This window comes from Rhizobium sp. WYJ-E13 (genome assembly GCF_018987265.1).
Lineage (GTDB): Bacteria > Pseudomonadota > Alphaproteobacteria > Rhizobiales > Rhizobiaceae > Rhizobium.
Genome location: NZ_CP076853.1, coordinates 3,184,869 through 3,297,707 on the forward strand (window position 1 = coordinate 3,184,869; position 112,839 = coordinate 3,297,707).

Sequence of the window (112,839 nt, forward strand, 5' to 3'; positions counted from 1 at the left end):
GACGGTTGGTCGCGGCGATCAGGATGATGCCTTCATTGGCCTCGAAGCCGTCCATCTCGACGAGCAACTGGTTCAGCGTCTGCTCACGTTCATCGTTACCGCCGCCGAGACCGGCGCCACGATGGCGACCGACGGCGTCGATTTCGTCGATGAAGATGATGCACGGTGCATTCTTCTTCGCCTGCTCGAACATGTCGCGGACGCGGCTTGCACCGACGCCGACGAACATTTCCACGAAATCCGAACCGGAAATGGTGAAGAACGGAACATTGGCTTCGCCGGCGACCGAGCGGGCGAGCAGCGTCTTACCGGTACCCGGAGGGCCGACGAGCAGCACGCCGCGCGGAATCTTACCGCCGAGACGCTGGAACTTCTGCGGGTCGCGCAGGAATTCGACGATCTCTTCCAGGTCCTGCTTGGCTTCATCCACACCGGCGACGTCGTCAAAGGTCACACGGCCATGCGCCTCGGTCAGAAGCTTGGCCTTGGATTTGCCGAAACCCATCGCGCCACGCGAACCACCCTGCATCTGGCGCATGAAGAACAGCCAGACACCGAGGATCAAGAGCATCGGCAGCAGCGTCCCGAGATAGCTCAGGAAGCCGGAAGAACCATCGGTTTCCGGGCGCGCAGTGACGGCGACATTCTTGCCCTGCAGGCGCTCGAGCAGATTGTCGTCAATGACGGGCGAATAGGTCTGGAAGGTATTGTTGTTTTCCAGATATGTCCCGGTCAGCCTGTTACCGGTGACCACGACATCCTTCACCCGGCCCGCATCAACCTCACGCAGGAACTGCGAATAAGGGATTTCGCGGGAACCCGTCTGCGCCGGAGCCGTCTGGAACATACTGAAGAGGGCAATCAGCAGCAACGCTATGATCGCCCACAATGCGAAATTACGTAAGTTAGGGTTCATCGAACTCCCCAGCACTGGACAGTCACCTCATGGCGGCCGTCATATTTGGTCTCTAACATAGGGTTGCGCCAAGCCATTGCCAAGGCGATCCACTCTGTCAGATCGTTTTTCCGTCAATACTTCTTAAAGGCGGCTCCGCATAGGGCACCCTTGAGAAAACTGCCGAAAGCCTGTCGGCAAAGGTGAAATCAAATCGTGTCAAAAACCGGTCGAAAGGGGCAAAATAGGGCGCCAAATCGACGGATCGGACGGATTCTGAAGCTAAATAAGCTCCTTCTGCGGACAAGGCGGGCGCCGAGGCGATTGCGCGCTTCCATGCTGCTTTGGGAAGGTGCCCAAAATGATGCTCCCTCATTCCTGTGCTTGTCACAGGAATCCAGCCACCGCGCGTCCGCGCGGTGAATGACTCCATATGCAGCGAAAGAGAGTCTTCCGTGCCCAAGGACTTGGACACGCTGGAATCCTGTGACAAGCGCAGGAATGAGGGGGAGTGTGTGGCCGCGGCTTCGATTGCGATCGAGGCCACCGACCCATTGCGTACCGCGAACCGTCCATCCCAAACCCCGGCCTCTCCCGGCCGAAGCACCAACGGCAATATTCCCCGGCTCTCCCGCGCCAGATATAGCCCATCACGCCGCAGATCGAATACCACCCTGCCGACAGTCATTCGCCCCGGCTTGCCACCAACAGCGAACGCAAGAAGCCACTCCATCTGCACCCTCCCCGGCACAAACGGCTGCCCGCCGAAAACGGCAGCCAGGCGGCCGAGCGCATAATCGAGGACGGCGCGATCCTGCTTCAGGCCGTCAGGCATCACTTGCCCGAGCAGGCCGCCATGAAGCCTGAGATATCGATCCAGCCATTCGGCTCCCTCGGACGCAAGAGCCAGCCGCTCCTGCCCGGCCTCGCGCATCTCTCTCTCTGCATCGGCTTCGGCCGATAGCTGCCTGCGCGTCCGCACGCGTTCATATTTCATATCCTCGTTGCTGGGATCGTCGATCCACGACACGCCTCGTGCGCTCAGGAAAGCGCGAATATCGGTACGGGTGGAGAAAAGCAGCGGCCGCAGGATCCAAAAGCGCCGGTCGAAGAGCACCGCATCGGCAATGCCCGTCGAAACCTGCTCCGTCCGCATCCCCCGCATCCGTAGCGTCTCGCGCTGATCGTCGGCCGTATGCCCGGTGACGATGAGGTTGGCTTCAAACGCTTCCGCCGCCTCGGCGAGAAGACCGTAACGCGCCTCACGCGCGGCGGCCATGATGCCGGTTTTCGGCTTCGCGTTCTGCCAGACCATCGTCCGGTGCGGAATGCCGAGCGATGCGCAGAGGGCTGCGACCTGACGCGCCTCGTCTGCGGATTCGGGGCGCAGCGCGTGGTCGATGGTCGCGGCGCAAAGAGAAATGGAAAGATTGGGAGCGGCCTTCAGCGCTTCAGAAAGCAGGAGAAGCAGGCCGGTGGAATCGCTTCCGCCTGAAATCGCGACCAGAATGCGCGCAGGCGTCTTCAGCGAGGTGAGGAAACGGTCGACTGCCGCCTCAGGGGAGATGGGCTCCTCCGGAAACAAACCGGAAGACCTCAGCAGGCGAGACGCTTCTGTTCGCTCGCAACCTTGTTTATGACGGCGCGGGAAGCCTTCGGATAGCGCTTGGAAACTTCGCGCAGCGTCGCACAGGCAGTCTCGGTATTGTCGAGCGCGGCAAGCGACATGCCCAGCTTCAGCAGCATCTCCGGCGCCTTTTCGGAGGTACCATATTTCTGATGAGCGTTCAGGAAGGTCTTCGCCGCCTCATTGAACTTGCCCTGGGAATAAAGTGCTTCACCCAACCAGAAATTCGCGTCCGGAGTCCGTGCGCTGTTCGGATAGCGGCCGATATACTGCGTGAATTCCTGTTCGGCAATGTTGTAATCGCCGGAAAGCACGTGACCATAGGCGGCCTTGTATTGATCGGATTCGCTGCCGAGCGAAGCTGTCTGCTGCGGTGCGGTTACGCCTGGAAGACTATTGCCCTTCGGCGCAGTATCCGGAAGCGGCGCGGAACCGACCGTTGCACCTTGATTCACCGAACCGCCGATCTGGTTGCCGTTCTGGTCGAAATCCATGGAGCCCAGCTCGCGCGGCGGCTGGCCGAGGCCCTCATTGACCGGCACATCGGTGGAGGGAGCCGTTTCGGCTCCCTGCGGGGCTTGGATGACCTTGGCGATATCGTCGCCACCGCCTGATGCCGGCGGAGCGACATCTGCCTCGCTCTTTTTCACCGGCGCCTTGGCACCGCCACCACCGCTTGCTCCGCCCGTCTTTTCGAGTTGCTGGAAGCGGAATTCGTTGTCTTCCTGCTGCTTGCGGATCGTCTCCTGCATCTGGAGGAGCTGATAGCTCATTTCCTCGATACGACCGTTCAACTGCCGCATCTGATCTTCCATCTGCTGGATACGGATTTCCGCGCCGCTGCTCTGCACCTCGACGACGGGCGCTGCCGGCTGGCTCTGTTGCGCGGATTGGCCGCCGATATGCAAGCCGAAGAACGAAGCGGAATACGCCGCTCGCTCGCTCCCGGTCACGGCCGCAAGGCACAGCATGCCTGCCACGACTAGTTTCTTCATTTGTATCGTCCTGTCCCAGTGATTCTTCGCGCCTCGATGGCACGAACAGGAGATTTTTCCAACTGCTTTCAAAAAGCAACGGAGTCTGGCCAAAGTGTGGTCAAAAAGAAAGGCGGCCCGCAAAGGACCGCCTTCTCAAATTCCGGGTTTTGCCGGAAATTACATGCCTGCGCCGCCGAGAACGGTGACTGCGCGGCGGTTCTGTGACCAGCAGGAAATATCGTCGCAGACGGCGACCGGACGTTCCTTGCCGTAGGAGATCGTCTTCATGCGCTGGGCCGGCACGCCGCGCGAAGCGAGATAATCCTTGGCCGCTGCCGCGCGGCGAGCGCCGAGAGCAAGGTTGTATTCGCGCGTGCCGCGCTCGTCGGCATGGCCTTCGACGGTGATTGCATAGTTCGGGTAGCGGGCGAGCCACTGTGCCTGACGGTCGAGCGTCTGGGCGGCATCGGCGCGGATCGACGTGGAGTCGGTGTCGAAGAAGATGCGGTCGCCGACATTGACCGTGAAGTCCTGGGCAGAGCCCGGCGTTGCCGCACCGGCACCGAGGCCGAGATCACCGGCGCTGTTCGGCACGTTCTTCTTGTTGGCGCAGCTCGCAAGAGCGAGACCGGCGACAAGCGCGATCATGACGGGGTTACGGGCGAAATTCTGCATGCGGCTCATTGCCGGGGTGTGAATTCGGCTCATGGCCGGGTCTCCTTGCGACTTCAATCAGGGTTTCCGGACAGTAACCGCACTCGGTTAACCGGCCATCAAAGTTTATGGTTAACAATTCGTTGATTTCACCCTGCATCGCCCATTTTCAGGACTTTGCGGCGACATGAAGGCGAATTTCGGCCTCTCCACTACTCCAGAAGCGGCGACCAGGCCGGGTCCGAACCATAGGCCGGCGTCTTGATGGCCTGTTCATTATAGCCCGTGAGATCGATCGAATAGAGCTGCGGACCACCCGCGCCTGCTGCCTGGCGGAAGAACATGATGACGCGGCCATTCGGCGCCCAGGTCGGGCCTTCATTATGGAAACCAGTGGTCAGAATACGCTCGCCCGAGCCATCCGGCTTCATGACGCCGATCGAGAACTTGCCGCCCGACTGCTTGGTGAAGGCGATCAGATCGCCGCGCGGCGACCAGACCGGCGTGGAGTATCGGCCATCACCGAAGGAAATGCGGGTCTGGCCCGAACCATCGGCATTCATGACATAGATCTGCGACTGTCCGCCGCGGTCACTTTCGAAGGCGATACGGTTGCCGTCAGGCGAATAGGAGGGCGACGTGTCGATGGCCGCCGTCGAGGTCAGACGGGTCGTCGTGCGCGAACGCAGGTCCATCGTATAGATGTTGGAATTGCCTTCCTGCTGCAGGCTCATGATGACCTTCTGGCCATCGGGAGAGAAGCGCGGCGAAAAGGTCATGCCCGGGAAGTTGCCGACCACTTCACGCTGTCCGGTTTCGAGCTGCAGCAGATAAACGCGCGGCTGCTGGTTGGCGAAGGACATGTAGGTCACTTCCTGCCGGTTCGGCGAGAAGCGCGGCGTCAGCACGAGGTCACTGCCATCCGTCAGCATGCGCACGTTGAAGCCATCCTGATCCATGATCGCCAGCTGGCGCTTGCGCTGCTGCTTGGTGCCGGATTCGGAAACGAAGACGACACGGGTATCGAAATAGCCCTCTTCGCCGGTGATCTGCTTATAGATCGCATCAGCGATAATATGGGCGACACGGCGCCAGTTCTCGGGCTGCGTGTAGAACTGCTGGCCGGTCATCTGCTGACCGGCGAACGGATCCCAGAGGCGGAATTCAGCACGAAGGCGGCCATCCGCTTCCTGCGTCACACGACCGGTCACGAGTGCCTGGGCATTGATGACCTTCCAATCCTCGAAGCGTGGCGAAGCATCGGGATTGGAGATCTTCTCAATAAAGGCCGTCTTGTTGATCGGCGCAAACAGGCCGGATCGCTGCAGGTCGGCTGCGATCACTTGTGAGACCTGCGCGCCCATATTGCCCTGCAGGAAGTCCGTCACCGCGATCGGCAACGGCTGGACATTACCTTTTCGGATGTCGATGGTCACCAGCGCATTCGCCGGCGTCGCGAAGACGGCCGCAGTCATCAGGCCAGCGGCGACCATGATGGCGCGGAAGAAGGAACACTTTGTCATACCAAACAGCCTTTCAGCATCTATGGAGTCGGATCGCTGGGTTCGAAGCGCAGGACGACTTCTTTCCAGGACTCGTATTTGTCTTTCGGAAGCATGATGAACGGCGATGCGCGTTGCACTGTACGGAGAGCCGCAGCCGACAAACTTTGTCGTGCGGCCTCATCGCCGCCTGAAGCCGTCACGAGGGGCGACTCTTTGATCGCGCCAGTCCTGCTAAGCTTCAGGTGAACGGTGATCAGAACCTGGTCATCGTCCAGCAAGCCCGCAGGGATATTGAAATACGTCGCTACCGCCTGCTGGATCGCCGCAGCCGACGCGTCGGCTGTTGCTGCCCCGGCTGACTGTGCCGGTGCCGCAGAGGCGCAGCCCAGAATCGTGCCAAGCACTAGGACGGCTGCAAGGGATTTGTTGCCATGGGACAGGTCCGTCAGCATCTAGATTCCCATGCTGCTCGGATCGAAGTTCAATTCGACCTCATTCCAAGCGTCATACTTGTCCTTCGGAAGCATCGAGAAGGGCGCGGATTTCATGACGGCTCTGTAGGCGCCGCTTTCCAGCGCACGTCGCGTGGAATCGCTGCTGCTACCACCTGAGGACTCAACTTCAGGCTGGCCGATAATGTTACCATCCTTATCGAGCTTCATATGTACCCTGATGACCATGCCGGAAAGCCCTTCCATTCCGGGGGTGATCAGCCAATTACCCTCGATCAAACCTTGCAGCGCATTCTCTTCGCTTTGGCTGAGTTTCGAGCCGCCCGTGCTCTTCTTCGCACCCAACGATGCCTCCTGAGTCGAGCGCTTCGCACCACCGGCAGACGGATCAGTCTTATTCAGCAGCGCAGAAATCTCATCGGCGTTGAAGTCGCTCTTCATCGACGAAGCGGATTTCGCCACTTCGCGCTTCTGATCATCCTTCTTCTTGTCAGTCGGCTTTTCAGCAGCCTTCGGCTGATCCGGGGTCTTCTCCGGCGGCTTCTCGGCGGGCTTCTGCTCTGGTGGTTTTACCTGGGGCTTGACCACCGGGGTCGGCACCTTGTCAGGCAATGCTTCCGCATCCGGCTTCGGCGGCTCCTCAGGCTTTGCCTGTTCTTCCGGTGGCTTTTCCTCAGGCTTCGGCGGCGGCGTTATCTCTGCCGGCTTGGTCTGGGGAATGGAAGCAACTTCCTTCGGCTGCTCGACTTCGGTCTCTTCCTTGTTGACTTCCTTGACGTCGTTCGGCTTGGGATCAACCTGCGGCAAGGGCTTTTCGCTGGAATTGGCGGCGGCCGCCTCGCTGTTGCTCGGCTTGGCGTTCGGAACCGGCGGCGTCTTCAGATCGGCATTGTTGTCACCGGCGTTTTCCGCCGGCTGCGGGATCGGCGGCCGGGTTGTCGGCACGGGTGCAGAGGTCTCCTTCTTCGGAGCCTTCTTGTCACCCTGCTGCAGCTGCGTGATGGACTCTACCGGCACGAGGTCGACCGGCATCGCCTCGAAATCCTCCACCTTGAAGGTCTCAGGAGCGCTCAGCGACACCAGCGCCCAGGTAAGCACCAGCCCGTGCAGAACCGCAGATGTGACGACGCTGGTCTTCATCTTGAGCGTTACTGGTCCTTCTTCTGCTGCGTCACGAGGCCGATATTCTTGAAGCCCGCGCCCTGGATACGGGCCATGACGTCAGCAATCACGCCGTAAGGCGCAGTCGCATCGCCGCGCACGAAGATGCGCTCGTTGTAACCGGTGGTGGCGATCGCCTCGAGCTTGGCAGCAATTTCTTCAGCCGGGATCGGCGTTTCCTGCAGATAGACTTCGCCGCTGTTCTTGACCGAAATCGTGATCGGCTGCGTCTCGGAATTCAGCGCCTTGGCCTGCGTTTCCGGCAGGTCGATCGGAACGCCGACGGTCATCATCGGGGCCGCCACCATGAAGATGATGAGCAGCACGAGCATGACGTCGACGAGCGGCGTCACGTTGATTTCGGAGATCACTCCCTTGTTGCGGCCACCGCGGCGGCGGCGTCCGCCGCCCCCTCCGCCATTGCCGCCTACAGCCATACCCATGGTCGTCTGCTCCGTTCCTGCGCCGCCTGGCGCGGCTGCAGCTTCTCATCGATCTGGCGCGAAAGGATCGCGGAGAATTCATCCGCGAAGCCTTCCATGCGACCCGAAAGCTTGCCGGCGTCGGCGGAGAACTTGTTGTAGGCGATAACCGCCGGAATAGCGGCGACCAGGCCGATGGCGGTTGCCAGAAGTGCTTCCGCGATACCGGGCGCCACGACTGCAAGGTTGGTCGACTTCGAACCGGCGATTGCCTGGAACGAGGTCATGATGCCGACGACCGTACCGAAAAGTCCGATGAACGGACCGGCCGAACCGATCGTCGCGAGCGAGCCGAGACGGGCCGAGAGATATTCGGATTCACGGGCAAGCGTCACATCCATGGCGCGATCGATACGCATCTGCAGGCCGATCGGCGAACGCGCACCGCGCTCGAAGGACTTCTTCCATTCGCGCATCGCCGCGACGAAGATCGCCGCAAGGCCGGTATTGTTGCGCTCGGAAAGCGTCCGATAAAGTTCTTCCAGCGACTGGCCCGACCAGAAGACCTGCTCGAACTTGTCGAACTGGCGACGGGCACGGCCATAAGCCAGGTATTTGTCGATGACGATAGCCCAGGTCCACACCGAAGCGGCGATAAGGCCGAGCATGACCAGCTTGACGACGATGCCGGCCTGCATGAAAAGCGACCAGAGGCTGACGTCGGTCGTGGCTGCTGCCAATCCTACTTGTTCCATAGATCCAAAATCCCCGAATCCAAACGCCCGGCGCTTGACCGGGCGGCACGAAGTGATCACGCAAGAATGTCTGGCGGCCGCCGCCCAAAGCCCTGGTCAAGCTTCCAAGCTCTTCTTTCGCCTTCCTTGCCGTCAAATTTGGTCAAAGGAAGGCGTGCGTCGCACAAACTCCGACTCCGCGAGTAAGACACCATTATGGTTAATAGATCGTTAGTGCCAGACTATGACAGCGGGAATGTCGCGGGAGATTTTGTTCCTGGATTAACTTGACCGGAGAATCGTCCGGTTGCTGAACACAGCGCTCATCTTGCAGCGCGGCAATTCCTTCACATAAAATTCAAGTTTTTACAAGCCCCGTATCGGGGCGCTCCGCACAGGGAAACGGCGGTATTGCCGGCCTCTTGCTCAGGTCTCAGGAATGAGCATTTGCCTCGCCAGCGCTTCCGGCAACCGGCGCGGTCTGCCCTTGGCGTTGATGACGGCAATGATCACCTTGGCGGCAATCAAGAGCGTATCATCACGGCGGATTTCCTGATTGAGGACCATCTTGGCACCCCCTGCCTTTTCCGTGTGGGTCAGCACGGTCAGGATATTGTCCATTCGGGCGGGGCTCTTGAAGTCAATCTCCATGCGATGGACAACGAAAACCAGCCCGTCCTCGTCGGCACTGACAAGTTCATGCTGCTCGACACCAAGGCAGCGCAGATAGTCCGTACGGCCACGTTCGAGGAAATGCAGATAACGTGCATGATAGACCAGACCGGAGAAATCCGTATCTTCATAATAGACTCGCTGCACGAGCCTGTGGCCCGCTTCGGTAAGTTCGCCGGAAATAGAAAAACTGTGTTCCGCCATAATTTTCTCCAAACTTTCCGGCCCTCTTTGACGCAACACGTCTCGACAGGCAAGCATTGAACAATTGTCATATTTCCTAACTATTCCCGTTAGGAAGCAACCGATGAGGAGCCAGTGGCATGAAGATTGCGGTGATGGGCGGAGACGGATTCATCGGTTGGCCAACCTCGCTACACCTCTCCGAGGCCGGGCATGACGTGCACATCCTCGACAATCTCTCCCGCCGCTGGATCGATACCGAACTGGGCGTCCAGTCGCTGACGCCAATGGACTCGATCCAAGAGCGCACCCGCATCTGGCATGCAGAAACCGGCCGCCGCATCCATTTCAACCTCATCGATCTCGCCCGCGACTACGAGCTCCTGAAGAAGTGGCTCGCTGAAAACCGGCCGGATGCGATCATCCATTTCGCCGAGCAGCGCGCCGCCCCCTACTCGATGAAGAGCGACCGCCACAAGAACTACACGGTCAACAACAATGTCAGCGCCACGCACAACCTGCTGAATGCGCTGGTCGAGCTGCAGCTCGATGCGCATCTGGTCCATTTGGGCACCATGGGCGTCTACGGCTATTCGACGGTTGGCGCTGCGATTCCTGAAGGTTATCTGCCTGTCGGCATCGAGACGATGGGCGGCGAGACCGTCTCCCAGGAAATCCTCTACCCGTCCAATCCCGGCTCGATCTATCACATGACCAAGTGCCTGGATCAGCTGCTTTTCCAATTCTATGCCAAGAACGACGGTCTCAGGATTACCGATCTGCATCAGGGCATCGTCTGGGGCACGCATACCGAACAGACGCGCCGCCATCCGCAGCTCATCAACCGCTTCGATTATGATGGCGACTACGGCACGGTGCTGAACCGTTTTCTCATTCAGGCCGCTATCGGCTATCCGCTGACGGTTCACGGCACCGGCGGCCAGACGCGCGCTTTCATCCATATCCAGGATTCGGTCCGGTGCATCGAGCTGGCACTGAAGAACCCGCCCGCCCGCGGCTCGCGAGTCGAAATCTTCAACCAGATGACGGAAACCCATCGGGTGCGCGATCTCGCCGAAATGATCGCCGAGATGAGCGGCTCCGAAATCGCCTGGCTGCCCAACCCACGTAAGGAAGCGGCCGAAAACGATCTGGTCGTCAAGAACGACAAGTTCCTCGGCCTCGGCCTCAATCCGATTACGCTCCAGTCCGGACTGCTCGACGAAATCGTCGAAGTCGCCAAGAAATTCGCCTACCGCGTCGATCGCTCCCGCGTTCCGGCCGTGTCAGCCTGGACGAAGGATATCGCGGCAACGATCAATCATGACCCGGAAGGCAAGCGACTGAAGTCGGTATCGTGATCGGCGCTCTGATGTCGAAACGCCGATCACGCGTGAATAAGGGCGCTTGTGGGAGCGCCCGCCACCCATGACCCTTGTGCCACACTTCGCCTATATCACCCTCGTCACCAACGCCGACTACGCCATGGGCGCCACCGCTCTGGCGAACTCCCTGCGCCGCACCGGCACCGAATCCGCCATCGTCGTGCTCCATACAGGCGGTGTCGACGCCGCCGCCCTCGCCCCGCTGAAGGCTCTAGGTTGTCGGCTGATCGAGGTCGAACATCTGCCGTTGTCGGATGCTTTCAACGAGCGCCATGCACGCGGCAATCTCCACGCCGCCGCCCCTTTCACCAAGGGCCGCAAGCCGGCTTTTCATTCGCCTCTCGATAATTTCTGCAAGCTCCGCCTCTGGCAACTCGTAGAATATGAGCGCTGCGTTTTCATCGATGCAGATGCAATCGTCCTGAAGAATATCGACAAGCTCTTCGCCTATCCGGAATTCTCCGCGGCGCCGAATGTCTATGAGAGCCTTGCTGATTTCCACCGCATGAATTCCGGCGTTTTCGTTGCTCGCCCTTCGGAGGAAACCTTCAGACGGATGCTGGAACTCCTGGACCAACCCGACATCTTCTGGCGGCGCACCGACCAAAGCTTCCTCCAAACGTTCTTCCCCGATTGGCACGGCCTGCCCGTATATTTCAACATGCTGCAATATGTCTGGTTCACAATGCCGGCGCTGTGGGATTGGAAGAGCATCTCGGTCCTGCACTATCAGTATGAAAAACCGTGGGAAAAGGATCATCCCAAGGCAGCAAGGCTACAACCCTTGATCGATTTGTGGCATGATTTTCATACTGGCAGTTATGTGCCGGAGATTGCATCTCTGGCCAACCCGGATGAGGTTGTATGAAAGTACTGGTATCAGGCGGAACGGGTCTTGTCGGACGTTATATCGTCGAAGAGCTGCTTTCAGCCGGATACCAGGTGATCGTCGGTGCGCGACATGCGCCTCTTCCCCGCTTCTTCTCCCGCCCCGTTGATTTCACCCCGCTTTCGCTCGACCCGGACGAAAACGATATCGGCGCCTTCGATGATGCCTATTTTTTCGTGCACGCAGCCTTCAGCCATGTCGCGGGAAAATATCGTGGCGGCGAAGGCGATGATCCCAAGGCATTTCGACGACTGAACCTCGATGGCACCGTCAAGCTTTTCGAGGAGGCAAAGCGCGCCGGCACCCGCCGTTGCATCTTCATCTCCAGCCGCGCCGCCTATGGCGAGCATGCGCCGGGCACCGAGCTTTTCGAAACCACGTCATCCATACCGGAAACACTCTACGGACAGGTCAAGCTCGATGCGGAGCGGGCTCTTGCCCATCTTTGCGGCCCCGGCTTTGCGGGAGCAAGCCTGCGGGCCACAGGCATTTATGGCGACCACGCGCCGAACAAATGGGATGGGCTGATTGACTTCTATCTTACCGGACAGCCTGTTTCCCCGCGCGCCGGTACCGAAGTGCATGGACGCGACCTCGGCCGCGCCGTGCGGCTGATGCTCGAAACAGAAAGCACCCGGATCTCCGGCGAGACCTTCAATGTTTCGGATATCGCCGTCGATACGAGAGATATTCTTTCCCCGATCCGGCAACACGTCGACTGTCCCTTCCCGCTGCCCGAGGCGGCGGACAAGACAGACCTTTGTGCCATGAATACGCGCAAGATTGTTGCGCTCGGCTGGAAGCCTGGTGGCATGCCCCTTTTCGCGCAGACGATGCGGCATTTGGCCGAGACAAAATCGACTCTGCGGCCAAGTTCCACGCAAGTCTGATCTGGCAGAGTACGCCCCAAATGTAACCGGGGAGTATCCTATGCAGCTCGCAACCGTTTCAGCGTCCTCCATTCTGCGCGGCAGAATGCCGGCACAACCCGGCGTTCCGTCTACCGGCGAAGAGCCCGATACCGGCGTATTGAAGATCCAGCGGCAATCGCTCGCGTTGGAGCAGGTACGCAACTCGCTCGCAAGCTCTGCTGACGATGCGAAGAGCCGCGCCCAGCGCAAGCTCGAAGAAGCCAAACAGGAACTACAGGCGCTGAAGACGGCAGGCTTCCCGCCGGAAGTGATCGCCCGCCTTGCCGCCGAACTTGCACGCAAGGTCGGCGCTGCGGCCTCCGAATTCGCCTCGGCCGTCGCGACCGGCGGCTCTTCCGGCGCAAGTGCCTCAACCGGTGTTGAGGCGACTGCTGCTGCCACCACTGCTTCTGCAACCGCCGATACTTCCGGTGCGGCAGCTGCCGACGTCGTCGCAAGCAATGCAACGGCCTCCCCCGAGGCAACGCAGAATACCGAGGCGACAACCGAAGAAACCGGCGACGGCACGGATACGGCTGAAACGGATGGCGCCGCTCACGCCCGCAAAGCGTATCAGGAGATTGTCGAAGACGGTCCGAAATCGTCGGCGATTTCGGCCGATGACCGCAAGACGATGGAAGAATTCAAATCTATCGTTCGCGAACTGAAGCAGATCCTTGAAAAAGCCATGCGCGACCTGCGTGAGAAAAACCGCGATGCCGCTGCCGAAGGTGCGATCGGAGCCACCCAATCGGCTGTGAATGACCTCTCGGCTGCAGCGCCGACGGCAACCATTCCTTCCAGCATCGTGGTCTAAAAACGCTCATTTTCACGCAATTCCCGACGCAATACCGCGGCACAGTTTGCCGAAATTGCTTTAGGCTTTCGAAGCTGCCGCCTGTGGCCGGAAATGGATGGTCGCCTGGTTGACGAGCAGCACGCATCTGCAGCCGCAATCGGTCACTCACATTATCGCCGCGCTGCCGCGTGACACGCTGATCGTCCGCACGCGTAGCGGGACCGATCACCGCCAGATCGAACTGTCGATCACCGCTCATGGCCGCAAAATGCTGCCGGAGGACATTCGCGCTCGCCGCGCCTGGCTGGAAAAAGTGATGGACGGCCATCTGACGCCGGAGGAACGCAAGACCTTGATGGACGCATCGGAAATCATGCTGAAGTTCGCCTACGCCCCATTTTCAGGACGAGACGCAAACAGGCGAAGAACAGGCCCTTTTTACCTGTTGCAATTACCGACGAGCGGCTATCTTCGCCGGATAGCCATACGGAATCAAAGATGACTCCAAAGGAATTGAAAGCCCAACTGCGCGCCGAGCGTCTGGCACTTCGGGACGCCATTCCGGCCGATCTGCGTACCGCCAAGAGCCTCGACATGGCCGCTCATGCCGGCGATGCGATTGCGTTCGAACCCGGCACCATCGTTTCCGGCTTCCTGCCGATCCGTTCGGAAGCTGACCTGCAGCCCCTGATGGCACGGTGGCGCGGACGCGGCGCCCGCCTCTGCGTGCCGGCCATCATCGACAAGCAGACCATCGTCTTTCGGGAACTCGCCCACGGCGCGGCGCTTATCAGCACGGGCTTCGGCACGGTCGGTCCAGGTGAGGATGCTGCTGTCCTCGACCCTGATATCATGCTTGTGCCGCTTTCAGCCTTCGATTCCCGCGGCCATCGAATCGGCTACGGCGCGGGCCATTACGACCGGGCAATCGACCGTCTCAGACAAAAAGGCCTGTCCCCGAAGCTGATCGGCATTGCATTCGACTGCCAGGAAGTGGCAGAGGTACCTGCTGAGCCGCATGACATAAGCCTGGATGCCATCCTGACGGAAAGCGGCCTGCGCCATTTTACCTCACGGATTGGATAGGGAATGCGACTGCTATTTCTGGGTGACATGGTCGGCAAGACGGGACGAACCGCGGTCTGGGACCGCCTCCCCGGCCTCGTTTCCGACCTGAAACTCGACTTCGTCATCGTCAACGGCGAGAATGCTGCCGGCGGCTTCGGCATCACGGAAGACATTTTTCTGGAAACGATCAATGCAGGCGCCGATGTAGTGACGACCGGCAACCACGTCTGGGACCAGAAGGACGCCGTCGCCTTCGCCGGCCGCCACGACCAGTTCCTGCGACCGGCAAATTATCCGCAGGGAACGCCTGGCCGCGGCTCCGGCCTCTTCTATGCGCGCAATGGCGCGCGCATTCTCGTCGCCAACATCATGGGCCGTGTCTTCATGCATCCCGAGCTCGACGACCCCTTCAAGGCCGCCGAGACGATCCTCGCCGCCTGCCCTCTGAAAGAACAGGCCGATGCGATCATCTTCGATTTCCACGCGGAAGCGACGAGCGAGAAGCAATGCTTCGGCCACTTCGTCGACGGGCGCGCCAGCTTCGTCGTCGGCACCCACACCCACGTGCCGACTGCCGATGCGCAGATCCTGAACGGCGGCACCGCCTATATGTCGGATGCCGGCATGTGCGGCGATTACGACTCCTCGCTCGGCATGGATAAGGAAGAACCACTGAACCGCTTCATCTCCAAGATGCCGAAAGGCCGCATGGAAGCCGCGACCGGCCCCGCCACCATCTGCGGCGTCGGTGTGGAGATTTCGGATGCGACGGGACTCGCCGAAAAGATCGCTCCGCTGCGCCTTGGCCCACGGCTTGCCGAAACGATCCCGGAGTTCTGGTGCTAGCACCTCGCAACACGCAATTGTGAGCATATCCGGTCTGGACCGCCGCGACAGCATGCCGCATCCTCTCGGCGTCGTGAAAGCGCCGGAGGGGTGGCATGAAGCCGCGTTGTCTTGTCCTCGCTATCGCATGTCTTGCAATTTTCAACGTGCCGAACCTTGCCGCAGCCCAGGAAGATCGAAGACCGGTCAGCCAGTGCCAGGCAATCGCTCAGAATATTCCCAAGGCCACCTTCGCGAGCTTCTCCGGTGTGGCGCCGGTAGTCCCTGCAGTTTCCGAGGGTGAAGATGTCAAGTTCACCTATCTCGGCCATTCAACCTTCGAAATCGAGACTCCTGGCGGCATCGTCATCGCCACGGATTATAATGGTTGGTATAGGCCGGCCGTCACGCCTGACGTCGTCACCATGAACAAGGCGCACTCGACGCATTATACCCTTACCCCGGATCCCGGCATCAAGCACGTACTGCACGGGTGGAGCGACATCCCCGTCGAAAAGGCCAGGATCAATCTTGTTGTCGGCGACGCCTATATCCGCAATGTGACGACGGATATCCGTTTCAGCTATGGGCTGGGTGGCTCGCAACTGGATGGCAATTCAATCTTCATCTTCGAGACCGCCGGCCTCTGCATCGGCCATCTCGGCCATCTGCATTACGAGTTGACCGATACCCATTATACGGAAATCGGCCGGCTCGACGTGGTCATGGTGCCGGTCGATGGCGGTCTGACCATGGGAGCCGACAGCATGAGCCGCGTCATCAAGCGGCTGCGCTCGTCGCTGATCCTGCCGATGCATCGCCGCGGGCCGCCGGTCAACGCCTTCATCTCGATGTTCAGCAATGGTTTCGACGTCAACTATGCACCCGACAACAGCATCACCGTTTCGCTGCGCACGCTGCCGAAAAAGCCGCTGATCTACGTAATGAAGGATGTGCAGTAAAAAGGCTGACTCGACCCCAAGCCTTTGTCTCACGCAAATTGCAAATGCCGCTTGATGCCGACATCGGGCATCTTCTCCTCGTCGAAATTGGCTTTCGCGATCTCCCAGCCGAATTTCAGCTTGCTGCCGGTCGACACCCAGATCTCGGCATCATCGACATGCATGGAAAGCATTGTCAGCTTCGGATCCTTCTTGCCACCTTCGTACCAGGCGGCAACGACGGAGTTCCAGAACTCCTCGATTTTCGCGGGATCGGGGCGCACCTCGATAACTCCGGAAAGGCAGGCATGATAATCGTGGTTCTTACCGATGACGCAGAAATGCGCACGGCTGCCGGGTTTGATCTTTTGTACGAGTTCGGCATCCGTCTTCGTATAAAACCAGATCGTATTGGTTGTCGCATCAACGTTGGGTGCCATCGGCTGCATGTGCATGTCGACAGCCGAAAGGCCGAGCATGCCGGCATGGATATCGTTGATCTGGTCCCAGAGCTGACGTGCCGGTTGTTCACGGGCTTCACTGAAGCTTGCCATAGCCGTTCCTTTCCTGCTGGCGTTGTCCGATTGAAAACGTCGCCTCTCAGGCTTTGTTCCGCCACCTATAAAGCCATGAAGGCAGGACCGAATGGCCGCTTTTTCCTTGAATATCGCCCTTTCCGATCTTATAAGGCGGCCCATTCCGAACAATGAGACGTGAACAGGGGTGCCATGGCTGGCCATTCACAGTTTAAAAACATCATGCACCGCAAGGGCCGTCAGGATTCCGTGCGGTCGAAAATGTTCTCCAAGCTCGCGCGCGAAATCACCGTTGCCGCCAAAGCTGGTCTGCCTGACCCGACAATGAACGCCCGACTGCGCCTGGCTATCCAGAACGCCAAGGCCCAGTCTATGCCAAAGGACAATATCGACCGCGCCATCAAGAAGGCTTCCGGCGCCGATACGGAAAACTATGACGAAGTCCGTTACGAAGGCTACGGCCCGGGCGGCACGGCGATCATCGTCGAGGCTCTGACCGACAACCGCAACCGCACCGCCTCCAACGTCCGCTCGATCTTCACCAAGGCCGGCGGCGCACTCGGCGAAACCGGGTCGGTGTCCTTCTCCTTCGATCATGTCGGCGAAATCACCTACAAGCTGTCTGCCGGCGATGCCGACAAGATCATGGAAGCCGCCATCGAAGCAGGCGCCGACGATGTCGAGACCGATGAAGAGGGTCACTACATCACGACCGCTTTTGAAGCTCTTGGCGACGTCGCCAAGGCTCTCGAATCGTCCCTCGGCGAAGCCGAAACCGTAAAAGCCGTCTGGCGCGCTCAGAACAACGTGCCGGTCGATGAGGAAAGAGCCCAGTCGCTTCTGAAGCTCATCGACTCGCTGGAAGACGATGATGACGTGCAGAACGTCTATTCGAACTTCGAAGTCTCGGAAGAGGTTATGGCCAAGCTCTCGGCTTAAAGCCATCCAAGATATTGAATCGAAAACCCGGCCATTCCGCCGGGTTTTTGTTTGCTGGGATACCCTGGCGGCTAGGCCGCAGCTCGCATGAAATTGCCGAGTCCGGCAAAGAGCTCCACCGATTTCAATCGTGCCTCGATATCATGGATCGGCATGGAGATAATGACCTCATCCGCCTGCGTCTCCTTGAGGAACTCATTGAGCTGGGCTTCTGCCGTGGCCGGCGAACCGACGACGGCGTAGCGCAGCGTGTGCTCCACATTCATCTTTTCCATCGGCGACCAAAAGGCATCCATATCCTTAACCGGCCGCGGGAATGGCCCGCGCACATTGCGCCTGAGGTTGACGAACTGCTGCTGGGCCGAGGTGAAGTGATACCGCGCCTCCTCATCCGTTTCAGAAACCGCACCCATGACGCCGACCATCACATAAGGCTTGTCGAGTTCCGCCGAGGGCTGAAAACGGTCGCGATAGATCGCGATCGCATCGAGCAGCATGTCTGGCGCAAAGTGCGAGGCAAAGGCGAAGGGGAGGCCGAGCATGGCCGCAAGCTGGGCGCTGTAGAGGCTGGAGCCGAGCAGCCAGATTGGGATGTGCGAGTTGTTGCCTGGTACGGCGAGGATTGCCTGGTTTTCGCTCGGTGCACCAAGAAGCTGCTGCAGTTCCACCACATCATTGGGGAAACTGTTGGCACCCGCGTCGAGGTTGCGCCGCAGTGCCTGCGCCGTGCGCATGTCCGTTCCCGGCGCGCGGCCGAGACCGAGATCGACGCGGCCAGGAAACAACGCTTCCAGCGTGCCGAACTGCTCGGCGATGACGAGCGGCGCGTGGTTCGGCAGCATCACGCCGCCCGAACCGATGCGGATGGTCTTCGTCATCGCCCCGATCTGCCCGAGGATGACAGATGTCGCCGCGCTCGCGACACCGGGCATGCCATGATGCTCCGCCATCCAGAAACGCGTATAGCCGAATTCCTCAGCCTTCTGCGCCATGCGCTTCGACGCCGCAAAGGATTGGCTGATGGTCGTGCCTTCAGCCACGGGAGAAAGATCGAGAATGGAAAAGGGAACCATGGAAACCTGCCGCGCAAGAATGGGAGTGCGGTCTATGTAGGTTCGCTATGGCGCTATTCCAAATCGCGGCGCAAACAAAAGCTGCCGCGGAAAATAACCGTCATTCGTCGAAAGCCGGGGAGAATTTCAACGCGCCTGATGGTGGCGATCCCTTGAAGACGATCCGCTGGACATATCTCGTATCGAGATCCCCATAGGTCAACTTTCCGTCACTCTCGAAGCCGACACCACGATATACTGCGGGATTGCCGATCAGGGCGCAGCCTGTCGCACCACGCTCTATCAGCAGATCGAGCCCTTTCAGGATCAACGCTCTGCCGATCCCCTGCCGCTGCCGCTCCGGCTTTACCGAAATCGGCCCGAGCCCATACCACCCATCCTTGATGTCACCGATTGTGATGGGCGAGAAGGCGACATGGCCGATGATCTGCCCGCCTTCTTCGGCGACGAGCGACAGTGTCAAATCACCCGACCCACGAAGATCCCTGACGATCCGCGCTTCGGTATTGTTGCTGTAAGGCATCGGCTCGAACGCCACCCAAGTCAGCTCGTGAATGGCATCCGCATCCTCAGGCCTTTCGAACCGGATCAGCATGATGCGATCAGGCCCGCCTGCGCAGCTGATGCACGTCGGCGCTGTGCTGCTGATATCCTTCGGCAAGGGTGAAATTGCCGAGCTGGCGGTCCATCTCCACAGCTTCCGTTGCCAGACGATGGATCGCGGCCGTCGTCTCCTCGACCATCGCCGCATTCTGCTGCGTCATGGAATCAAGCTCGGCGACCGCGCTGTTGATCTGCCGCAGCGTATCGGCCTCCTCGCGAGTCGATTCCATGATCTCATTGATCTGACCGTTGATAGCCTCGACATGGCCGCCAATGCCGGTCAGCGCCAGCCCTGCCCGTTCGACCAGCGCCACGCCGCTTTCGACCTCATGCGTGGATTTCTGCAGCAGGCTGGAGATTTCCTTGGCGGCGCTCGAAGACCGCTGCGCCAGTTCGCGCACTTCCATGGCGACGACCGCAAAGCCCTTGCCGCTTTCGCCGGCACGCGCTGCCTCGACGCCGGCATTCAGCGCCAGCAGATTGGTCTGGAAGGCGATATCGTCGATAACAGAGATAATGGTGTTGATCTGCCGCGACGACGCCTGGATCGCTTCCATGGCTGCAATCGTCTCCTGCATGATCTGGCTGGAGCCGACCGTCTCCTTCTTGGCGTCGCGGGCGATGCGCGCCGCCTGCTCGGCGCGCTCGATCTGCACGCGCACAGACTGTGTGATGGCGCTGATCGCGTTGGCCGTCTCGGTGATCGAGCTTGCCTGCCGCTCGGTGCGGCCGGCCAGTTCGTCCGCCCCAGTGCGCATCTCCTCGGAGCCTGCCCGGACGGCCATGGAGTTGCCGCCGATCGCCGTCATCGTTTCGTTGAGCGTCGCCAGCGCCTCGTTGAAGTTCACGCGCAGACTTTCAAGCTCGCTCGGGAAATGGGTTTCGATCTGGTAGGCCAGATCGCCGCTCGCCAGATGATGAAGCCCCTCGTCGAGCGCACTGACGACGTCCTGCAGGCTGCGGGCTTCCGCCTCGCGCTGTGCAAGGTTCTGCTGGCGCTCGCTTTCGGCATGTGCACGCGTCTGCTCGCTTGCTGCTTCAAGTTGACGGCCTTCGATCAGCGACTGCTTGAAACGAGCAAGCGCCTTCGCCATCGTGCCGATCTCGTCCTTGCGGTTCTGGCTGCCAATCTCGACTTCCAGATTGCCGTCAGCGACTTCGCGAGTCACGCCCGCAAGGCGGGCGAGCGGCGAGAACAGGAAGTTGGTAATGAGCCCTGTGGCAACAGCCATGATGACGAGAACGCCGATGCCGATCCAGGTCAGCAGCGTGGCGATCTCGATGGAGCCGGCATTCAATTCGCTGAGCAGCACGCTTTCGACGACGAGGAACCGGTCACCGCGATAGTCGATGCCGCGCACATAAGCGCGTGCTGCACCATCGGCGCGCTCGAAATCCGCAACCGTCATCGCCGAGCTCGCTAGCGCATCCTTCGCAAAGGTGAACGGCGCGGTATCGAGCGTCGCAAGCTGGCCGGATGCATTAAGACCGACGGCCGAGCCGTCGCTTGAAATGATCGCCGCCTGTGCCGTGCCGCCGGCCACGATACCCTTGGCTAGAATGCTGGTGACGACATCGTCGCGCACCTTGAACAGCATCAGACCCTTCGCTTGGCCGAGCTTGACGATCGGCACGGCATAGAAGATCGCCGACTTGCCGCTTTTGGCATCGACGCGCAGGCCGGAAAAGGCCGTCGGCGCGGAATCGTCAGTCGCGTTGGCGGTATTCTCGATCGCCTTGGCATAGGCGATACCCGCGCCGGTCGACTTCCAGGCATCCGACTTCAGGTTTTCGGCAAAATCGTCATTCTTCTTGTAGGAATAGAGCACGGTGCCGTCGAGATCGACGATCAGGAAGTCACCGAAGGCCGTGTCAGCGAGATCGCGGGCTACTTCGCTTTGCGTCTTCTCATGGTTCGAATAATAGAATCCGCTCGGCGCCTCCGGCTTGGCAAGCTTTTCGCGCTGGTCGGCCGGGTTCGGATTGTTGGTAACAAAGACCTTCTTCAGCTCTCCGCGGGCATCGCCCGAGCTTTTCTCGATTGTCTTCCAGCCGCTCTTCAGGCTGGTGATCGCCATCTGCAGCGCTTCGATACGCGTAATCGAGGTCGCCTGATTCTCAAGCTGTACAAGCTGATCCTGCAGCATGTCGCCGCGGAAGATCAGTACGCTCTCCTTGGCCTTCAGCGCCTGCTCGTCGGAAACGCGGCTGCTGGCAAAATAGGCGAGGATATTGATGACAGCGACCGAAAGCGTGGTCAGCAGGATGAAGGTGGCTATCACCTTGAAGGACAGGGACTGAAATCTCTGAGCCATGAAAAACGAACCCTTCCGAAACGGCGCCGCCGGCGAGTGGAGTCACGAAGACAACACCCGCCGGTTGAACTGAAAACAGACCATCGGAAGCCTTAAGCTTTGCGAAAGTCAGCCCTCTCACATTTGATGGATTAGAATTCAGGCATCCGGTTTAATTCGCGGTAAATGCGATCCCGCAAAAACAAGGTATGTTTTTGCTTTGTTCACATATCAATGGCACTTATTTCGCCATCGCTATAGGGTGAACCATGCAAAACACGATTCGCATCATCGGTATCGATCCCGGCCTTCGCCGCACCGGATGGGGCATCATCGATACGCTCGGCAATTCTCTGCGCTTCGTTGCCTCGGGAACAGTCACTTCGGATGGCGACATGGACCTCGCTTCCCGCCTTTGCCAGCTGCATGACGGCCTTGCCGATGTGGTCCATTCCTACCAGCCGGATGAGGCCGCCGTCGAACAGACCTTCGTCAACAAGGATGCGGTGGCCACCCTGAAGCTCGGCCAGGCTCGCGGCATCGCCATGCTGGTGCCGGCCCGCGCCGGCCTCCCGGTGTCTGAATATGCGCCGAACGCCGTGAAGAAAACTGTCATCGGCGTCGGCCACGGCGATAAGCAGCAAATTCATATGATGCTGAAAATTCTGATGCCAAAGGCGGAGTTCAAGGGCAACGACGCCGCCGACGCCCTGGCGATCGCCATCTGCCACGCCCATCACCGCGGCGGAAACAAGATGCGACAGGCACTCGCCGGCTGATTTGTTCTTGACTTGTTCCGGGCCGACAGCTAGGTATTACCGCAGAGGTATTACCATGCGCGTGACCGAAAAAGGCCAGGTGACCATCCCTAAGGAAATCCGCGACAGACTTGGAATCGTCCCGGGATCTGAGGTGGAGTTTATCGCGAAAGACGATGCAGCCCTTTTGGTGAAGGTCAACGAAAACAGCTTACAGATTCGCAACTTCGAGGAATGGGCTGCCAGCGTAGAGGGACTGCTGGACCTCGATGGCATGACGACGGATGAATATATGGAATGGCTAAGAGGTCCGCGTGAAGATCTCGACCGTCATTGACACGAATATTCTCATCGACATTTTGGGACCGCAAAGCTCATTTCGCCATTGGTCGCTTGACGCGCTGAAACGTTGCGCCTCTGAGGGAAATCTGGTGCTGACCCCGGTCGTCTGGGCTGAGCTCGGCGCCGCACCGCTGACAGAGGAGAAGCTTCTGCTTGCCTTTGCCTGGCTTAATCTTGAACGAGAGAACTTGCCTTTCGAGGCAGCCTTCCGTGCAGGGCAAGCTCATCGTCACTATCGGACTGCGGGTGGCCAGCGGGAACGGACGCTTCCCGATTTTTTGGTTGCTGCCCACGCGGAATGGCATCGGCACCGCCTGCTGACCCGTGATGCGTCCCGCTACCGCTCCTATTTCCCTTCGCTCGATATTATTTCACCTGAAACTCATCCCTGACGGAACAAGATCATGATCGGCAAGCTGAAAGGCACCATAGACGAGATCGGTGACGATTATGTGCTCGTGGATGTGCATGGCGTCTGCTACGTCGCCTATTGTTCGTCGCGCACGCTCTCGAAGCTCGGTTCCGTGGGAGAAGCCTGTGTGCTCTTCATCGAAACTTATGTGCGTGAGGACCAGCTCAAGCTCTTCGGTTTCCAGACGCAGCTCGAACGCGAATGGTTCAACCTGCTGCAGAGCGTGCAGGGCGTCGGCGCGAAAGTGGCGCTTGCCGTCCTTTCGACCCTGACCCCTCCCGAACTTGCCAATGCAATCGCCCTCCAGGACAAGACCGCCGTCTCACGCGCCCAGGGGGTCGGCCCCAAGGTCGCGATCCGCATCGTCACCGAACTTAAGAACAAGGCGCCTGCCTTTGCCGGCGAGGCGATCAATATCGGCCTCAAACAGGAGATTGGCGAAGGTGTAGCTCCAGCTCCCGTGGCTGACGCCGTCTCGGCCTTGACCAATCTCGGCTATTCGCGAGACCAGGCTGCCAACGCGGTTGCCGCTGCCATGAAGACGGCCGGCGAGGACGCAGACAGCGCCAAGCTGATCCGTCTCGGCCTGCGGGAACTTTCGCGTTGATGCCACGGCAGGGTGTCAATGGCTGCCGCTTGGTGTATGGACTTGAGCAAGCTTTGAACGGAAATGCCTGATGACGGATGCCCGCCTGATAACGCCTGAAAAGCGTGGCGAAGACCTGGATACCACCCTGCGCCCACAGTCTCTGGACGAATTCACCGGCCAGGCGGAGGCGCGCGCCAACCTCAAGATCTTCATCGAAGCCGCCAAGAACCGCGGTGAAGCGCTGGACCATGTTCTCTTCGTCGGTCCGCCGGGCCTCGGCAAGACGACGCTGGCGCAGATCATGGCGAAGGAACTCGGCGTCAATTTCCGTTCCACCTCAGGCCCCGTCATTGCGAAGGCCGGAGATCTGGCCGCGTTGCTGACCAATCTCGAAGAGCGTGACGTTCTCTTCATCGACGAAATCCACCGCCTCAACCCGGCGGTCGAGGAAATCCTCTATCCGGCGATGGAAGACTTCCAACTCGACCTCATCATCGGCGAAGGCCCGGCCGCCCGCTCGGTAAAGATCGACCTGTCGAAATTCACGCTCGTTGCCGCCACCACCCGCCTCGGCCTGCTGACCACGCCGCTGCGCGACCGTTTCGGCATTCCGGTGCGCCTCTCCTTCTATACGGTGGAGGAACTGGAGCTGATCGTTCGCCGCGGCGCCCGCCTGATGGGCCTTGGCATGACCGATGACGGCGCCCGCGAGATTGCGCGGCGCGCCCGCGGCACGCCGCGTATCGCCGGCCGCCTGCTGCGCCGCGTGCGCGACTTCGCCGAAGTCGCAAAGGCCGAAGCCGTCACCCGCGAGATCGCCGATGAGGCGCTGACCCGCCTGCTGGTCGACAATGTCGGCCTCGACCAGCTCGACAAGCGCTACCTCAACATGATCGCAGTCAATTTCGGCGGCGGCCCGGTCGGCATCGAAACCATTGCCGCCGGCCTCTCCGAGCCACGCGACGCGATCGAGGACATTATCGAGCCTTACATGATCCAGCAGGGCTTCATCCAGCGTACCCCGCGTGGCCGCGTTCTGACCGCAATCGCATGGAAACATCTTGGCATGCAGCCGCCGAAGGATATGGAGGCTGCGCAGTTCGGGCTGTTCCGGGAGGACGATTGATTGATCAGCCGGCGCGGCTTTCTTAAACTCATGGGCGGCAGCTTTGCAGGCCTCATGGCACTCGGCGGATATGCCTTCGCCTATGAACCGCTGGCCCGGCTGGCAATTTCCCGCTACAGGCTGACCCCGCCGGGATGGACTCCCGGCCTGAAGCTGCGCCTTGTCACACTGGCCGATTTCCATGCCTGCGAACCCTGGATGTCCAAAGACCGCATCGCTTCGATCTGTGCCCGCGCCAACGAGCTGGAAGGTGATATCACACTCCTGCTCGGCGACTACGCGGCCGGCATGAACATGGTGACGCGCTATGTCCATTCCAGTGAATGGTCGAAGGCGCTGGCAACGCTCAAGGCCCCGCTCGGCGTTCATGCGATCATGGGCAACCATGATTGGTGGGAAGACAGAACCGCACAGATGAATGGTGGAGGCGACACCTTCGGACACAGAGCTTTGACTGAAGCGGGTATCTCCGTCTACAGCAATCGCGCCATCCGGCTGGAAAAGGACGGACATGGCTTTTGGCTGGCAGGTCTGGAGGACCAGCTGGCGCTCCTGCCGGGGAGGAAATGGGGCCGCAGCCGAATGCAGGGTCTCGATGATCTCGACGGAACGCTCGCGCAGGTTTCCGACGACGCGCCCGTTGTCTTGCTTGCCCACGAGCCCGATATTTTTCCGCGCGTGCCCGAACGTGTGTCGCTCACTCTTTCCGGCCATACGCATGGCGGACAGATCCGTCTTCTCGGTTATTCGCCGATCGTGCCTTCGCGTTATGGCGATCGCTATGCCTATGGCCATATTGTAGAAAACGGTCGGAACGTCATCGTTTCCGGCGGGCTCGGCTGCTCCATCGCGCCCGTGCGCTTCGGCATTCCGCCGGAGATAGTGGTTATCGACCTCGGATAATATCATGCCCAAGAGAACTGTCGTTCGCCTCAATGCAGGCAGCCAGCGCTTCAACTACCGCATTGCCGGACTCGGCTTTCGCGACGGGCATGTGCTTGTCCATCGCGCCGTTCACGAACCTTTCTGGACGTTTCCCGGCGGCCGTGCCGAGATCGGCGAAACCTCCGAGGAAACGCTGAAGCGGGAGATGATGGAAGAGCTGGGCGTCGAGGTCACAGTCAGCCGTCTGCTCTGGACCGTCGAGAATTTCTTCCGTTACGAGGGGCGCGACTGGCACGAACTCGGCTTCTACTATCTCATGGAAATACCCCAGGATTTCCCCTTCCGCACGCAAGAGATCATTCACCGGGTGGAGGATGGCAACAACCATCTGGAATTCAAATGGGTGCCCGCGACATTTCAGGCTCTGACGGCACTCGATATTCCGCCCTATTTCCTTGCCGGTGAGATCGAAAACCTGCCCACCTCACCTCGCCACCTGGTATGGCGCGACGGCGATCTCGACGACAAGGATTAAAGCTATTCCAGCAAAAGTGTGAAGCAGTTTTTGCGTCCGGAATTGCTTGAAAACAAAGAGATGGAGCATTTTCGCCTTTCGTAGGAAAGGCTCTGAGGAGAAGACGCAATGCCGAGTTTCGATCCCTGCCGCATGTTCCGGAAGCTCGCCTATAACAACGCCTTGGCGAACAACCGGCTTCTTGCCGCCTGCGCGACCCTCAAACCGGGTGAATTCGAAGCCACGCGCACAAGCTTTTTTCCGTCGATCAAATCGACGTTGAACCACATCCTCACGGTCGACTGGTTCTATGTCGATGGCCTCGAAGGCGGCACCCTCGGCCTTCGCGCCTTCGACGTCGAAGAGCCCTTCGATGACCTGCCATCGCTCTCCGTGGAGCAAGCGAAGGTCGATCAGCGCCTTGTTGCCATCTGCGAAGTGCTGACGCCAGAGAAGCTTGTCTCCATCATGAAGCTTCAGCGAAACGGCCGCGTCCAGCGGGAGCGCATGGAGGATGTGTTGAGCCACCTCTTCCAGCATCAGACTCACCATCGCGGGCAGGTGCATGCCATGCTCTCGGGCAGCAGCGTCGCTCCGCCGCAACTCGACGAATTCATCGTCGATGACGATGCGAGGTTCCGGGGCGGCGAGATCGCCGCTCTCGGCTGGAGCGAGGCGATGCTGATGCGCTAACCCTTGAGGCGCGCCTTCAGGCCATCGATGATCGTCTTGGTCAAAAGATCATAATTCTCGTCGAAGTGATGATCGCCCGGCAGTTCGATGACCTCGCCGCCGAGATCCTTGACGGCGGGGCAGGCCACATCGTCATCATCGTCCTTACCGTATATGCACTGGACGAGCTTCGGATCGGCACCCTTGAGATCCTTGACGGGATCGCCGCCGGCACCTTCAGTCTTCTGGCCGAGCCAGCCCATGACGGAGATGACGTAATCGACCTGATGCGACATCGACAGAAGCGAAATCTGCGCCACCGCCGTCTTGTCGGCCGGTTTCAGTAGCTGATAGGTGGCTGGCAGGATATCCGCGCCGAAAGAGTAGCCGATCAGCAGGACATGTTTCACCTTCCACTGCTTGCGGTAAAACTCGATGATGCGCGAAAGATCGTCGGCCGTTTCCTGCGGCTTCCGCTCCGTCCAGAAATAGCGCAACGAGTCGATGCCGACGACCGGAATGCCTTCCTTCTGCAGCATGCCGCCCACTTCCTTATCGATGTCGCGCCAGCCACCGTCGCCGGAATAGATCACCGCCATCGTATCGAGGTTCGGCATGGTGTCGAGAACGGCAAGCGGCAGGCCGAGCGGATTGTCGAAGGCGCCCGAAGCCGTCACCAGGTCGTCAAGTGTGTCGGCAAATACGGTCTGCGCATCATCGGACGATTCGCGGATTTCAATCGCATCGTGGACCTTCTTCAGATTCTCGACATGAGTGCGGCCATCCTTGTCCGCCTTGGGCGTGAAAGTAGCGATAACAGGGTCCGGAAGAGTGCCGTCGGTAAGCCCATAGACGCTGCGATCGCCGACCACCTGTCTTGCTGCGGGCGTGCAAAGCACCTTGGCAAGCGGAATACCTGCACGCGGATCGACGGCGAATGTCTGGCCTATCGTCGCATCAGGCGTCTGCGCGGCAATGGCCAAAGCCAGAGCGCCGCCCTCGCCGATGCCGGCAATGATAGGCAGGTGATAGGGGCTGTTGCCGGCGGCGCGCTGCACCTGCTGGCTCAGCGATTCAATATCGGAAACCGTATAGATGCAGCCGTCGTTGAGGCTGACGTCGTAGCGATTGAGCGCTTCCATATAGGACGGAAAGTCGACGCCGATGACGACGGAGCCCTGCGAAACCAGGCGGTCAGCCTCGGTCTTTTCGTAGTCACCCCAGCCGGCCGCATCGGAAATCAGGAAGACGGCACCCTTCACTTCGCCCTGCGGCAGGAAGATGTGCGGCGAAGGGATCAGGCCCGTTTCGAAACTCTGGGTGGTTTCATCGGCAGCATAGGCCGGCGCGGCCGCGAGAATGCTGACGCATGCAGCAGCAAACAATATGTTTTTCATCATTTTCTCACTACCCCTTTCAATCCGCCCCCAATCAGAAATGTCGCATCCATCAATGCGATCATCGGATTGCCTCCTCCGGAAACCGCAAGATAGCGCGGTTGCCAGTGCGGATGAAACTTGGATTTGAAGGCACGAAGCCCCTTGAAGTTGTAGAAGCGCTCGCCGTGTTCGAAGACGGTCCCGCCGATACGATCCCAGACGGGCGCCACCTCGCGTTTCGACATGCCGGAGAGGGGCGCCATGCCGAGGTTGAAATGCTTAAAGCCCTGGGCGCGCAGATATTCCATGATCTGCACGAACAGGAAGTCCATCGCCCCCTTCGGCGCGTCGGGCGAGAAACGCATGAGGTCGATCGTCCCCTCCTCTTTCGCCGCGGTGACGAGGATATTGGCAAAGGCGACGATCCGGCCGTCTTTCTTGAGAACGCCGACCGGCTGCGACGTCACATAGTCCGGATCGAAGGCGCCGAGTGAGAAGCCCTTCTCCTTGGCGTTGTGATGCTCGAGCCAGGCGTTGGAAACGGCGGAGAGCTCGCCGATGATTTCAGGGATATCGGCGGGTTCGACAACGGCGAATTCCAAACCGTCGCGCTGCGCGCGGCTTGCGGTCTGACGCAGGTTCGCCCATTTGCCGCCCTTCATCTCGAAGGTGCGCAGATCGGCCACCGCCAGTTCGCCGAGCTTGAAAGCGCGCAGGCCAGCATCGGCGCAGTGCGAAAGCAGCGCCGGCGAAATCTGGTAGAAGACTGCGCGGCAGCCTGCGGCGCGCGCCGCTTCCACGAAACGCCAGACCAGCTCCTGCACGGCATGATGCTCGCCGATCGGATCGAACAGCGCGATCCACGACCGGCCCTGCCGGCCATACATGATGAAGGCGTCGCCCTTTTCCGAGAACATGATGGACTTATCCCCCATGCGCACGAGATTGGCGTCCGCACTGTCCTGTTTCTCGACGATCTCTACCGCACGGCGGACCGCCTCCTCATTCGGCGGCTCCGGCTTGAAGGTCGCCGGCCTCAGCAGGCTGAAAATGGCGATCGCCGAGGAAATGATGGTGATGCCGAGTACAGCACGCAGGCCGCGCGGCGCTTCCGCCGCGAATTCAAACTGCCACCAGAGTTGGTTGCTGTATTCCACGTCGCGATAGACGAAGAGCAGGATGACAACCGCACCGACGATGATCACGGCAATCGCCATCAGCCAGGATGCCGTCATCGCCTGGTTGAGAAGCGAAGCATGACGGGTAAAGAGCCGGCGGCTGACGAACAGGCCGAAGACCAGAAAGGCAAGGAAGGCTGCCTCGACAAGGGCGATCGCCTTCAGCAGCGAGAGCGTCAGGGCAGCGACGGCGGAAAACACCGCCACCCACCAGGCACCATCAAGCCGCTGGCCCAGTCCGCGAGCGGCAACGACCAGCGCAAGTCCGAGCAGACTGGAGAGGAAATGCGCGCCTTCCACCATCGGCAGCGGCAGATAGTTGGAGAGGAATTCGAGGTTCTGATCGGGCGTCGGCGTCACGCTCGAAAAGATCAGCATGACCCCCAGGAGCAGCGTCAGCGCCGAAAGAAGCTGCGGCATCAGCCGCCCGCCGATGCGCCGCACGCTGGACGCGGCCGGATGATCCACGAAGCGGCGTAGCTCGGTCGCCGAAACCGCGAGGATGGCAATCAGCAGCGGCAAGACGTGATAGATTAGGCGATAGAGAACCAGCGAGCCGAGAACGGCATCGATATTCACCGCGCTGCCGAGCGAAGCGATGATGACTGTCTCAAAAACGCCGAGGCCCGCCGGCACATGGCTCAGCACGCCAAGCCCGACGGCAATCGCATAAACCGCCAGGAACACCGGCCAGCCGATCGCCGTCTGCGGCAGGAGCACGTAAAGCACCGTGGCGGAGGCTGCGATATCGAAGGCAGTCACCAGGAACTGACGCGACCAGGTGCGCGAATCCGGCAGGCGAAGTGCGATCGACCCGATTTCGATCACCCGGCCCTCGCGGCCGAGCACCATGAGAGAACCGAGAATCGCCAGGATGACAGCCGCGATGATACGAAGCCACAGGCTGCTGACACTGATCAGCGGCGCGATCTCATCGGCGATGATGAGAAGCGCGATCGCCGCCACAGCAGCAAGGCCAAGGCCGAAGGACAGCGTCACGAAGGCGATGACGCGGCCAATATCTTCAGGCGAAAGTCCGAGCCGGGTATAGGCGCGGTAACGGATCGCCCCACCCGACAGCGCGCCGAAACCGGCAGTGTTGCCGACCGCATAGGCGCTGAAGGCCGTGAGCGCGACATGCGGAAAAGGCAGCCGCTTGCCGATATAATCGATGGCGTTGAGATCGTAGAAGACGAGTGCCAGAAAGCTCAGCGCGGTAAAGAACAGGGCGAGCAGGATCGAACTCAGCCGGGTTTCCGCCAGGGCCTCGACGACGTCGTCATAGCGCACTTCATCTGTCAGCTGCATGATCGCGTAGCCGACAAGGCAAAAAATGACGAGCGTGGCAAGAGCCGTCAGCGGAGTGCGATAGCGCCGGAAAACTGCGCCAAAGGAAAAGCCCTCTTCAGTCTCTGAATTCTCTTCCAACTTGCCGTGACCCGACATCTCGTACCTGCTGCAATTGCCAATCTGGCGGGAATCTCTTTTGAGAGACGTAACATAAGCAACATGCAAGCTCTATGAACCATGTTGCGGCTACCCACACCCGCGCACTTGCCGCCTCCTTCATCCTCAATTGGGGCAAATTTGCGCAGTGCACAGGCTTGATCGCATTGCAATTTCGTAAGCTTCGCCTTGCATTTGAAGATCAGGCCGCCGGCTCACTCCCGGCACGGGCTTGAGCCGCGTAACGCGCCGCGGCAACGTTCGCCTCAATCTCACGCTCACCCGAAACTTGCACGGTCGGAACGGCGAATTCGATGCCGTTCTCCTTGAAGGCATTGCGGATCATCGCCAGTGCATTGCGGCGGATAACGAACTGCTCGCCGGGTTTGGTCATCATAGAAAGGCGGAGTTCGATTGCGAACTCGCCGAACTGCTCCACACCCTTCATCTTCAACGTTTCGATGATATTCGGACCCCACTCCGGGTTATCGAGCAGTTGCTGGCCGATCTGCTTGATGATCTTCTTCGTCTTCACGAGATCGGTGTCGTAGGTCACGTTCAGGCTGATCTTGTCGATCGTCCAATCGCGATTGAGGTTCTTGACCGCCCCAAGCTCGCCGAAAGGCACCGTCGTCAGCGGTCCGCGGTGATGGCGAAGCTTTACGGAACGCAGGCTGAAAGCTTCGACCACGCCCTTGTGGCTGCCGCTTTCGATATATTCGCCAACGCGGAAAGCATCGTCCCACAGATAGAACATGCCGCTGATGACATCCTTGACGATGGTCTGCGCGCCGAAGCCGACGGCAACGCCGACGACGCCGGCGCCGGCGATCAGCGGTCCGATCTCGATACCGAGGCCCGAAAGCACCATCAGGATGGCAATCACGACAATGACGACCGCGAGGATATTGCGGAAGATCGGCAGCAGCGTCTGCAGACGGGCGCGCTTGACTTTCTCCTCGTCGCCGATTGGGCCATCGACAGGAGAATCCAGAAGCTTGCCGTCGATATAGGCCTTGACGAGATGCCAGAGCAGATCGGCTGCAAGCAAAATGACGATACCGCCGATGATGCCGCGCGCCACCCGGTCAACCATCGTTTCATTCGACGTCATCATCGTGGCGGTTTCGACGCCGAGCATGCGCCCGAGCCAGATCGCCGCAAAGGCGATGATCAGAGCCCGCACGCCGCGGTCGAGCAACACGGTCGCAATCCGGCGCTTGGCGAGAAAACCCGCTTCGGCATTGTGGAGTGATTTGACCGCAAGCGTCGAGACGGCAAGCACTCTCGGCAGCAGCAGCACATAGATGCAGACCCAAAGCAGCCAATCGAAGCTCAGCACCCAGATGCCCCAGAGCAGCAGGAAATAGAGGATCAACAGCCAGGTAACCGCATGGCTGCGCCTCGTTTCATTGCCCGGCCGCGACCAGACCGCCTCCGTGGCAATCAAAAAGAGGCCAATACCGAGCACATAGCCGACCAGATAACGCGTGGCCATCGAATAGCCGAGCGGCTCCATCGCTTGGAGAACGACCCAGCCGAAAACGAAATAGATGACGAACAACGTGCAGCGCCGAAACCAGAATTTCGCGACGGCCGGGTCAACCGCAACGGTCTCGCCCTCGCCGCGCGACAGGGTGACGAGATCGACGATGACACCGCCGATGGAAACGGCGAAACGCTGCACGACGACAGCGATGGCAATGGCGATCGCGATATTTTGGCTGACCGGCGGCCAGTTGAAGCTGACCAATGCAAGCCCCGTTGCGAGACCGAAGACGATGGCAGGAATGATGCGCGCGGCAAGCCGCGTGCCGGTCATCTCCGCTGCTCGCTCCCGCCTTTCACGCACGGCCCTCCGCACCAGGATTTCGACGATGAATCCGATGATGAGGATGGCGAGAAACTGCGCGGCCATGCGAAGTGGACCCGCCGCTCTCAATTCGCCAAGAAGAAGCGATGAAGCCCGCGCGATTTCTGATGGCAGCGTCATGGCCGCACCGGACACCATGGCGATGTGTCGGCGGGCATGCTGAAGGCGGTCGGACAATATCGACATTTCCTGGTCATTGCCATCAGAACCTGCCGGCGCCGCCATTTGCGTCGCCATCCATCGCTTGACCTCCGGCGTCTGCATCAACTCCATCATCTGCCGCACTTGGGCAGGCGGTGGTGCAACATCAGTGGAAGCTGCCGGCGTCTGCGCATAAACGGCACTGAAAAGAGAAAGCAACAGCATGATGCCGCAGATGCCGATCGCAGAAATTCGCCCCATGCCCGCCTCCGGTTTTGTACGTCAGGCATTTATGCAAGTGCTGCAGCGGAAATGCCAGCCGAACAAATGGTCTAGCTGAATACCGGCAAAAAGAAAGCCACCGGACCTTCCGGCCGGCGGCTGATATAAGCATCAATATGCGTCGCTTATTTGTGCGGCTTTTCGGCATGGCCGCCGAAGCCGGCGCGCATGGCTGAAAGCACCTTGTTTGCGAACTCGTCCTGGTCGCGCGAGGAGAAGCGGCCGTGCAGTGCGGCGCTGAGCACCGGCGTCGGCACGCTTTCATCGATGGCGGCCATGATCGTCCAGCGGCCTTCGCCGGAATCCGAAACGCGGCCGGCATATTGGGTAAGGACCGGATCCTTGTGCAGCGCATCGGCCGTCAGGTCGAGCAGCCAGGAGGTGATGACACTGCCGCGGCGCCAGACTTCGGCAATTTCCGGCAGATTGAAATCGTACTGGTAGAATTCTGGATGGGAGAGCGGCGCCGTCTCGGCATCGGCCTCATGTGTCAGTGCACCGACATTAGCGTGCTTCAGGATGTTAAGGCCCTCGGCATAGGCAGCCATCAGGCCATATTCGATGCCGTTATGCACCATCTTGACGAAATGGCCGGCGCCATGCGGGCCGCAATGCAGGAAGCCCTGCTCCGCAGTGCTGAGAGCCGCAGCTTCCGGTGTGCGGTTCGGCGAGGCTTCCGCGGTGCCGTTGCCCGGTGCCAGCGTTGCGAAGATCGGCGACAGATGCTGCACGATACCCTTCTCGCCGCCGATCATCAGGCAATAGCCGCGCTCGAGGCCGAAGACGCCGCCGCTGGTGCCGACGTCCACATAGTGAATGCCCTTGGTGATAAGTTCCGCGCCGCGGCGGATGTCATCGTGATAATAGGAGTTGCCGCCGTCGATCAGGATATCGCCGTCATGCAGCAGCGGAAGAAGTGCGGCAATCACCTTGTCGGTGATCGCAGCCGGCAGCATCAGCCAAACGGCGCGCGGGCGGGCGAGCTTCGAGACGAATTCTTCAAGAGAGGCGCTGCCCTCTGCGCCGAGGCCGACAAGCTCGGTGACACTTTCCGGCTTGGCATCATAGACCACGCATTCGTGGCCGCCCCGCATCAAGCGCTGGACCATGTAATTACCCATACGGCCCAAACCAACCATACCAAGCTGCATATGAAATCTCCTGGGATTTAATCGATATGATTCCGGAAACTAGCACCGGCATCGTGACAGGCAAGCAAAGTCTCCGTCACAAAGGCGAATACCTCTATTGTACGGCTGTATCTTTCGCACTTAACAATCTGCCGTCATTGGCGCGTAATTCCAAGCGTCCAACACGTATATAGCCGCCTCGTCGGCGGCTATATGATCTTCTGCCTGCTCGGTGCGGCATCAGCACCATCGCGATGGCTCTCTGGATTGCAGTTAGCCGCGGCTCTCCCGCACCAGATGCACGATACCAGCCGGATTGAGGATCCAGCCACCGCGGAGGCTGGAGGGCAGCGGCTCGATGGGATCGCAGCGCGGAACGCCGGCTTTCTCCAGATGCTCCGCAGCGCGGTCGAAATCCGGCGTCATGAATTCCAGCCAGAGCTCGGCCTGGCTCATGGTCGGCACCTTGTCGATCCAGAGCCGGATCGGCCCCAATTCAAAGGAGACATCGTCCCCTTCGATTTCCTTCAAGTGCACCACGTCGCGGTAGAAAGCGACGGTTGCCTCGTACCGATGAGGCGGAACCTTCATCGCGACGTCAATGCCGCCATAGATAAGATCGGACATGGCTTCCCCCTCAGCCTTCCGGCGCTCTTGCCTGTTCGCCGCGCATCTCGCTGAGGAACATGCCCTCTCGCAGATTGATGCCGTATTCGACGAAGGCCTTCATGCAGCAGAACATCTGCGTCCAGCCTTCGAGATTCTGATAGGTTCCGCGCCGCCCCAGCTCATCCTCGCGCCAGCCGTCTTCGGCAATGGTCACCATGGTGCCACCGTCATCCAGCGGTTTGAAATTCATCTCTACGAGGGTTTTGTACGGCTTTTTCTCTTCGTCCGTGGCCCCGTCCCAGCGCAGCACGATCTTGCTGTCGGGCACCAGCTCGACCACCTCGACCGGCACATCCTTCCACCAGGTTACTGTCGTGCCCTGCGCCAGCGGCGCGCTGGCACCGCCCACCGTGGTGAAATAGCTCGACAGCTTCTTCGGATTGACCACTGCATCGAAGACATCGGCCACCGGGCGGCCGATGCGGCCCGAAACGCGAATATTGAGGGACATGCGACTTCCTCCTCTTCTCCGTTGTATCTGATGCAATTATGTTATAAAAACATAACATGTCAAGCGAATCGGATGACGACCCCATTTTCAAGGCGCTGGCGCATCGCTGCCGCCGCGACATTCTCGACCTTCTGAAGGAAGAGCCGCGCACGACAGGCGCCCTCTGCGAGGCCTTCCCCGAGATGGACCGCTGCACCGTCATGCAGCACCTGAGGGTGCTTGAGGAAGCCGATCTCGTGATTGCCAGGAAGGAAGGCCGGGAACGCTGGAACCATCTGAACAGCCTGCCGATCAAGCAGATCCACGACCGTTGGATCAGCGCCTATGCCGGGCATGCGCTCTCTATTCTCGACCGGCTGAAGAGGGACGTCGAGAGTCCGCCGCACTAGCTTGCGGCGATACGGGCCGCTACTTTACGATAACGGGCAAGGAAAAGAGCCATGCCGATATCAGGGCCGATATCAGGATCGACAATCCGTCGCATGCGCCGGCTGCGCAACATGAAGCAGGAGCATCTGGCCGAATTGCTCGCTGTCAACCAGGCGACCGTCTCCCGCTGGGAGCGCGGCATCTTGCCGGTCACAGCCATTCAGGCAAGGCGGCTGGAAAACGTCTTCGCTTCCCCGTCATCCTCAGCAGATGCCGCCCTAAGACGGCTGGTCGAAGATTCCCGAAGCAAGGTTCACCTTATCTGCGACCGCACCCACCGGCTTTTGGCCGCTTCCAATGCACGGCAGGGCGAATGGGGCCTGCCGCTCTCCGATTTCCTGGGCAGGCCGCTGTTTTCCTATGCTTCGGAGCAAATCATCAAGTCGGAGGGAGAACTCGCGGGCCTCGGCTGGCATGAGGGCGAAATGAACTCGCTGATGCTAAAAACAGGCCCAAACGGCAATCCGCACCTGCCCATCGCCGCAGGGCATGTGCTGTGGGAGCGCATCTTTCTCGCTGACGGCAGTGCGGCACGGCTGGTCACGACGGTCGGCTGAGCTGCAGAATTCCTGCATCCTGATGCATAAATTATGCGTTGTTCCGCCGAAGCGGGCTTTGTAGCGTCCGTCGTCATCTGACTGGAGACATGGAATGACGATACTGGTGACGGGAAGCGCTGGCCATCTCGGCGAAGCACTGATGCGGACATTGAGAGATCAAGGCCGTCAGGCGCGCGGCATCGATATCAAGCCCTCGCCTTTTACCGATATGACCGGCTCGATCACCGATGCCGATTTTATCCGCCCTGCGCTGACAGGCGTCACCGCCGTTATCCATGCCGCAACGCTGCACAAACCGCATATCGGAACGCACAGCAATCAGGATTTCATCGACACCAATGTCTCGGGCACGCTGAACCTTCTCGAACAGGCACTTTCCGCCGGTGTGAAGAGCTTCGTCTTCACCAGCACCACTAGTGCTTTCGGAGCGGCCCTGCGCCCAGCCGCAGGCGAACCGGCCGCTTGGATCACCGAGGATGTGCTGCCCGTCGCCCGCAATATCTACGGTGTCACGAAGATATCAGCCGAAGGCATCTGCGAACTCTTCGCGCGCACCATGTCTCTGCCGCTCATCATTCTCAGAACCTCGCGCTTCTTCCCCGAAGATGACGACGATCCCGATATCCGCAATCGCTACTCCGCCGAAAACGCCCAGGCCAACGAGTTGCTCCATCGCCGCATCGATATCGAGGACGTGGTCGACGCCCATCTGCTGGCACTCGACAAGGCGCAGTCCATCGGTTTCGGCCGCTATATCATTTCTGCGACTGCGCCCTTTACGAAGGCTGATCTCGCCGACCTGCGCCGTGACGCGGCCGCGACGGTGGAACGCCTGTTCCCTGGCATGACCGCACTGTATGCCGCGCGGGGCTGGAGCATGTTCCAGCAGTTCGATCGTGTCTATGTCAACACGCTCGCCCGACGAAAGCTCGGCTGGAACCCAAAATACGACTTTGCCCACGTGCTCAATTGCCTGCGTGACGGCAAGGAATGGAGGAGCCCGCTCGCGCTCATCGTCGGGTCAAAGGGCTATCACGACCGAACCTTCGAGGATGGTCCTTACCCGCTTCAGCGCCGCTGATCCGGTACGGCAAAACCGGCGCCATGCCCGAAATCGAGATGGGCGCCGAAGCGCCCGTTTCCTTAAGCGGCCTTGTCCCAGACCGGCGCCAATCCATGCGGACTGACAATACGGCCATCGGCCCGCGCCAGCGCGTGGATCGCCGCCATCTCATCGGCCGTCAGCGCGAAATCGAAGATCGCCGCATTTTCCTTCGCCCGCTCTTCCGAGACAGTCTTGGACAGCGCAATGACATCCTGCTGCACGATCCAGCGCAGCACGATCTGGGCGATCGACTTGCCGTGCTTGGCCGCAATCTCCTGTAACACTGGATCCTTCAGCACCTTGCCGTCGGCCATCGCATAGTAGGCGGTGACCGACATATCAAGCTGGCTCGCAGCGCGGAGGATCGGCGTCTGGTCGATATAGGGATGATATTCGACCTGGTTCGTGGCGATAGGCAGGCTGCTGAGCTTGACGGCCTCTCGCATCAGGTCGGTGTTGAAGTTCGAGACACCGATGTGGCACACCTTGCCTGCTTTTGCGACTTCGTTCAGCGCACCGATCTGCTCGGCAAGCGGCACGGCTTCGTTCGGCCAATGGAGAAGCAGCAGGTCGACATAGTCGGTCTTGAGCTTCTTCAGGCTCTCGTCCACCGAGGCAACGAAGGCATCGTGCTTGTAGTTCTCGACCCAGACCTTGGTGGTCAGGAAGAGATCACCACGGGTGACACCGGAACGGCGGATACCGTCTCCAACCTCAGCCTCGTTGCCATAGATCTGCGCAGTATCGATGTGGCGATAACCAGCGGCAAGCACATGCGAGACCATGCGTTCTGCATCAGGACCCGGCACGCGGAACGTGCCGAAGCCGAGGGTGGGGATGGAGGCGCCATTGGCGCCGACGGTTTTCATGCTGTTTCCTTTCAATGCGCAGAGATCAGGCGGCGCTGCCGGCAACAGCCGCGGCAGGCGTGGAGCGGCGGTCGAGCGCCCCGCTCCTGATGGTGAGACCAAGGGCAACAGCGACAAGCGCTGCGGCGACAAAGGGCGTGGCACCCAGCCCGAAGCGGGATTCGACGACCAGGCCACCGATCCAGGCGCCCAAGGCAATGCCGAGATTGAAGGCGGCAATGTTGAGCGCCGAGGCGACATCGACTGCATTCGGTCGAAGCTCACGTGCGAGCTGCACGACATAGAGCTGCAGGCCCGGCACGTTGGCGAAGGACAGGAAGCCGAGGACTGCGAGCGTCGGGATCGTCAGCCAGGGTGAAATCGCGGTGAAGCCGAAGAGCACCAGCACGAGCGCCTGGGCGATGAACAGGAAGGTCAGCGCCTTGACGGGATCGCGGTTGGAGATACGTCCGCCGACGACATTGCCGATGGCAATCGCCACACCATAGAGCATCAGGATCAAGGCAACGGCCGAGGAGGCAAAGCCGGTGATCTGCTCGAGGATCGGCGCGAGGAAGGTGAAGGCAACGAAGGTGCCGCCATAGCCGAGCGCGGTCATTGCATAGACGAGCAGCAAGCGACCGGTGGCAAGGACGCGGATCTGCTCACCGATGCTGGCTGGTGGAGCCTTCTTTAGGTTCGATGGCAGCAGCAAGGCGATGCCGGCAAAGGCAACGATACCGAGACCGGCGACGACAGCAAAGGTGGTACGCCAGCCGAAGGTCTGGCCGATAAAAGTGCCGAGCGGAACGCCAGTCACGATGGCGACCGTCAAGCCCATGAACATCATGGCGATGGCTGATGCCCGGCGGTTTTCCGGCACCAGATCGGCAGCGATCGTCGAGCCGACCGAGAAGAATACGCCATGCGCAAAAGCCGAGACGACGCGGGCAAGCAGCAACACCTCATAACCGGGACTGAGCGCGGCGATGATGTGGCCGATAATGAAGAGCGCCATCAGCCCAAGCAGGAGCGGCTTGCGCTCGATCCGCCCGGTCAGCGCCGTCAGTATGGGTGCGCCGAAGGTGACGCCCAGCGCATAGACGCTGACGATGAGGCCGGCGAGCGGCAGGGTGATGTGGAGATCATTGGCAACCGTCGGCAACAGGCCGACGATGACGAATTCCGTCGTACCAATCGCATAGGCCGCGATCGTCAATGCAAAGAGTGCAAGTGGCATGAGAGTGACCCGATGAATATGTGGTTCTTGTTCGGACCGGAATATGGGCGTGGCGCACTTGCTCGATAATTGCCTATAATGGCTCAACAGTTGTGAATTGAATTCAAGACAGGACGCGGCGGATGGATAACCGCATCGGCGAGATGGATGTCTTCGTGCAGGTGGCTGAGCTCCAGAGCTTCTCGGCAGCCGGCCGCAGGCTCAGGCTTTCACCCTCAGCCGTCAGCAAACTCGTCACGCGGCTGGAGGATCGTCTCGGCACGCGTCTTCTGGTACGCACCACCCGCGCCCTGCAGCTGACACCGGAAGGCGAAATCTATCTCGAACGCTCCCGCCGCATCCTCTCGGATATCGAAGAAACGGAGCGCGCCGTCTCGGCAGGCGGCACGACGGTGGCGCGCGGCCGCCTGCGCGTCAGCACATCAGTCGCCTTTGGCGTTCGCTACATCGTGCCGCTGGTCCCGGATTTCCTGAAGCTCTATCCGGAAGTCGATCTCGACCTCGCGCTCAACGATGGCATTATCGACATCGTCGGCGAGCGTGCCGATATCGCCATCCGCTCCGGCGCCCTGCGCGACTCCTCGCTGAAGGCGCGCAAGCTGCTCGAAAGCCGCCGCGTCATCGTCGCCTCACCCGATTATCTGCAACGGGAAGGCATGCCGGAAAACCCCGAGGATCTCGACCGTCACAATTGCCTGACCTTCAGCTTTCGCTCGATCTCGGAAGAATGGCCATTCCGCAATCCTGAGAATGGAGACCGTTTCGCAAGACCCGTCTTCGGCAATCTCGAGACCAATAACGGGCCGACCGCACGCAGCCTTTGCCTCGCCGGTCTTGGCCTCGCCCGCGTCGGTCAGTTCCATGTGCAGCCGGATATCGACGCGGGAACATTGGTGCCCGTGTTGGAAGCCTATAACCCCGAGGATATTGAACTCATCCACGCCGTCTATCCCGGTCACGAACATCTTGCGGCCCGCATCCGCGCCTTCATCGATTTCCTGGTCAAGAACATCCGCTAGATAGGGCATAACAAAGCGCACCGGCTGGACAGAACCGGAGGGCGATTGAAAGCAGGGCTTGTCGGGAGATATCGACATGGCTCCAGAAGAACCCGCCGTAAAGAGATTAAAGTGCGATCCACACAGCCGGTGGAAACTTTCGATCCTGGGCGCCTACTGAAGTAGGTGGGCGCCGTATGTCCAGACCCACGAGCCCGGACAGGGACAGCTCCCTAAGGATCGGGTATGGCCCCGAGGATTCATTTGTTCCTGTCGAGAAGCGCAGACCGCATCGCGGAATATAAGTGCATTTATGTCGCAGCACCAGTGGGGCAGCGGTGCTGGCCCAAATTAATTGAGTTCAGCGGGTGTGCGGCCGTTGAGCTTGTCAGTAATGCCCTGAATGTGGCTCGTCACTTCCGAAAGGGCAGCCGCAATGCCTTCCTCCGTTCGGGCGGTGGCGGCAAGCACGGTATCCCGGTTGCTGCGCAGCGTCTCCAGTTCGGATTCCAGCCCGGCAACGCGCCGCGTTAGCTCGGAAATCTCGTCCATCACCATGATCCCGGCCATGACTGTGATCCTGAGATCGCCGATTTCGCCGAACTGCCCTTTGAGATGGCCCACGTAACGGTCGAAACGGGTCGCAAGATCGCTCAGGTGCTCTTCCTGCCCTTCTTCGCAGGCCATGCGATAGGCCTTGCCGTCGATCGTTACCGTTACCTGCGCCATGTCTTCCAAGTCCTCTTAGCGGTCAAGAACCGCGCGGATCGTTTCCATCGCCGTCACCAGCCGCCGCGAAACCTCGCGGTTGACCTCTTCCAGACGATTGGCGCGGAATTCGGCCTGGTCGAGCTCCTGGGCAAGACGCGAACGATCGGCATGCACACGGCGAACCTCGCCTTCGATCTCGCCTTGCTCGCGCTGGCGCTCGATACGCATGTCCACTGCATTCTCAAGGCCTGAGATTGCCTGTTTCAGCTCCGTAAGCGCCGCTTCGATGGTTTTGCCGTTAGGCGTCATGTCTTTTCCGGTTCCCCGCACAAGACCCGCGAATCGGCTCCTGCCGCCGACCCTGTATTTTCAAGAGGATATGCAGCTAGGCTGGAGCGCGTCAATAAAGCCTGGCTGATCGTGCCCGCCCTATTCTGTGGATGAGTGATTTACACAAGCTTGTCACACAAAATTCGTCTTTTGTAAAACTTGACGGTCAAATGTCAAAAATCGTCGCACCCGGCCTCCAAACGGCTTCCAGTTTGTTGACTTGCCCGTTCCAACTGCTATGTCTCGACCGCTCTCTTTGATGGTCTTGGCAGGCTCGAGGCCATCCCCAACCTGGAACCAGCGGAAAAGCCATGACCTCACGCGAACAAAACGATCGGATGGCGAATGCGATCCGATTCCTCTCCATGGATGCTGTCGAAAAGGCGAATTCCGGCCACCCTGGCATGCCGATGGGCATGGCTGATGTGGCAACGGTCCTCTTCACCAAATATCTCCGCTTCGACCCCAAGAAGCCGCATTGGCCGAACCGCGACCGCTTCGTGCTGTCTGCCGGCCATGGCTCGATGCTGCTCTACTCGCTGCTCTATTTGACAGGCTACCCGGACATGTCGGTCGAGGACCTGAAGCAGTTCCGTCAACTCGGCTCCAAGACCGCCGGCCATCCGGAATACGGTCATGCCACCGGCATCGAAACCACCACCGGCCCGCTTGGTCAGGGCATTGCCAATGCCGTCGGCATGGCGATCGCCGAGCGCAAGCTGCGCGACGAATTCGGTCCGGAACTGCAGGATCACTATACCTACGTCATCAATGGCGACGGCTGCCTGATGGAAGGCATCAGCCATGAGGCGATCGCTCTTGCCGGCCATCTCAAGCTGAACAAGCTGATCCTCTTCTGGGACAACAACTCGATCACCATCGACGGCGCCGTCTCGCTGTCTGACTCGACCGACCAGATCGCCCGCTTCAAGGCCGTTCACTGGAACACGATCGAGATCGATGGTCACGACCAGGCCGCGATCGCCGAAGCGATCGAAGCCGCCCACAAGTCGGACCGCCCGACCTTCATCGCCTGCAAGACCGTCATCGGCTTCGGCGCTCCGAACAAGCAGGGCACCCATAAGGTTCACGGCAACCCGCTCGGCGCCGATGAAATCGCTGCCACCCGCAAGGCGCTGAACTGGGAATACGAGCCTTTCGTCATCCCCTCCGACATCCTCGATGCATGGCGCGCAGCCGGCACCCGCTCTGACAATATCGTCAAGGCTTGGGAAGAAACGCTCTCCAAGTCCCCGGCCAGGGCCGAGTTCACCCGCCGTTTTGCCGGAGACCTGCCGGAAGGTTTCGACAAAGCCATCGACGACTACAAGAAGAAGCTCGCCGAAACCAAGCCGACGATCGCCTCCCGCAAGGCATCCGAAGACGCGCTTGAAGTTATCAACGGCTTCGTGCCGGAAACGCTTGGCGGCTCTGCCGACCTCACTCCGTCGAACAATACCAAGACCAGCCAGATGCATTCGATCACGCCGACGGATTTTGCCGGACGCTACATGCACTGGGGCATCCGCGAACACGGCATGGCATCTGCCATGAACGGTATCGCGCTGCATGGCGGTCTTATTCCTTACGGCGGCGGCTTTATGATCTTCTCGGATTATTGCCGCCCGCCGATCCGCCTCGCTGCCCTCATGGGCATTCGCGTCATCCACGTGCTTACGCATGACTCGATCGGCGTCGGCGAGGACGGCCCGACCCACCAGCCGGTCGAGCAGATCGCTGGCCTGCGCGCCGTTCCGAACCTGCGGGTCTTCCGTCCGGCAGACGCCGTCGAAACGGCCGAATGCTGGCAGATCGCCATGAAGAGCAAGGATCATCCGTCTGCGCTGGCTCTCACCCGCCAGAACCTGACGACCGTCCGCACCGAGTATAACCAGAAGAACCTCTGCGAACTCGGCGCCTATACGCTCGCCGGCAATGCCGATGCCAAGGTCACGATCTTCGCCTCGGGCTCGGAAGTGGAACTGGCCGTTGCCGCCCGCGCAACGCTGGAAGGCAAGGGTGTCAGCACCCGCGTCGTTTCCGTTCCCTGCACGGAACTCTTCTTCGAGCAGCCGGATGCCTACCGCAAGGACGTCATCGGCAACTCGCCGGTCAAGATTGCCGTCGAAGCTGCCGTCCGTGAAGGCTGGGATGCCTTCATCGGTCCGGAAGGCTCGTTCGTCGGCATGAAGGGTTTCGGCGCTTCCGGCCCGGCAAAGAAGGTCTTCGAACATTTCGGCATTACGGCTGACGCCGTTGTTGCAGCCGCAGAAGCGAAGCTCTAATAGAAGTGCCTACGGGCACTTCCTCATTACTATCAGCAAGCCCCACCTCTAGGGAGTGAATGCACATGACAGTCAAGGTTGCCATCAACGGTTTCGGACGTATCGGCCGCAACGTTCTTCGCGCCATCGTCGAATCCGGCCGTACCGACATCGAAGTCGTCGCCATCAACGACCTCGGCCCCGTCGAGACCAACGCTCACCTGCTCCGTTACGACTCCATCCACGGCAAGTTCCCGGCCGAAGTGAAGGTCGAAGGTGATACGATCATCGTCGGCGGCGGCAAGCCGATCAAGGTCACCGCGATCAAGGATCCGGCAACTCTTCCCCATCGGGAATTGGGCGTCGATATTGCGATGGAATGCACGGGCATCTTCACCGCCCGCGACAAGGCTGCGGCCCATCTGACGGCAGGCGCCAAGCGCGTCATCGTTTCGGCTCCTGCCGACGGCGCTGACCTCACGGTCGTCTTCGGCGTCAACCATGACCAGCTCACCAAGGAGCACCTGGTCATCTCCAACGCGTCCTGCACCACGAACTGCCTGGTGCCGGTCGTCAAGGTTCTCGATGACGCCGTCGGCATCGACCACGGCTTCATGACGACCATCCACTCTTACACCGGCGATCAGCCGACGCTCGACACGATGCACAAGGATCTGTATCGCGCCCGCGCTGCCGCCCTCTCGATGATCCCGACCTCAACGGGCGCCGCAAAGGCCGTCGGCCTCGTTCTGCCGCACCTCAAGGGCAAGCTCGACGGCACCTCGATCCGCGTTCCGACCCCGAACGTTTCTGTCGTTGACTTCAAGTTCGTTGCCAAGAAGGCCACCACGGTCGGCGAAATCAACGAAGCGATCAAGGCTGCTGCAAACGGCAAGCTGAAGGGCATCCTCGGCTACACTGATGAGCCGCTCGTCTCCCGCGACTTCAACCACGACAGCCACTCCTCGATCTTCGCGACAGATCAGACGAAGGTCATGGAAGGCAACTTCGTGCGCGTCCTGTCCTGGTACGACAACGAATGGGGCTTCTCCAGCCGCATGTCCGACACGGCTGTGGCCTTCGCCAAGCTTATCTGAGCTTGACGGCAGATTGAAAAACGGCCCGGGAAACCGGGCCGTTTTGTTTTGAGGAACGGTGTGCAACCTTCGCTGGGTTGCCTCGAAAGAACAGGAAATGGTGCATCTGAATATTCGAAAGGCTGATCCGGCCGACGCCCGGGAACTTTCCGAGATTCTCAACGAGATCATCGCAATCGGCGGCACAACCGCACTCGAGACCCCTCTTTCGCCGGAAGAACTGGCCGATTGGTTCATAACAGGCGAATGGCCTCTGATATGCCACGTCGCCGAGAGCAGTTCTGGTCTCGCCGGTTTTCAGTCCCTGAGCCTCTACGGAAACCCGCCGAAGGGCTGGGCCGATATCGCGACCTTCGCGCGGCAGAACCCAAAGATACCGGGCGTTGGAACCGCACTTTTCGCGGCAACTCTTGCCGTTGCCAAAGAGCGCAACATCGAGTTCATCAACGCAACCATCCGCGCCGACAATGCCGGCGGTCTCGCCTATTACGAAAAAATGGGCTTCCGCACCTATAACACGATTGAGAAAGTGCCGCTTAAGGATGGTACGCTGGTGGACAAAATTCAGAAGCAATATGAGGTGCAGAAGGGTCGGAGCGACCTCTAGGCGCCTCGCAAACAAAAAATGCGGCGGCCCGCCTATCTGCCCTGCTCTCGCCTGATTTGCTTATACATTCTTTATACAGACTTTTTCCCGTAGCGTCCTTCACTATCCCTCCTCCCGCGGGTCGTCCAGCAGCATGATGCAGCGATGCAGCCGAGGTTAAGCCGCAAGGCCTACCCTTCTGCTGTTTTTTGCCGTTTACTAAAAGATCGCGCTGGACGCGGAGGGGTAAAGGACAGATCGGAGGCGGCTTTCGGATGGCGATGAGGCGAAAGGGGTAGGCATGGAAGCGTTTTACATCGTGGTGCTAGTTGCGACGGCGCTCGTGCTTCTTGCTGCCTTTTCGAGCTTGCTCGCCTTCCGCTTCGGCGCTCCCCTGCTGCTGCTCTTCCTGATGATTGGGCTCGCCGCTGGTGTCGATGGTCTCGGCATCGAATTCAGCAATAACTACCTTGCCTATGTTCTGGGCTCGGTTGCCCTTGCCGTCATCCTCTTCGATTCCGGCTTCGGCACGCCGATGCAGGCCTTCCGCATCGCTGCGATACCATCACTGACACTCGCATCGGTCGGCGTGCTCCTGACAGCGGCCCTCTTTGCTTTCGCCGCCCGCTGGCTGCTCAATTTCACCTGGCTCGAAGGCATGCTGCTCGGTTCCATCGTCGCCTCCACCGATGCCGCCGCCGTCTTCTTCCTGCTGCGCATCGGCGGCATCAACATCCGCGACAAGGTGCGTTCCACCCTGGAAGTCGAATCCGGCACCAACGACCCGATGGCGATCTTCCTGACAATCGCACTGGTCGAGGTTCTCGCCAGCGGCGAACGTTACGCCGGCATCAATATCGGCATGCTCGCCATGTTCATCCAGCAAATGGGCCTTGGCGTCATCCTCGGCCTGCTGGGCGGCATGATGATCGTGCTGATCGCCGGCCGGCTGGAAACGGATCGCGGCCTCACGCCTATCTTCGTGCTGGCGCTTGCCTTGCTCGTCTTCTCCTTCACCGGTGCTGTCGGCGGCAGCGGATTCCTTGCCGTCTATGTCGCCGGTATCTATGCCGGAAACCGCAGGATGCAGGCGATTGGCACCATCAGGCGCTTTCAGGACGGCATGACCTGGCTTGCCCAGATCATCATGTTCCTTGTGCTCGGCCTGCTGGCGACGCCCTCGCAGTTTCCTGTCATCATCGTGCCGGCGATCCTGCTCGCGCTCTTTCTGATCTTCGTCGCCCGGCCGCTCGCCGTCTGGCTGTCGCTGCTGCCCTTCGATTATACCCAGCAGGAAATCGGCTTCGTCGCCTGGGTCGGCCTGCGCGGCGCCGTTTCCATCCTTCTCGCCATCATGCCGATCCTCGGCGGGCTGCAGCACAGCCAGATCTATTTCAACACCGCCTTCATCATCGTGCTCGTCTCGCTGCTCCTACAGGGCTGGACGATCAAGCCGGTCGCCAAGCGCCTGGGCCTCATCATCCCACCGCGCATCGGCGCGGTCGACAAGGTGGAGGTCGACCTGCCGGGCGCCGCCAACCACGAACTGCTTTCCTATCGCGTCGTCAAGGATAGCCCCGTGCTCCGTGGCGAGCGCATCCCGCGCTGGGCAGCCCCCTCGCTCGTGATCCGCGACGGCAAGTCGATGCGCTATCAATATGCCGGCCGCCTCAGGGAAAACGATCTCGTCTACCTTTTCATCGCGCCGAGCTACTCGCGCCTGCTCGACCGTCTCTTCGCCAGCCGCGCACCCGTCGATGAGGACGATGCGGAATTCTTCGGCGCCTTCGCGCTGTCACCGGCCCGTCCCGCCGCCGATCTCGACGCCGCTTACGGTCCCGGCCTTCTCAACGAAACCGAAAAGGGGCTGACGATCGCCGAACTGATGAAACAGCGCCTCGGGGGCAAGGCGGACTATGCCGATCGTGTCCGTCTCGGCTCGCTGATCCTCATCGTTCGCGACCTCGACGACCAGGATCACATTACCTCTGTCGGCATGTCGCTGGAGGCTGTGGAGCCGGCCACCACGCTACCGATCTTCATCAATCTGCGCGATATTATCCAGCGCATCCGCGACCGTATGAAAGGCCGCCAGAAACATGAGGCAGCCACGACGGAAGGTGCTGCGGGACGGGAGGAAAACCCGCGCTGAAACGGCGACCCACTGCCTTGCGTCTCCCCCGATCCTTGCTATGGTCGGCGCAACTTTCGCCAACCACGAACGGATCCTCCCATGGCAGTTTTCAAGACTCTCGACGACCTCAACGACATCGCCGGCAAGCGCGTTCTCGTCCGCGTCGACCTCAACGTCCCTGTCAAGGACGGCAAGGTCACCGACACGACCCGCATCGAGCGTGTTGCGCCGACAATCCTTGAACTGTCGGAAAAGGGCGCCAAGGTCATCCTGCTCGCCCATTTCGGTCGCCCGAAGGATGGTCCTTCGGCGGAATTTTCGCTTTCGCTGGTTGCCCCGTCAGTCGAGCAGGTGCTCGACCATTGCGTGCTGACGGCAGCCGACTGCATCGGCGAGGCAGCTGCTTCCGCCGTCGCGAAGATGAACAATGGCGATATCCTGCTCCTGGAAAACACCCGCTTCCACAAGGGCGAGGAAAAGAACGATCCTGATTTCACCAAGGCGCTCGCCGCAAACGGCGATATCTATGTCAACGATGCCTTTTCGGCTGCGCACCGCGCCCACGCCTCCACCGAAGGTCTTGCCCATCATTTACCTGCTTATGCGGGGCGCACCATGCAGGCCGAACTCGAAGCATTGGAAAAGGGTCTCGGCAACCCGGTCCGTCCGGTCGTCGCGATCGTCGGCGGCGCCAAGGTCTCGACCAAGATCGACCTCTTGATGAACCTCGTAAAAAGGGTCGATGCGCTCGTCATCGGCGGCGGCATGGCCAATACCTTCATCGCCGCCCGCGGCACCAATGTCGGCAAGTCGCTCTGCGAACATGATCTTGCCGATACCGCCAAACAAATCATGATTGAAGCCGCCACTGCCGGCTGCGCGATCGTCCTGCCGGAAGACGGAGTCGTCGCCCGCGAGTTCAAGGCAGGTGCGGCCAACGAAACTGTTTCTATCGAAGCGATCCCCGCCGATGCTATGGTTCTCGACGTCGGTCCGAAATCGGTCGAAGCCGTCAAGGCCTGGATCGAACGCGCCACCACGCTCGTGTGGAACGGTCCGCTCGGCGCCTTTGAAATCGAGCCCTTCGATACAGCGACCGTCGCCGCCGCGAAATATGCCGCCGAGCGCACCAAGGCAGGCAAGCTTACTTCGGTTGCAGGCGGTGGCGATACGGTCTCGGCACTGAACCATGCCGGCGTTGCCGAAGACTTTACCTATGTTTCGACCGCAGGCGGCGCCTTCCTTGAATGGATGGAAGGCAAGGAACTACCGGGCGTGGCCGTTCTCTCCCGTTAATCGATAAGGCGATTAGCCAGATATTCCAGCAGGATAGACCGCGGAGGCTAGCGCTTCCGCGGTCTTTTGCTCAAAAAGAGAAAAAAATCCCGAACTTTCAAACGATTGAAATCATTTCAATCGTTTCAATGACTTAGCGCTCCCTTTTTTCTCCCTATAAACTTCTGTTATCCGGGTTCTATATTATCAATTCTGCCGGGTTTCATTGTGGAGAGAACGAGATGAGCGAACGACTGGAAGACATTGCAGTGAAGATGGTTGCGGGTGGTCGAGGCCTGCTTGCAGCCGATGAATCGACCGCTACCATCAAGAAGCGTTTCGATGCGATCAATCTTGAATCGACCGAGACCAGCCGGCGCGATTATCGCGAGATGCTCTTCCGCTCCGACGAAGCGATGAAGAAGTACATCTCCGGCGTCATTCTTTACGAGGAAACCCTTTTCCAGAAGGCCGCCGACGGCACGCCTTTCGTTGACATCATCAAGGCTGCCGACAGCATTCCAGGCATCAAGGTCGATATCGGCGCCAAGCCGATGGCCAAGTTCCCCGGCGAAACCATCACCGAAGGCCTCGACGGCCTCGCAGACCGCCTCGCCAAATATTACGAAGCCGGCGCCCGTTTCGCCAAGTGGCGCGGCGTTATCGCCATCTCTGAGACCCTGCCGAGCCGCGGCTCCGTGCGTGCCAATGCCCAGGCGCTGGCGCGCTATGCAGCGCTCTGCCAGGAGGCCAGGATCGTGCCGATCGTCGAGCCGGAATGCCTGATGGACGGCAAGCCGGGCGACCACAATATCGATCGTTGCGCCGAAGTGACCGAGGCCACCCTGCGCATCGTGTTCGAGGAACTCGCCGACGCCCGCGTCAGCCTCGAAGGCATGATCCTCAAGCCGAACATGGTCATCGACGGCAAGAATGCCCGCAAGGCTTCCGTCGCCGAGGTTGCCGAGCGCACCGTGCAGGTTCTGAAGCGCACGGTTCCGTCAGCCGTTCCTGGCATCGCCTTCCTCTCCGGCGGCCAGACGACGGAAGAAGCGACCGCCCATCTCTCCGCGATCAATTCCGGCTACGAGCTGCCTTGGTTTGTCACCTTCTCCTATGGCCGCGCCCTGCAGGACAGCGCGCTAAAGGCCTGGAACGGCAAGCAGGGAAACGTCGCTGCCGGCCAGCGCGAATTTGCGCACCGCGCCGAAATGAACAGCCTCGCCGCCAAGGGCAACTGGAAGGCCGAGCTCGAAAAGGCTGCATAAGCCTTTTGATATTTGAGAAAATAAGGCAGGCGGCGAACATCTTCGCCGCCTGTTTTATTTGCACCTGCGTATCACGATGGCAATTTGTCATGGCGACAAGATAATCCTTCGCCACAACCGCGGGCCTCGCTAATAATGGCGCCTCCACCATCGGAGTTGTCATGAACAACCTGTCTTACACCACCGTCGACGTTTTCACTTCCACCCGCTTCGAAGGCAACCCGCTCGCGGTCATGGCCGACGCAAGGGACCTCAGCGACGCGGCAATGCAGAAGATCGCCGCCGAGTTCGGCTATTCCGAAGTCACCTTCGTACTGCCACCAGAGAACCTCGAAAACACGGCAAGAGTGCGCATCTTCACGCCGACGATGGAAGTGCCGTTCGCCGGACATCCCAATGTAGGCACCGCCTTTGTTCTCGGCCGGCAGAGCGAGATCTTCGGCCGCCCCATCGGCGACAAGCTGCGGTTCGAGGAGAAGGCCGGTCTCGTGGAAGTCGCCCTGCAGCGCCGCGAGGGCCGCGTCACCGCAGCGACGATCCGTGCGCCGCGGCCGCTTGAAATAGGAGACACGATACCCGAGGCAGTCATTGCAAGCTGCGTCTCCATCGACCCGGCCTCAATCCGCAAAAACACCCATGCTCCGGTCTTTGCATCGGTCGGTCTGAACTTCGCCGTCTCAGAACTCGAAAGCCTTGAGGCTCTCGCCGCGGCAAGCCCGAACCTCAACGGCTTCCAGGCAGCGGCCAGCACCACAACCGGCAGCCATGATTTCTCCCTGTTCCTCTACGTCCGTCCCACAGCTGCACCCTGGAAGATCCGCGCCCGCATGTTCGCGCCGCTGGACAATGTCATCGAGGATCCGGCGACCGGCAGCGCATCGGCAGCCCTTTGCGCCTACCTCGTCTCGTTGCGTCCGGAGGCTGACATCAACCAGCACATAACGATCGAGCAGGGCGTCGAAATGGGCCGGCGCAGCGTCATCGAGCTGGATGTCGTCAAGAAGGCCGGCACAGTGACCGATGTGACGATTTCGGGAAGCTGCGTGCCCGTCATGCAAGGCGAGATCATCCTGCAGGACTGAACCTGCGACCTAGTACTACAGTTGCGTTTGATGCCTTGCTTTGTAGTGAGAAAGCATTGCGGATGCTTGATGCCTGCGTCGCCAGAGTGACCATGCCAAGATGAGGCGAACTCTAATCGGGGGCTGTAGCAGGAGGCGTTTGATCAGATAGCGGATCTCTGCGACGCTGGGCACGAAGGCCATGGTGTTGGTCAGGCGGCGATTGGCGGGTTTGGACTCGTTTCGTTCGGTTTGCCAGCAGCGGTGCGGCGTAGATCGGCGCCGAGTTTGGCGAGGAATGCAGCGGCTGCCATGACGAGCGTCATGTGCCGCTTCCAAGCATGCCAGGATCGCGCTTCGCAATGATCCAGGCCGAGATCGTCCTTCGCACGCTGGAAGCATTCTTCCACGGTCCAACGCAGCCCGGCAGCGCCCGCCAATTCGCTCAATTCGGTACCGGCGGGCGCAAAGACAAAGTAATAGGCGCGCGCATCGGGTTCGCGTCGGCTGCGCCGGATCAGAAGCCAGCGCTCCCATTGTGGATCCGGGCGAGAGCTGAGAGGAATACGGGCCCAATCATAAAGCCGAAGACCCTTGGCACCTTCGCCTGCTGCATGGCTCTGCCAAACCTCCGGTTTCAACTCATCAGCCATCGTTTCGGGATCGGTCTGCTCGATCCCTTGCTCACGCACAAAGCGCAGGCATTGATTGGAGCGCACTGCCAGAACATAAGGCTGGCCACGGCTTTCCAGCATCCGGCGCAGCTTGGAATCCGAACCATAAAGCGCATCCGCCAATACCCAGGCACAAGGCACGCCGGCATCCAGCGCATCGGCAATGAGCTTGGCTGCAATGGCCGGTTTGGTCGCGAAGGCTTGGGACTGGGGGACGTGAGCCGAAGCACGGCGGGCTTCATCCTCGGCCCACTCCTTCGGTAGATAAAGTTGCCGATCGATCAGGGTCTGACCGTAGCGGCTTGCATAGGCAAGGAAAACACCGATCTGACAGTTCTCGATCCGGCCGGCCGTGCCGGAATATTGTCGTGCGACACCGACTGAATGGGCGCCTTTCTTCAGGAAGCCGGTCTCATCGACCACAAGAACGCCGTCCGCGTCACCGAGAGACTCTATTGCATAAGCGCGAACCGTATCGCGCAATGCGTCAGCATCCCAATGGCTGCGCCCCAGCAGCGATTGCATCCGATAAGGGCGCTCCAGTCCTGCCTGTTCCGCCATCAGCCAGCCAGTCTTGCGCTCTACTCCCGACAACAACCCATCCAGAAAGGCACCGCACGATGCGCGCAATTCTCGGCGACCAAAGACCGAGCCCAACCGCACCTTCAAGGCATCGAGCTCACGATGCCACGCCAGAACCGACCCGGACCAACCCGCAACCGACATTGAACTTCCCTCCCGCCAAATGCGGGAAGTGAATCATGACTTCCGGTAAACCGCAACTGTAGTACTAGATCACAAAGTCGCGCGCCAGCAGCGCCACAGCCCAAATGGCAAAGGCAATCAGCGCGATCTTCCAGAAATCCATCCGGCGGCGCAGCCCCGGATAGCCGAGCGGCTTGATGATCTGGATTGCCATGGCAAGGATGAGCAGCAACGCTATCAACTTTGTCATGGCTTTATTTTTTCCATTTATCAGAATGTCACAGGACGGACATTTTTTCACGCGAACAGAGAATATCTACTCGCCGTAAAGGCATTCCGGGACACAATCAACATTCTTATGGACTGGGCAGATACAGGTCTCGCCTTATGTCCTTTTTCAAAGCGAACACGCCGAGTCTGGGGATATGACAAGAAATCTGCTGTCCGTCGCTGCGCTGCTCTTTGGCACGCTCTTCCTCTTCATGGGCAACGGATTGCAGGGCATTCTGCTTCCCGTGCGCGGAAATCTCGAAGGTTATGCCACGACGACGCTCGGCCTGCTCGGCACGTCCTGGGCGGCGGGCTTCGTCATCGGCTGCCTGGTGGCCCCGAAATTGGTGCGGCGTGTCGGCCATGTGCGCGCCTTCTCCGGCTTCATCGCCATCATTGCCATCATCGCGCTCGTGAGCGGCATCATCATCGATCCGTTCTGGTGGGTCGTCCTGCGCGCCGTCACCGGTTTCTCGACCGCCGGCACCTCGATGATCATCGAAAGCTGGCTGAACGAGCGGGCGAACAATGAAAGCCGCGGCGCGATCTTCTCGCTCTATATCGGCATCACCCTGCTCGGCGTCGTCGGCGGCCAGTTGATGATCCCGCTGGAAGACGTGCGCACGCCGGTGCTCTTCATGATCTGCGGCATTTTCTACTGTATTGCCATGCTGCCGACGACGCTGTCGACCGCCGCCTCGCCGCAGCCGCTGAAGGCCGTAAAACTCGATCTGCCGGCGCTCTACCGCAATTCGCCCGTCTCCTGCCTTGGCATCCTGCTCGTCGGCATCGCCAACGGCGCCTATGGTACGCTCGGCGCCGTCTTCGGTGCGGGTGCCGGCCTCTCCGATACCGCGATTGCTGTCATGATGAGTGCCACCATCTTTGCCGGCGCCATAATGCAGCTTCCGGCCGGGCGCCTCTCCGACCGTATCGACCGTCGTTATGTATTGGCCGCCATGTCGGCCATCGCAGCCCTTGCCGGCCTCCTGATTTTCGTGCTGCACCCCTCGTCCCCTACCTTCCTGATCGGCCTCGTAATCCTCTACGGTGCCGTCGCCAATACGCTCTATCCGATCGCCGTCGCCCATGCGAACGACTTTGCCGCATCGGAGGATTTCGTGAAGGTCTCGGGCGGCCTGCTGCTTCTCTACGGTATCGGCACCGTCATCGGCCCGACGATCGGAGGTCCGGTCATGTCGGTCATCAGCCCGCACGCACTCTTCCTGGTGACGGCGCTCGCCCATCTTCTGATCACCGGTTATGCCATCGTCAGGAGCCGCATTCGTGCAGCCATTCCTGCGAGTGACCGCGATGCCTATACGACGATCCCGACCGCAACATCTCCTACGCTCACGCCGCAAAGCATGTCGCTTGCTGATCCCGGCTCCAACAAGCCTCCCGAAAGCGGCAATCCTGCTGTAAAGTTCGGCTGACAAACTGAAGCATGTTGCGCAAAACTGTGCAGCGGTTTTGCGCGAGATGCATGAAACCAGGACTTAAAGCGTGAAAGCGAATCCTGGAGATCGCGACACGGCTTAAAGGAGGAGCGACGATGAGCTTCATTGATGATGACAGGCCGCAGAAGAAGACTGCACACGAGATCGGCTCCGATCTCTCCATGCTTTCGGTGGACGAGCTGAAGGCGCGTGTGGAACTCCTGAAAACCGAGATCGCGCGGCTCGAAGCCGAGGCCGCCAAGAAGGCGTCCGGCCGGATTGCAGCCGAAGGCCTTTTCCGATCATAAGACTGCGAATAGGCAAATATTGCTTCAAAATTACTTGTCGTAAGTCTTAAATTGGGACGATATTAATAAAAAATTAAGCTTTATAAGATATTACTCGTACCGTTCAGATCTTTCTGGACCTCAGACAGTTTTCCAAGCGGTGAATTGGTCTGATTTTTCTCCCTGTTTTACCTTGAGAGCCGCTTTTGCGGCTCTTCTTTTTTGCGCTGCCCTACTCCTTTCCACGAAACTGTGGAGATTAACCTTTTCTTAAGAAACGGCTTGCGCATTTGGGCTAAAGATACCATCTTGAAATCATAAAGACCGGCGTGGGAAACTTTTCCACGAAAACCGGCGTTACCTGATAGTAGATGCGTGCAACAGGGATTCTTTAGATGTCGGAACTTGGATTGAACACAATCAGTTTTGCGGGCCGCGCTGCCGCATCTTCACAGTTCAAGACGCTGTATGCTGAGGGCATGTCGCTGGTCGAAGAAACCGCATCCTACCTCGACGGCCAGGGCCGCGCAGCCTCCAAGGTGCTGCCGCGCATGGCCTCGGTCCTTTATGCAGCTGAATCGATGCGCCTGACCACCCGCCTCATGCAGATGGCTTCCTGGCTGCTGCTACAGCGCGCCGTCAACAATGGCGAAATGTCCCGCGATCAGGTTCTGGCCGAGAAGAACAAGGTTCGCCTCGACGGCTTTAACGTCGACCGCAATGCTCCTGGCTGGGGCGACCTGCCGGAATCCTTCCGCGATCTGGTCGAGCGTTCGCTTCGCCTGCAGAACCGCATTGCCCTGCTCGACCGCGAGATCTATCGCCCTGCCGAAGCTGCGATCGTTCCGGACAATCAGAACAGCGTCCAGGCTCAGCTTTCCCTGCTGCAGACGGCCTTCGGCAACAACTGATCTGGTATCATAGAATTTCATGAAAACCGGCGGCGGCAACGCGGCCGGTTTTTTGTTTGCTCACCAGGACAGGCCCGGAAAACAAAAAGCCCGGCACGAAGCCGGGCTTTGAATAGTCCGCCAAGCGGAAACGGATTAGAGGCCGAGGCCGCCGAAACGCTTGTTGAACTTCGAAACACGGCCGCCGCGGTCCATGAGCTGCTGGTTGCCGCCAGTCCAGGCCGGGTGCGACTTGGAGTCGATTTCGAGATTCATGACAGCGCCTTCCGAACCCCAGGTCGAGCGGGTTTCGTACTCGGTGCCATCGGTCATGACTACCTTGATGACGTGGTAGTCGGGATGGATGCCTTCCTTCATGACAATCTTCCTGCGATGCCGGGGTTCAATTTGCCGCAGACAGTTGCGGCGAAAGAACCGATTGAATAAATGAAGCCGCAGTCGTGAAGGCTACGGCTTCCCATTAGGATGCGGTGCCTATACATGAAGGGCGCCGGGATAACAAGGGCCAAGGAGCCGCAATACGCGGTCTTTGAAGGCGATCGGAGATGAATTGGCAGAGCAGGCAGAGCTTGGGGAAAAGAAGTCGCGTTCGCTGAAACCGCTCGGCAGGCTGACACCCTATGTGGTGCGCTATCGCGGTATGGTCGCGGGCGCGCTGATTTCGCTGGCGCTCGCCGCAATCACCTCGCTTGCCATCCCGCTTGCCGTACGCCGCATGATCGATCACGGCTTTACTCAGGCCGACGGCACCTTCATCAACAGCTATTTCGCCATGTTGATGCTCATGGCCATGGTGCTCGCTGTCGCTAGCGCTCTTCGTTATTATTTCGTCATTAGCATCGGCGAACGCATCGTTGCGGATCTGCGCCGCGATGTCTTTTCGCATGTCACACGGCTTTCGCCTTCCTTCTTTGACGTCAACCAATCGGGCGAGATCGTCTCGCGGCTGACGGCCGATACGACACAGATCAAATCCGCCGTCGGCGCCACGGCTTCCGTTGCGTTGCGCAACCTCATTCTCTGCATCGGCGCGCTCGGCATGATGATCGTCACCTCGCCGAAGCTTTCGAGCCTCGTCATCGTTGCGATCCCGGTCATTGTCTTTCCGCTGGTCGCCGGCGGCCGCTCGGTGCGCAAGCGCTCCCGTGCTGCACAGGATACGCTGGCAGAGGCCTCCGCCTTCGCCAATGAGACGATCGCGGCAACCCGCACTGTACAGGCCTTTAACGCCGAGATCGCAGCCGCCGACCGTTACGGCTCGGCTGTCGAATCCGCCTATCAGGCCGCACGTTCCGCCGTATCCTCCCGAGCCCTGCTCACAGGCATTGCCATCACCCTGATCTTCGGCAGCGTGGTCGCCGTTCTCTGGTTTGGTGCCCATAGCGTTCTCGCCGGTACGCTCTCGGCCGGTACGCTCGGCCAATTCTTGCTCTATGCGGTCATCGCAGCCGGCTCGCTCGGCGCATTGTCGGAGGTCTGGGGCGAGCTTTCGCAAGCGGCAGGCGCGGCCGACCGCCTGACCGAGCTTCTGGACGAGGTTTCGCCGATTGCTGCCCCTGTAGATCCGCAACCGCTTCCCTCGCCGGCACAGGGTCGGGTGGAATTCGACAGCGTGCATTTCGCCTATCCGTCCCGCCCCGGCAGATCGGCTCTGCATGGGCTGGATTTCAGAGTGCAGCCGGGGGAAACGGTCGCGATCGTCGGCGCCTCCGGTGCCGGCAAAAGCACCGTCTTTTCGCTCCTGCTGCGATTCTACGATCCGCAACAGGGCAGCGTGAGGATCGATGGGGTCGATGCCCGCCAAGCAGACCCGGATGCATTGCGCCAACGCATCGCCATCGTGCCGCAGGACGTCACCATCTTCGCAGCTTCGATCCACGACAACATCGCTTTCGGCGTTCAAGGTGCCACGCGTGAGCAGGTTCGCGCCGCCGCGATTGCGGCTCAAGCCGATGAATTCATCAACAGGCTGGAGAGGGATTACGACACCGAGGTCGGCGAACGCGGCGTCACTCTGTCCGGCGGCCAGCGCCAGCGCATCGCCATTGCCCGTGCGATCCTGAAGAACGCCCCCATCCTGCTTCTGGACGAAGCGACTTCGGCACTTGATGCCGAAAGCGAAACGCTGGTGCAGAAAGCCCTCGATGGCCTGATGCAGGGCCGCACCACCTTGGTGATCGCTCACCGCCTCGCCACCGTTTTGAAGGCCGACCGCATTCTCGTCATGGATCAGGGCCGCGTGGCGGAGGAAGGCACACATCAGAGCCTGATCCGCCAGGGCGGCATCTATGCGAAGCTCGCCCGCCTGCAATTCGATGCGGCCAATGAGGACGTCTTGGCCGCAGCCAAGTAGCCTGCTCCGCATCGCATCACGACTAAAGTCTGATCGGCACACCTCCCACGAGCGGTTGCCTTTGCCGCAGCCTGCCCTAACCTCCCTATGCCCGAGGGTGGGATTTTGCTGTTGAAATCTGTGGGAGGAGATTCGAATGGCGCTTTGTAGAATGACTCGTCGCATGAGCCTGGCGTTAGCCCTTGGCCTGCTTGCCGCCACTGCAGGCACGGCAGCATTGGCCCAGAGCTTTCCGGATCGCTCGATCACCATGGTCGTGCCCTTTGCCGCCGGCGGCTCGACCGATGTCGTCGCCCGCATCGTCGCGCAGAAAATGTCCGACGATCTCGGGCAGCAGGTCATCGTGCAGAATGTCGCCGGTGCCGGCGGCAATCTCGGCGCCGGCAATGTCGCGCGCGCCGAGCCGGATGGCTATACGATCCTGATGGGTACCGTCGCCACGCACGCCCTCAATCCGCTGATTCTGAAATCGACGCCCTACGATGCCGAGAAGGATTTCGCGCCGATCTCGCTGCTCGTGATCGTTCCGAACGTGCTGGTCGTCAATCCGGAACTGCCTGCAAAGAATGTGCAGGAACTGATCGCGCTCCTCAAAGCCGATCCGGACAAATACAGCTACGCCTCATCCGGCAACGGCACGCCGCTGCACCTTTCCGGCGAACTTTTCAAAAGCATGGCCGGCGTCGACATGCAGCATATTCCCTATAAGGGAGCGGGACCGGCGCTGAACGACGTCATCGGCAACCAGGTGCCGATCATGTTTGACAATCTGCCCTCGTCGTCGAGCCACATCAAGGCCGGTACGCTGAGAGCTCTCGCTGTGACGACGGCCGAACGCGCGCCATCCTTCCCCGATGTTCCGACCATAGCGGAATCCGGCATATCAGGATACGAGACCTATACTTGGAATGCGCTCTTTGCACCTGCCAACACCCCACCCGATGTGGTCAGCCGCCTCAACGCCGCGGCCAACAAGGCATTGACCGATCCGGCTGTTGCCGAACGGATGAAGGAGTTCAGCGCAACGATCGTCGGATCCACGCCGGAAGAACTCGGTGCCCATGTGAAGGCCGAGCTCGCGAAATGGAAACCGGTCGTCGACGGCGCCAATATCCAGATGGAGTGACCGCAACGGGAGGGAACCGCATGCCGATATCCCTCTTCTCCCGCGCCCGATCCAACCGGCGGCAATTGAACGCCCTGCAATTGAATTCTAATTAAGGTAGTGGAAAAGCTTACAATTCTGGGCTAGCCTTCAAAGGGCTGACGCACGATTTCAGCTTACCAGGAGGGATCCATGTACAGATTTGAAGTTTACAAGGATAAGGCCGGTGAATTCCGCTTCCGCTTCAAGGCGTCGAACGGAGAGACCATGTTCTCGTCCGAGGGCTACAAGGCGAAAGCATCCGCAATGAACGCCATTGAATCCATCAAGAAGAATTCGCCCGGCGCGGATGTGGTGGACCAGACAAAAGCGGAAGCCTGATCTGAAGCGGAGGCGACACCGTCGCCTCCAGCATCTTCCTATCGGCATATTTTCTCGCACCCATTTGCAGCGAAGCAAGAAGACACGCGCGACGCGACACTGATGGCCTCTACGTGCCGCTAGTACTACAGTTGCGTTTGATGCCTTGCTTTGTAGTGAGAAAGCATTGCGGATGCTTGATGCCTGCGTCGCCAGAGTGACCATGCCAAGATGAGGCGAACTCTAATCGGGGGCTGTAGCAGGAGGCGTTTGATCAGATAGCGGATCTCTGCGACGCTGGGCACGAAGGCCATGGTGTTGGTCAGGCGGCGATTGGCGGGTTTGGACTCGTTTCGTTCGGTTTGCCAGCAGCGGTGCGGCGTAGATCGGCGCCGAGTTTGGCGAGGAATGCAGCGGCTGCCATGACGAGCGTCATGTGCCGCTTCCAAGCATGCCAGGATCGCGCTTCGCAATGATCCAGGCCGAGATCGTCCTTCGCACGCTGGAAGCATTCTTCCACGGTCCAACGCAGCCCGGCAGCGCCCGCCAATTCGCTCAATTCGGTACCGGCGGGCGCAAAGACAAAGTAATAGGCGCGCGCATCGGGTTCGCGTCGGCTGCGCCGGATCAGAAGCCAGCGCTCCCATTGTGGATCCGGGCGAGAGCTGAGAGGAATACGGGCCCAATCATAAAGCCGAAGACCCTTGGCACCTTCGCCTGCTGCATGGCTCTGCCAAACCTCCGGTTTCAACTCATCAGCCATCGTTTCGGGATCGGTCTGCTCGATCCCTTGCTCACGCACAAAGCGCAGGCATTGATTGGAGCGCACTGCCAGAACATAAGGCTGGCCACGGCTTTCCAGCATCCGGCGCAGCTTGGAATCCGAACCATAAAGCGCATCCGCCAATACCCAGGCACAAGGCACGCCGGCATCCAGCGCATCGGCAATGAGCTTGGCTGCAATGGCCGGTTTGGTCGCGAAGGCTTGGGACTGGGGGACGTGAGCCGAAGCACGGCGGGCTTCATCCTCGGCCCACTCCTTCGGTAGATAAAGTTGCCGATCGATCAGGGTCTGACCGTAGCGGCTTGCATAGGCAAGGAAAACACCGATCTGACAGTTCTCGATCCGGCCGGCCGTGCCGGAATATTGTCGTGCGACACCGACTGAATGGGCGCCTTTCTTCAGGAAGCCGGTCTCATCGACCACAAGAACGCCGTCCGCGTCACCGAGAGACTCTATTGCATAAGCGCGAACCGTATCGCGCAATGCGTCAGCATCCCAATGGCTGCGCCCCAGCAGCGATTGCATCCGATAAGGGCGCTCCAGTCCTGCCTGTTCCGCCATCAGCCAGCCAGTCTTGCGCTCTACTCCCGACAACAACCCATCCAGAAAGGCACCGCACGATGCGCGCAATTCTCGGCGACCAAAGACCGAGCCCAACCGCACCTTCAAGGCATCGAGCTCACGATGCCACGCCAGAACCGACCCGGACCAACCCGCAACCGACATTGAACTTCCCTCCCGCCAAATGCGGGAAGTGAATCATGACTTCCGGTAAACGCAACTGTAGTACTAGAGGATCAGGACACCGGCCTCCGGAACGAGATCATGATGGCGGAAGCCGACGCGCTGCTGCTGCGAAGCCGGTACTTTCGACTGCTTCGGTCCGTTCCAGTGCCAGGCGGCGAACAAGTCCGTCCACGTCGCGCATCGCCGGACGGCAGCAACGGACTGGGAAGCTCTCGTCACGCTCTATCGGGCCCTGATTGCCATGAAACCGACGCTCGGCGCGAAGGTCAGCCACGCAGCTGTCATCGGCAGGGTCGAAGCGCGGCCTCGGCCCTCACTTTGCTGAACGGGCTGGAGCAACGTGCCATTGCCAGCTGCGGCCCTATTGGGCAGTGCGCGCGCATCTGCTTTCCGAACTCGGTGAAGGTGATGCCGCGGCAGAAGCCTACGCTACGGGATCGCGATCGGTCTGAGTGACAATCCAGCCATCGGCACCTTCCTCACCGGCAGGCTTAAGGCCGTTATTTCTCGGTCAGCTTGAGTTCGATACGGCGGTTCGTGGCGCGCGCTTCCGGCGTATCGCCGGGCGCAATCGGCTGGAATTCGCCGAAGCCTGCCGCAACAAGCCGATCGGCAGGCACACCCTGCGCGATAAGGAACTTCACGACAGAGATCGCGCGGGCAGACGAGAGCTCCCAGTTATCCCGGTAGCGGCCCGTGCCTGAAAGCGCAACATTGTCCGTATGCCCGTCGACGCGCAGAACCCAGTTGATTTCGGGCGGAATTTCCTTGGCAAGGTCGAGCAAGGCGGCGGCGAGCTTTGCCATTTCCGTTTGGCCATCGGGATTGAGGTCCGCTCCCCCAGATGGGAACAGCACTTCCGACTGGAAGACGAAACGGTCGCCGACGACACGGATGTTTTCGCGATCGGAGAGGATCTCGCGAAGACGGCCGAAAAAGTCCGACCGGTAGCGGTTGAGTTCTTGCACGCGCGCGGCCAGCGCCACATTCAGACGGCGGCCGAGATCCGCAATTTTTGTCTGTGAGGTCTGATCCTTTTCCTCGGAAGCCTGCAGCGCTGCCTCGACAGCAGCAATCTGGCTGCGCAGCGCTGCGATCTGCTGGTTGAGGAGTTCGACCTGGCTGAGGGCACGGTCGCTGACCTGCTTCTGCTCATCGAGCTGTTGCGTCAGCGTTCCGATCTGTCGCTTTGCCGCATCTTGGCCGCCGGAGCCGGCGCTCAACAGCGCCTGCAATCGCGTACGCTCGCCCTCAGCACTCGCAAGCGACGCCTGCAGATTGGCGACGGAATCCTGAAGATCCTGATTGCTGCCTTTCTCGAGCGCCAGCAACTGCGTGAGCTCATTGATCTGACCGTTCAGACGTGCCAGCACTTCATCACGGCCGCTGATTTCGCGGCTGAGAATAAACTGGCCGACGACGAAGACCGTAAGGATGAACATGATGGCGATGAGCAGCGTCGACAGAGCATCGACGAACCCCGGCCAGTAGTCCACCGCGCGTTGGTGGCGACGGTTGCGGGCAAGAGGCATGCTTACTTGCCCTCGCTCTTTTCGACATGGCCGGCTCGCTCGCGCGCCCGCTCGCCGCCACGATCCTGCACGCCGATACGCTCGGCCAGTCGGTCGAGCGTCCGGCGCATCGCCTTTGCCTCGTCCTGCTGCACCTCGATCCAGTCGCGCAACATCTGCTGCTCGTTGCGCATGTTCTTGACGAGGCCCTGGATGCCTTCGGCAAGGCTCGCCATGGCTGCGACCGACCGCTGGCTGGCCGGGCCACCCTCTTCGGCAACCTTGCGCAGATATTCCGAAAGCGCCTTCATATCTTCCGACGAGCCGCCGGAGACTGCATCGAGCGTCGGCACCGGAATGTCCGAGCCGACATCGGTAACCGAGGAGAGCCAGTTTTCCAGCTCCATGTAGAAACGGTTCTGCGCGCGGCCGGCCTGCAGGTCGAGGAACCCGAGGATCAGCGAACCCGAAAGACCGAGCAGCGATGACGAAAAGGCCTGGCCCATGCCGGACAGCGGCGTCGCAAGCCCTTCCTTCAGCGTGGACAGCACGTCGCCCGTGCCGTTCGAGCCGGCATCGAGCGACTGGATGACCGAACTGATGGAGCCGATCGTGCCGATAAGGCCCCAGAAAGTGCCGAGCAGACCGAGGAAGACGAGAAGCCCGATGAGGTAGCGGGAGACATCGCGTGATTCGTCGAGACGATTGGCGATCGAATCCAGAATGGAGCGCAGCGCCGTGGTCGACAATGCGACCCCGGACTTGCGGTTGCCGATCAGCGCCCGCATCGGCGCAAGCAGCCGCGGATTGCGGTTCACCTTGTCGGCGCTGCCTGCAGCGCGGAAGGAGTTGAACCAACGCACTTCCGGACGAAGCGACAGCACGTGATTGAAAACGAGAATGATTCCAACGGCAAGAACGCCGAGGATGAGACCATTGAGGCCCGGATTATGCATGAAGGCGGTCTGTGTCTGCCGGAACAGGATAGCCGCTATGAAGCCCACGATGATGAGGAACAATAACATCGTCCAGAAGAACGACATGGGACTTGAGAGTTTGTAGGCGTAGCCACTCGTGGTCTTCTCGGTCGAGCCGAACTCGGCCACATTCACATTTTCCATAGGTTCCTCGGCCTCCGGACTAATTGCAGCCGGAGACTAGATCAACATTGCGCCGAATTGAAGTATGCCCGGTGGAAAAGCGGGACTTTGCAACAGGCTGTTTGCCCGCCCGTCACCGGGTCGGAACAGGCCGCTTGACGACTTCCGTCAGGGCTTTGTGAATGTGCTCGTTGCCGGCAATGATCGCGCCGGTTTCGAGGATCGACGTGCCGCCGTCCCAGTCGGTCGCAAAACCGCCCGCTTCGCGGATGAGCAGGATGCCGGCCGCCATGTCCCAGGGCGACAGCGCCGTTTCCCAGAAACCGTCAAAACGACCGGCCGCCACATAGGCAAGATCGAGCGAGACCGCACCCATGCGACGGATGCCGGCGACCTCACCCATGACGTGGCGCAGCTCGATCAGGAACTTGCCGTGATTTCCACGACCGAGATGCGGCACACCGCAGCCGATGACGCTGTCGGAGAGCACCCGGCGCGAGGCGACCCGCAGCCGGCGATCGTTCAAGAATGCACCACCGCCGCGCTCTGCGGTGTAAAGCTCGTCCGTCGCCGGGTTGAAGATGACACCTGCCACGATCTCATTGTTGCGCTCGAGTGCGATGGAGACGGCGAAGGCTGGAATGCCGTGCAGGAAGTTGGTCGTGCCATCGAGCGGATCGACGATCCAGCGATGCGCGCCATCAGTACCCTTGATCTCTTCGCTTTCCTCGCCGAGGAAGCCGTAGGTCGGGCGAGCCTTGAGAAGCTCTTCCTTGACGATCTTCTCGGCCTTGCGGTCCGCATTCGAGACGAAGTCGCCCGGTCCCTTCACCGATACCTGAAGGTTCTGCACTTCACCGAAATCACGCCCCAGCGACTTGCCTGCCTTGATGGCAGCCTGAACCATGACATTGAGAAGAGCTGAACGGGCCATGTGGGCATTTTCCTTGGATAATACGGGACGTGCTGTCAGGGGCGGGGTATGTCCCTGAACGCCGGAAGCGACAGCGCTGCATAGATTGGCGGCCTCAAGACCACAAAATCGCGGAAATTTCAAGGGGATTGCCGCATGGCAGGGTTGCAGCACCCGCGAACAGCCCGAAATAATTCGGACAGATTAGTCTGAATAGCACTCGGCCGCATGGGCGAGGACAAGGAAATCGCGAGCTTCGCAGCTATCTCGCGAGCCCTGAAGCATCCTTCATCACCGGCGCCAGCCTGACGATCGACGGCGGTTATCTGGCCTGACGCAGACAAGCGAACGGCGGCGCAGATGCGCCCGTCGTTCCATTGCCCAATGCCCAAAATTCAGGACTTCTGCTGTGTAATCAGCACTTCGCGAGCGATCTGGTCGAGCGGCAGGATACGGTCGACACCGCCCTTGGCGATCGCTTCCTTCGGCATGCCGAAGACAACCGATGTCGCCTCGTCCTGCGCGACGGTATAGGCGCCGACCTGATGCATTTCCAGCATGCCGCGCGCACCGTCGTCTCCCATTCCCGTCATGATGATGCCCATCGCGTTCGAGCCGGCCGAACGGGCGGCGGAACGGAAGAGCACATCGACAGACGGGCGGTGGCGGGAAACCAGTGGTCCGGACTTGACGGACACATAATAGCGTGCGCCCTGACGCTCCAGCAGCATATGCTTGTCGCCGGGCGCAATCAGCACGTGACCGCGCAACACCGGATCGCCGTCGGCTGCTTCCTTGACCTCGACTTCGCAAAGACCGTTGAGGCGCTTGGCGAAAGCCGCAGTGAATTTTTCCGGCATGTGCTGGACGATCACCATGCCCGGCGCATTGGCCGGCAGCGCCTCCAGAAATTCGCGCAGGGCTTCCGTTCCGCCCGTCGAAGCGCCGACGCAGACGACCATTTCCGTCGTCTTCGCCATGGCCCGGCCAGTGGGTGGCGGCAGCATCGCATCGGCCGTCAGCTTCTTGGCCGGCCCTTCCGCCGAAGCCGGACGGACGCGGCCAGCAGCGCGGCGCACATTCGCAAGCCGTGCATGCGAAGCGCTCTTGACCACTTCACGGATACGCATCGCATCATCGGCCAGACTGTCGGCCGCACCGATCTTCGATTTCAGGATGACATCGACAGCTCCAGCCTCCAGCGCCTGCAGCAGCGTTTCCGAACCTGCTTCCGTCAGCGACGAACACATGACGACCGGGATGGGCCGCTGTGACATGAGCTTGCGCAGGAAGGTGATGCCATCCATGCGCGGCATCTCGACATCGAGCGTGATGACATCGGGGATCTCTTCCTGGATCTTGCGCGCCGCCATGAACGGGTCGGAGGCGACGCCCATGACTTCGATCTCCGGGTCGTCTTCCAGAACCCGTGTCAGCGTCTGCCGGACACTGGCGGAATCATCGATGATGAGGACACGGACTTTTTTGGCCATAGGACCCTCTCAGATGCGCTGGAACACCGTATTCGAAACCTGCTTCAAGGGAAGGTCGAAGCCGGTAATCGATTCCGAGTGTCCGATAAACATGTAACCGCCCTTCGCGAGACAATCGCAGAGACGAGTGAGAACACCGGCCTGCGTCTGCTTGTCGAAGTAGATCAGCACGTTGCGGCAAAAGATCAGGTGCATCGCATCGCCGACGGGATATTTCTCGTCCATCAGGTTCATGCGGGCGAAGCCGACGCGGCTGCGCAGCTTCGGTGAGATGCGAACATCCCGTCGGCCCTGCTGCTTGGCCACCATGACATATTTCTTCTGCAGGTCGCGCGGCACAGGCGCTACCAGATCTTCCGCATAGATACCCCGGCGCGCGGTCTGCAGCACGTCGGTCGAGAGGTCGGTTGCCAGCACACTGTAGGAGAGATCGCTGCGGCCCTCGACGAATTCGGCCAGCACCATTGCCATGGTGTAGGGCTCCGCGCCAGTCGAGCACGCCGAACTCCATGTACGAATGGTTCGCACACCACTGTCGGCGAGCGTTGGCAGGGCAACCGTCTGCATATATTCGAAATGCTTGGCTTCCCGGAAGAAGTCGGTCTTGTTGGTCGTCACGACATCGATCAGGTAGACGCTCTCCTGCTCGAGACCGCCGTCGTTGAACAGGAAATCGCAATAGTCATCGAAGCTCGCATGGCGCGTGGCGCGCAGACGCCGGCGCAGCCGGCCCTCCAGCATCGTCAGCTTCGTCGGCGGCATCTTGATGCCGCTATAGTCATAGATGAACCGTGCCAGCTTGTCGAAGTTACGCTTGCTGATCCTGTCACCCGGCAATTGGGTTTCTACCGCTGCCATACTCATAAAACGCGACGCTCCGGGTAGGTGTAGAGGGCCTTAGGCGGCCGATTGCAGGACAGAAGCATCCTCGCGCGACAGAAGCCGGGCAAGGTCGACGATAACGACGAAGCCGTTCTCGCGGCGCACGACACCAGCAATGTAATCCGACCGCCAGCGTACGCCGATATCGGGTGCGGACTCGATCTGATCGCGACGGAACGGCGTCACTTCGAAAACGCGATCGGCGACCAGGCCGAGCGTCAGAAGGCGGCTTTCCATGGGAACATCGAGGACCAGCACACGCGTATGCGGCGTCGGCACGGTCTTCGACATGCCGAGCTTCAGGCGCAGGTCGATGGTCGGAACACCCTGGCCACGCACGTCGCGCAGGCCGAGCAGATAGTCGGGGCCATTCGGAATCTTGAAGGCTTCCGCATAGTCGAGGATTTCGCGCACCACCTCCACCGGAACGGCGAAGATCTCCTCGCCGAGGCTGAAGGTCACGAATTGGGCTTCCAGAGATGTTGTTGCCATGATCAACCGCTTTCCTTGGATTCGGGCGCCCCCATTATCGGAGACGCCTGTTAACATATTGAAAGGACCCGGATGCTCAGGCACTTTCCTTGAACTCTGCATCCCCGTCGTCGGGGCCGCCCATGGAGAGGTCGAGGGCAAAGCCCTTGGCGCGTGCCTGCTGGGCAGCAACCGTATTGGCAGCCGCGGTCTTCTTGCTGGCCGGCTTGCGACCTCCGGTCGGAAGCGGCGTGCGCACCGTGACCTTGGCGGCCGGAGCGCGGGACAGGCGGTTGCCGGCCATATCCACCTTGAAGAAGGCGATCGAGGCCTGCAGTTCCTCAGCCTGGGTTGCCAACTCTTCGGAAGTCGCCGACATCTCTTCGGAGGCGCCGGCATTCTGCTGCGTCACCTTGTCGAGCTGCTGGATCGCTTCGTTGATCTGGGCAGCACCGATATCCTGCTCGCGGCAGGCGGCGCTGATCTCGGAGACCAGCTCGGCAGTCTTGCGGATGTCTGGAACCAGCCGACCCAGCATGTCGCCGGCTTCCTGGGCTGCCTTCACCGTATCGCCCGACATCGCCGAGATTTCGGCGGCTGCCGACTGGCTGCGTTCTGCAAGCTTGCGCACTTCCGAGGCGACGACCGCAAAACCCTTGCCGTGTTCGCCGGCACGCGCGGCTTCGACGGCGGCGTTCAGGGCGAGCAGGTCGGTCTGGCGGGCGATTTCCTGGACGATGCCGATCTTTTCGGCGATCGTGCGCATCGCAGCCACCGCGCGGTTGACGGCATCGCCGGAATTCTCCGCATCCTTGGCGGACTGGCGGGCGATCTTTTCGGTCTGGGCGGCGTTGTCGGCGTTCTGCTTGATGTTTGAGGCCATCTCTTCCATCGAAGCGGAGGCCTCTTCAGCCGAAGCCGCCTGTTCGGTCGCGCCCTGCGAAACCTGCTCGGAGCTGGCCGAGAGTTCCTGGCTGCCGGACGAGACGTTTTCCGCAGCCGCGATTGCGTCAGCGACCACACCACGCAGGCGCTCCACCATCTGCTCCAGAGCGATACCAAGCGTATCCTTTTCCGAAAGTGGCTTAGGAGAAACAGTCAGGTCGCCGTTCGAGATCTGGTTGGCGATCTGTGCCGTGTTACGCAGGTTGCCGGTCATCCTCGTCATGGAATTGACAAGATCGCGGATCTCGTCATTGCTCTTGTGCTCGATGTCCTGTTCGAGATCGCCGATGCTGACGGCATCCGCAAGTTGAACCGCACGCTTGAGGCCACGGGAGATATTGAGCAGGATCCAGATGGCCGCAGCGGAGGATACGATAATCAGACCGACCGTCATCATAACCAGCAGGTTGCGCGACTGCGCATACTGGTCGTTGGTGGCGGCGTCGGTTTCGGCGACATTGCCGGTCACGGTGTCGTTCAGCTTGGTGAGAATGCCGAGAAGCTGGGTCGTCACCACCTGGCCTTCGCCCATCGAAATGACGCCGGCCTGGGTGTTGGATTCGGTGGTGTTCTGCTTGGCGAGGTCGGCCACGCGATCCTGCAGCGCCGTCCACTTGCCGTAGAGATCGCCGAACTGAGCCATGCCATTCCTGATGTCAGGGTCTTCCGAAGTGGCAAGGCGAGCCTGGAGCGCCTTGATCTGCTCGCGCTGTTGCGAGATCTCATCGACATAGCCGGCGATCTTTGTCGCATCGGTATTGATGATCGCATCCTTTTCGGCCCGGATGGAGCGCATCACGGCATCGGAGAGATCGCCGGAATCGCGCAGGTTGGCGACTGGACCGGCAACCATGACCGAGATGTCGTCATTGAGCGACGAAAGATTGTAGATCGAAAGACCGGCCATGGCGCAGGTCAGGAGAACGATGAAACCGAACACCAGGCCCAGTTTGAGTTTGATCGTGAAGCGCATTCCAAGACCCCTTTAGGACTACAGCGGATATCCCGCGAAATGACACATTGTGCCGCCGTACAAACGCTTCATGCGTTGCCGGCCGAGCCGGTGTGCCCCGGCGCGTCCATGCGCCGGCCATAACGGGGCCGCTGTTGCCGCGGCCCCAAAGCCTACCCGCCAGGAAGCGCCTATGCGCTTTCCCGGAAATCTTCGTCCGCCGTATCCGGCCCGCCCATTGACATATCCAGGGCGAACCCCTTGGCACGGGCTTGCTGAGCAGCAACGCCGTTGGCGAGAGCCGCTTTGCCGGCCGGTTTGCGCGCTGCGGCCGGAACCGGACTGCGCGTGGTTACCTTGGCGGCCGGAGTACGGCCCTGGCGGCCACTTGTCGCCATTGCCTTGCCACCCGCTGTATCGACCTTGAAGAAGGCAATCGATGTCTGCAGTTCCTCGGCCTGGGCGGCGAGTTCTTCTGACGTCGCAGACATCTGCTCGGAAGCGCCGGCATTCTGCTGGGTGACCTTGTCGAGCTGCTGGATCGCCTCGTTGATCTGCGACGCGCCGACATCCTGCTCGCGGCATGCGGAGCTGATCTCCGCCACGAGTTCCGCCGTCTTTCTGATGTCAGGCACCAGGCGGCCGAGCATGTCTCCGGCTTCCTGGGCAGCTGTGACGGTATCGCTCGACATGGCGCTGATTTCCGCTGCCGCCGACTGGCTGCGCTCAGCAAGCTTGCGCACTTCCGAAGCGACGACCGCAAAACCCTTGCCATGCTCGCCGGCACGGGCAGCCTCCACTGCTGCGTTGAGTGCGAGCAGGTCGGTCTGGCGGGCGATTTCCTGAACGATGCTGATCTTCTGGGCGATCGTACGCATGGCCTCGACCGCACGGGAAACGGCGTTTCCGCTCATCTCCGCATCCTTGGCCGACTGGCGGGCGATCTTTTCCGTCTGGGCGGCGTTATCGGCGTTCTGTTTGATATTGGCGGCCATCTCCTCCATCGAGGAAGAGGCCTCCTCGGCCGCCGAAGCCTGCTCGGTGGCACCCTGCGATACCTGCTCCGAGCTCGCCGAAAGCTCCTGGCTGCCGGCCGAAACATTCTCCGCTGCCGCAATTGCGTCCGCGACGACATCGCGCAAACGCTCCACCATCTGTTCGAGCGCGGTCCCGAGTGTGTCCTTGGCCGAGAGCGCCTTCGGAGAAACTGTCAGGTCTCCGGCGGCAATCTGCGTGGCAATGTCGGCGGTGGCACGAAGATTGGTGACCATGCTTTGCATGGCGATGCCGAGCGTATCCTTGACCGAAAGCGGCTTCACCTCGACCGAGAGGTCGCCTTCTGCGATCTGGTTGGCAACATCGGCGGTAGAGCGCAGGTTATTCACCATGCCGAGCATGGCAATGCCGAGCGTATCCTTGTCGGAGAGTGGCTTCGGTGTAACGCTGAGGTCACCGTTCGAAATCTCGTTTGCGATGCCAGCGGTATTGCGCAGATTGTCCGTCATGACGTTGATCGTGTTCACCAGGTCCTTGATCTCGTCATTGCTCCTGATCTCGACCCTTTGGTTCAGATCGCCGATGGCGACGGCGCTGGCGACGTTCATGATCTTGCGCAGGCCGCTGTTGATGCCAAGCGCGATCCACAGCGCGGCAGCGAAAGCAATGACGGAAGCGCCGATGGCAATGCCGATCAGCAGGTTTCTGGTATTGCCGTAGAGGATTTCCGTATCGTCGTCGGCTTGGGTCATCGACTTTTGCTGAAGCGCGACAAGTGTTGTAAAGACGTCTTCCAGTTCCGTGACGATGGCCCGAACTTCTCCACCGGAATAAGCCGTGGCCGTTGCCCTGTCGCCGCTTTCCTGCATGGAGGCGACTTTATTGGAACCTTCCACGAAACGTTTGCTGAGCTCCACCAGCCTGTCCCATGTTGGCTTGCCGTCTGCAGTTGCGAGCTGTTGGCCGCCTGTTGCGAATGTCAGCAATTCATCCATGCTCTTCGCCGAATTCTCGTAATTCCTATTGGCCGCCTCGGGATCCATTTCCAAAAGGGCGTTCTTCTGCCACCTGATGGCATCGAGCTCGGCAGCTTTTGCTTCCAGAGCCAATTCCAGTCTTTTTGATGGACCTGCGATCAGCTCGCCGACGGCGGCATTCAGCGAGCTGAGACTGATAATTCCATAAACCGCGCTGCCTACCAGCAACAGTATGACGAAGCCGAACGCGGCCGCGAGCTTGAGCTTGATCGTGATACGCATCGCAATACCCCTATTTGAAAGCGACGTAATAAACGTGGACCGATGGTTCCTGTTGCTGCCTCATGCAGCAAGACATTCCGGTAGGCGTAGACAGGTCGCACAAAGGTCTTGCGGCCTTGCGTCCGGCGTTCCTGGTCGCCGGAAGCTCGTGTCAAGGGCCGCATGCGCAGCCCTGAGGGGATAAAGCGCTCAGGCACTTTCCTTGAACTCTGCATCCCCGTCGTCGGGGCCGCCCATGGAGAGGTCGAGGGCAAAGCCCTTGGCGCGTGCCTGCTGGGCGGCGACCGTATTGGCGGCCGCGGTCTTCTTGCTGACCGGCTTGCGACCTCCGGTCGGAAGCGGCGTGCGCACCGTGACCTTGGCGGCCGGAGCGCGGGAGAGGCGGTTGCCGGCCATATCCACCTTGAAGAAGGCGATCGAGGCCTGCAGTTCCTCAGCCTGGGTTGCCAGCTCTTCGGAGGTCGCCGACATCTCTTCGGAAGCGCCGGCATTCTGCTGCGTCACCTTGTCGAGCTGCTGGATCGCTTCGTTGATCTGGGCAGCACCGATATCCTGCTCGCGGCAGGCAGCACTGATCTCGGAGACCAGCTCGGCAGTCTTGCGGATGTCTGGAACCAGCCGACCCAGCATGTCGCCGGCTTCCTGGGCTGCCTTCACCGTATCGCCCGACATCGCCGAGATTTCGGCGGCTGCCGACTGGCTGCGTTCTGCAAGCTTGCGCACTTCCGAGGCGACGACCGCAAAACCCTTGCCGTGTTCGCCGGCACGGGCGGCTTCGACGGCGGCGTTCAGGGCGAGCAGGTCGGTCTGGCGGGCGATTTCCTGGACGATGCCGATCTTTTCGGCGATCGTGCGCATCGCAGCCACTGCGCGGTTGACGGCATCGCCGGAATTCTCCGCATCCTTGGCGGACTGGCGGGCGATCTTTTCGGTCTGGGCGGCGTTGTCGGCGTTCTGCTTGATGTTTGAGGCCATCTCTTCCATCGAAGCGGAGGCCTCTTCAGCCGAAGCCGCCTGTTCGGTCGCGCCCTGCGAAACCTGCTCGGAGCTGGCCGAGAGTTCCTGGCTGCCGGACGAGACGTTTTCCGCAGCCGCGATTGCGTCAGCGACCACACCACGCAGGCGCTCCACCATCTGCTCCAGAGCGATACCAAGCGTATCCTTTTCCGAAAGCGGCTTAGGAGAAACAGTCAGGTCGCCGTTCGAGATGAGATCTGCCACGTTGGCCGTTGTGCGTAGGTTTGACACCATGCTCTGCATGGCGATGCCGAGAACATCCTTGTCCGACAGCGGTTTTGCGTCGACCGAGAGATCCCCCATGGCGATCTTGTCGGCAAGCGCTGCAGTGCTGCGCAGGTTGGCGGTCATGACATTGACCGTGTCGATCAGATCCTTGATCTCATCATTGGTCTTGATCTCGACCTTCTGTTCGAGATCGCCCTTCGACACGGCCTCCGCAATGAAGGCAACTTTCTTCAGACCGCGGTTGATGCCGAATGCGATCCAGACCGCGATGGCCGTCGAGAAGACGAACAGCACCACTGCCATGCCGATCAGGGCACTGCTGGAATTGTCGTATTGGACATTCGTCGCTTCGTCCGTAGCACGCAGATCCTCAACGATGTGATTGTTGAGTTCACCCAGGATCTTCAGAAGATCGTCCGTGACCTTTGCACCATCGCCCATAGAGATCTGGGCGGCATGCGCATTGCTTTCAGTTGTGTTCTGGGTTGCCAGATCGAGGATCTGGTCCTGCATTCGCGTCCAATTCGGATAGACCGAGCGGAATTCTGCGAGCTTGCCGATGATTGCGGGGTTGGTCTCCTTGTCGAGCCCGGCCAGCCGATCGTCGATGGACTTTCGTTCCTGCGTGACCGTGTCCCGATATCCGGTAATGGCAGCGGGATCCGTGTTCATGATGGCATTCTTCTCGGCGCGGATCGATGCGGCGACCGCATCAGAAAGCTCGCTTGAATTCAAAAGGTTCTTGGCAGGACCGGCAACGATATCGGTGACGGCAGCATTGAGTGAATATAGATTGGTAATGGCAAGACCTGCCATTCCCAGCGCCAATAATATTACGAGACCAAAAGCAATACCTAGCTTCATTTTAATGGTGAAACGCATCTCTATCCCCTGGAAGCGGAAAAATACTGTCTCGCAAGGCGGCCCAAGAGCGGATCGCCAGTGAAGAAACCAAAGAAGAGCCAAAAAAGGGGGACAGCGAGTAATTCACTTCCCAGCAGTCGGACATCTAGTGATCACGACGCTAACGCATACACACGTTGCGGGATATTTCCGTCCGGGGCCGCCGAAACGGCCTCGGAGAGTTTCGGTTCACTGCGAAGCACTCAGGCGCTTTCGCGGAAGTCGTCGTCGCCGGCGTCCGGGCCGCCCATCGACATATCCAGGGCAAAACCCTTGGCACGTGCCTGTTGGGAAGCTACGGTGTGGCCGTGATTGTGGTTTTGCGTCGCCGGAGTTGGCTTGCGTGGGGCAGCGGCGGCCGGAGCCTTGATCACCTTGGCGGTCGTCTTTGCAGCGGTCTTCCGTACACCGGCACGGGTCGCGCCTGCCGTATCGACCTTGAAGAAGGCAATCGAAGCCTGCAGTTCCTCGGCCTGAGCAGCAAGCTCTTCGGAGGTTGCCGACATTTCTTCGGAAGCGCCGGCATTCTGCTGGGTTACCTTGTCGAGCTGCTGGATTGCTTCATTGATCTGCGAGGCGCCGATATCCTGTTCACGGCAGGCGGCACTGATCTCCGAGACCAGTTCGGCAGTCTTGCGGATGTCAGGAACCAGGCGGCCGAGCATTTCGCCAGCATCGCGTGCGGCCTTGACCGTATCGCTCGACATGGAGGAAATCTCTGCGGCCGCCGACTGGCTGCGTTCTGCCAACTTGCGGACTTCGGATGCGACCACCGCAAAGCCCTTGCCATGTTCGCCGGCACGAGCCGCCTCGACAGCGGCATTCAGGGCGAGCAGGTCGGTCTGGCGGGCGATTTCCTGGACGATGCCGATCTTTTCGGCGATCGTGCGCATCGCATCGACGGCGCGGTTGACGGCGTCGCCGGAAGCTTCCGCGTCCTTGGCGGACTGGCGGGCGATCTTTTCGGTCTGCGCGGCATTATCGGCATTCTGCTTGATGTTCGCAGCCATCTGCTCCATCGAGGCGGAGGCCTCTTCAGCGGAAGCCGCCTGTTCGGTCGCACCCTGCGAGACCTGCTCGGAGCTGGCCGAGAGTTCCTGGCTGCCCGAAGAAACGTTGTCGGCAGCAGACAGGGCATCCGCAACGACACCACGCAAGCGTTCGATCATGATATTGACGTTGCCGAGCAGTTCACCGATTTCGTCATGCGTGGTGATTTCGGCCATCTTCGTCAGGTCGCCTTCGGCAACTTCGCGGACAACGGTGTTGGCGCGGCTAAGACCCTTGCTGATGGTATTCGCGATCCAGAAGGCAGTGAGGCCAGCAACCAGCAACGCTACGGCAGCAACCGCAATCATCGTCGTGCGCGTCGTGGCATACTGCTGATCGGCGCTATCATCCGCTTCCTTCATGCGCTGTTTTTCGAGCGTCAGAATTTCATCGAGTGTGGCGTCGATATCGTTGGCCGCCTGGCGAGCCGTCGTGACCGAGACATTGTTGGCGCCGTCCATATTGCCGCCCTTGATGAATTCTCGGATCTGGTCGTCGGCCTGATTGAATGCCTTGGAGAGTTCGGCAACTCGTTCCCAACGCGCCTTGCCTTGCTCGGTCGCAAGCTTCGTCACGGCAGCGAAGGCATCGGCGAAGTCCTTGCGAGCCTTGTTGCCTTTCTCGACCGCACCGGAAGCGTCGTCGGCATTCCGCGCCGTCAGGAGATTCTTCTGCTGGCGGATGGCTTCGAGCTGGGCGATATTGATCTGTTGCGCCAGGTCGAGGCGCGCAGCGGGACCGGCAAGAAGGTTACCGATCGTGTCGTTTAGCGAGCCGAGGCTGAAGATGCCGTAGGCGGCAGTACCCATGAGCATGAGAATGATAAAAGTGAACGCTGTCACCAGCTTTGTCTTGATCGTCAATCGCATCGTCTTAACCCCTCAATGATTGGCCCCCGGCTAGTTGACGGCCCCCGCCGTCTCATGCCTCGATGAGAAAATCGCCTGCAAATTCGGAAGGATGATGAACTCGCCCCCCCTCTTGACCAGGCAGTTGATATAATCGGCGCGCCAGCGCATACCCACGCTTGGCGGCGGTTCGCTGGCGCTCTTCGTCAGCGTCGTCACCTCGTTCACCTTGTCGGTGCGCATTCCCACGAGTGTCTGCTCCCCCTGCAGGTCAACCTCGATGACGATGATGCGGCTGTCGATCGTCGCTTCCGAAGCTTCCATCCCGAAAGCGAGACGAAGATCGGCGAGCGGAATGACCTTGCCGCGGAAGTTGATGACGCTGGCGACGAAAGGCTGGGCACCCGGCACCGCGGTTTCGGGAAGCAGATCCAGGATTTCCTGGACGATGACCGCTTCCAGAGCGAAGGTCTCGCCATTGAGATCGAAAGTCAGAACTTCGACTTCCTCGGCATAATTCCAGTGTTTGTCGAATTTTTCGGCTGTTGCTGCTGTGCTCATCCTGCCACGCGCAATTGCGCCTCCTGTTGCTGACCCGCGGCAACGAGGTGCCCGACGTCAAGAATGAGAGCGACGCTGCCGTCGCCAAGAATGGTGGCGCCAGAGAAGGTCGCCACGTTGTTGTGCAGTTTCGACATCGACTTGATGACCGTCTGGTGGTCGCCGATGATCTGGTCGACCACCAGACCGACACGTTCGGTACCCGTCGAGATGACGACCACCTTCTGATGCACGTCCGGCTTGGTGCCGGTGCGGAAGAGATCGCGCAGCCTGAGGAACGGCACCAGGCTGTCGCGCAGCGAGATGAAGCTGCGCCCACGCGAGCGGAGATCTTCTTCCAGCGACAGTTCGAGGCATTCTTCGACCGCCGAGAGCGGGATGACGTAACGGCCGGAACCGACACGCACCAGCAGGCCATCGATGATCGCGAGCGTCAGCGGGATGCGAAGAGAGACTTCCGATCCCTGCCCCGGAAGGCTGACGATCTCGATGGCGCCACGCAGCGCCTCGACCGTCTTCTTGACGACATCCATGCCGACGCCGCGGCCGGAGAGATTGGTGATCTGCGCGGCGGTGGAGAAGCCCGGCGCGAAGATGAGCTGCAGCAGCTCCTGATCGGAAAGCGGCTGGCCGGGTGCAATCAGGCCAGAAGATTCCGCCTTGGCGCGAACCCGCTCGCGGTTGATGCCGCGGCCGTCATCCTTGATGGAAATGATGACTTCGCCGCCGGACTGGCGGGCGGCAAGCGTCACGGTCCCTGCTTCCGTCTTGCCGGCGCCAAGGCGTTCGGCTGGCGGCTCGAGGCCGTGGTCGATCGAGTTGCGGACGAGGTGGACAAGCGGATCGGCGAGACGCTCGATGACGGTCTTGTCGACTTCGGTGGTCTCGCCTTCGGTGACGAGTTCGATCACCTTGCCGGTTTCACGCGCGAGATCATGGACGAGGCGGCGGAAGCGCGAGAAGAGCGTTCCGACCGGCACCATGCGCAGCACCATCATCGTGTCGCGAAGCTCGCCGGAGAGACGTTCGATTTCCTCCGAAACCGAGCGCAGGGCGATATCCGAGCTGGAACTTGCCAGCTGGCTGAGGCGCGACTGGGCGATGACGAGTTCGCCGACGCGGTCCATCAGTTCGTCGAGACGTTCTGCCGGAACGCGGACATTTTCCTGCGCTTTTGCCTGGGCTGCGGCTTGGGCGGGTGCGGGTGTTTCGCGCTTCACCGGAACGGCCTCGACCGGGCGGAATTCCGGAGAGGCGGCGGGTGTTGCCGCGGCGACGGGAGCGGCGTCAATTACATCCTTCTTTGTATCAACCGGTGCGGCTTGCGGACCGGCGATCTCCTGAACATCGAGCTCCATATCGTCCATGACGAAGATGAAGACGTCGTCGATGGCGGAACGGTCCTGCTCGCTGGTCAGAACAACGTCCCACGAAACATAGAGTTCGGTCGGGACCAGATCATCGAGTGTCGGAATGCCTGATGTATTTGCACGGACTGTGCATTCGCCGAGATCGCGGAGTTCGTCCAGAAGGCTGAGCGGGTTGGTGCCGTTGGCCATGGCATTTGCCGGCAGGCTGAAACGGATGCGCCAGGTCGTCGTCTTCTTGGCAGGAGAGGCTGCAGTGACAGCGGGCGCTGCAGCGGCAGGCGCGGCAGCCTCCTTGGCCTCGGCCTTGCCGCCGACGGCGGCCTGAAGCTGGGCGAGCAGCTTGTGGCCGGTATCGCCATGATCGGCATCGGGTTGCTCGACGAGAGCCCGCATGTGATCCTGCGCGGCAAGGACGGCCGCGACGAGTTCGGCGGTCGCCGGAACCTCACCCTTGCGGACACGGTCGAAGGCCGTTTCGCAATGATGGGTGAAAGCGGCAAGCGCCTCGAAGCCGAACATCGCCCCCGAGCCCTTCAACGTGTGAAGGCCACGGAACACGGCGTCGACGAGATCCTTGTTTTCGAGGTCGTGGTTAAGGTCGAGAAGGCCGGCCTCGATCGCCTCGAGGCATTCGGCTGCTTCGGTACGGAATACTGCGACTGGATCAAGCGAGCTCATCTGCCAAGGACCTTCTTCACGATCTTAACGAGATTTTCCGGATCGAACGGCTTGGTGAGCCAGCCGGTCGCACCGGCGGCCTTGGCGCGCGCCTTGAGGTCGGCATCGGACTCCGTCGTCAGGAAGATGATCGGCACGCCGGCCTGGGCGGGCAGCTTGCGCAGCTCCTCGATCATCGTCAGCCCGTCCATGACGGGCATGTTGAGATCGGTGACGATCAGGTCGAAATTGCCGCTCTTGGCGATTGCCAGGCCCTCGGCGCCATTGACGGCTTCGGTGACTGCGTAACCTGCATTGGTGAGCGTGACCTTGGTGGTCAGCCGGATGCTGGCGGAATCGTCGACGGTCAGGATGTTTGCGCTCATAATGTCACCTCTTTATGCAACCAGAACTTCTTGTCTTCTTCATCGAAGGCCTCGGTAAATCCGGCCCGCTCGAGAACCTTGAGAAGCGAACCGCTGGCCGGAGTCGAAAGGGTAAAAGTCTTACCTGCGGCCTTTGCCTGACGGCGGGCCGCTTCGATGAGCTGAAGGAAACTCAGATCCGCCTCCGCATTCTCAGGGAGACTTAGAGTAATATTGTTATTGTCACGGAATCGATCAACAATCTTCGAATATACTTCTGAAGCATTACGAATGCTCAGAACTTCTGGAAGGGATATAGATTCGCAATATTGTGCCTGAGTATCCAATGCGGCCTCCATGGTCGGAGAAATACTTAACGACCCTAAAAGGACTCTCATGACAGGCTTAACAGCGCGTAAACGGCGGTTGTAGGAAAGTGCAATTAGCGCGAGTCCGGACTCCCTGAATTATCATCCAAGATAATTTATACTGAAGCCTTCTCACATTATAAAATACCATAAAAAACAAAAAGATAAACAGCGACAACGCAAGGCCTGTCAATTCTTGCCGAATACTTTCATAGGTTGTTAATCACAACGTCTACGAGTCTGTGGCGTTTACCTGCCGTTTCCATCCTGCCCGTACAAATAGAGTCAAATTGCCTGTGTTTATAAGTAAAGGTACAAAAATGACAAACGCGACGGCATCGGCACAGACTGCGTTTTACGCATCAGGTTTGGATATCAGTCAGACTCTGGAATCGGCCCGCACCCAGGTCGAGGAGCGCTTCCTCGAAGGTGGCACTGTCCTGCTGTCCGTCATGGATGTCCTCAATCGTCTGTTGACGTCGCTGGACCAGATCACCAAGGCGCTCGACAACAATGAGGCGAGTGATACCAGCGCCGATCTCAATGCAACCGTCCAGAACCTGATCGAGCTTCCGGGCGCCGAAGAAAACCGCCAGCAGGCCCTGGCGGCACTTGCCCAGACCGGCTCGGAACTGCATCGGCATGTCGCTGATATGCAGGAGACGATGCGTTATCTGCGCACCTTTGCGGTCACGGTGAAGATAACAGGCGCGGGCCTTGCCGAATTCGCGGGCTTCGCTCAGGAGATCCTCGAACGCATCTATTCAGGGACCGACGAAGTCAACCGTTTCGCTACCCATCTCGACAGCCTGCAGAAGGAGGTCAAGCTCGCCCTCTCCTTCGGCAACAGTCTCTCCAAGAACTATGCCGACACCGTTCCTGCCGTTGCCAGGGCACTCAAGAACGACGCGAAGAAGATCGCCGATCATCGCCAGAATCTCGGCGCGATCGCCCGCGACGTCGGTGCCGTTGCCCGTGGCGTGCAGGCCAAGGTCGCATCCACGCTTTCGGCGCTGCAGATCGGCGATATCACCCGCCAGCGCATCGAGCATGTGCAGAGCACCTTCTCGTTGCTGGAGGATTTTTTCGTAAGCGAGGACGGCGCCAGGCTCGATGCCGACGCACGCAAGCGCCTGCAGAACGTCATTCATCACCTGACGGCCGCCCAGATAGCGGACATGTGCACGGATTTCCAGCGGGATTCCCGCAATGTCGTGCAGACTATCGCGAGTTTCAGCCAGGATACGCAGGAAATTCTGAGGTTGCGCGACCAGATGAGTGGTCAGAGCGACGGCAATGGCGGCAATTTCATGCGCGCGCTGGAATCCAGCGTCTCGGCCGCCCACGAGATCGTCAAACAGGTCGATGCCGCGGGCCGACAGGCCGATCAGGTCAGTCAGTCGACCCTCGGCACCGCCGCGACGCTTCTGCACTCCATCGAGGCGATCCGCGCGGTCAAGACCGATATTCACTACATGGCGCTGAATACCAACCTGCGCTGCAGCCGTCTCGGAGAAGAGGGCAAGTCGATCAACGTCGTTACCGCCGAGCTGCGAATCTTTGCCGGCAAGCTCGACGATTCAGCCGATGCCATCGTCAACGGCCTGCCGGCACTCGAAGCCTCGGCCGGACGCGTTGCTCCTGCAGGCAGCGCCAAGAACGGCGGCCTTGCCGAAAGCCTCACCTCGGCGGTCGGCACGATCCGCTCCGCAGCCGACCTGATGGAAGACGAGCTCAAGGTGCTTGCCGAACATGGCCGCGAGGTCGCGACCAAGATCAACCTGCTGATCGGCAAGCTCGATTTCCAGCATGATCTCGGCGATGTGCTCGCTCGCTGTGCCGATGTTCTGGAAACCGTGGCCGGCGATCGGATCGCCGATATCTCCGACATCGCCGAGGCGATTGCTCCGCTCGACCGCAAGATCTTCAAGCTCTACACGATGGTGCAGGAGCGCAATGTCCATCGCGACATCGTTCCCGCCACCGAGGAAATGGCGGCACCCGCATCTGCTGAGCCGGCAAAAGCCCAGAGCGACGAGGATCTGTTCGAGGACGCGCTTTTTTGAAGCAAGGCCCACGCGTTACAGCATCGGCCCAAAAATCGGAATCGATTTTCGGAAAGCCTGATGCGTAGATTCAATGAGCTATAGAGCGTTCTTAGTGCGTCCGAATGGACGCACGGCGCTCTAATTGGTCCGGCGGAACTTGTTTGCCGCCTCGATCGCCGCCTTCTGCTGGTCGTCCTCGATGCCGAGATAGAAATCCTCGAGCACCGGGTCGGTCAGCCCCGCCCGCCGCGACAGCACGTACCATTTCGCGGCCTCGATTGGATCGGGCGGGGTACCGAGCGCATTGATGTAGAGATGTGCGAGCTTGTTCTGTGCAACGACATTGCCGCGGTTGGCGGCAAACTTCAGCCACTCGAAGCCACGCACGTAATCCTTCGGCCCGCCGATACCGTTGACCAGCCAGATACCCATGTCGAGCTGCGCCGTATCGAACCCCGCGCGCGCCGCGCGCGCCAGCCAGTCGCGGGCCAGAAGCTTCTTGTCTTCAGGCAGATCGGCAACCTTCTGGTAGATCTGCGCAACTGCATATTGCGCATCGGCGACGCCCTGTTCCGCAGACTTCTCATAATAAGGCAAGGCAAGCTTCAGCCCCTTGTCGCCGCGATTGTCGGCAACGAGCGTCTGCGCCCAGTTGAATTCGGCAGACGAATTGCCCGCATCGGCCGCTTTGCGCATGAATTCATCGGCCTTCGCCTTGTCGCGCGTGACGTTGTTGCCCTCCATGAGGAGCAGGGCATATTTGAACATGGCTGCCGGATCGCCACCCTCTGCTGCCTTGCCGTACCAGAAGGCTGCGTTCTTCATGTCTCGCTTGACGCCAAGCCCCTGCGACAGGATTTCCGCAATCAAGGTCTGGGCAGCCGGATCGCCGAGCTGCGCCCGCGGCAACGCCTTGTCCATGGCAGTCAGGTAATAGCCACGCTGATAGGCGCCGAACGCCTCGTCGATCTGCCCCTTGTATTCCTTTTCAGGCGGCAGGTCGGGCAGCTTTGCACCCATACGATCGAAAACCCCGACGCCATCGGATGGAATGGCGCCAGCGGGCGGCTGCGGCCGGTCGGTACGGAATGTCTGGCTGGGCCTCGCCGAGGGTTCGGTAATCGCTTCACTCGCCTGGGCCAGCGCAAACTCCGGCCTGACCGCCAGCAGGGCGGTTATGCAAAGGAGAACGCATCTCGAAAGGCGGGCAGGGATCGGCATGAGGGCGATATCAATCCTCAAACCGTGGCGCTTTTTCGTCAAGCAAGGCATTGATCTGAGCCACGATCGAGGACGCCTGCGCCGGCTCCCCAAAAACCCCCATGCGCATCGCCACGAACTCCGCGCCGGTCTCGGCAACGGCAAGCGCGGAAGCCGGATCAGTGCCGCCCATCACGATGCAGGGGATCTCGATCATCGATGCCCACCACTCGGCAAGCGCCAGGTTCTTCGGATGCGCCTCCGGCTTGATGTCGCCATCGAGCTTGCCGAAGAAGATGTAGTCGGGCCGTTCCTCGCCGACTTCCAGCGCCGTATGCCGGTCGGCCGCATTGCCGCCGCCGACGATCAGCTTGTCCGCGTAACGATCGATCGCATCGGCAATCTCGCTTGCCGGTCCTGTGATATGCAGGCCATCGGCCTTCGAACGGCCGACAACGCGGCTGTCGCCGGCGATCAGTGCCGCAGCACCGGCAGCCTGAATGATCGGGACAAGCTTCTCCGCGCGTTTCTGGAAGCTGCCGTCATCCAGATCGTATTGCGGCAGAATGACGGATGCGACATCGCCGCCATCAAGCGCATCGGCGACGCTCTTCACCTGTTCATCGGCATCGGCGATATCGGGCACAACAAGGACAAGGCGGCAGCGGTTTTCCGGTTCGGTCATGAAGTCTTTCCATCTGCGGCAGTTTTTCCCGCTCTATGGCGGATCCGCACTCGTTTTGAGTGAGTAATTCCGATAGAGGGGGCTTGCAAGGGGAGGAACTTCAAAAGCATGCCGCAAGATCTGTCATTCTACTACGCTGCAATCCCGGCTGTCATTCTGGTCGGGCTTGCCAAAGGCGGGATGGGCGACGCTTTGTCGCTGATCGGCCTTCCCTTTCTCGCCCTCGTGGTCGCACCCGTCGAGGCCGCCGCGATCCTGCTTCCCATTCTCGTCTTCATGGACATGATATCGCTGGTGATCTGGCGCCGGCATGGCGACTGGACGACGCTGAAGATCATGCTGCCAGGCGCTATTCTCGGTATCGCCTTCGGCTGGACCACCTCGGCTCTCGTACCAGGCAATGTGCTGCGTATTCTCATCGGCGCCGTCACCATCGCCTTCTGCCTGCGTTATTTCTGGAACAATTTCGGCCCCGGCAAGGGGAAGGTCATCCCGCCGCGGCCCCAGCGCCCGGTGGTGGCGAGCCTTTGGAGCACGCTTTCCGGCTATGGCAGCTTCGTCGCCCATGCCGGCGGCGCGCCCTTCCAGATCTATGCTTTGCCACTCAAGCTGCCGCCGCGGGAATTCACCGGCACTAGCGTGCGCTTTTTCGCCATCCTGAACGCCGTAAAGCTCATTCCTTATTTCGCGCTTGGCCAGCTCGACACCCGCAACCTCCTGGCTTCTGCTACGCTTCTGCCCTTCGCTCCGCTGGCAACAATTACCGGCGCATGGTGCGTACGGCGCATGAAGCCGCAGATATTCTATCCCTTCATGTATGCCATGGCGCTGATCGCCGCTTTACTGATCCTGCGCGAAGGCATGCTCGAATAGGGTTGCCTTCCGTTGCGATGCACAATTTCCTTGCTGCAAGAGCCTGTTTGACGTAGCTTTTTGCGATGTCGAACGCGGACCCCTTCACTGCGATTGCCGATCCGAACCGGAGGTTTTTGCTGGAGGAATTGCGGCGCGCGCCGAAGACGGTCAATGAGCTTGCCGAGGGCCTGCCGATCAGCCGCCCGGCCGTGTCGCAACATCTGAAGGCGCTGCTTGAAAGCAACCTCGTGTCCGTGACCTCGGAAGGCACGAAGCGCATCTACACGGTCAACAACCGCGGTTTCGACAAGCTCAATCTCTGGCTCGATCAGTTCTGGGCCTGAAGACGCCCTTTTCTCATAAAAACGCCAGCCCGATGCCGCATGCAAGGGACTGGCGCTTGATTTCGGTTATTCACCGGGTCTTGCTTGATAGTCTAGAAAACTGGGGAATTTACCTTTTCTTTCACAAGACTGATATCCGGCGATATCCTGGAAAGATCAATGGACGGATGACTTGAGACGCTCGATCTCGTCCTTGATGCGCAGCTTACGGCGCTTGCATTCGGCAAGTTCAGTATCGGAAATAGAGGGAGATGTTCTCAGGGCATGCAACTCCTCCTCGAGAGCGACATGCTTTTTCTGGAGCGATTCAAGATGAGCTTGAACAGTCATTTGACCCTTCCTTCCTCTTACCCTTCCCCAGCCATCCATTGCTGGAGATCCAAGGTGTCAACCAGCGGACTGTGACACATTTTTAAAGGCTTGTCGAAGGCCAAAAGATGAAGACTAAGCGGCAAATTCATGATCAACACTAACTTCCCGTTACCTCTATTTGGTGATAGGAGCTTGCGGAAATTATCGGCAGACCGGACAAGGTCCGAAGACGATCATGGGGAATACAAATGGCCGATCAGGAACAGGCGGAAATCAGGCTCATGGTGGCGCGTCTGCGCCAGGAGCACGAGGATTACGACGCCGCGATCAACGCCATGATTGAGACAGGCTGCGACGCGCTGCGCATCCAGCGCATGAAGAAGAAGAAGCTGGTCATCAAGGACAAGCTCTCCAAGTTGGAAGACCAGATCATCCCCGATATCATCGCCTGAAGGAACGATTGTGACGATGACAGACAGACCGCCAGTCGCCATAATCATGGGCAGCCAGTCCGACTGGGAAACCATGAAGAATGCTGCCGATACGCTGGAGGCGCTGGAAATCGAGTATGACGCGCGTATCATCTCGGCTCATCGCACACCCGACCGGCTCGTCACTTTCGCCAAGGGAGCGCGCGCGGAGGGGTTCAAGGTCATCATTGCAGGCGCCGGCGGCGCGGCCCACCTTCCGGGAATGACGGCTGCCATGACGCCGCTGCCGGTCTTTGGCGTGCCGGTCCAGTCGAAGACGATGTCCGGTCAGGACAGCCTGCTTTCCATCGTCCAGATGCCGGGCGGCATCCCCGTCGGTACGCTTGCCATCGGCAAGGCCGGCGCCATCAACGCTGCTCTTCTCGCCGCTGCCGTGCTCGCCCTCTCCGACGAGGAGATCGCCGACCGCCTCGACGAATGGCGCGAGCGCCAGAGCGCCTCGGTCGCCGAATATCCGATGGACGATCTCTGATGGTAAGAACGATAGGCATCATCGGCGGCGGCCAGCTCGGCCGCATGCTCGCCATGGCCGCAGCCCGGCTGAACTTCCGCACAATCATATTGGAGCCACAGGCCGACAGCCCCGCCGCCCAGCTCGCCAACCGGCAGATCGTCGCCGCCTATGACGATCCGGCAGCGCTCGCCGAATTGGCTGATCTCTGCGACGTCGTGACGTACGAGTTTGAGAACGTGCCCGTTGCGGCTGCAGAACGGCTGGCAAAGAATGTGCCTGTCTATCCACCCCCGAAGGCGCTGGAAGCCGCACAGGACCGCCTCATCGAAAAACGTTTCATCAACGGCTGCGGGATCCCGACCGCCCGTTTTCATGCCGTCGACAGCCAGGCCGATCTCGAGCAGGCGTTGAAGGATTTCGGCGGTCAGGGTGTGCTGAAGACCCGCCGCCTCGGTTATGATGGCAAGGGCCAGAAGGTGTTCCGCTCACCGGCCGACAGTCCTGACGGGACCTATGCGGAGCTCGGCTCGGTGCCGCTCATCCTCGAAAGCTTCGTCGCCTTCGAGCGCGAGATCTCGATCATCGCCGCCCGCGCCACTGAGGGAACCGTGCTCTGCTTCGACCCGGCCGAAAATGTCCATCGCAACGGCATCCTTCATACATCGGCCGTACCGGCGGCGATCTCCGCTGCCACCGCCGATGCGGCACGCAAGGCTGCTGAACAAATCCTCACCGCGCTCGACTACATCGGCGTCATCGGCATCGAATTCTTCGTACTGACCGATGGCAGCCTGATTGCCAACGAAATGGCGCCGCGCGTCCACAATTCCGGCCACTGGACGGAAGCCGCCTGCGTCGTCTCGCAATTCGAGCAGCATATCCGCGCCGTCGCCGGCCTGCCGCTCGGTAATCCGCGCCGCCATTCCGATTGCGTGATGCAGAACCTGATCGGCGACGATATCCTGGCCGTTCCGGACTGGCTGAAACGCGACGACACGCTTGTGCACCTCTACGGCAAGACCGAGTCGCGCCCTGGCCGGAAGATGGGCCACGTGACGATGCTGACGGGCGATACCACCTGAACCTTTGCCCGGACAGCGCCTGAAAACCGCGGAAAAAAGCCTTCACGTGGTTGACACAGGGCAGAGGCCGGGTTATCTGCTCCCCCACCTGAAGAGCGCGCCCAGCCGGCGCGCTTTTGATTGTTAAAGATACGGGCGAATGTGAATTCCCCCAGAAACATCGCGGATCAGAAAAATGAAGATCAAGAATTCGCTCAAGTCGCTCAAGGCGCGTCATCGTGACAACCGTCTCGTTCGCCGCAAGGGCCGCATCTACATCATCAACAAGCAGAACCCGCGCTACAAGGCTCGTCAGGGCTGATTGTACGTGTATCCGGTTTGTCTGCCTGCGGGCTGGCATATCGGTTGGTCGCTTCGGTGATCACGTCAAATTTGTTTGATCTTCAGCGATGGCGGGCTAATATGTCCGCCATGCGCTTTTTTGCTATGACCTCAGCGGCGCTGCCGCTTGCCCTCACCCTGTTCGCCCCAGCCCTTCCTGCCATGGCGCAGCAGATGGACGTTATTGTCGAGCAGCCGGCCAATACCGATTCTTCGCCGAAACAGCGTCTCGACCAGCTCTACTCGCAGTTGAAGCGTGAACGCGATCCGGACAAGGCGAGCAGCATCGCCAATCAGATCCGCATGGAATGGAATGATTCCGGCAGCGCGACCATCAATCTCCTGATGCAGTGGGCCGACAAGGCGATCGAGGAAAAGCGCAATCCGGCAGCCCTGGACTTCCTCGATGAAGCCATCGCCCTGAAGCCGACCTATGCCGAAAGCTGGAACCGGCGCGCGACGCTGAACTTCGTGCTCGGCAACTATCGCAAGTCGATGGCCGATATCGAGCAGGTGTTGAAAATCGAGCCTCGCCATTTCGGCGCGCTGTCCGGCATGGCGGCTATCCTCGCCACAACAGGCAATGACGACATAACGCTCAAGGCCTGGGAGCGCATTCTCGATGTCTACCCCGCCGATCGCACCGCCCAGGATCAGGTCAATACGCTCTCGGAAAAGCTTGCCGGCAACCGCACCTGACCGATCCGCGCACACTTGACGGCGTGGGAAAGCACACAATCTTAAACTGATGATGTCGTCATCGTGCGGTTGAAACCATGCTTGCCGAAATCTCCGCCCTTCTCGTCCCCGTAGCCGCCGCCATCGGCTATTCTTCCTACAAGGCCCGCCAGTTTGAATATGCTTATCCCAATATCGGCGAACTGACCGATATCGGCGGCTATCGCATGAATGCCGTGCATGTGCCTCGCCCGGACAGCGCCGATCTTCCAGCTCTGGTTTTCATTCATGGCGCGAGCGGCAACCTGCTGGACCAGGCTAATGCTTTCCAAGAGCCGCTGGAAGGCCGCGCCGAGATGCTCTTCGTCGATCGCCCCGGTCATGGCTATTCGGAACGCGGCGGGCCGGAAAATGCCCTGCCTTCCGGCCAGGCCGACGCTATCGCCAGGCTGATGGAAAAGCGCGGCATCGAAAGGGCAATCATCATTGGCCATTCCTTCGGTGGCGCGATTGCCGCGGCCTTCGGCGTCCGCCATCCGGGCAAGACGGCAGGTCTTCTCTTCCTCGCGCCGGCATCCCATCCATGGCCGGGCGGCATCGACTGGTATTATCATGTCGCAACGGCGCCGGTTGTCGGCTGGCTCTTCAATCATGCAGTCGTCGTGCCTCTCGGCCTGCACCGATTGGAGCGCGGCACGCTGAACGTCTTCCGCCCCAATCCCCGCCCCGTTGATTACGTCGCCAGAACCGGCCCGTCGCTGGTGCTAAGGCCGCGCGCCTTTTACAACAATGCCGCCGACTTCAAACGGCTCCATGAATACCTGGCGGCCAATGCGCACCACTATTCCGAGATATCAGCACCAACCGTCATCATAACGGGCGACAAGGACGAAATTGTCTGGGAGCACCTGCATTCGCGCGGTCTGGCGCGGGATATCAAGGGGTCCGAACTCATCACGGTCAAGGGCGTTGGCCATAAGCCGGATTATCTTGCGACCGATGTCGCCATCGCCGCTATGGAGAAGATTGCCGGCAAGCCGCGCGACCTTGCAGCGATCGCCCGCAAGGCGGAAGAACGGCTGGCCGGCTCTTCCATCGATCAAACCGTCGGAACGGTGCCGCCATCGATGGTATATTCCGCGCCGTGAATGGAAGCGGCACGCGGCGAGGCCAGGAAGGCAACGAGTTCCGCCACCTCTTCCGGGCGCCCTGGCCGGCCGATCGATATGCCGCCAAGCGAATCCATCAGCAGCTTGCGGCCACTATCTTCGTCGGTACCGGCCTCTTGCGCGATCCGCCGGATCAGCGCTGTTGCGGCAGTGGTCTCGATGAACCCAGGCGCTATGGCATTCACCCGAACGCCCTTCGGTCCGACCTCTTTCGACAATCCCTTGCTGTAAGTCGACAATCCAGCCTTGGCCGCCGCATAGGCGAGCGTCGCTTCATAGAGCGGCAACCGCCTCTGGATCGAGGATATATGGATGATGACGCCGTGGCCACGCTTGATCATGCCGGGCAGAAACGATCGGTCGAGCCGCACCGGCGCCATCAGGTTGGCATTGATGTCCGCCTGCCAGTGCTCATCCGTCAACGCGGCAAAACCACCACTCGGCGCCGACGAGCCGCCGACATTGTTGACGAGAATATCGAGGCCGCCGAAACTGTCGAGCACCGTCGAGACGACGGTATCCACACCCTCCACGGTACTGATATCAGCCTGAATGAAGAGCGCAGGTACCTGCCCCTCGGGCAGCGGCGAGCGTGCAGTCGTCGCAACCTTCGCGCCGGCCGCCGAAAGGCGCTGCACGATTGCCTCACCCATACCCTTTGTACCGCCTGTGACAAGCACCCGCTTGTCAATGAACTCGTTCGGATCGAACGTAAAAGCAGGTGCGACAGTCATGCGTAGATCTCCAGATGCGTGATGACATCGCCGGCAAGTGTGAAGTGATAGTGGAGCGTGACAGGACTGCCTGGAAAATTGCCCGAAACCAATGCCGCCACGATCGGCCTGTCGGCGTCACCGGAAATCTCCCTGGGATCGACCGTCACACGATATTTGCGCGTCGTCTCCTCCATCCATTTGCGGATTTCGGCACGGCCATGCCTGTCTTCGCCTTCGTCGCGTACGCTGGCATCTGCGGCAAAACAGGTGAGCATGCCGTCGACATTCTTTTGATTCTTGGCGGCGTAATAAATCGCCAGCGGTTTCGGAAGCTCGATGTTCACTCGGAAAACTCCTCTTCTGTTGCTTCGCGAAAAGGATGGGCATAAGCTTACCAAATGACAAGAACATACAAAAAAGTATGGTACTTACCAAAAAGTAAGGCGCTGCGATGACACCCTATTCTGCCGCAACCGGCGTCGAGAACGTTCTGAAGATCCTGGAAGGGCGCTGGAAACTCATCATCCTCTTCCACCTGTTCGGCGGCAAGGTGCTGCGCTTTTCCGATCTCGAACGCGCCATCCCCGCCATCTCGCAGAAGATGCTGATCCAGCAGCTGCGCCAGATGGAAAATGACGGCATCGTGCTGCGCATCGTCCACCATCAGGTGCCGCCCAAGGTGGAATATCGTCTGACCGACTGGGGCCAGGCCCTCTGCCCCGCTTTGGACGCTCTGTTGAAATGGGCAGCCTTGAAGGACAAGGACCTCACCGGCATGGTTTTCATTCCGGAAGAAACCGGCGACCGAACTCCCTGATCCGGTCAGGGGTAAGGTGAATGTCGCCGTCGCAGGTCAGGACATGACCGTTTCACGAAGTTGATCGTCTCCACGCCTCTCGACGAACACGACACGAACAAGAAACTCGCCGAGCTTCTCGCCTGATCGTTGTCTCCCGGCGAGGTAACGCCATATCTTTGCCATCGCCGTCCTTCGAGGGGAAATTCATGGACCGCCTTCACAGACAATCCGTCGCCATTCTCGCTGCTATCTCGCTTTGCCTCGCGCCATTGCCAGCCTTTACTGCCTCGCCTGCGCCTGTCGAAGCCGAACATGGTATGGTCGTCACTGCCCAGCACCTGGCAACCGATGTCGGCGTCGACGTGCTGAAGAGTGGCGGCAATGCCGTCGATGCCGCGGTCGCAGTCGGTTATGCGCTGGCGGTCGTTTATCCGACAGCCGGCAATCTCGGCGGCGGCGGTTTCATGACGATCCGCCTGAAAGACGGACGGACGACCTTTCTCGATTTCCGTGAACGCGCGCCGCTCGCGGCAACCGAGACCATGTATCTCGACGCCAAGGGCGACATCGTCCCACGCGCCAGTCTCGACGGCTATCTCGCCGTCGGCACACCGGGTTCGGTCATGGGTTTCGAGACAGCCCGCGAAAAATACGGCACGAAGAAGCGCGAAGAACTGATCGCGCCGGCCCTGAAATATGCAAGGGAAGGCTTCACGCTGGAGCAAGGTGATACGGCAAGCTTTGCCAGCAGCGCCAAGCGGCTCGCCAAGGATGAAGAGGCCGCAAAGATCTTCCTGAAGGCCGGCGGCAGCCCCTATTCGCCCGGTGAAAAACTGGTGCAGCCGGATCTGGCCGCCGTCCTGCAATCGATCTCGGAAAAAGGCCCCGACGCCTTCTATAAGGGTGCACCGGCCGATGCGATCGTCAAGGCGAGCCAGGCCAAGGGCGGCATTCTCGCAAAGGAGGATTTCGAGCAATACAGGGTGCGGGAACTGAAACCGATCGAATGCAATTACCGCGGCTACGACATCATTTCCTCACCGCCGCCCTCCTCCGGCGGCGTTATCATCTGCGAGATCCTGAACGTCCTCGAAGGCTATCCGCTTTCTTATCTCGGCTATGGATCGGCCGAAGCCGTGCATATCATGGTCGAGGCCATGCGTTACGCCTATGTGGACCGCAACGCCGCGCTCGGCGATCCCGACTTCATCGACAACCCCGTCTCCAAGCTGCTGGACAAGAACTATGCCAAGGAGATCCGCGCCAAGATCGATCCCTACAGGGCCGGTACTTCGGCCAATCTGAAGCCGCTCGGCGGCAAGGAAAGCACAGAGACGACGCATTATTCTGTTATCGATGACGAGGGCAATGCCGTCGCGGTGACCTACACCTTGAACGGCTCCTTCGGCGCCGGTGTGGTCGCGCCCGGCACCGGCGTGTTGCTCAATAACGAGATGGACGATTTCACCTCCAAGCCCGGCGTGCCGAATCTCTATGGCCTTGTGCAGGGTGAGGCCAATGCCATCGCACCGAAGAAGACGCCGCTGTCTTCCATGAGTCCGACGATCGTCACCAGGGACGGCAAGCCCTTCATGGTCATCGGCAGCCCCGGCGGTTCGCGCATCATCACCATCACTCTCGAAGCGATTCTCAACGTCGTCGATTTCGGCATGGACATCAGCCAGGCGGTCAATGCTCCACGCATCCATCACCAGTGGCAGCCGGACACCGTCTACCTGGAGCCCTTTGCGCTCTCTCCAGATACTGAAAAGGCGCTTGCCGAGATGGGTTACAAGCTCGCGGGTGGCAATGGTGCTCCGGTCTGGGGACAGGCGGCCGGCATCCTCGTCGGAGGCAAAAGCCTTGCAGCCATCGAGAAGGGTGGCGGCGCCCGCTACAACGGCGCAATGGACAGCCGCGCGACCGAAGGCTCGGCCAACGGTTATTGACAGGCCGGGCTTCAGCGGATCCTGACCCGAACGAAATCGCCGTCGATCTCGACGCGCGGCATAGCGCCCGGCACGCTCGGCTGTCGGGCATCGACCCAGGACGCTTTTGCCGTCACCTTGTAGTCGATCGGTACACTGTCTCCGAACCCGAGATAAGCATCGAGTGCGCGAGCACGGATCGATACTCTTTCGTCCGCTTCGACCCTGTCGAAATCGAGGGAAGCCCGCACGGCATCGGCGCGGATATCGATGCCGCCGGCATGGCCGTCAAAGGTCACGTCAGCCGCTTTTCCGGCAATGGTGAGATCGGAGAAATGGCCATTGAGCCTTGCCGTGAAGGCGCTCTGATCGATCCTGAGAGCCGCACCGGCGGGCACATTGGCATTGACCTCGATCACGCAGTCGGACGGGTCCAGCCAGGACGATGCGGCGATATCGATATGCAGCACCGTGCCGTCGACACGCATGTTGCTGTTGTCACGGCAATCGGCGAAGTACCAGCTCGAATACCAGGATGAGAACCAGCCCTTGCGTCGCCCACTGAGTGATGCCCCATAAGGCTGGTCGCTTCGCGTGGTGATGTTGATCGAGCTGGCATCGCCGCTGATGGCGACGGCCCGTACGCCGGAAAGGTCGGGAATTGCAGTGGTCGACACCTTATCCGGCAATGCGGAAGCGGAGGCTGCCAGAAGCACCGGCATGACGAGAAGAATGGCCATCGGAAATCCGTTCATGATTGCGACCTCCTATCGAGGACGCCGTCAGGATGGATTTCCAGGCCCATTTCGAGACCTCGATCACGATCCGGGTCGACCGCGAACGCAATCGGGTTCATTCTGAGATCATTGTTACTGTTCGGATATCACCGATGATCTTTGTTCCGCTGCCCTTCGTCGTGGCTCTTCTGCTTGCCATCCTGCTCATCCGCATGCTGCGGCAGGGAGATGGATCGCTTGCCGAAAAGCGACCTTTCCTGCTGCTGATCGGGTTCTACGTCCTCCAATCCGTGGTGATCGGCATCCGCTGGGGCTATGACATCATCGAGATCATGCCTCTTCAGTCGTTGATCGCGACAACGATCGCGGCTCTCGCCTGGGTCTGCTTCAAGGGGCTGGCCATGGAAGAGCAGCCCACCCTCTCCCGTTTCTGGCCGCACCTTCTGCCGACGGCCGCAATCGTGGTTCTCATCGCCCTTTATCCTGAGCCGATCAGCCTCGCCATTATCCTGATCTTCCTCGGCTACGGGGCAGCACTGCTCTGGCTTGCCCGGCATGGCCCGGATGCGCTCGTCGCCTCCCGCCTTGACGGTGCAGTGCTTTCCTATCGTTCGCTGCAAATCACCGGCTTCGCCCTCATCGCTTCTGCCATCACCGACGTCATTATCAGCTTCGATTTCACCAAGACCGGTGGCATCCATGCAGGCGCCATCGTCGCGCTCGGGAACGTCATCGCGCTACTGATTCTCGGCACCGCCGCCTCGGTGGCGAGCAGCGGCAGTACAGTCGAAGCGACATCCGCGGAACCGCCACCGCCACCGCCAGCAACGGAGGAAGACGCAGCGGTCGCCGCAGCCCTCGAGGCGCTGATGCGCGCTCGTCAACTCTACCGCGATCCCGAACTCAATCTCAGCCGCATTGCCCGCAGGATGAACCTGCCCGCCCGGCGCGTCTCCACAGCCGTCAACCGCATCCATGGCATGAGCGTTTCGCAATATGTGAACGACCTCCGCATCCGCTCCGCCTGTGAACAACTGGTCGGCACCGATCACTCGATAACCCAGGTGATGTTCGACTCCGGCTTCATCAGCAAGTCCAACTTCAACCGCGAATTCGCACGCATGAATGGCGAAAGCCCGACACAGTTCAGAAAACGGCGCATCCCGCGGGAATCGGGTGGCGCGGCGTCCAATGTCATATTCATGTCACCGTGACAAAGTCGCCGTTCACAAGCAAAGATGCTCGCTCTATGCATGAGCGGCATTCAGCAAAAAGAGATTCCCATGGCTTCCATTGAAATGATCGTTGCCGCCCGGGCTCGCCTGCGCGGTCATGCGCGGCGCACGCCGCTTCTCTCCTCCCCCTTTCTCGATGAAATCGCCGGCCGGCGGCTGTTCGTGAAGGCCGAATGCCTGCAGCACACTGGCTCCTTCAAGTTCCGCGGCGGCTGGTCCGCCGTCTCGGGCATCGATCCGGAACTGCGCAAGAAAGGCGTCATCGCCTTCTCCTCCGGTAACCATGCACAGGGTGTCGCCCTTGCTGCCCGCATGCACGGCATCCCCTCTGTCATCATCATGCCGAGCGACGCGCCGAAGCTGAAGATCGCCAATACGCGGGCCTTCGGCGCCGAAGTCGTACTCTACGACCGCGCCAATGAAGACCGCGACGAGATCGGCGCAAAGCTTTCGGCCGAACGTGGATTGACGCTCATCAAGCCCTTCGATGAGCCGCTGGTCATTGCCGGCCAGGGCACCACCGGGCTGGAAATCGCCGAACAGACGGAAGAGGAAAGCGTCAAGAATGCCGAAGTCCTCGTTCCCTGCGGCGGCGGCGGCCTGAGTTCGGGCATCGCCCTGGCATTGGAAGCAAGCGCACCGGGTTTTCGCGTCCGGCCCTGCGAGCCGGAAAATTTCGACGACACGACGCGCTCGCTTGCCTCGGGTAAGATCGAGCGCAATGCTTCGCTCACGGGCTCGATCTGCGATGCGATCGTAACGCCGCAACCGGGCAACATCACCTTCCCGATCCTGAAACGCCTGGCCGGACAAGGCGTTGTCGTCACCGACGATGAAGCGCTGCGCGCTGTCGCACTTGCCTTCACCCGCCTCAAGATCGTCGTCGAGCCAGGCGGGGCCGTTGCCCTTGCCGCTGCACTCTTCCACGGCGACCAGTTGGACAGCGATACGGCTGTGGTCGTCACCTCAGGCGGCAACATCGACGCCGGCGTGTTTACCACAGCGCTGGAGCGCTTCGGCTAAAAGCCGGCAACTTAACGACGAAGACCCTGATCGCGATCGGCGACGACCTCGATCATGATCGGGGTCTCCCTCACCTGAAAAACAGCGAAACCTCGTCTCGCCGCCATGTGGCGGTCTTCGCTCCGAGGTTTTCATGATACATCTTCTCATCCTGCTGCTCTCGGCCTGCCTTCTTGCCGCCAACACTCCGGTACATACGGCCGACACTGTCGGTCTGTCCTTTTTCTCGGTTCCCGTGCCGGAACGCGGCGGCATCATGGACATCACGCTCTGGTATCCGGCGACGGCGGGCGGAACGCCCGTCCTGGTCGGCGACAGTCCGATTTTCAAAGGCGAGGCCGCGCAACAGGGCGCACCTGCCGCTGCCGGCAGCCATCCTTTGATCCTGCTTTCGCATGGCGGTCTGAAATCCGGGCCGTTCATTGGCGCCTGGATGGCATCGCGCCTCGCCTCGAAGGGCTTCGTTGTGGCAATGATGCGCCAGCCGGATCCGCAGACGATGACGAGCGAGGAAAGCCTCCACGAGATATGGCTGCGGCCCGCTGATCTCTCCGCGGCTCTGACCGCAATCGAGAAGGGCGGCACGCTGCCTGCAAAGATAGACCGCAACCGTATCGGCGTGCTGGGCTTCCTTGTCGGCGGGACATCCGCGCTTTCGATTGCTGGCGGTCACCTCGATCCGGAAAGCTTCGCGCGCTCCTGCAATGCCGATGGCACAGGCGTCGACTGCACCGAGTTCGCCAGTGCCGGTATCGATCTCCATTCCATCGACAGGCAGAAGCTCACCCGCTCCCATCTCGATCCGCGGGTGAAGGCGGTCGTCGTCATCGATCCTGAATTCGGCGCCAGCTTCGCGCCTGAAAGCCTCACGCGCATATCGATCCCCGTCCGACTGATCAATCTCGGCACCCCGGAAACCATCTGGCCAGGGCTGCGCGCGTCAGGCCTGAAGGACGCAATACCCAACGCACGTTACGATCTCCTGACGGACGCTTCGCAATATAGCGCCTTCAGCGAATGCAAACCGTCAGGTGCCGCCATCCTTCGGGAGGAAGGTGAAGAGCCTCTCTGCGATGATTCCAAGGAAACAAGTCGGACGGCTATCCATGATCGCCTTGCGGAGATGGTGGCAGAGGCTTTCAGTACGAACCTCCCTCAATAGAAAACATCGTCCGCAGCGACCTGCCGCGGACGATGCCGTTCTCTGTCGATCGCCGTTATGCGACCTTGTAGCGCGGGGCCGGCGCCGAGCGAGACAGGTTCGGCATCAGCGCCTGGCGTGCCTGTTCATATGCGGCGAGTAGGCCGGCATCTTCGAGCGCCGGGATCGTCGCAAATTCACCCTCGGCAAGACCTGCCAGTGACGCGTCGACCATATTTTCAACTGACATGACGATCTCGCCCGGCAGATGCTCGACCGGCGTGCCGGCAATGCCCCAGAACTCTGTGGCGGTGGCGCCTGGCAACACGACCTGGACGCGGATATTCTTGTCGGCAAGCTCATGCTTCAGCGACTGGCTGAAGGCGAGCACGAAGGCTTTCGTACCGCCATAGACGCCGTTCAGGATCTCAGGCGCAATCGCCACGATCGAGGCGATGTTGATGATGGTGCCGCCACCGCGTGCAGCCAAACCGGGCACGGCGGCATAGGTCAGCCGCATCACTGCCGTAACGTTGATATCGACCATCTCCTGCATCTTGTCGACGTCGGAGGCGAGCAGCGGCGCGGTTCCGCCAAAGCCGGCATTGTTGACCAGCATCGTGATGCTCTGGTCTTCCTTCAGCACCTTCTCGACCTTGGCAAGATCGTCCTGCTTGCCGAGATCGGCGGACAGCGTCTCTACGGTCCGGCCGGTCTCATCGCTCAGCCGGCTCGCCAGCGCCTTCAGCCGATCACCGTTGCGGGCGACGAGGATGAGGTTGTAACCCTGCTTTGCCAGCCGGTGGGCATAGATCGCGCCAATGCCCGAAGAGGCGCCCGTGACCAGCGCCGTACCCTTATGTTCGTGTGCCATGATCGTTTCTCCATCTGGTGCGCCGGCCCGATTGCCTTGCGCTTGAGGAGAGTTTTACGCCCAATTGCTCACGTCCTAAATGTCATATATACCACCTTTTAAGACATCCACTTTCCAGGACATGATGACGATGCAGCAAATCGGCTTCCTGCTCTTTCCCGGCTTTCAGATCATGAGCCTCGCTGCCGCCTCGGCCTTCGAATTCACCAATCTCGAGATCGGCGAAAAGGTCTACGACATCCATTATCTCTCAGAGACCGGCGGCCCCATCGCCAATTCTCTCGGTATGATCGTCGAGACAGAAGCTTTCGGCGATCCCGCTTTCGACACACTGATCGTTACGGGTGCGCCCGACATCAAGCTTCCCAACGAGGCGGAAGCAAAGTTCATTCGCGCCGCACTTGCCGCCACCCGTCGCCTCGCCTCGATCTGCACCGGTGCCTTCCTGCTTGCCGATGCCGGCGTCCTTGATGGCCGCCGCGCCACAACTCACTGGTATCTCGCCCGCGAACTGCAAAACCGCTACCCCGAGATCCGGATGGAAGAGGACCGCATCTACATCATCGACGGCTCAGTCTGGACCTCGGCGGGCATGACGGCGGGTGTCGATCTGGCTCTTGCCATGGTCGAGAAAGATCATGGCCTGGAAATCGCCCGCGCCGTTGCCCGCAAGCTAGTCGTCTATCATCGTCGCGCCGGTGGCCAGTCGCAGTTTTCCGCCCTTCTTGAACTGGAACCGAAATCCGACCGCATCCAGAAGGCGCTCGCGCACGCGCGCAGCAATCTGAAATCCACGCTTTCAGTCGAAGAGCTGGCCGAGGCCGCGCATCTCAGCCCCCGTCAGTTCAGCCGCGCCTTTCGGGCCGAAACGGGCCAGTCGCCGGCAAAGGCCGTCGAGAACCTGCGCCTGGAAGCGGCTCGCCTGATGATGGAGCAGGGCCGCCATCCAATCGATACCGTCGCTCGTGAAACCGGCTTTGCCGATCGCGAGCGTATGCGCCGCGCCTTCCTGCGCGCCTTCGGCCAGCCGCCGCAGGCAATCCGCCGGGCGGCACAACAGGAAATGCAGGCGTGATGTAACCGGCAGAGCTAGAGGCCTCCGCCCCGATCAAAAGCATCGTCCGCCACCGTCAAGAATCGCAGGTGGAGGAGGTGGAGGGGGTGGCGGAGGTTTTCTCCTAAGACTAGCCGGAGACCTTGCCAGACCGCTGGCGTAGGTGGCATCCGGCAGGTTTCAGCAAAGAACCTCCTCCACTTGATTTAAATACATATATATCAATGGCTTGAACCGGCGGAAATAACCTCCGCCGAACCTCCTCCATTGAAGGTGAACCTCCGCCACCAAGCCCCTTTTGGGCGCAAAATGGCGCCCCTTCTTGTATCAGAGCATCTCCTGGGGGAGGTTCCCTGAAGTGGAGGAGGTTCCGATACCAAGCAACCTCCTCCACATCTGCCATGCCGCACAAACCTGTGCAGCCGTCTTGCGATAAGCCTCAACCTTGCTGGAGCGCCCTGCGGATGGCGATTTCGACAGGCGAATAGGCGCCGTCTTCACGCACAAGCTTTAGCGGCTCCGATGGCGCAAGAGCCGGCTGGGCCATGAAGCGCGGCTCCTTGCCGCGATGCATTTGCGCCGCATGGATGAGGAACGGATGGCACAGATAGACCGTGCCCGCCTGCCCTGTCGCCAGGGCAAGCGGCCTGTCTTCACCGACATGCTCCAGCCTCAGATACGCCATGCCGGCTTCGCCTGCCGGCTCCAGCATCCTTGCGATATCCTTGTGCGATCCGACCCGGATACGCGTCGGCGCGTCTTCTTCGCCGACATCCGAGAACAGGAAAAGCATCAGGAGCGCCCGTCCGCGCGAGGTGACGTTCACTCGCCAGGCGGAAAAATCCCGCTGCTCATCTGGGTCGCCGTCGTCTCCCGGAAAGCTCAGATCCACATGCCAGCCGGCATCGCCGGGATCATCAGGATGCGGGAAGCGGACCGGGAAGCTGCCAAGACCGCTGCGCGGTTCCCAGCGTCCCTTGCCCACGAGCTGATCGAAAGCCGAATGCAGCAGGGGCGTATTGACCGCCGCATTGAACGGTCCGCCGCCATAGCCGGCCAGCCGGACGACCGGCTGCACCCAAGTCTTTGAATCGTCGGGATCGAAAAGAATGTCCCGCCACATGATGGCGCGGGCTTCCTCGGCCACGTCGCGGGGAAAAGCATCGTCGATGCGAACGAAGCCATCCTCGATGAATTGTTCGATCTGCGCGGCCCTGAGCGCCGGCGGATAACCAGTGGATGTCATGAAATATCTCTCTATCGCCGAACCCTGTCGGCATTGTCCATCGGCCGGATGCAGGGTGGTTACAGTCCACGGCAACGCCCCAGCCAGCAGGCTGGTGAAGCGGCCGCATCTTCCTTTGCCCGAGGGCAGAGCCTTAGAGGCTCAAGAAGAAGACCGTAGCGATGTTGAGAGCGATCATTTTCATAGCGATGGGAGGCTACCGGCTTCCGCAAGCAGGGTCAATATTTCACCCGAACCTTCGCAGCGCCTTCTCCTGATCGGATGGGATAGAAATGTCTCGCACCGCCTCATGCACCGACTGCAGCACCAATTCCGCCAGCCGGCTCGTTGCAGCATCCGGCTCCGCTTCCGCTCGATGCAAGACCAGCCCCAGGTCAGGCAGTTCCGGCAGGCCGGCTTCCCCCGGCGCCAACATCCGCACCTTGGCAGGCAGCCCGATAGGCGTGCGCACCGTAATACCCAATCCTGCAGCGGTTGCCGCCCAGAGACCGCCGAGGCTTGGACTGACGAAGGACAGCCTCCAGGAGATACCGGCCTCGTCCAGCACCTTCGTCGCGGCATTCCTGAGCAGGCAGGGTGCCTCCAGCGAAGCAAGCGGCATCGGCTCACCGCTTCCAGCCGCCCATGCCGGCAAGCCGTTCGCCGGGCCGATCCAGCGCATCGGCACATCGGCGATATGCTCGCAATGGGCGGTCAAAGTGCCGACGCTCCAGGCGAGTGCAATATCGAGCTTGCCCGTCGTCACCCGTTCCAGAAGCTCGGCATTGCGCACCACTCGCGCCTCGATCCGCACCTTCGGATGTGCCCGGGCGAAGCGTCCGAGCACTTCAGGCAGCAGGTTCTCACCGAAATCCTCCTGCAGGCCGAGCCGCACCCAGCCCTCCAGCTCGACGCTCTGCACCGCCGCGACCGCTTCGTCATTCAGATCGAGCAACCGCCGGGCATAGGCAAGCATTGTCTCACCGGCTTCCGTCAGGGCCAATCCCCGTCCCGATTTGCGGAAGATCGGCGTGCCGGCCTGCTCCTCCAGCCTTTTTAGCTGTGCACTGACGGCGGATGTCGATCGTCCCAGCCGATCCGCCGCCCTGGCGAAATTGCCGAGATCCACGCCGGTCGCGAAGGTTCTCAGTACATCGAGATCGAACGTAATCCGCCTCATCCTACAATCCCATTTTAATGGACTATAAATCCATAAAATTCTGATTTTCTGCATTATCGTGGCGTGAGATGCTTCTCCAGTCAAGTCACACAACAAGGAGGCATCCAATGCCGTTTGCTCGTATCTCCCTTCTGAGGGGAAAGTCGCCGGACTATCTGCGCGCGCTTTCGGACAACATCCACAAGGCCATGGTGGAGACCTTCAACGTGCCGCCTGCTGACCGCTTCCAGATCATCCATCAGCACGAGCCGGGCGAATTGATCTTCGACCGCAATTACCTCGCCGGCCCGCGCTCGGATGATTTCGTGCTGATCGCGATCACGACTGGCAAGCCGCGCACGACCGAAATGCGCAAGGCTTTCTTCCGCCGAACCGTCGAACTGCTGCAGCAATCGTCCGGCCTGCGCCCGGAAGATGTGATGATCGTCATCTCGACCAGCGAACCGGACGAATGGTCCTTTGGCGACGGTCTGGCGCAGATGGCCGAGCCCGGCTGGGAAGCCCGCGCCATGGGAGCTCCATCATGAGCGAGGCCAACCCGAAGACCATGACCATCCGCCGCCCCGGTAGTGCCGTTCGTTCTCCCGAAGGTATTTCGAATGCGCCCTTCTGGGTCGAAATGCTGCTCGACAGTCATATCGACGGCGAAAACACCGCCATGCGCGCAACCCTGGATCCTGGCACGGTCACCCACTGGCATACGCATCCGCGCGGCCAGTTTCTTTATGTCCTCTCCGGCGTCGGTCTCGTGCAGCGGGAGGGTGAACCAGTCGAGGAAGTCAGAACCGGTGATGCAATATGGTTCGCTCCAGACGAGCTTCACTGGCACGGGGCAACAGCTGGCAGCCCTTTCAGCTATCTCAGCATCCAGGGTTTTGAGAAGGGACGCTTCGTCGACTGGTCTGACAGTGAGGAGGCGCAGCCATGATGGCCATGCAATATTCCTTCACCTTGCCGGCAGATTACGACATGGAGATCATCGATCGCCGTATCCGCGACAAGGGTCCTGCTATGGACGGCTTCCCGCATCTGGGCTTTAAGGCCTTTCTGAGCGCTCGGCGGGGCGAATACGGCAGCCGCGAAAATCTCTATGCGCCCTTCTATCTCTGGAAGCAGCCGGAAGGCGCCGGCGACTTCATCTGCGGCCCCGGCTTTGCTGCGCTGACGGACGCCTTCGGCCGGCCGCGCATTCGCCACTGGATCGTCTGGAGTGCGCAGGTCTTGTCCGACCTCGCCAATACCCGCTTCGCCGACTGCGAATATCGCGCCATCGAGCCGTATGCCCAACTGCCCCACCTGCGACAGCAGGAGGTTGCCCTGGCAAAGCAGGAAACCGGCGGCAAACATGTCCTCGCCCGCATCGCCGCCTTCGATCCGCATGACTGGACGATAGTACGTTTCGGCCTCTATGCAGAGGCGCCTCCCGCCTCAGGCACCAATCAGATCTATCGCGTCGGCCACCTCTCCCGCGGCTGAAGCACTTAAAGCGAGATCAACAAAAAAGCGCCCCTCTTTCGAGGAGCGCTTCGCATTTTCTAGCTTGAAAACGATCAGATGCCGCTCTGGCCGTCGGAACCGATATAGGCGATGCGCAGCATATTGGTCGCGCCCGGTGTGCCGAGCGGCACGCCGGCGGAGATGATGATGCGATCGCCCGGCTTGCCGAAGCCTTCCGCGGCAACGATTCGGCAAGCGCGATTGACCATGTCGTCGAGGTCGGTCGCATCATGCGTGACGACGCAATGCATGCCCCAGACGACGGACAGGCGGCGTGCCGTCTTGATAATCGGCGACAGAGCGATGATCGGCACCTGCGGACGCTCGCGCGAAGCGCGCAGGCCGGTCGTGCCCGAAGAGGTGTAACAAACGATGGCCGACAGCTTCAGCGTCTCGGCGATCTGGCGGGCGGCAAGCGAGATAGCATCCGCGCCGGTTGCTTCCGGCTGGGCGCGCTGCGCGTAGATGATGCCGGGATAGTGCGGATCCTTCTCCACCGTGCTCGCAATCGAGGCCATCATCGAGACGGCTTCGACCGGATAAGCGCCGGATGCGGATTCGGCCGACAGCATGATCGCATCCGCGCCTTCGAAGACGGCGATGGAAACGTCAGACACTTCGGCTCGGGTCGGAACCGGCGAAGAAATCATCGATTCCAGCATCTGCGTGGCGACGATGACAGGCTTGCCCGAACGGCGGCAGGAGCGGATGAGCTGCTTCTGAATGCCAGGAACAGCTTCGAGCGGCATTTCGACACCGAGGTCGCCGCGGGCGACCATCAGCGCGTCGGAAAGCTCGATGATTTCTTCGATGCGTTCCAGAGCCTGCGGCTTCTCGATCTTCGACATGATGCCGACGCGGCCACGGGCGATCTTGCGCACTTCGGCGAGGTCATCGGGGCGCTGGACGAAAGAGAGCGCCACCCAGTCGACGTCGTCGGTCGCAAGAACAGCGTCGAGGTCGGCACGATCCTTATCGGTCAGCGCACCGACGCCGAGCAGCGTGTCGGGCAGGCTGACGCCTTTGCGGTCGGAAATGCTGGTGCCGGCGATGACGGTCGTGACAATGCTCTTGCCATCGCACTTTTCAGCGCGCAGCGCCAGCTTACCGTCATCAATCAGCAGCCGGTGACCCGGCTGAACGGCTTCGAGAATTTCAGGATGCGGCAGGAAAACGCGCGTATTGTCGCCGGGGGTATCGTTGCTGTCGAGCGTGAAGGTCTGGCCGGGCTTCAGTTCCACCTTAACATTGGCGAATTTGCCGACGCGCAACTTCGGACCCTGAAGGTCCGCCAGAATGCCGATCGGCCGGCCAGACCGGGCTTCGACGGCGCGAATGCGCTGCACGAGCATACGCATCACATCATGGCTCGCATGGCTCATGTTGATGCGGAAAATATCCGCCCCTGCCTGGTGCAGCTTCTCGATCATCGATTCCTCGGAGGAGGCGGGGCCGAGGGTGGCGAGGATTTTAACTTTGCGGTTACGCTTCATCAATTCTGGCTTTCTTGCGTCCCTGGGGTGTCGGAGAGTTGAACCATCCAGCTACCCTGGCGGCCCGTATCGTATTCCTTGAATCCCATCTTTTGATAACCCCGGGCATAGCAGTCCTGCACGCCCGCGATCTTGAATTCATTTTCCGCCACGCACATCTGCACGTCACCCGTCCATCGGCCTCCCCGGGCGGCATCTTCTGCATAGAGGTAATAATAACGCGACTGTAATTCTCCCTCGATCAGCGTGGCGCAGGTCGTTGCCGGCACCTGCCACCAGCCCTCCGTGATCCAGCCTTCCTTCGCGCGATATCCGATCGCAACGCCAACCAGATTTTGCGTACCATTGCATACACGGAAATCCGCGCGCGCGGCATCGGCGATGAAGAACGGCGAAACGGCTGCAAGAGCGAACAATGCGAGACGGACCAGCGGCCCGGACCGCGTGAGGAAACTTGGCGCGGCTTGGATCAACACGGCTCCCAAATAGCTCCACGGTTATTCGTTGTCCGTGTCTTCTTGCGCCGCCGTCAAGCGAAAGTCAACGCGATGCTAATCGATTATATTTCCTTTCATAACCGTCTGCTGAGCGCATCCCGTCGCGCTGACCCTGCCCATCGCGCTTGAACCGGCCGAACGCGCATGCAATCACTGGCCGAAGACGCGAAATGACAATCGGCAATTTCCTGATGAACCACTTCCAATCCTTCGAAACCCTACCCGGCCAACATGACAAAGGCATGGTGATCCTCGGCGATCATGCCATGAACCGCCTGCCCGAACGATATGGACGGCTCGGCCTGCCGGAAAGCGCCTTTCTCAGGCATATTGCTTACGACATCGGCATCGAGGGCCTGACCCGCCGGCTTTGTGCGCAACTGGGCGTACCGGGTGTACTCGGCGGTTTTTCGCGCCTGCTGATCGACCCCAACAGAGGTGAGGATGATCCGACCCTGGTCATGAAGATATCTGATGGCGCCATTATCCCCGGCAACCATCCAATCACCCGGGAAGAGTGGAATTACCGGATCGAGGCCTTTCACAGACCCTATCACAATGCCGTGTCGGAGACGATCGACAGGGTGGCGAATGCGACCGGCAAGGCGCCGCTGGTGCTCTCCTTGCACTCCTTCACGCCCGCCTGGAAGGGCGTTCCCCGCCCTTGGCATGCCGCAGTGCTTTGGGATAGCGACGACCGCGCCGTTCGTCCATTGCTTGACAAACTGCGCGCCGATCCCGATCTCCTCGTCGGTGACAACGAACCCTATGACGGTGCGCTGAAGGGTGACACCATGTACCGCCATTGCATGATCACGGGCATCCCACACGCGCTTCTGGAAGTGCGCCAGGACCTCATCGGCAACGACACCGGCATCGAGGAATGGGCGGCGCGTCTGGCCCCTATCTTTGCCGACATGAACGCCGATCCAGCCCTTCATGCATACAGCGTGCACGCTTCACGCACCGGCCCCTATTGAGTAAAAGGACCTGGCCCATGACCACGCTCAGCAAGGAACAGAAGACGGAATTCGAGGCTGCCGCCTTCCGCCGGCTGATCGCGCATCTTCGCGAACGAACCGACGTGCAGAATATCGATCTGATGAATCTTGCCGGCTTCTGCCGAAACTGCCTGTCCAACTGGTATCGTGAGGCTGCGGAAGCTGAAGGCATCGCCGTCACGAAGGACGAATCGCGCGAGATCGTCTACGGGATGCCCTACGAGGACTGGAAGAACCTTCATCAGACGGAAGCATCGCCTGTGCAAAAGGCAGCTTTTGAGGTGAACAACCCGCATAAATAGGCCATGCGGACTCAAATCGCCTTGACGCTGGCTGCACTTCGCGGCAGTCACTGGCGGCCGAATGCATATCCCGAAATCAGGAGAACACGATGTCTGATGCACATGGCGTCGCCCGCGATCAGCTCCGCGCTTTTGTCGAGCGTATTGAACGCCTGGAAGAAGAAAAGAAAACAATCGCCGACGACATCAAGGACGTCTATGGCGAAGCCAAGGGCATGGGCTTCGACACCAAGATCCTCAAGAAGGTCGTTGCGCTCCGCAAGAAGGACGAGCAGGAACGGATGGAGGAAGATGCGATCCTCGACACCTACCTGCACGCCCTCGGCATGATCGAATCCCCGCCGGAAGGCTGAGTATCAGTCATCTGCTTTTCCCGAGGAGCCACCGCTTTGGTGGCTTTTCTTTTGGTCCCATCAAAATGTCGGCACCAATTTTCGCCTTGCCGGCAGCCACAAAAGCAAAAGCCGCCGGACATTGTTCGGCGGCTTTTGCTTGTTCGGGTATAAGCGGATCAGCGCGTGTTGAACTTGCGCACTTCCATGAAATTGACGGCCGTGCCGCTGAAGCGGGCGGGATCGACCGAAGCAGTCTTCTGGAAGCCTTCGGCATAAACCGCGGTCGGCTGGGCGCGCAGCGTCTGACTGACAAAACGTGGGGCCTGGACCTTTTTGGAGGCCATTTCCAGGCGGGCGTTGGTGAGAGCCCACTGCGAGATCATCTTCTGCGTCAGCTTCGGCTCCGTACGCACCGTCTGGCGGCTTTCATCGGCAGCCACCGCTTCCTGCTTCGTCGGACGGCCACCCTTGGTGGGCAGGCCCTGCGCAACCGGACTGTCGACGACAGTAGGCTTCGGCGCTACGACCGGTGCAGCAAAGCTCGCAGACTTCGCCATCGGCGCGAGTGCGGCAAGCTGTAGCGGCGGCTTGTCGAGTGCCGGCGGGTTCTTCGGCGCGGCAGCGTTGATCGCCTGCTCCACTGTCTGCGGCTCAGAAGGCGCGTTCAAAGCAACCTGCGTGTCTCCGCTCTCATCCTGCTGCTTTGCAAGTGCTGCCACCATGGCTGGCGAAAGCGTATCCTGATCAGCCTCGTCTTCCGCTGCTTCAGGATCGGCATTCTGTGCAGCAAGCAGGTTTTCGGCAACGGCCGGACGCTCGACTGGGGTCGGAACGCCCGCCGACATCAAGTTCGGATCGACGGAGGCGAGTTCGGCATCCCCCGGAGCACGACGCTGCCCAAGGAGCGACGGAACCGGAATGCTGTAACCGCTAAGATCTGCGAAATGCTCCGGTCCCTGCGGCTGGCCCGCCGGCATGGCGGCAAGAGCCTGCTGGGCGGCGTTACCCGCAGACGGCGGCACCAGGGCATTGGCAACCTCGTTGCCGGCAAGCTGGTTGCTGAAAGCCGGGCGAACCTGCGGCACCGGTGCGTTCACGCTTGCGACTTCGGTCTGCGGCTGAGGTTCATCAACTGCCGGGACAGCCTCAGCCTTCGGCGGTGTTGCCTTGGCGACAGCCACCGGTGTGCTATCCTCCGAATTATCCTCTTCCTCGTCGGCGCCGCCACCAAAGAGGTAGGCAAACAGTGTCTTCTGCTTGCGAGGTGCGTCATCGGAAACGGAAGCGCCGGCGCTTGCCATCATGATCTGGCTGCCGTTTGCCATGCGGCGCTTGTAATCGGCCATCGCCTGCTGATAACCCGGCAGCGGCTTGCCATCCGCGGGGATATGGATGGTATTTCCATCAGGGAAGAGCCTGACGAGTTCGTCACGACTCATGCGCGGCCAGGCGCGAACGCCGCCGACATCCATATGCACGAAAGGCGAACCGGACTTCGGATAGAAACCGACGCCGCCAACCTGCATCTTCATGCCGATACCGCGCAGCGTGGCGAGCTTCACGTCGGGAATGAAGAAGTCCATCGCCTTGCCGAGCATGTGCTGGCTCTTTTCGGCGACACCGGACTTACGCGAACGGCCACGCAACATCTCGTTGGTGGCAGGCGAGCGGAAACCGCAGACGACGTTGATGTAATCCCTCGAGCCGGACTGGCGGTAAACTTCCCAGATGAGGTCGAAGAGGCGCGGGTCCATCTTCGTCGGCTGATTCTTGCGCCAGTCGCGAAGGAAGCGGTTGAGCTGCTCCAGACCCTTCGGGTCGAACTTGCCGTTGCGCTTGTAGGTGATGACCGCCTTTTCGCCGGTATGAATGAAATAGAGCTTCAGGCTGCGGGTATCGCCTGCAGCCTGAGACGGTGTGCTTACGAATACAGGCGAGGAAACCGCGAGCGCAAGAAGGGCGGCCGCTGCCGTCCTAACTGCCTTTCCGCCAATCTTGGCGCACAAACGCCAACTCAAGCGCGAAAGCTTGGTATTCCCATTCAAATTCGGCAACTCGATCCCCGTCAGACAGTCAATGTCCCGTGCTGTCTCAAATGGCTGTCAATTGCGGTCACACGATGGCAAAAATGCCACACATGATCAACCTTTTCTTTACATAGTGAACGAGCCGCTAACAAGTGGTTTATGGCGAGTAACCAAACATGGTTGCCTATTTCTTAACAAAAACGCCTCTATGCCGCATCTTTCTGAGGATTATCGGGGTCGATACCATAATCCTTGAGTTTCCGATAAAGTGTGGATCGCCCGATGCCTAGCTTTCTTGCCACTTGACTCATTTGCCCGCGATAAAACTTCAACGCGAAACGAATCAGTTCTTCCTCGACATCGGCAAGACGGCGGACGTCACCGGACTGATTGACGCTTGGGATCGCGTTGTCGGGCGCCTCCGGACCGCGGCGCATCGTCTCGGCGACGGATACCGTCTGATAATCCTCGGGGAATTCGGCATCCGGATCGAGATGCGAATTATCGGCGACGAGCGCCAGGTGATCCACGACCTCGTAGTTCGGAAGCTGGGCGGCGATCTGCGGGAAGTCCGATTCGGCCAGTTCCGGACCTTCGGCAAGCACGACGGCGCGAAAGATCGCGTTTTCGAGCTGGCGGATATTGCCCGGCCAATCATAAGCGGTCAGCAGCGCCAGCGCGCCGGCATTGGCCGTCATGCGGCGGCCGTTCTTCTGCTCGCTGGAGAAGCGATCGGTAAAGACGCGCACCAGATGAGGAATATCTTCCTTGCGTTTGCGCAGTGCTGGAATGGTGATCGGGAAGACGTTCAGGCGATAGTAGAGGTCCTCGCGGAATCGGCCGTTTTTGACCTCTTCGATCAGATCCTTGTTCGTCGCCGAAATGAGGCGGACGTTCACCTTGTGCGCAGTGCGCGCGCCGACGGTCTCGATCTCGCCCTGCTGGACGGCCCGCAGCAGCTTCACCTGCACTTCGAGCGGCAGGTCGCCGATCTCGTCGAGGAAGATGGTGCCGCCATCGGCTTCCATGAATTTGCCGATATGCTTTTCGGTCGCACCGGTAAAGGCGCCCTTTTCATGGCCGAAGAGAATGCTTTCGACGAGATTATGCGGAATGGCGCCGCAATTGACCGTCACGAAAGGCTTGTTGGCCCGGTCACCGGCCGACTGGATCGCACGCGCCACCAGTTCCTTGCCGACGCCCGATTCACCTTCGAGCACAACTGGGATGTTGGACTGCGAGGCGCGCTGCGCCAGATCGATGACGCGGATCATCGCCGGGCTTGCCGAAACGATATCGTCGAAGCCGACAGAGCCCGCACGCGATCGGCGGCCCGCACGGGCCTTCACCTCGCGCTGGTCGAGCTTCATCGCATTTGAAATGGACGTGTTGATCCGTTCCGGAGAGACCGGCTTGACAACGAAATCGAAAGCGCCAGCGCGCATCGCCTGCACGACCGTCTCGATGCCGCCCTGTCCTGTCTGGACAATGACCGGAATCGGCGTGCCAAAATCATGCATCGCTTCGAGAAATTCGAGGCCAGTCATTTCCGGCATCATCAGATCGAGCACGATGACATTGAAAAGCCCAGGATCGCGCTTCACCATTTCCAGCCCAATGCGGCCGTTTTCGGCCTGATGCACCACATGGCCGCTGCGCTCGATAGCGTTCTTGAGCAGACGGCGCTGGACGGGGTCGTCCTCGACCACAAGGATCTGCCCTGCCCCTTTGAGCTCATTGTAACCGGTCATTGTCGCCTCACTTCATGCGAAACCATAGAGCGCACTCTGACAGAAAGGCTTGAACATCCAGTTTTGAGAAACAATTGCATTTTAACGACTACGACAGGCCGTTTTCGTGCCGTAACAGGGCCTTTTTCGCGCCGAAAAACCCTTGCTGACAGGCGTTACGACGCTTAGACAGTCAAACCTGTTATAAAAGAGAAAGAGGAACCGCCCCATGAGACACACGCTTGCGCACGCCGATCTTCACCTTTCGGCAACGGCTCCCGCCGCAGCGGCAGCCCCGGCTCTGGGCGAGCTTCCGACCTGGAAGCTGCAGGATCTTTACCCTTCGGCCACCTCCACCGCCTTCGTCTCCGATATGGAAAAGGCCGGCAAGGCTGCTTCGGATTTCGAGGACAAATGGAAGGGCAAGCTTGCCGACGCGGCCGAAAAGAAGGGCGAGGAAGGCATCGGCCAGGCGCTGAAGGAATATGAGGCGCTCGATGAGATCATGGGCCGCCTCGGCTCCTTCGCCGGCCTCACCTATTTCTCTGATACCTCCAATCCTGCAAACGGCAAGCTCTACGGTGATGTTCAAGCCAAACTGACAGAATATTCCGGCCGCCTGCTTTTCTTCGCGCTGGAGCTGAACCGCATCGACGATGCTGTTATCGATGCCTGCATGACGAACGATCCGCTTGCCGGCCATTACCGCCCCTGGCTGGTCGATCTGCGCAAGGACAAGCCGTATCAGCTCGAAGACAAGCTGGAGCAGCTCTTCCTCGAAAAGTCGATGACGAGTGCTGCCGCCTTCAACCGCCTGTTCGATGAAACGATGGCAGAACTGCGTTTCGAGGTCGACGGCGAAAAGCTGCCGCTCGAAGTGGCGCTGAACATGCTTCAGGAAAAGGATCCGGAGGTACGCCGCAAGGCGGCGATGGCGCTCGCCGAAACTTTCAAGACCAATATCCGCACCTTCACGCTCATCACCAATACGCTCGCCAAGGACAAGGAAATCGCCGATCGCTGGCGCGGCTTCGAAGACATCGCCGATAGCCGCCATCTGGCAAACCGCGTCGAGCGCGAAGTCGTCGATGCCCTCGCCGCAGCTGTGAAGGAGGCCTATCCGCGCCTCTCGCATCGCTATTACAAGATGAAGGCGAAATGGCTCGGCATGGATCAGATGAATTTCTGGGATCGCAATGCGCCGCTTCCGGAAACCTCGAACGCCCTCATCTCCTGGTCCGAAGCCAAGGACACCGTGCTTTCCGCCTACGCCAATTTCGCGCCGGAAATGGCTGATATCGCCAGGCGCTTCTTTGATGAACAGTGGATCGATGCGCCCGTTCGCCCCGGCAAGGCGCCGGGCGCCTTCGCCCATCCGACTGTTCCGTCCGTCCATCCCTATGTACTCGTCAACTATATGGGCAAGCCGCGCGATGTCATGACGCTTGCCCATGAACTCGGCCACGGCGTGCATCAGGTCCTTGCCGGCGCGCAAGGTGCCCTCATGTGCCAGACGCCGCTGACCCTTGCCGAAACCGCTTCCGTCTTCGGCGAGATGCTGACCTTCCGCGCACTGCTGGACCGGACGACTGACAACCGTGAACGCAAGGCGATGCTGGCCCAGAAGGTCGAGGACATGATCAACACGGTCGTGCGCCAGATCGCCTTCTACGAATTCGAGCGCAAGGTCCACACCGCCCGCAAAGCCGGCGAACTGACCTCAGACGACATCGGCGAGTTCTGGCTCTCCGTCCAGTCTGAAAGCCTCGGCCCGGCCATCAAGATTTCCGAGGGCTACGAGACCTATTGGGCCTATATTCCCCACTTCATCCATTCGCCCTTCTATGTCTATGCCTATGCTTTCGGCGACTGCCTGGTGAACTCGCTCTACGCCGTTTACCAGAAGGCCGAGACGGGCTTTCGGGAGAAGTATTTCGAACTGCTGAAAGCCGGCGGCACCAAGCATCATTCCGAACTGCTGAAGCCCTTCGGCCTCGACGCGACCGATCCTTCCTTCTGGAGCAAGGGCCTGTCGATGATCGAAGGCCTGATCGACGAACTCGAGGCACTGGACAAGGCATAAGACCGCCCAGACCCGCAGCTTCGCTGGAAAGGCAATGGCAGCGCCCGACCCCTTCATTTTGTTCCGGGACGATACGACCGGCGAAGTCATGCTCTTCGCCGGCCCCGAAGATATCATCATCGCCCGCAAGCGCGCGGAATTCCTGCCGGCGCTCAAGCGGATGGAGGAGGCGCGAAAAGCCGGCAAATGGATTGCCGGTTATCTCGCCTATGAGGCAGGCCATCTTTTCGAAAAAAAACTCTATCCCTTTGCTGAAGAAAACCGAGAGACGCCGCTGTTGCTATTCGGCGTCTTTGATGCGCCGCAGCCGGATGATCATCCTCTCGCAAGGCCGCGGCAGCGCCACGAAAACGGGGAATTCCTGACCGCACCGAAGGCCGGTTGGAATTTCGCTATATATAAAGAGCGTTTCGAACGCCTCCACCGGCATCTGCGCCTCGGCGATATCTATCAGGCCAACCTGACGATGCCGATCGAAGCCCGCTGGAGCGGCGATCCGCTCGCCGCCTTCTGGTCGCTGATCGACCGCCAGCCTGTGAAATACGGTGCGTTTGTCAATCTCGGCGGCCCCATCATTCTTTCTCGCTCTCCGGAACTGTTTTTCCGTACCGACGAGAATGGCTGGATCGAGACGCATCCCATGAAGGGCACGGCCAAACGCGGTGCGACACCTGCCGAAGATGCCGAAATCGTCGAAGCGATGAAGGCCGACATCAAGACGCAGGCGGAGAACCGCATGATCGTCGATCTCTTGCGCAACGATATCTCACGCATCACCGAAGTCGGTACGCTCGACGTTCCCAAACTCTTTGACATTGAGACTTATGCCACAGTCCACCAGATGGTGAGTCACGTGCAGGCGAAGCTCCTGCCCGATCTTTCCGTCAGCGACATATTCGCCGCACTCTTCCCCTGCGGCTCGATTACCGGCGCGCCGAAGATACGCGCTATGGAAATCCTCCACGACCTCGAAGACACGCCGCGTGATGCCTATTGCGGCGCGATCGGCATGATCTCGCCCGGTGGCGCCATGCGCTTCTCCGTCAGCATCCGCACTATGACGCTGTTCGATAGCGGCAGGGCCGTCTTCAATGTCGGCGGTGGCATCGTCTTCGATTCCACCGCCGCAGCGGAATTTGAGGAATGCCTGCTCAAGGCCCGCTTCGCCGTCGGCGACCAATGGATTGCCCGATGACAGATCTTTCGCTGATCGAAACGCTGCGCTGGCAACCGAACGAAGGGTTCATTCGCCTGCGCCTGCATCTCGCCCGCCTCTCTCGCTCCGCCCGCCGCATCGGTTTTCCCGAGCCGCTGGATGCGGCTGCCAAGTTGGAAGATGCGCTGAAGGGGGAGCACGAACCGCGCCGTGTCAGGCTGACGCTTGACCATCAGGGCCATATCGACGTTACCACGGCGCCCTTCGTCCCGCTTCCGCCCGACGCCGTCTGGACCCTCCGTATCTCGAACACCCGTATCGATTCCGCCGACAGGCTGCTGCGCA

The 112,839-nt window shown here is 60.1% G+C and carries 113 protein-coding genes, 1 other RNA gene and 2 pseudogenes (2 of these 116 running past the window's edge); 60 read left to right on the forward strand and 56 right to left on the reverse strand.

Going from position 1 to position 112,839, the window contains the following annotated elements; genetic code table 11:
• The 10 genes from ftsH to ybgC form a co-directional block, all read right to left on the reverse strand.
• Positions 1-916, reverse strand: partial view of an ATP-dependent zinc metalloprotease FtsH gene (gene ftsH / locus KQ933_RS15960; protein ID WP_183735160.1) — the 5' portion only. It extends 1,016 nt beyond the left edge of the window; the window shows 916 of its 1,932 coding nt (coding positions 1-916); its start codon is at positions 914-916; its stop codon lies beyond the left edge, outside the window.
• 97 nt (positions 917-1,013) lie between these two features.
• Positions 1,014-2,480 (reverse strand): tRNA lysidine(34) synthetase TilS, encoded by a 1,467-nt coding sequence (tilS, locus tag KQ933_RS15965; RefSeq protein ID WP_216755793.1) that lies wholly within the window; start codon positions 2,478-2,480, stop codon positions 1,014-1,016.
• A gap of 11 nt (positions 2,481-2,491) precedes the next feature.
• Positions 2,492-3,517: a tol-pal system protein YbgF gene (gene ybgF, locus KQ933_RS15970; protein WP_216755794.1), complete on the reverse strand. Its 1,026-nt coding sequence runs from the start codon at positions 3,515-3,517 to the stop codon at positions 2,492-2,494.
• A gap of 159 nt (positions 3,518-3,676) precedes the next feature.
• Positions 3,677-4,207 carry a peptidoglycan-associated lipoprotein Pal gene (gene pal, locus KQ933_RS15975; protein WP_216755795.1) on the reverse strand — a complete coding sequence of 177 codons (531 nt, stop codon included), beginning with the start codon at positions 4,205-4,207 and terminating at the stop codon, positions 3,677-3,679.
• A 158-nt stretch (positions 4,208-4,365) separates the two neighbouring features.
• Complete coding sequence (tolB, locus tag KQ933_RS15980) at positions 4,366-5,676, reverse strand: Tol-Pal system beta propeller repeat protein TolB (RefSeq protein ID WP_216755796.1); 1,311 nt, start codon at positions 5,674-5,676, stop codon at positions 4,366-4,368.
• 20 nt (positions 5,677-5,696) lie between these two features.
• The gene (locus KQ933_RS15985) at positions 5,697-6,110 is read right to left on the reverse strand and encodes a cell envelope integrity protein TolA (protein WP_216755797.1); all 414 of its coding nucleotides are present in this window, start codon (positions 6,108-6,110) and stop codon (positions 5,697-5,699) included.
• The gene (locus tag KQ933_RS15990) at positions 6,111-7,250 is read right to left on the reverse strand and encodes a cell envelope integrity protein TolA (RefSeq protein WP_216755798.1); all 1,140 of its coding nucleotides are present in this window, start codon (positions 7,248-7,250) and stop codon (positions 6,111-6,113) included. It abuts the gene before it with no gap.
• A gap of 8 nt (positions 7,251-7,258) precedes the next feature.
• Positions 7,259-7,714 carry a protein TolR gene (gene tolR / locus KQ933_RS15995; RefSeq protein WP_064818918.1) on the reverse strand — a complete coding sequence of 152 codons (456 nt, stop codon included), beginning with the start codon at positions 7,712-7,714 and terminating at the stop codon, positions 7,259-7,261.
• Positions 7,699-8,448, reverse strand: a complete 750-nt coding sequence (gene tolQ, locus KQ933_RS16000; RefSeq protein WP_216755799.1) for a protein TolQ — start codon at positions 8,446-8,448, stop codon at positions 7,699-7,701. Before tolQ ends, tolR begins: the two co-directional genes overlap by 16 nt.
• A 405-nt stretch (positions 8,449-8,853) precedes the next feature.
• Entirely contained in the window at positions 8,854-9,303 is a 450-nt protein-coding gene (gene ybgC / locus KQ933_RS16005) for a tol-pal system-associated acyl-CoA thioesterase (protein WP_216755800.1), read from the reverse strand.
• A 119-nt stretch (positions 9,304-9,422) separates the two neighbouring features.
• Between ybgC and KQ933_RS16010 the strand changes: the two genes are divergently transcribed.
• The 8 genes from KQ933_RS16010 (at position 9,423) to KQ933_RS16045 (ending at position 16,121) form a co-directional block, all read left to right on the forward strand.
• Entirely contained in the window at positions 9,423-10,643 is a 1,221-nt protein-coding gene (locus tag KQ933_RS16010; RefSeq protein WP_216755801.1) for an NAD-dependent epimerase/dehydratase family protein, read from the forward strand.
• 67 nt (positions 10,644-10,710) lie between these two features.
• Entirely contained in the window at positions 10,711-11,535 is an 825-nt protein-coding gene (locus tag KQ933_RS16015; protein ID WP_216755802.1) for a glycosyltransferase, read from the forward strand.
• A complete protein-coding gene (locus KQ933_RS16020; RefSeq protein ID WP_216755803.1) occupies positions 11,532-12,446 on the forward strand; it encodes an NAD(P)-dependent oxidoreductase in 915 nt (304 codons plus the stop codon). Before KQ933_RS16015 ends, KQ933_RS16020 begins: the two co-directional genes overlap by 4 nt.
• A gap of 40 nt (positions 12,447-12,486) precedes the next feature.
• Positions 12,487-13,284 (forward strand): hypothetical protein, encoded by a 798-nt coding sequence (locus KQ933_RS16025; RefSeq protein ID WP_216755804.1) that lies wholly within the window; start codon positions 12,487-12,489, stop codon positions 13,282-13,284.
• Positions 13,285-13,381: 97 nt separating this feature from the next.
• The gene (locus tag KQ933_RS16030) at positions 13,382-13,768 is read left to right on the forward strand and encodes a MarR family winged helix-turn-helix transcriptional regulator (protein WP_216755805.1); all 387 of its coding nucleotides are present in this window, start codon (positions 13,382-13,384) and stop codon (positions 13,766-13,768) included.
• Positions 13,765-14,352, forward strand: coding sequence for a 5-formyltetrahydrofolate cyclo-ligase (locus tag KQ933_RS16035; protein ID WP_216755806.1), 588 nt, complete (start codon positions 13,765-13,767; stop codon positions 14,350-14,352). The genes KQ933_RS16030 and KQ933_RS16035 overlap by 4 nt, the downstream gene beginning before the upstream one ends.
• Positions 14,353-14,355: 3 nt before the next feature.
• Positions 14,356-15,180: a TIGR00282 family metallophosphoesterase gene (locus tag KQ933_RS16040; protein WP_216755807.1), complete on the forward strand. Its 825-nt coding sequence runs from the start codon at positions 14,356-14,358 to the stop codon at positions 15,178-15,180.
• A gap of 95 nt (positions 15,181-15,275) precedes the next feature.
• Positions 15,276-16,121: an MBL fold metallo-hydrolase gene (locus KQ933_RS16045; RefSeq protein WP_216755808.1), complete on the forward strand. Its 846-nt coding sequence runs from the start codon at positions 15,276-15,278 to the stop codon at positions 16,119-16,121.
• A 29-nt stretch (positions 16,122-16,150) separates the two neighbouring features.
• Here the strand turns inward: KQ933_RS16045 and KQ933_RS16050 are convergent, their stop codons facing one another.
• Positions 16,151-16,654 (reverse strand): pyridoxamine 5'-phosphate oxidase family protein, encoded by a 504-nt coding sequence (locus tag KQ933_RS16050; RefSeq protein ID WP_216755809.1) that lies wholly within the window; start codon positions 16,652-16,654, stop codon positions 16,151-16,153.
• 174 nt (positions 16,655-16,828) lie between these two features.
• Between KQ933_RS16050 and KQ933_RS16055 the strand changes: the two genes are divergently transcribed.
• Positions 16,829-17,575: a YebC/PmpR family DNA-binding transcriptional regulator gene (locus tag KQ933_RS16055; RefSeq protein ID WP_216755810.1), complete on the forward strand. Its 747-nt coding sequence runs from the start codon at positions 16,829-16,831 to the stop codon at positions 17,573-17,575.
• Between the two features lie 71 nt (positions 17,576-17,646).
• Here the strand turns inward: KQ933_RS16055 and KQ933_RS16060 are convergent, their stop codons facing one another.
• From KQ933_RS16060 to KQ933_RS16070, 3 genes are all read right to left on the reverse strand, one after another.
• The gene (locus tag KQ933_RS16060; protein ID WP_216755811.1) at positions 17,647-18,648 is read right to left on the reverse strand and encodes an LLM class flavin-dependent oxidoreductase; all 1,002 of its coding nucleotides are present in this window, start codon (positions 18,646-18,648) and stop codon (positions 17,647-17,649) included.
• Positions 18,649-18,748: 100 nt separating this feature from the next.
• The gene (locus KQ933_RS16065) at positions 18,749-19,243 is read right to left on the reverse strand and encodes a GNAT family N-acetyltransferase (protein ID WP_216755812.1); all 495 of its coding nucleotides are present in this window, start codon (positions 19,241-19,243) and stop codon (positions 18,749-18,751) included.
• 7 nt (positions 19,244-19,250) lie between these two features.
• Positions 19,251-21,566, reverse strand: a complete 2,316-nt coding sequence (locus tag KQ933_RS16070) for a methyl-accepting chemotaxis protein (protein ID WP_216755813.1) — start codon at positions 21,564-21,566, stop codon at positions 19,251-19,253.
• Positions 21,567-21,814: 248 nt separating this feature from the next.
• Between KQ933_RS16070 and ruvC the strand changes: the two genes are divergently transcribed.
• From ruvC to KQ933_RS16110, 8 genes are all read left to right on the forward strand, one after another.
• Positions 21,815-22,324: a crossover junction endodeoxyribonuclease RuvC gene (ruvC, locus tag KQ933_RS16075; RefSeq protein WP_216755814.1), complete on the forward strand. Its 510-nt coding sequence runs from the start codon at positions 21,815-21,817 to the stop codon at positions 22,322-22,324.
• 55 nt (positions 22,325-22,379) lie between these two features.
• On the forward strand, positions 22,380-22,640 hold the full coding sequence (locus KQ933_RS16080) for an AbrB/MazE/SpoVT family DNA-binding domain-containing protein (RefSeq protein WP_183805179.1): 261 nt from the start codon (positions 22,380-22,382) through the stop codon (positions 22,638-22,640).
• A complete protein-coding gene (locus tag KQ933_RS16085) occupies positions 22,618-23,037 on the forward strand; it encodes a type II toxin-antitoxin system VapC family toxin (protein ID WP_216755815.1) in 420 nt (139 codons plus the stop codon). The genes KQ933_RS16080 and KQ933_RS16085 overlap by 23 nt, the downstream gene beginning before the upstream one ends.
• A 12-nt stretch (positions 23,038-23,049) precedes the next feature.
• On the forward strand, positions 23,050-23,664 hold the full coding sequence (gene ruvA, locus KQ933_RS16090) for a Holliday junction branch migration protein RuvA (protein ID WP_216755816.1): 615 nt from the start codon (positions 23,050-23,052) through the stop codon (positions 23,662-23,664).
• 67 nt (positions 23,665-23,731) lie between these two features.
• Entirely contained in the window at positions 23,732-24,772 is a 1,041-nt protein-coding gene (ruvB, locus tag KQ933_RS16095; protein ID WP_216758925.1) for a Holliday junction branch migration DNA helicase RuvB, read from the forward strand.
• Positions 24,773-25,675, forward strand: coding sequence for a metallophosphoesterase (locus tag KQ933_RS16100; RefSeq protein ID WP_216755817.1), 903 nt, complete (start codon positions 24,773-24,775; stop codon positions 25,673-25,675).
• A gap of 4 nt (positions 25,676-25,679) precedes the next feature.
• Positions 25,680-26,192, forward strand: a complete 513-nt coding sequence (locus tag KQ933_RS16105; RefSeq protein ID WP_216755818.1) for an NUDIX hydrolase — start codon at positions 25,680-25,682, stop codon at positions 26,190-26,192.
• Between the two features lie 108 nt (positions 26,193-26,300).
• Positions 26,301-26,864 carry a DinB family protein gene (locus tag KQ933_RS16110; protein WP_216755819.1) on the forward strand — a complete coding sequence of 188 codons (564 nt, stop codon included), beginning with the start codon at positions 26,301-26,303 and terminating at the stop codon, positions 26,862-26,864.
• On the opposite strand, the gene KQ933_RS16115 is transcribed toward KQ933_RS16110, so the two are convergent.
• The 6 genes from KQ933_RS16115 to KQ933_RS16140 all read right to left on the reverse strand — a co-directional run bounded on the left by KQ933_RS16115 (position 26,861) and on the right by KQ933_RS16140 (position 35,392).
• Entirely contained in the window at positions 26,861-28,243 is a 1,383-nt protein-coding gene (locus tag KQ933_RS16115) for a virulence factor family protein (RefSeq protein WP_216755820.1), read from the reverse strand. The two genes, KQ933_RS16110 and KQ933_RS16115, sit on opposite strands and share 4 nt — an antisense overlap.
• Positions 28,240-30,846 carry a bifunctional lysylphosphatidylglycerol flippase/synthetase MprF gene (gene mprF / locus KQ933_RS16120; RefSeq protein WP_216755821.1) on the reverse strand — a complete coding sequence of 869 codons (2,607 nt, stop codon included), beginning with the start codon at positions 30,844-30,846 and terminating at the stop codon, positions 28,240-28,242. Before mprF ends, KQ933_RS16115 begins: the two co-directional genes overlap by 4 nt.
• A 202-nt stretch (positions 30,847-31,048) precedes the next feature.
• The gene (locus KQ933_RS16125) at positions 31,049-33,121 is read right to left on the reverse strand and encodes a mechanosensitive ion channel family protein (RefSeq protein WP_216755822.1); all 2,073 of its coding nucleotides are present in this window, start codon (positions 33,119-33,121) and stop codon (positions 31,049-31,051) included.
• A 146-nt stretch (positions 33,122-33,267) separates the two neighbouring features.
• Positions 33,268-34,293, reverse strand: a complete 1,026-nt coding sequence (gnd, locus tag KQ933_RS16130; RefSeq protein WP_216755823.1) for a phosphogluconate dehydrogenase (NAD(+)-dependent, decarboxylating) — start codon at positions 34,291-34,293, stop codon at positions 33,268-33,270.
• A 252-nt stretch (positions 34,294-34,545) separates the two neighbouring features.
• Entirely contained in the window at positions 34,546-34,899 is a 354-nt protein-coding gene (locus KQ933_RS16135; protein ID WP_216755824.1) for a hypothetical protein, read from the reverse strand.
• Between the two features lie 10 nt (positions 34,900-34,909).
• Positions 34,910-35,392, reverse strand: coding sequence for an SRPBCC domain-containing protein (locus tag KQ933_RS16140; RefSeq protein ID WP_216755825.1), 483 nt, complete (start codon positions 35,390-35,392; stop codon positions 34,910-34,912).
• 56 nt (positions 35,393-35,448) lie between these two features.
• Here KQ933_RS16140 and KQ933_RS16145 point away from each other — a divergent pair, with 56 nt between their 5' ends.
• From KQ933_RS16145 to KQ933_RS16155, 3 genes are all read left to right on the forward strand, one after another.
• Positions 35,449-35,781, forward strand: a complete 333-nt coding sequence (locus tag KQ933_RS16145) for a helix-turn-helix transcriptional regulator (protein WP_216755826.1) — start codon at positions 35,449-35,451, stop codon at positions 35,779-35,781.
• A 51-nt stretch (positions 35,782-35,832) separates the two neighbouring features.
• Complete coding sequence (locus KQ933_RS16150; protein WP_216755827.1) at positions 35,833-36,378, forward strand: helix-turn-helix transcriptional regulator; 546 nt, start codon at positions 35,833-35,835, stop codon at positions 36,376-36,378.
• 94 nt (positions 36,379-36,472) lie between these two features.
• Positions 36,473-37,462 carry an NAD(P)-dependent oxidoreductase gene (locus KQ933_RS16155; RefSeq protein WP_216755828.1) on the forward strand — a complete coding sequence of 330 codons (990 nt, stop codon included), beginning with the start codon at positions 36,473-36,475 and terminating at the stop codon, positions 37,460-37,462.
• Positions 37,463-37,524: 62 nt separating this feature from the next.
• Here the strand turns inward: KQ933_RS16155 and KQ933_RS16160 are convergent, their stop codons facing one another.
• Together KQ933_RS16160 and KQ933_RS16165 are read right to left on the reverse strand one after the other, a co-directional pair.
• The gene (locus tag KQ933_RS16160) at positions 37,525-38,355 is read right to left on the reverse strand and encodes an aldo/keto reductase (protein WP_216755829.1); all 831 of its coding nucleotides are present in this window, start codon (positions 38,353-38,355) and stop codon (positions 37,525-37,527) included.
• Between the two features lie 25 nt (positions 38,356-38,380).
• The gene (locus KQ933_RS16165; RefSeq protein ID WP_216755830.1) at positions 38,381-39,574 is read right to left on the reverse strand and encodes an MFS transporter; all 1,194 of its coding nucleotides are present in this window, start codon (positions 39,572-39,574) and stop codon (positions 38,381-38,383) included.
• 122 nt (positions 39,575-39,696) lie between these two features.
• On the opposite strand from KQ933_RS16165, the gene KQ933_RS16170 reads away from it, so the two are divergent.
• The gene (locus tag KQ933_RS16170; RefSeq protein WP_216755831.1) at positions 39,697-40,593 is read left to right on the forward strand and encodes a LysR family transcriptional regulator; all 897 of its coding nucleotides are present in this window, start codon (positions 39,697-39,699) and stop codon (positions 40,591-40,593) included.
• Between the two features lie 111 nt (positions 40,594-40,704).
• Here the strand turns inward: KQ933_RS16170 and ssrS are convergent.
• The 3 genes from ssrS to KQ933_RS16185 all read right to left on the reverse strand — a co-directional run bounded on the left by ssrS (position 40,705) and on the right by KQ933_RS16185 (position 41,592).
• Positions 40,705-40,864, reverse strand: a non-coding RNA gene (ssrS, locus tag KQ933_RS16175) — 6S RNA.
• Between the two features lie 59 nt (positions 40,865-40,923).
• Entirely contained in the window at positions 40,924-41,301 is a 378-nt protein-coding gene (locus KQ933_RS16180) for a cell division protein ZapA (protein WP_183735197.1), read from the reverse strand.
• A gap of 15 nt (positions 41,302-41,316) precedes the next feature.
• Positions 41,317-41,592: a DUF4164 domain-containing protein gene (locus tag KQ933_RS16185; RefSeq protein ID WP_007826550.1), complete on the reverse strand. Its 276-nt coding sequence runs from the start codon at positions 41,590-41,592 to the stop codon at positions 41,317-41,319.
• Between the two features lie 332 nt (positions 41,593-41,924).
• Here KQ933_RS16185 and tkt point away from each other — a divergent pair, with 332 nt between their 5' ends.
• The 7 genes from tkt (at position 41,925) to KQ933_RS16220 (ending at position 51,319) form a co-directional block, all read left to right on the forward strand.
• A complete protein-coding gene (gene tkt, locus KQ933_RS16190) occupies positions 41,925-43,898 on the forward strand; it encodes a transketolase (protein ID WP_216755832.1) in 1,974 nt (657 codons plus the stop codon).
• Positions 43,899-43,963: 65 nt separating this feature from the next.
• Complete coding sequence (gene gap / locus KQ933_RS16195) at positions 43,964-44,974, forward strand: type I glyceraldehyde-3-phosphate dehydrogenase (RefSeq protein ID WP_216755833.1); 1,011 nt, start codon at positions 43,964-43,966, stop codon at positions 44,972-44,974.
• A gap of 106 nt (positions 44,975-45,080) precedes the next feature.
• Positions 45,081-45,581 (forward strand): GNAT family N-acetyltransferase, encoded by a 501-nt coding sequence (locus KQ933_RS16200; protein ID WP_216758926.1) that lies wholly within the window; start codon positions 45,081-45,083, stop codon positions 45,579-45,581.
• Positions 45,582-45,861: 280 nt separating this feature from the next.
• Positions 45,862-47,712, forward strand: coding sequence for a potassium/proton antiporter (locus KQ933_RS16205; RefSeq protein WP_216755834.1), 1,851 nt, complete (start codon positions 45,862-45,864; stop codon positions 47,710-47,712).
• A gap of 81 nt (positions 47,713-47,793) precedes the next feature.
• Positions 47,794-48,990, forward strand: a complete 1,197-nt coding sequence (gene pgk, locus KQ933_RS16210; protein WP_216755835.1) for a phosphoglycerate kinase — start codon at positions 47,794-47,796, stop codon at positions 48,988-48,990.
• A gap of 221 nt (positions 48,991-49,211) precedes the next feature.
• On the forward strand, positions 49,212-50,237 hold the full coding sequence (locus KQ933_RS16215; RefSeq protein WP_216755836.1) for a class I fructose-bisphosphate aldolase: 1,026 nt from the start codon (positions 49,212-49,214) through the stop codon (positions 50,235-50,237).
• 161 nt (positions 50,238-50,398) lie between these two features.
• Entirely contained in the window at positions 50,399-51,319 is a 921-nt protein-coding gene (locus KQ933_RS16220) for a PhzF family phenazine biosynthesis protein (protein WP_216755837.1), read from the forward strand.
• 191 nt (positions 51,320-51,510) lie between these two features.
• On the opposite strand, the gene KQ933_RS16225 is transcribed toward KQ933_RS16220, so the two are convergent.
• Together KQ933_RS16225 and KQ933_RS16230 are read right to left on the reverse strand one after the other, a co-directional pair.
• Positions 51,511-52,698 carry an IS701 family transposase gene (locus tag KQ933_RS16225; protein WP_216755009.1) on the reverse strand — a complete coding sequence of 396 codons (1,188 nt, stop codon included), beginning with the start codon at positions 52,696-52,698 and terminating at the stop codon, positions 51,511-51,513.
• Positions 52,699-52,762: 64 nt separating this feature from the next.
• Positions 52,763-52,927 (reverse strand): hypothetical protein, encoded by a 165-nt coding sequence (locus KQ933_RS16230; RefSeq protein ID WP_216755838.1) that lies wholly within the window; start codon positions 52,925-52,927, stop codon positions 52,763-52,765.
• Positions 52,928-53,102: 175 nt separating this feature from the next.
• Between KQ933_RS16230 and KQ933_RS16235 the strand changes: the two genes are divergently transcribed.
• From KQ933_RS16235 to KQ933_RS16245, 3 genes are all read left to right on the forward strand, one after another.
• Positions 53,103-54,383, forward strand: coding sequence for an MFS transporter (locus KQ933_RS16235; RefSeq protein WP_216755839.1), 1,281 nt, complete (start codon positions 53,103-53,105; stop codon positions 54,381-54,383).
• Between the two features lie 119 nt (positions 54,384-54,502).
• Entirely contained in the window at positions 54,503-54,694 is a 192-nt protein-coding gene (locus tag KQ933_RS16240) for a DUF1192 domain-containing protein (protein ID WP_216755840.1), read from the forward strand.
• Between the two features lie 374 nt (positions 54,695-55,068).
• The gene (locus tag KQ933_RS16245; protein WP_112545041.1) at positions 55,069-55,584 is read left to right on the forward strand and encodes a DUF1465 family protein; all 516 of its coding nucleotides are present in this window, start codon (positions 55,069-55,071) and stop codon (positions 55,582-55,584) included.
• A 135-nt stretch (positions 55,585-55,719) separates the two neighbouring features.
• Here the strand turns inward: KQ933_RS16245 and rpmE are convergent, their stop codons facing one another.
• Positions 55,720-55,941, reverse strand: coding sequence for a 50S ribosomal protein L31 (rpmE, locus tag KQ933_RS16250; protein WP_007826526.1), 222 nt, complete (start codon positions 55,939-55,941; stop codon positions 55,720-55,722).
• A gap of 193 nt (positions 55,942-56,134) precedes the next feature.
• Between rpmE and KQ933_RS16255 the strand changes: the two genes are divergently transcribed.
• The 3 genes from KQ933_RS16255 (at position 56,135) to KQ933_RS16265 (ending at position 59,423) form a co-directional block, all read left to right on the forward strand.
• Positions 56,135-57,937 (forward strand): ABC transporter transmembrane domain-containing protein, encoded by a 1,803-nt coding sequence (locus KQ933_RS16255; RefSeq protein WP_216755841.1) that lies wholly within the window; start codon positions 56,135-56,137, stop codon positions 57,935-57,937.
• Positions 57,938-58,073: 136 nt separating this feature from the next.
• Positions 58,074-59,063, forward strand: coding sequence for a tripartite tricarboxylate transporter substrate binding protein (locus KQ933_RS16260; protein ID WP_216755842.1), 990 nt, complete (start codon positions 58,074-58,076; stop codon positions 59,061-59,063).
• Between the two features lie 171 nt (positions 59,064-59,234).
• Positions 59,235-59,423 (forward strand): YegP family protein, encoded by a 189-nt coding sequence (locus KQ933_RS16265; RefSeq protein ID WP_192729246.1) that lies wholly within the window; start codon positions 59,235-59,237, stop codon positions 59,421-59,423.
• 301 nt (positions 59,424-59,724) lie between these two features.
• Here KQ933_RS16265 and KQ933_RS16270 read toward each other — a convergent pair whose 3' ends face one another.
• Positions 59,725-60,912 (reverse strand): IS701 family transposase, encoded by a 1,188-nt coding sequence (locus KQ933_RS16270; protein ID WP_216755009.1) that lies wholly within the window; start codon positions 60,910-60,912, stop codon positions 59,725-59,727.
• Positions 60,913-60,969: 57 nt separating this feature from the next.
• Here KQ933_RS16270 and KQ933_RS33450 point away from each other — a divergent pair.
• Positions 60,970-61,453: pseudogene (locus KQ933_RS33450) on the forward strand (RNA polymerase subunit sigma-70); the annotation flags it as partial.
• On the opposite strand, the gene KQ933_RS16280 reads toward KQ933_RS33450, so the two are convergent.
• The 3 genes from KQ933_RS16280 to KQ933_RS16290 form a co-directional block, all read right to left on the reverse strand.
• Positions 61,434-62,465, reverse strand: a complete 1,032-nt coding sequence (locus KQ933_RS16280) for a peptidoglycan -binding protein (RefSeq protein WP_183735211.1) — start codon at positions 62,463-62,465, stop codon at positions 61,434-61,436. The pseudogene KQ933_RS33450 and the gene KQ933_RS16280 overlap by 20 nt on opposite strands.
• Before the next feature lie 2 nt (positions 62,466-62,467).
• Positions 62,468-63,565, reverse strand: coding sequence for a MotA/TolQ/ExbB proton channel family protein (locus KQ933_RS16285; protein WP_216755844.1), 1,098 nt, complete (start codon positions 63,563-63,565; stop codon positions 62,468-62,470).
• A gap of 112 nt (positions 63,566-63,677) precedes the next feature.
• On the reverse strand, positions 63,678-64,478 hold the full coding sequence (locus KQ933_RS16290) for an inositol monophosphatase family protein (RefSeq protein ID WP_216755845.1): 801 nt from the start codon (positions 64,476-64,478) through the stop codon (positions 63,678-63,680).
• Positions 64,479-64,646: 168 nt separating this feature from the next.
• Between KQ933_RS16290 and KQ933_RS33455 the strand changes: the two are divergent.
• Positions 64,647-64,792: pseudogene (locus tag KQ933_RS33455) on the forward strand (SDR family oxidoreductase); the annotation flags it as partial.
• 60 nt (positions 64,793-64,852) lie between these two features.
• Here the strand turns inward: KQ933_RS33455 and KQ933_RS16295 are convergent.
• The 11 genes from KQ933_RS16295 to KQ933_RS16345 form a co-directional block, all read right to left on the reverse strand.
• Positions 64,853-65,950, reverse strand: a complete 1,098-nt coding sequence (locus KQ933_RS16295) for a chemotaxis response regulator protein-glutamate methylesterase (protein WP_216755846.1) — start codon at positions 65,948-65,950, stop codon at positions 64,853-64,855.
• 9 nt (positions 65,951-65,959) lie between these two features.
• On the reverse strand, positions 65,960-66,814 hold the full coding sequence (locus tag KQ933_RS16300; RefSeq protein ID WP_216755847.1) for a protein-glutamate O-methyltransferase CheR: 855 nt from the start codon (positions 66,812-66,814) through the stop codon (positions 65,960-65,962).
• Positions 66,815-66,847: 33 nt separating this feature from the next.
• Positions 66,848-67,324, reverse strand: a complete 477-nt coding sequence (locus tag KQ933_RS16305) for a chemotaxis protein CheW (RefSeq protein ID WP_216755848.1) — start codon at positions 67,322-67,324, stop codon at positions 66,848-66,850.
• 76 nt (positions 67,325-67,400) lie between these two features.
• Positions 67,401-69,221, reverse strand: a complete 1,821-nt coding sequence (locus KQ933_RS16310; protein ID WP_216755849.1) for a methyl-accepting chemotaxis protein — start codon at positions 69,219-69,221, stop codon at positions 67,401-67,403.
• Positions 69,222-69,391: 170 nt separating this feature from the next.
• The gene (locus KQ933_RS16315; protein WP_216755850.1) at positions 69,392-71,455 is read right to left on the reverse strand and encodes a methyl-accepting chemotaxis protein; all 2,064 of its coding nucleotides are present in this window, start codon (positions 71,453-71,455) and stop codon (positions 69,392-69,394) included.
• A 189-nt stretch (positions 71,456-71,644) separates the two neighbouring features.
• Entirely contained in the window at positions 71,645-73,582 is a 1,938-nt protein-coding gene (locus tag KQ933_RS16320; RefSeq protein ID WP_216755851.1) for a methyl-accepting chemotaxis protein, read from the reverse strand.
• 224 nt (positions 73,583-73,806) lie between these two features.
• Positions 73,807-75,522, reverse strand: coding sequence for a methyl-accepting chemotaxis protein (locus KQ933_RS16325; protein WP_216755852.1), 1,716 nt, complete (start codon positions 75,520-75,522; stop codon positions 73,807-73,809).
• 30 nt (positions 75,523-75,552) lie between these two features.
• Positions 75,553-76,062, reverse strand: coding sequence for a chemotaxis protein CheW (locus KQ933_RS16330; protein ID WP_216755853.1), 510 nt, complete (start codon positions 76,060-76,062; stop codon positions 75,553-75,555).
• Complete coding sequence (locus tag KQ933_RS16335) at positions 76,059-78,110, reverse strand: chemotaxis protein CheA (protein WP_216755854.1); 2,052 nt, start codon at positions 78,108-78,110, stop codon at positions 76,059-76,061. Before KQ933_RS16335 ends, KQ933_RS16330 begins: the two co-directional genes overlap by 4 nt.
• A complete protein-coding gene (locus KQ933_RS16340) occupies positions 78,107-78,475 on the reverse strand; it encodes a response regulator (protein WP_183735222.1) in 369 nt (122 codons plus the stop codon). Before KQ933_RS16340 ends, KQ933_RS16335 begins: the two co-directional genes overlap by 4 nt.
• Positions 78,472-78,801: an STAS domain-containing protein gene (locus tag KQ933_RS16345; RefSeq protein ID WP_216755855.1), complete on the reverse strand. Its 330-nt coding sequence runs from the start codon at positions 78,799-78,801 to the stop codon at positions 78,472-78,474. Before KQ933_RS16345 ends, KQ933_RS16340 begins: the two co-directional genes overlap by 4 nt.
• 341 nt (positions 78,802-79,142) lie before the next feature.
• Here KQ933_RS16345 and KQ933_RS16350 point away from each other — a divergent pair, with 341 nt between their 5' ends.
• Positions 79,143-80,888 (forward strand): chemotaxis protein, encoded by a 1,746-nt coding sequence (locus KQ933_RS16350; protein ID WP_216755856.1) that lies wholly within the window; start codon positions 79,143-79,145, stop codon positions 80,886-80,888.
• 120 nt (positions 80,889-81,008) lie between these two features.
• Here KQ933_RS16350 and KQ933_RS16355 read toward each other — a convergent pair whose 3' ends face one another.
• Together KQ933_RS16355 and KQ933_RS16360 are read right to left on the reverse strand one after the other, a co-directional pair.
• The gene (locus KQ933_RS16355; protein ID WP_216755857.1) at positions 81,009-82,091 is read right to left on the reverse strand and encodes a tetratricopeptide repeat protein; all 1,083 of its coding nucleotides are present in this window, start codon (positions 82,089-82,091) and stop codon (positions 81,009-81,011) included.
• A gap of 10 nt (positions 82,092-82,101) precedes the next feature.
• A complete protein-coding gene (locus tag KQ933_RS16360) occupies positions 82,102-82,755 on the reverse strand; it encodes a thiamine phosphate synthase (protein WP_216755858.1) in 654 nt (217 codons plus the stop codon).
• Positions 82,756-82,863: 108 nt separating this feature from the next.
• Between KQ933_RS16360 and KQ933_RS16365 the strand changes: the two genes are divergently transcribed.
• Entirely contained in the window at positions 82,864-83,628 is a 765-nt protein-coding gene (locus tag KQ933_RS16365; protein ID WP_216755859.1) for a sulfite exporter TauE/SafE family protein, read from the forward strand.
• A gap of 65 nt (positions 83,629-83,693) precedes the next feature.
• A complete protein-coding gene (locus KQ933_RS16370) occupies positions 83,694-83,954 on the forward strand; it encodes a helix-turn-helix transcriptional regulator (protein WP_113296103.1) in 261 nt (86 codons plus the stop codon).
• A 156-nt stretch (positions 83,955-84,110) separates the two neighbouring features.
• Here KQ933_RS16370 and KQ933_RS16375 read toward each other — a convergent pair whose 3' ends face one another.
• Complete coding sequence (locus KQ933_RS16375) at positions 84,111-84,284, reverse strand: YdcH family protein (protein ID WP_007826474.1); 174 nt, start codon at positions 84,282-84,284, stop codon at positions 84,111-84,113.
• Positions 84,285-84,514: 230 nt separating this feature from the next.
• On the opposite strand from KQ933_RS16375, the gene KQ933_RS16380 reads away from it, so the two are divergent.
• The 6 genes from KQ933_RS16380 to KQ933_RS16405 all read left to right on the forward strand — a co-directional run bounded on the left by KQ933_RS16380 (position 84,515) and on the right by KQ933_RS16405 (position 88,440).
• Positions 84,515-84,718, forward strand: coding sequence for a YdcH family protein (locus KQ933_RS16380; RefSeq protein WP_007826473.1), 204 nt, complete (start codon positions 84,515-84,517; stop codon positions 84,716-84,718).
• A 16-nt stretch (positions 84,719-84,734) separates the two neighbouring features.
• Positions 84,735-85,229 carry a 5-(carboxyamino)imidazole ribonucleotide mutase gene (gene purE, locus KQ933_RS16385; protein ID WP_183735228.1) on the forward strand — a complete coding sequence of 165 codons (495 nt, stop codon included), beginning with the start codon at positions 84,735-84,737 and terminating at the stop codon, positions 85,227-85,229.
• Positions 85,226-86,293 carry a 5-(carboxyamino)imidazole ribonucleotide synthase gene (locus tag KQ933_RS16390; RefSeq protein ID WP_216758927.1) on the forward strand — a complete coding sequence of 356 codons (1,068 nt, stop codon included), beginning with the start codon at positions 85,226-85,228 and terminating at the stop codon, positions 86,291-86,293. Before purE ends, KQ933_RS16390 begins: the two co-directional genes overlap by 4 nt.
• A 175-nt stretch (positions 86,294-86,468) precedes the next feature.
• Positions 86,469-86,594 carry a type B 50S ribosomal protein L36 gene (ykgO, locus tag KQ933_RS16395; RefSeq protein WP_007826467.1) on the forward strand — a complete coding sequence of 42 codons (126 nt, stop codon included), beginning with the start codon at positions 86,469-86,471 and terminating at the stop codon, positions 86,592-86,594.
• Between the two features lie 101 nt (positions 86,595-86,695).
• Complete coding sequence (locus KQ933_RS16400; RefSeq protein ID WP_216755860.1) at positions 86,696-87,313, forward strand: hypothetical protein; 618 nt, start codon at positions 86,696-86,698, stop codon at positions 87,311-87,313.
• A 77-nt stretch (positions 87,314-87,390) separates the two neighbouring features.
• Complete coding sequence (locus tag KQ933_RS16405) at positions 87,391-88,440, forward strand: alpha/beta fold hydrolase (protein WP_216755861.1); 1,050 nt, start codon at positions 87,391-87,393, stop codon at positions 88,438-88,440.
• Here KQ933_RS16405 and KQ933_RS16410 read toward each other — a convergent pair.
• On the reverse strand, positions 88,392-89,195 hold the full coding sequence (locus KQ933_RS16410) for an SDR family oxidoreductase (RefSeq protein WP_216755862.1): 804 nt from the start codon (positions 89,193-89,195) through the stop codon (positions 88,392-88,394). The genes KQ933_RS16405 and KQ933_RS16410 overlap by 49 nt on opposite strands.
• On the reverse strand, positions 89,192-89,521 hold the full coding sequence (locus tag KQ933_RS16415) for a nuclear transport factor 2 family protein (protein ID WP_216755863.1): 330 nt from the start codon (positions 89,519-89,521) through the stop codon (positions 89,192-89,194). Before KQ933_RS16415 ends, KQ933_RS16410 begins: the two co-directional genes overlap by 4 nt.
• Positions 89,522-89,628: 107 nt before the next feature.
• Here KQ933_RS16415 and KQ933_RS16420 point away from each other — a divergent pair, with 107 nt between their 5' ends.
• Positions 89,629-89,994: a helix-turn-helix domain-containing protein gene (locus KQ933_RS16420; RefSeq protein WP_216755864.1), complete on the forward strand. Its 366-nt coding sequence runs from the start codon at positions 89,629-89,631 to the stop codon at positions 89,992-89,994.
• A 188-nt stretch (positions 89,995-90,182) separates the two neighbouring features.
• The gene (ggt, locus tag KQ933_RS16425; RefSeq protein WP_216755865.1) at positions 90,183-91,925 is read left to right on the forward strand and encodes a gamma-glutamyltransferase; all 1,743 of its coding nucleotides are present in this window, start codon (positions 90,183-90,185) and stop codon (positions 91,923-91,925) included.
• Positions 91,926-91,936: 11 nt separating this feature from the next.
• Here ggt and KQ933_RS16430 read toward each other — a convergent pair whose 3' ends face one another.
• Positions 91,937-92,659 carry a hypothetical protein gene (locus KQ933_RS16430; protein ID WP_253958249.1) on the reverse strand — a complete coding sequence of 241 codons (723 nt, stop codon included), beginning with the start codon at positions 92,657-92,659 and terminating at the stop codon, positions 91,937-91,939.
• Positions 92,660-92,793: 134 nt separating this feature from the next.
• On the opposite strand from KQ933_RS16430, the gene KQ933_RS16435 reads away from it, so the two are divergent.
• The 3 genes from KQ933_RS16435 (at position 92,794) to KQ933_RS16445 (ending at position 96,061) form a co-directional block, all read left to right on the forward strand.
• The gene (locus KQ933_RS16435) at positions 92,794-93,855 is read left to right on the forward strand and encodes a helix-turn-helix domain-containing protein (RefSeq protein WP_216755866.1); all 1,062 of its coding nucleotides are present in this window, start codon (positions 92,794-92,796) and stop codon (positions 93,853-93,855) included.
• Positions 93,856-93,924: 69 nt separating this feature from the next.
• A complete protein-coding gene (locus KQ933_RS16440) occupies positions 93,925-94,899 on the forward strand; it encodes a threonine/serine dehydratase (protein WP_216755867.1) in 975 nt (324 codons plus the stop codon).
• A gap of 133 nt (positions 94,900-95,032) precedes the next feature.
• Complete coding sequence (locus KQ933_RS16445) at positions 95,033-96,061, forward strand: dienelactone hydrolase (protein WP_216755868.1); 1,029 nt, start codon at positions 95,033-95,035, stop codon at positions 96,059-96,061.
• Positions 96,062-96,116: 55 nt separating this feature from the next.
• Here KQ933_RS16445 and KQ933_RS16450 read toward each other — a convergent pair whose 3' ends face one another.
• A complete protein-coding gene (locus KQ933_RS16450) occupies positions 96,117-96,914 on the reverse strand; it encodes an SDR family oxidoreductase (protein ID WP_216755869.1) in 798 nt (265 codons plus the stop codon).
• Positions 96,915-97,044: 130 nt separating this feature from the next.
• On the opposite strand from KQ933_RS16450, the gene KQ933_RS16455 reads away from it, so the two are divergent.
• Positions 97,045-97,989, forward strand: coding sequence for a GlxA family transcriptional regulator (locus tag KQ933_RS16455; protein ID WP_216755870.1), 945 nt, complete (start codon positions 97,045-97,047; stop codon positions 97,987-97,989).
• Between the two features lie 418 nt (positions 97,990-98,407).
• On the opposite strand, the gene KQ933_RS16460 is transcribed toward KQ933_RS16455, so the two are convergent.
• Together KQ933_RS16460 and KQ933_RS16465 are read right to left on the reverse strand one after the other, a co-directional pair.
• A complete protein-coding gene (locus tag KQ933_RS16460; protein ID WP_216755871.1) occupies positions 98,408-99,214 on the reverse strand; it encodes a phytanoyl-CoA dioxygenase family protein in 807 nt (268 codons plus the stop codon).
• Between the two features lie 226 nt (positions 99,215-99,440).
• On the reverse strand, positions 99,441-100,373 hold the full coding sequence (locus KQ933_RS16465) for a LysR substrate-binding domain-containing protein (protein WP_216755872.1): 933 nt from the start codon (positions 100,371-100,373) through the stop codon (positions 99,441-99,443).
• 107 nt (positions 100,374-100,480) lie between these two features.
• Between KQ933_RS16465 and KQ933_RS16470 the strand changes: the two genes are divergently transcribed.
• Genes KQ933_RS16470 through KQ933_RS16480 form a run of 3 tightly spaced genes read left to right on the forward strand, consistent with a single transcriptional unit; the run spans position 100,481 to position 101,849 of the window.
• Positions 100,481-100,900 (forward strand): tautomerase family protein, encoded by a 420-nt coding sequence (locus tag KQ933_RS16470; protein ID WP_216755873.1) that lies wholly within the window; start codon positions 100,481-100,483, stop codon positions 100,898-100,900.
• Entirely contained in the window at positions 100,897-101,301 is a 405-nt protein-coding gene (locus tag KQ933_RS16475) for a cupin domain-containing protein (protein ID WP_216755874.1), read from the forward strand. The genes KQ933_RS16470 and KQ933_RS16475 overlap by 4 nt, the downstream gene beginning before the upstream one ends.
• Positions 101,298-101,849 carry a DUF4865 family protein gene (locus tag KQ933_RS16480; RefSeq protein WP_216755875.1) on the forward strand — a complete coding sequence of 184 codons (552 nt, stop codon included), beginning with the start codon at positions 101,298-101,300 and terminating at the stop codon, positions 101,847-101,849. The genes KQ933_RS16475 and KQ933_RS16480 overlap by 4 nt, the downstream gene beginning before the upstream one ends.
• Positions 101,850-101,923: 74 nt before the next feature.
• On the opposite strand, the gene pyk is transcribed toward KQ933_RS16480, so the two are convergent.
• Both pyk and KQ933_RS16490 read right to left on the reverse strand, forming a co-directional pair.
• Positions 101,924-103,363 carry a pyruvate kinase gene (pyk, locus tag KQ933_RS16485; RefSeq protein ID WP_216758929.1) on the reverse strand — a complete coding sequence of 480 codons (1,440 nt, stop codon included), beginning with the start codon at positions 103,361-103,363 and terminating at the stop codon, positions 101,924-101,926.
• Positions 103,363-103,848, reverse strand: a complete 486-nt coding sequence (locus KQ933_RS16490) for a DUF1036 domain-containing protein (protein ID WP_216755876.1) — start codon at positions 103,846-103,848, stop codon at positions 103,363-103,365. The genes pyk and KQ933_RS16490 overlap by 1 nt, the downstream gene beginning before the upstream one ends.
• 203 nt (positions 103,849-104,051) lie before the next feature.
• On the opposite strand from KQ933_RS16490, the gene KQ933_RS16495 reads away from it, so the two are divergent.
• From KQ933_RS16495 to KQ933_RS16505, 3 genes are all read left to right on the forward strand, one after another.
• Positions 104,052-104,840 carry an N-formylglutamate amidohydrolase gene (locus tag KQ933_RS16495; protein ID WP_216758930.1) on the forward strand — a complete coding sequence of 263 codons (789 nt, stop codon included), beginning with the start codon at positions 104,052-104,054 and terminating at the stop codon, positions 104,838-104,840.
• A gap of 17 nt (positions 104,841-104,857) precedes the next feature.
• Positions 104,858-105,163, forward strand: coding sequence for a DUF1244 domain-containing protein (locus KQ933_RS16500; RefSeq protein ID WP_216755877.1), 306 nt, complete (start codon positions 104,858-104,860; stop codon positions 105,161-105,163).
• An 89-nt stretch (positions 105,164-105,252) separates the two neighbouring features.
• Entirely contained in the window at positions 105,253-105,516 is a 264-nt protein-coding gene (locus KQ933_RS16505) for a DUF2312 domain-containing protein (RefSeq protein ID WP_007822869.1), read from the forward strand.
• 158 nt (positions 105,517-105,674) lie between these two features.
• Here the strand turns inward: KQ933_RS16505 and KQ933_RS16510 are convergent, their stop codons facing one another.
• Entirely contained in the window at positions 105,675-107,552 is a 1,878-nt protein-coding gene (locus KQ933_RS16510) for a DUF882 domain-containing protein (protein ID WP_216755878.1), read from the reverse strand.
• A 179-nt stretch (positions 107,553-107,731) separates the two neighbouring features.
• The gene (locus KQ933_RS16515) at positions 107,732-109,276 is read right to left on the reverse strand and encodes a sigma-54 dependent transcriptional regulator (RefSeq protein WP_216755879.1); all 1,545 of its coding nucleotides are present in this window, start codon (positions 109,274-109,276) and stop codon (positions 107,732-107,734) included.
• Between the two features lie 208 nt (positions 109,277-109,484).
• On the opposite strand from KQ933_RS16515, the gene KQ933_RS16520 reads away from it, so the two are divergent.
• The 3 genes in view from KQ933_RS16520 to KQ933_RS16530 are tightly spaced (at most 34 nt apart) and all read left to right on the forward strand, a layout consistent with a single transcriptional unit that may run on beyond the window.
• Positions 109,485-111,338, forward strand: a complete 1,854-nt coding sequence (locus KQ933_RS16520; RefSeq protein ID WP_216755880.1) for a M3 family oligoendopeptidase — start codon at positions 109,485-109,487, stop codon at positions 111,336-111,338.
• Between the two features lie 34 nt (positions 111,339-111,372).
• Positions 111,373-112,533, forward strand: a complete 1,161-nt coding sequence (locus KQ933_RS16525; RefSeq protein WP_216755881.1) for an aminodeoxychorismate synthase component I — start codon at positions 111,373-111,375, stop codon at positions 112,531-112,533.
• Positions 112,518-112,839: the 5' portion of an aminotransferase class IV family protein gene (locus KQ933_RS16530; RefSeq protein ID WP_216758931.1), read on the forward strand. 320 nt of this gene lie beyond the right edge of the window; 322 of the gene's 642 nt are visible here — the first part of the coding sequence; the start codon lies at positions 112,518-112,520; its stop codon lies beyond the right edge, outside the window. The genes KQ933_RS16525 and KQ933_RS16530 overlap by 16 nt, the downstream gene beginning before the upstream one ends.

Coding starts and splice junctions, on each gene's coding strand:
- ybgF (WP_216755794.1), bottom strand. CDS start 3,517: ATGAAGAAACTAGTCGTGGCAGGCATGCTGTGCCTTGCGGCCGTGACC.
- pal (WP_216755795.1), bottom strand. CDS start 4,207: ATGAGCCGAATTCACACCCCGGCAATGAGCCGCATGCAGAATTTCGCC.
- tolB (WP_216755796.1), bottom strand. CDS start 5,676: ATGACAAAGTGTTCCTTCTTCCGCGCCATCATGGTCGCCGCTGGCCTG.
- KQ933_RS15985 (WP_216755797.1), bottom strand. CDS start 6,110: ATGCTGACGGACCTGTCCCATGGCAACAAATCCCTTGCAGCCGTCCTA.
- KQ933_RS15990 (WP_216755798.1), bottom strand. CDS start 7,250: ATGAAGACCAGCGTCGTCACATCTGCGGTTCTGCACGGGCTGGTGCTT.
- tolR (WP_064818918.1), bottom strand. CDS start 7,714: ATGGGTATGGCTGTAGGCGGCAATGGCGGAGGGGGCGGCGGACGCCGC.
- tolQ (WP_216755799.1), bottom strand. CDS start 8,448: ATGGAACAAGTAGGATTGGCAGCAGCCACGACCGACGTCAGCCTCTGG.
- ybgC (WP_216755800.1), bottom strand. CDS start 9,303: ATGGCGGAACACAGTTTTTCTATTTCCGGCGAACTTACCGAAGCGGGC.
- KQ933_RS16010 (WP_216755801.1), top strand. CDS start 9,423: ATGAAGATTGCGGTGATGGGCGGAGACGGATTCATCGGTTGGCCAACC.
- KQ933_RS16015 (WP_216755802.1), top strand. CDS start 10,711: ATGACCCTTGTGCCACACTTCGCCTATATCACCCTCGTCACCAACGCC.
- KQ933_RS16020 (WP_216755803.1), top strand. CDS start 11,532: ATGAAAGTACTGGTATCAGGCGGAACGGGTCTTGTCGGACGTTATATC.
- KQ933_RS16025 (WP_216755804.1), top strand. CDS start 12,487: ATGCAGCTCGCAACCGTTTCAGCGTCCTCCATTCTGCGCGGCAGAATG.
- KQ933_RS16030 (WP_216755805.1), top strand. CDS start 13,382: ATGGTCGCCTGGTTGACGAGCAGCACGCATCTGCAGCCGCAATCGGTC.
- KQ933_RS16035 (WP_216755806.1), top strand. CDS start 13,765: ATGACTCCAAAGGAATTGAAAGCCCAACTGCGCGCCGAGCGTCTGGCA.
- KQ933_RS16040 (WP_216755807.1), top strand. CDS start 14,356: ATGCGACTGCTATTTCTGGGTGACATGGTCGGCAAGACGGGACGAACC.
- KQ933_RS16045 (WP_216755808.1), top strand. CDS start 15,276: ATGAAGCCGCGTTGTCTTGTCCTCGCTATCGCATGTCTTGCAATTTTC.
- KQ933_RS16050 (WP_216755809.1), bottom strand. CDS start 16,654: ATGGCAAGCTTCAGTGAAGCCCGTGAACAACCGGCACGTCAGCTCTGG.
- KQ933_RS16055 (WP_216755810.1), top strand. CDS start 16,829: ATGGCTGGCCATTCACAGTTTAAAAACATCATGCACCGCAAGGGCCGT.
- KQ933_RS16060 (WP_216755811.1), bottom strand. CDS start 18,648: ATGGTTCCCTTTTCCATTCTCGATCTTTCTCCCGTGGCTGAAGGCACG.
- KQ933_RS16065 (WP_216755812.1), bottom strand. CDS start 19,243: ATGCTGATCCGGTTCGAAAGGCCTGAGGATGCGGATGCCATTCACGAG.
- KQ933_RS16070 (WP_216755813.1), bottom strand. CDS start 21,566: ATGGCTCAGAGATTTCAGTCCCTGTCCTTCAAGGTGATAGCCACCTTC.
- ruvC (WP_216755814.1), top strand. CDS start 21,815: ATGCAAAACACGATTCGCATCATCGGTATCGATCCCGGCCTTCGCCGC.
- KQ933_RS16080 (WP_183805179.1), top strand. CDS start 22,380: ATGCGCGTGACCGAAAAAGGCCAGGTGACCATCCCTAAGGAAATCCGC.
- ruvA (WP_216755816.1), top strand. CDS start 23,050: ATGATCGGCAAGCTGAAAGGCACCATAGACGAGATCGGTGACGATTAT.
- KQ933_RS16105 (WP_216755818.1), top strand. CDS start 25,680: ATGCCCAAGAGAACTGTCGTTCGCCTCAATGCAGGCAGCCAGCGCTTC.
- KQ933_RS16110 (WP_216755819.1), top strand. CDS start 26,301: ATGCCGAGTTTCGATCCCTGCCGCATGTTCCGGAAGCTCGCCTATAAC.
- KQ933_RS16115 (WP_216755820.1), bottom strand. CDS start 28,243: ATGATGAAAAACATATTGTTTGCTGCTGCATGCGTCAGCATTCTCGCG.
- mprF (WP_216755821.1), bottom strand. CDS start 30,846: ATGTCGGGTCACGGCAAGTTGGAAGAGAATTCAGAGACTGAAGAGGGC.
- KQ933_RS16125 (WP_216755822.1), bottom strand. CDS start 33,121: ATGGGGCGAATTTCTGCGATCGGCATCTGCGGCATCATGCTGTTGCTT.
- gnd (WP_216755823.1), bottom strand. CDS start 34,293: ATGCAGCTTGGTATGGTTGGTTTGGGCCGTATGGGTAATTACATGGTC.
- KQ933_RS16135 (WP_216755824.1), bottom strand. CDS start 34,899: ATGTCCGATCTTATCTATGGCGGCATTGACGTCGCGATGAAGGTTCCG.
- KQ933_RS16140 (WP_216755825.1), bottom strand. CDS start 35,392: ATGTCCCTCAATATTCGCGTTTCGGGCCGCATCGGCCGCCCGGTGGCC.
- KQ933_RS16145 (WP_216755826.1), top strand. CDS start 35,449: ATGTCAAGCGAATCGGATGACGACCCCATTTTCAAGGCGCTGGCGCAT.
- KQ933_RS16150 (WP_216755827.1), top strand. CDS start 35,833: ATGCCGATATCAGGGCCGATATCAGGATCGACAATCCGTCGCATGCGC.
- KQ933_RS16155 (WP_216755828.1), top strand. CDS start 36,473: ATGACGATACTGGTGACGGGAAGCGCTGGCCATCTCGGCGAAGCACTG.
- KQ933_RS16160 (WP_216755829.1), bottom strand. CDS start 38,355: ATGAAAACCGTCGGCGCCAATGGCGCCTCCATCCCCACCCTCGGCTTC.
- KQ933_RS16165 (WP_216755830.1), bottom strand. CDS start 39,574: ATGCCACTTGCACTCTTTGCATTGACGATCGCGGCCTATGCGATTGGT.
- KQ933_RS16170 (WP_216755831.1), top strand. CDS start 39,697: ATGGATAACCGCATCGGCGAGATGGATGTCTTCGTGCAGGTGGCTGAG.
- KQ933_RS16180 (WP_183735197.1), bottom strand. CDS start 41,301: ATGGCGCAGGTAACGGTAACGATCGACGGCAAGGCCTATCGCATGGCC.
- KQ933_RS16185 (WP_007826550.1), bottom strand. CDS start 41,592: ATGACGCCTAACGGCAAAACCATCGAAGCGGCGCTTACGGAGCTGAAA.
- tkt (WP_216755832.1), top strand. CDS start 41,925: ATGACCTCACGCGAACAAAACGATCGGATGGCGAATGCGATCCGATTC.
- gap (WP_216755833.1), top strand. CDS start 43,964: ATGACAGTCAAGGTTGCCATCAACGGTTTCGGACGTATCGGCCGCAAC.
- KQ933_RS16205 (WP_216755834.1), top strand. CDS start 45,862: ATGGAAGCGTTTTACATCGTGGTGCTAGTTGCGACGGCGCTCGTGCTT.
- pgk (WP_216755835.1), top strand. CDS start 47,794: ATGGCAGTTTTCAAGACTCTCGACGACCTCAACGACATCGCCGGCAAG.
- KQ933_RS16215 (WP_216755836.1), top strand. CDS start 49,212: ATGAGCGAACGACTGGAAGACATTGCAGTGAAGATGGTTGCGGGTGGT.
- KQ933_RS16220 (WP_216755837.1), top strand. CDS start 50,399: ATGAACAACCTGTCTTACACCACCGTCGACGTTTTCACTTCCACCCGC.
- KQ933_RS16225 (WP_216755009.1), bottom strand. CDS start 52,698: ATGTCGGTTGCGGGTTGGTCCGGGTCGGTTCTGGCGTGGCATCGTGAG.
- KQ933_RS16230 (WP_216755838.1), bottom strand. CDS start 52,927: ATGACAAAGTTGATAGCGTTGCTGCTCATCCTTGCCATGGCAATCCAG.
- KQ933_RS16235 (WP_216755839.1), top strand. CDS start 53,103: ATGACAAGAAATCTGCTGTCCGTCGCTGCGCTGCTCTTTGGCACGCTC.
- KQ933_RS16240 (WP_216755840.1), top strand. CDS start 54,503: ATGAGCTTCATTGATGATGACAGGCCGCAGAAGAAGACTGCACACGAG.
- KQ933_RS16245 (WP_112545041.1), top strand. CDS start 55,069: ATGTCGGAACTTGGATTGAACACAATCAGTTTTGCGGGCCGCGCTGCC.
- rpmE (WP_007826526.1), bottom strand. CDS start 55,941: ATGAAGGAAGGCATCCATCCCGACTACCACGTCATCAAGGTAGTCATG.
- KQ933_RS16260 (WP_216755842.1), top strand. CDS start 58,074: ATGGCGCTTTGTAGAATGACTCGTCGCATGAGCCTGGCGTTAGCCCTT.
- KQ933_RS16265 (WP_192729246.1), top strand. CDS start 59,235: ATGTACAGATTTGAAGTTTACAAGGATAAGGCCGGTGAATTCCGCTTC.
- KQ933_RS16270 (WP_216755009.1), bottom strand. CDS start 60,912: ATGTCGGTTGCGGGTTGGTCCGGGTCGGTTCTGGCGTGGCATCGTGAG.
- KQ933_RS16280 (WP_183735211.1), bottom strand. CDS start 62,465: ATGCCTCTTGCCCGCAACCGTCGCCACCAACGCGCGGTGGACTACTGG.
- KQ933_RS16285 (WP_216755844.1), bottom strand. CDS start 63,565: ATGGAAAATGTGAATGTGGCCGAGTTCGGCTCGACCGAGAAGACCACG.
- KQ933_RS16290 (WP_216755845.1), bottom strand. CDS start 64,478: ATGGCCCGTTCAGCTCTTCTCAATGTCATGGTTCAGGCTGCCATCAAG.
- KQ933_RS16295 (WP_216755846.1), bottom strand. CDS start 65,950: ATGGCCAAAAAAGTCCGTGTCCTCATCATCGATGATTCCGCCAGTGTC.
- KQ933_RS16300 (WP_216755847.1), bottom strand. CDS start 66,814: ATGAGTATGGCAGCGGTAGAAACCCAATTGCCGGGTGACAGGATCAGC.
- KQ933_RS16305 (WP_216755848.1), bottom strand. CDS start 67,324: ATGGCAACAACATCTCTGGAAGCCCAATTCGTGACCTTCAGCCTCGGC.
- KQ933_RS16310 (WP_216755849.1), bottom strand. CDS start 69,221: ATGCGCTTCACGATCAAACTCAAACTGGGCCTGGTGTTCGGTTTCATC.
- KQ933_RS16315 (WP_216755850.1), bottom strand. CDS start 71,455: ATGCGTATCACGATCAAGCTCAAGCTCGCGGCCGCGTTCGGCTTCGTC.
- KQ933_RS16320 (WP_216755851.1), bottom strand. CDS start 73,582: ATGCGTTTCACCATTAAAATGAAGCTAGGTATTGCTTTTGGTCTCGTA.
- KQ933_RS16325 (WP_216755852.1), bottom strand. CDS start 75,522: ATGCGATTGACGATCAAGACAAAGCTGGTGACAGCGTTCACTTTTATC.
- KQ933_RS16330 (WP_216755853.1), bottom strand. CDS start 76,062: ATGAGCACAGCAGCAACAGCCGAAAAATTCGACAAACACTGGAATTAT.
- KQ933_RS16335 (WP_216755854.1), bottom strand. CDS start 78,110: ATGAGCTCGCTTGATCCAGTCGCAGTATTCCGTACCGAAGCAGCCGAA.
- KQ933_RS16340 (WP_183735222.1), bottom strand. CDS start 78,475: ATGAGCGCAAACATCCTGACCGTCGACGATTCCGCCAGCATCCGGCTG.
- KQ933_RS16350 (WP_216755856.1), top strand. CDS start 79,143: ATGACAAACGCGACGGCATCGGCACAGACTGCGTTTTACGCATCAGGT.
- KQ933_RS16355 (WP_216755857.1), bottom strand. CDS start 82,091: ATGCCGATCCCTGCCCGCCTTTCGAGATGCGTTCTCCTTTGCATAACC.
- KQ933_RS16360 (WP_216755858.1), bottom strand. CDS start 82,755: ATGACCGAACCGGAAAACCGCTGCCGCCTTGTCCTTGTTGTGCCCGAT.
- KQ933_RS16365 (WP_216755859.1), top strand. CDS start 82,864: ATGCCGCAAGATCTGTCATTCTACTACGCTGCAATCCCGGCTGTCATT.
- KQ933_RS16370 (WP_113296103.1), top strand. CDS start 83,694: ATGTCGAACGCGGACCCCTTCACTGCGATTGCCGATCCGAACCGGAGG.
- KQ933_RS16375 (WP_007826474.1), bottom strand. CDS start 84,284: ATGACTGTTCAAGCTCATCTTGAATCGCTCCAGAAAAAGCATGTCGCT.
- KQ933_RS16380 (WP_007826473.1), top strand. CDS start 84,515: ATGGCCGATCAGGAACAGGCGGAAATCAGGCTCATGGTGGCGCGTCTG.
- purE (WP_183735228.1), top strand. CDS start 84,735: ATGACAGACAGACCGCCAGTCGCCATAATCATGGGCAGCCAGTCCGAC.
- ykgO (WP_007826467.1), top strand. CDS start 86,469: ATGAAGATCAAGAATTCGCTCAAGTCGCTCAAGGCGCGTCATCGTGAC.
- KQ933_RS16400 (WP_216755860.1), top strand. CDS start 86,696: ATGTCCGCCATGCGCTTTTTTGCTATGACCTCAGCGGCGCTGCCGCTT.
- KQ933_RS16405 (WP_216755861.1), top strand. CDS start 87,391: ATGCTTGCCGAAATCTCCGCCCTTCTCGTCCCCGTAGCCGCCGCCATC.
- KQ933_RS16410 (WP_216755862.1), bottom strand. CDS start 89,195: ATGACTGTCGCACCTGCTTTTACGTTCGATCCGAACGAGTTCATTGAC.
- KQ933_RS16420 (WP_216755864.1), top strand. CDS start 89,629: ATGACACCCTATTCTGCCGCAACCGGCGTCGAGAACGTTCTGAAGATC.
- ggt (WP_216755865.1), top strand. CDS start 90,183: ATGGACCGCCTTCACAGACAATCCGTCGCCATTCTCGCTGCTATCTCG.
- KQ933_RS16430 (WP_253958249.1), bottom strand. CDS start 92,659: ATGAACGGATTTCCGATGGCCATTCTTCTCGTCATGCCGGTGCTTCTG.
- KQ933_RS16435 (WP_216755866.1), top strand. CDS start 92,794: ATGATCTTTGTTCCGCTGCCCTTCGTCGTGGCTCTTCTGCTTGCCATC.
- KQ933_RS16440 (WP_216755867.1), top strand. CDS start 93,925: ATGGCTTCCATTGAAATGATCGTTGCCGCCCGGGCTCGCCTGCGCGGT.
- KQ933_RS16445 (WP_216755868.1), top strand. CDS start 95,033: ATGATACATCTTCTCATCCTGCTGCTCTCGGCCTGCCTTCTTGCCGCC.
- KQ933_RS16450 (WP_216755869.1), bottom strand. CDS start 96,914: ATGGCACACGAACATAAGGGTACGGCGCTGGTCACGGGCGCCTCTTCG.
- KQ933_RS16455 (WP_216755870.1), top strand. CDS start 97,045: ATGCAGCAAATCGGCTTCCTGCTCTTTCCCGGCTTTCAGATCATGAGC.
- KQ933_RS16460 (WP_216755871.1), bottom strand. CDS start 99,214: ATGACATCCACTGGTTATCCGCCGGCGCTCAGGGCCGCGCAGATCGAA.
- KQ933_RS16465 (WP_216755872.1), bottom strand. CDS start 100,373: ATGAGGCGGATTACGTTCGATCTCGATGTACTGAGAACCTTCGCGACC.
- KQ933_RS16470 (WP_216755873.1), top strand. CDS start 100,481: ATGCCGTTTGCTCGTATCTCCCTTCTGAGGGGAAAGTCGCCGGACTAT.
- KQ933_RS16475 (WP_216755874.1), top strand. CDS start 100,897: ATGAGCGAGGCCAACCCGAAGACCATGACCATCCGCCGCCCCGGTAGT.
- KQ933_RS16480 (WP_216755875.1), top strand. CDS start 101,298: ATGATGGCCATGCAATATTCCTTCACCTTGCCGGCAGATTACGACATG.
- pyk (WP_216758929.1), bottom strand. CDS start 103,363: ATGAAGCGTAACCGCAAAGTTAAAATCCTCGCCACCCTCGGCCCCGCC.
- KQ933_RS16495 (WP_216758930.1), top strand. CDS start 104,052: ATGAACCACTTCCAATCCTTCGAAACCCTACCCGGCCAACATGACAAA.
- KQ933_RS16500 (WP_216755877.1), top strand. CDS start 104,858: ATGACCACGCTCAGCAAGGAACAGAAGACGGAATTCGAGGCTGCCGCC.
- KQ933_RS16505 (WP_007822869.1), top strand. CDS start 105,253: ATGTCTGATGCACATGGCGTCGCCCGCGATCAGCTCCGCGCTTTTGTC.
- KQ933_RS16515 (WP_216755879.1), bottom strand. CDS start 109,276: ATGACCGGTTACAATGAGCTCAAAGGGGCAGGGCAGATCCTTGTGGTC.
- KQ933_RS16520 (WP_216755880.1), top strand. CDS start 109,485: ATGAGACACACGCTTGCGCACGCCGATCTTCACCTTTCGGCAACGGCT.
- KQ933_RS16525 (WP_216755881.1), top strand. CDS start 111,373: ATGGCAGCGCCCGACCCCTTCATTTTGTTCCGGGACGATACGACCGGC.